This window comes from Pseudoalteromonas sp. NFXS53 (assembly GCF_056629255.1).
Map to the genome: position 1 here is coordinate 57,433 of NZ_JBWVBR010000010.1, position 106,165 is coordinate 163,597.

Below are 106,165 nucleotides of genomic sequence, written 5' to 3' on the forward strand. Positions count from 1 at the left end.
TGCTGATGTCGTGAACGCGATCGTCGCCAAGTTGGCTATCACGTAAACGTGATACAGCGTCATACTCATAAAGGCCTTGCTGTGCTTTAGTGGTTGACTTGATGTGCCACTGAATAAGCTCAGTATCAAGTGCTTTTGCTAATTCTTCGGCAAGCATGGTTTTACCTGTACCTGGCTCACCTTTGATTAATAATGGTTTTTCTAGCGTGATTGCTGCATTTACTGCAAGCTTAAGAGAGTCAGATGCGATGTAGTTTTCAGTACCGGTAAATTGCACGACGTTGCCTATTTTTTCTAAGAGATCTGACCTGTAAGTCTGCCATAAGTATTTTATAGATAAAAGAGAAGCAATTGGAAGCAACCTAAGCAGCGCTCTTGCTTGATGAACCTGCCAGAGCTTTTATAATGCCCTCACGTCGTGCCAACAAAAAGAGCAAATGGTGGAAGTAAAAAACTTATTAAAACAAGAACGTGTTGATTATATTTTGTCTGAGCTGCAAAAGCGCTATCCAAATCCGCCAATTCCTTTAGATCATAAAGACCCATACACCTTGCTGGTGGCGGTGTTGTTGTCGGCGCAATGTACCGATGAACGGGTAAACCAAGTAACGCCTGCATTGTGGGAGTTAGCAGATAACCCGTTCGATATGGCGCTACAAAGTGTCGAAGACATTCAAGCTATCATTCGCCCTTGTGGTCTGTCTCCACAAAAGTCGAAAGCGATTAAACGTCTGTCTGAGATTTTAGTTGAGCAACATGGCGGTGTGGTACCAGAAGACATGGCTATTTTAGAAACTCTGCCGGGCGTGGGTCATAAAACCGCTGGGGTCGTGATGGCGCAGGCTTTTGGTGTACCTTCGTTTCCGGTCGACACTCATATTCATCGTTTAGCGCAGCGATGGGGTTTAACGAATGGTCGCAGCGTTGAGCAAACCGAAAAAGACTTAAAGCGTTTATTTCCGAAAGAGACTTGGAACGACTTACATTTGCAGATCATCTACTATGCCCGAGAGCATTGTCAGGCGAGAAGTTGTCACGGTTTAGTGTGCCCAATTTGTACCACTTGTTATCCGAATCGTAAGCACCCGAAGAAAATAAAAAAGCCTTGATTTAATTAAGGCTTTCTTTGCAATCACTTTCTCACCTTAATTAACTTTTGGTATGTTATATTGTATCTTCAGTTTTAAGGTGAGTTGTCATGTCTATTCCAGTCACAATTTTGCATGGTTTTCTTGGCTCAGGAAAAACAACACTTTTACGCAGTCTGCTATCCCAGTCATATAAATCTCAGCAAGTGCCGGGTGTTATCGTCAATGATATGAGTGAGTTAGACGTTGACGGAGTACTTATCATGAACACTGAAATAGTCAGTAATGAGAGTGGCAACTTTGTAACTATTAGCGGTCATAGTGTTAGTAGTAGCAAAGGGCTTAAAGAGCTTAAAGTGGCTTTAAAAACACTCAAGAATGAGGCTAGGCCACCGTGGATAATTATTGAAACATCGGGGAGTAGCCATCCTTTACCCCTGATAGAGTTTTTCAAAGATAATAAAGACTTTGCGCTTAAAGGCGTGATTACTTTGGTTGATGCGACTTGGTTAAAGGAGGACTACAATTTTGGTAAAGAATTAATGCCGAGATGGCAAGATAATATGAATGCACAGAGGCGAGGGATCGAAAACATTCTGGCTGAGCAAATTCTATTTTCTAATAATGTATTTTTAACCAAAACAGATAAATTAACCGATAAAGCGGTTGCGGCCGTCGCTCAAGCAATTCACCCCATCAACCCTTATGCTGCCATTTCTAGTGCGCAATGGGGCAAAGTCGATTTAAATTATATCCAAGGTTTTGAAGATTATAATTTCCATTTAGTGTCTCAACTTACTAATGAATTACGTGCTACGGTGAATACGCCACTCACACTCTCAGGCAAAAAGAATCAAAAGCTGATTGCAAAAGTCTTACGTGATGATAGGCCTTTTCATCCTATGCGCTTGTGGGAAACTTGTCATAATCATATGACTCATGGGGTATTTAGAAGTAAGGGGTTCTTTTGGTTGCCGACTCGCGATGATGTGTCATTACTGTGGAGCCAAAGCAATGGCAGTGTAGGGCTAGAAGTCGTTGGCTTTTGGCGTGCGCCCATACTCAATGACGATACTCAAAACTTTACGCAAGAACACTATGATATTCTAAAAAATAAGGTAGATAAGATTGAGAGCCGGTTTGGAGATAGGCGCTGTCGTTTAACCGTGATTGGACAAAAAGAAGAAGCGGCGGATTTTATTAAGGCACTCAAAAATTGTTTTTTAACCGATGAAGAATTGAATTTTTGGCGAAACGGGGGCACCTTCGAAGATCCTTGGCCACAAAAAGTAGCACAGGTATAAAGGACTTTCAGTGTATTAAATTCACTTAAAGATTTAGCCCCTTATTATAACAAGGGGCTAGTCGCTGATTTGTTTACTGTTTAGCTGCTAATTTCATCAACCGTATTTTGATCAGTTTTATCTAAAATACGCGTAATGAGTAATTGTTCAACTCGAACCCCTTCAACATCTATAGCTTCAAACTTAAAACTTTCGTGAATAAAACTATCGGTGCGTTTTGGAATGCGTTTCATCACATAAATCAAAAAGCCTGCAATGGTTTCGTACTGATCCATATCTGGGAAGTGATTGATATTTAGTTGTTTTATCACATCAATTACGGGTGTATTACCTGCAACTAACCAAGAGTTAGTGTCTCTTTGAATAATTTGCTCTTCATAGTTATAGCTGACTAAGTCGCCCATAAAGCTACTGATCAAGTCTTTCATGGTGACAAGACCAACCACTAACGCATACTCATTGACCACCACCGCAAACGTTTGATTAGCACCTTTAAAGGCGTTCAAAGCCTCTGAAAGCGTGAGTGTATCAGGCAAATAAAGTATGTCTTTTTTTACGATTTCTTCGCTTAATTGCACACTCTCGCCATTGAGCAACTGACGTAAAATATCTTTCGATTCAACATAGCCTTTGAGCTTGTCTAAGCTACCATCACAAATTAAAAACTGGTTATGCGGATGAGCCTGAATTGCGGCACTGATCACTGTATTATCGTCGCTTAAATCAAAGCTAATAATAGCCTCGCGAGTAGTCATCACACTTGGCAGTGTGAGGCTGTCTAGTTCAAACACGCTGCCAATGAGATGGTATTCCTGTTGCTGCAAAGTACCATCTTGGGCACCTGCTTCCATGACCGCCACGATATCTTCGGTGGTGACAATTTCTTCTCGCTCAGTGGGGAGTTTGAAAATACGCAAGACTAGGTTACTTAAACCATTAAAAATGAGTACGAATGGCGTTAAGGCCAATGTCACCATATTCATTAAATTCACTACACGAATGGCAACCGCTTCGGGCATGATCATGGCAATACGCTTTGGTAATAAATCGGCAAATAAGATGAACAGTGACGTAATGATAAAAAACGACAGCAAAAAGCTGATCTGCCCAAGTAAAGGCCCAGAATAAAACACTGACACTAACTCTGATGTGTAGGGAGCCAGCGCTTGCTCACCAATAATACCGCCCAAAATAGCAATGGCATTAAGTGCGATTTGGATCATCGCAAAGAATCGCCCCGGTTGCTCTTGTAAAGCCAATACAGTCTCGGCATTTTTGCTGCCTTCGTCGACCATGACGCGTAATTTTATTTTACGCGCAGCAGCAATCGATATCTCAGACATAGCAAATAAAGCACCAAAGAAAATTAAGATGCTGATAGCGAGTAGGTCGCTCATTGAGTTCCTAAAAAGTAAGTACCCGAGTTTAATTTATCACAGCGGGTTTAAACAAAAAGTGAGCAATTATTAAGGATAAACAAGGCCTGTGCAATGATTATTTGAAATTATTTTAATGTGTTAAAAATCAGTAGTTTACTTTGTTTTTATGCTGTTTTTAAAGTTGTTTTTTTAAATTTTACTAGTAGGCATTATTTTTGTAGGTGATGAGTGAAAATTGGGCTAGCATAGCGGCGTTAATTTACACTTATTTCTGTTAGGATTTTTACAGCATTGAACATCACACTTGCCGAGTTATTCTCGATTGACCCTTTTACTTGGACTGAATTAGGCACCGCTATTTTATGTGGCTTTATTGTCGGTTTAGAACGACAGTTACGAGGCAAACCCGTTGGTATTCGTACCTCTTCTTTAATCGTGCTTGGCACCTACTTGTTTATCGCTGCGTCGAACTCACTGAATAATGATGTAACTGATACATCGCGGATCATAGGCCAAGTCGTGACGGGCGTGGGCTTTTTAGGTGCCGGTGTAATGCTTGCCAAAGATGGCATTGTGGTCGGTGTGACATCGGCTGCAACGATTTGGGTGCTTGCGGGGGTTGGTGTCGCTATCAGTGTGGCGGGAGAACTCGCTGCAATTAAGCTTTCGATATTGGTGGTTGGTATTTTATATGGTGTTGATGTGCTTGAAGATTACTCGGCATCGTTGACACGAGGCGTACACAGTAGATTTAATAACTGGAAGAACAAGCAGCGCTGATCACAATCAAACTCTCTTAATTTGTAACAATATAATTCAAAGCCAATTTTCATCGTGACAGCTGAATAAATAAGCGTCATGATGAAAATTCAGGGCACCCCAACACCCACTTCCATTTTTATTAATTTCAGCGTCAAGCTAACTATTATTTGCGAACAATTAATTATGAGCAGTGAACTCTCGTTCTCACGGGTGAAGGATTTCCCTTTGCTTATGTGGATATTACTTTTTGGCTCCTTTATTACTCGGGGGAGCTTCTTTATGGTGTGGCCGTTTTTGGCGGTTATTCTGTACGATAAATTTGCCTTAAGCGCGACTGAGGTTGGGCTGATCCTATCGACTGCTGCCGTGGTGGCGGTCTTTGTCAGTTTTATTGGTAGCACACTCTCTGACAAGCTAGGTCGACAAACTGTGATGTATGCCACGGGTGTGCTTTATATCGTGTCTTTTTCTCTATTGGCTGAGGCCGATACCGTCACTATGTTTGCCATCGTGATCACCTTGTGTTCAATTGCTACGGCGCTTTGGCGGCCACTGGCTTCGGCGCTCATTGGCGACATTATTGACGATAGCAAAACTCGCGAATTGGCGATGCAGAGTATGTATTTCATCGTAAATGTGGGCTGTGCGGTTGGCCCGATTGCCGGTGTTTGGTTGGGCTTAACAGGCCAACAGTCGAGTTTTTATATCACAACCGTGGCCTTTGCACTTTTATTAGGGCTGCTAGTGTGGGGCTTTTCTCATCATAAAAAGTCCCACCATAAAAGGTCTCATCATAAAAAGACGCAGCAATATACAGAGAGCCAAGGTACAAGTTCGGCAGAATTAGAGAATAATGAGCCAGTAAAAGAAAGTATTGGCATGAAGCAAACTTTGGCTATTTTAGCCAAAGATCGCCTACTTCAGTGTTTGATATTAGCCAATGTATTCTGCTTGTTTATTTACGGGCAAATGGACAGTTCATTGGTGCAATACCTAACGCGCGAGAATGTACCTAAGTTACTTGAGCTGGTGTCGTCACTGATATTTACCAATGCCATGGTGATCATCACCTGTCAGTTTTTGTTATTACGGATCATGGCTAAGGTTGAATTGGTGCATCGTATTCAAATTGGCTTGGTTTTGTTGATGTGCTCACAAGTATTTATGGCACTCAATGCGCCGAGTTTCTTCTGGGGCTGGATTGGTGCTGTGGTGGTACTGAGCTTAGCAGAGGCGATTTTATTCCCGACGATGAACGTACATATAGACCGCATTGCACCGGATAATTTAAGGGGAGCTTATTTTGGCGCGTCGGCGTTTTACGATTTTGGCTTTGCCTTTGCGCCCCTTGGCGGCGGTATTATCTTAGATTTGTTTGGCGGATTTTGGCTATTTGTAGCGTGTTCAGCTATGTGTGTTGTGGTGATGGGCTTGTACTATGTACTAGAAAAGTTACCTCGACCAGACTTTGCTGAGCCTGTAAAAAGCGAAGTGCGTTCTTAACGTTTATACGCACAATAAGCCACTGTACAATGTGCAGTGGCTTTTCAATAAATTAGTGAGTCCTTTTGGTGACAAAGTAAGTAAATAAACCTGCAGAGATAAACATAAATAAGCTATAAATACTCGGTGCAATCGACATTGTCGTACTCTCTAAAATGGTACTGGTGATGAGCAATGCTAGGGTGCCGTTTTGCAGCCCAACTTCAAGGGTAATGGTGCGAGACTGAGCATCGTTATGAAGCAATTTTTGACCAATCAAATAACCTAACGACATAGTGACGATATTGAGTAAAACAGCCGCCGGTCCTGCAAGAAGAATAAACTCAATGAGTTGATCGCCTAACTTAATGCAAATACTTAAAATCACCATTGTCAGTATGGCTACAGAAAACCAACTTACGTAATTTTGCGTACGATTGGCAAATACAGGCCATTTAGCGCGTACCCCCATACCTATTAAAACCGGGAATACGGTCACTGCAAGAAGTTTGAACCAAGTGCTTACAAGAGGTAATTGAAAATTTTGAGCTTGCTCACCATAAAATGCGATTGCCCAAGTGGCCAAGAACGGGATAGTAAATGGGGTGATAAAACCAATGACTGCCGTAAGTGAAACAGATAAACCAACATCGCCTTTAGCTAGGTAGCTGTATAGGTTTGATGTTGTGCCACCAGGACATAGAGATAAAATAAATAAGCCAATGGCTAACTCGCCCGATAAGCCAGTTAAAGCGATAATGGCAATCGCGACCAATGGTAGTAATAACATTTGGCAGCCTGCGCCAATTAAAAAACTCTTAGGCTGTTTGAAAACCCGAGTAAAGTCATCTCGGGTCAAACTCATGCCGACACCAATCATAATTAAGATCAGCGCGACAGGTAAACCTATGCTGGTAAGCATTGTGGGCATTTTATTTCCTTATTCAGTTTAGTTTTTATTGAGCCATTGCAGACTATTACCTACAATACGCCCAGTTTTTACACTGTATTTAAGAAAAGATTATGACTGATAAGACAGATTTACCAGCAATTCCAGATCACCTTTCAATTAATCCTCGTAGCAAGTTCTACAATGAAGAGATTTTACAGCACGATATCGGTGTGCGTTTTAAAGGTAAAGAGCGTAACGATGTTGAAGAGTATTGCATCAGCGAAGGCTGGATCAAAACAGCTGCACCTAAGGCGTTAGACCGTTTCGGTCAGCCAATGCTGATCAAATCAAAAGGTGAAGTAGAAGTATTCTTCCGCTAATCACTGTGAGGAGTAAGCGTCTGCTTACTCCTTTGATTTATGAAGTAACCGTTAAAAATGGCTTTGCCAAAATAAGCCAAATCCTCTCTCAACTTTAAACTTCAATTTTATTTAGTCTGCTGCATTAAAAAGTCAGCCACGGCTTGATAGGCAGGTAATGAAGTTGGGTCAATCACACCATTTGCAGCGACAGGGTGTGACGCTAATCGCACAATGACCATCTCGGCTGCTGGGTCTATATAAATTGTTTGCCCATGCACGCCTCGTGCAGCGAATGCGCCGTTCTCATTGTGAAAATGCCACCACATGCTGCGGTAACTGCCGTTTGGCATTGAGCTAAAGCCTGCTTTTGAAAAAGCTTTTTTATCACCGCCCGTTTGAATACTCGCTATCGCTTTTGCTGGAATAACTTGTACACCGTCAATCGCACCTTGATTTGCAACGGCAAGCCCAAGGCGAGCTAAATCTCTTAAGGTTGCACTCAATCCACCACCGGCGAAAGGCGTGCCTAAGCCATCAACAGTTATATCTGCATTGTGTTCTGCACCAATTTTGGACCACACCAGCTCGCTGGCTAACTCGTCGAATTTTTTGTTCGTCACTCTAGAGACTATCCAACCTAGCACGTCTGAGTTGACAGTTTTATAGCCAAAGGCTGCGCCATGCTGACCTTGCTTTTGAACGGTTTGTAAATACTCAAAATAACCGACAGGGCCTGTGTATTCTTTAGGTTTTGGCAGTGGGTTTGCTGCATAACTGTACTGCCAAATATCGGCCTTAGGATCAGCATAATGCTCGCTATATTTGAGTGCGGTGGTCATATCCATGACTTGTCTTACTGTGGCATCACCAAAAGCGGAGTTTGTCAGCTCTGGGATAATGTTTTTGACGAGTGCTTTATCGTTTAATTTACCTTGAGCGATAAGAATTTCAGCGACTAGGCCGGTTAAAGATTTGGTCATCGACATAGCAGCGTGATTGATATGCTCATCTAAACAGCCCCTATAGCGTTCATATACAACTTTACCTTTATGCAAAATCAGCATGCCATCAGTGTAATTCGCTGCCAAACTTTGTTGCCAAGTCATTCGCTTATTACTGTTGCTAGGCTTAAATGTCAGTTCATCAATGCCCGGTAATAAGGTGTATTTTAGCGGCGTGTAGGCGTAAGGGTTACGCGCTATGCTGGCGGTTGGAAGTAGCTCACGCATGTGACAAACCGACCAGCGAAGTTTAGGAAAGCTAAAAAAGTTAGAATCAGGCAAAGTGACACGTTTATCTACAGGAGGTGGAAAGCCAACCATCAGTTGTAATGTGTTGGGATCAGATTGAACGTCTGTTAATAGTTTTTTAGGTGGCTTAGATGCGTGCGTAGTGGTTGAGATCGATAATAAAAACAATGATGCGGCGGTGAGACTTAATTTCATGACAATATCCTTTCAGAATTCCTTTGAACATTACTTAGCTTAGTCAACCTGAATAATGATTTAAGTCAATAGGTTGAATAAAAAAGTAGCCAGCAAAGCATATCCTATGTCTATGCTGACTTATGGGAAATTAGTAATATAGGTGTGAGTCGCAGTGACATTGTGGGTCTGCATTCAACTCTGAAATACTCAGTGTTTGATGTGTTGAAGTTTGCTCATCCCATACCGTTGCCTGTTGCTTCTGAGCATCAATGGCAACCACTTCTACAGGATGATTATTATATTCCACCCATTCACCGCGTTTTAATTCATTTGCTTGCATAACCACCTCTCATCTTTTTGGTATAAATTAGGTTACGATTTAAACAATGTGATGGATTACTTGTTGGGTGAAATTTGTTCGATTTCTATATTGGATAGCCGTTTTTTGTTTAGGGCCGCGCTTTTTAGCTGATGATAAAACTCTCTGAATAGTTTTATCAAAGCAAAGCCAATAATAATGCTACACAGGCTAATGACTGTTATTTTTAGCAATATTGGCCAGTTAAGCTCTGCCACAGCCACTTGTAGCCAAACAACCAAAGGTAAATGCACTAAGTAAAGCCCATAAGAGGTGTCTGCGAGTTGTTGTGTGAATGCATTTGGTTTGTTTGCAAACTTCTTGAATAAACCAATAAACAGCATGCATGAGGTCCACATCATCACTGCATAACTTATTACAAAGGCGACTTTAATTTGCAGATAGTGATCGTGCATATATTGCATTTGATAACGAGAGAGCATGACTGCGGCGATACAGCTGCATAACCAAACACCTACTTTAAAAGCGCTCAGCTTCGCAAAATCAGCAAATGTATTCTGGTGATTGAACAATACCCAGCCAAACAAAAAGAAACCACCATATAAACATAGCACGGGCCATCGTGGGATTAGGCTTTTATCTGGGGTATCGACCCCCCAGTGTTGCATATACCAAAGGCAAAAAGCAGTCAGAGGAATGACAAGCAAGTATAAGACTTTGCTGGTAAGTGTATGTGAAACAATAACGCGCATTGAGTCATTAAACTTAGGTGCTAATTGAGAAAGCTTAGTATGGAGCAAGTAGATTAATAACGTTAGTAAAGTGGCCAGTGTGAGGTAATACAAAAACCATAAATGGGTGCCGACAAATAAACTCATCGATAAGCCTTTAAAGTCGCTAAAACTTGTCACTAAAGCTGCGATTATATTCGCGTCACCTTGCATACTATCAGCACCCATTATCCAGCCGGACACCAGCAGTGGCCTAAGCAATATCCAGCCTAGTAAAAACGGCAGCACAATTCGTGTAAATCGTGATGTTAAAAATCGTTTTATGCCGACCTTTTGCCTTGTCATACAAGAGAAAAAACCGGCAATGAGAAAGAAAACCTCTAGGCGAAATGCGTGGCTAATGAACACAAACACCGACACCCAGTCACTGGTTGAGATATCCATCACCGCCCAGCCGATGAAGATAGGTAAAAACGATAGAGTGGCATGATAGACAATGCCCAGTAATAAAGCATACGCACGCACTGCGTCTAAATAGTGCAACCGGGTTATGATCGTCATTTTATATCTCTCAAATTGAGGGGAGAGGCCTGTATTCAGGCCTTGCTAAGTGCTGAACTAATAAAAGCCAATTTCATCAATTTGATAATCGAATTTGGCTTGTTGCAGGCTAAACGCCACAATACTTAAGCTATTGAGGGTTTTAGGGTCTAGTGGTGTTTGTGCCGACCATGCGCGTTTCATGTCTTTGAAAGGCAATTTGACGGTATGAAATTGTCCATCCGCTTTGATCATCACTGGAAGTGCATGATAATCAAAGTTATCAATCGCACTGCTATTGGCTGACACCGACAACATACCTTGGTTGATTTTAACTTTTAGCACAATGCCCTGATATTGGCTGGCATCGAGCTGTTTGCCAAATTCGTTCAGTGGCAATACCGAACTTGCCCAACCCGGCTGACCTCGAGGTGGTACAATATCGCCCTTGGCTGAAAGTAGGCCATTACTAACGCTTATCTCGGTTTTGGTTTTACCGCCGGCACTGGTGTCGTCAATAAATAGTCTTTCAAAGCCCATATTGTTTTGTGAGGCCGAATTAAAATCATCGACCAGTGTTTGAGACTCTCCAGCCCAAGTTAAATGCGAGAAGCTAATTAGCAGGGTAAGTTTTACGACTTCTATAAAGTGTTTTAATGTCATGTTAGTGTTCTCTATGTTGATTATTGACTGCAAAAAGCCTGTGGCGTTTTTGCTTGGTTTAATCAATAAGTGCCGGGTGGTTTGAAAAGGTGACAAAATAAATCACAAAAATATTTTTTAATTTTTGTTGTCACCTTTTGTGCAGAGCAGGCACTTATAAAGCAAATAAGATAAAACAGGCTTTGAGGCATGTTTAATACAGCAAAAAAACATAAGACATTTGATGATGCGGCTTTGGTAATGCGTGCGCTTGGCGGCAATAAAAACGCTTTTTGTGAAATAGTAGCGCGCTACCAAACACTACTTTGTTCATTGGCCTATTCAGCTGTGGGAGATATCAAATACAGTGAAGATTTAGCGCAAGATGCATTTGTTGAGGCTTGGAGAAAGCTCGATACTTTGCACGACCCAAATAAACTCAAGGCTTGGCTGTGTGGCATTCTTAAATTTAAGATAAGTCATCATTATCGCAAGCACGCCTCAAGTGCAGAAAAACACTCTGAGCAGCTAGAAAACGCAGAGCATATTGGCGCTGAAAACGCTGAACTTGAAGCCAATGCAATTTCAGCACAGCAACAAGCCTTAATGTGGCAAGTGCTTGAACAGCTCGATGATACCTACCGTGCACCGCTGATTTTATTTTACCGAGAGCAGCAATCTGTTGAGCGTGTCGCCAGCGAACTGGATTTATCCCTCGACACCGTAAAGCAGCGCTTGTCGCGAGGTCGGAAGATGATGAAAGAGGCGGTAACTGCTCTCGTTGAAGTATCGTTTAAACATTCAAAACCGGGTCTGGCCTTTACCTCTGCGGTGATGTCTGCGATCAGCGGCATAGCGCCACCGGCCAAAGCGGCAGCAGGTTTAGGTGCTTTTAAAGCAGGCACAGGGTTTAACTTTGTCAGCATCATGGCCGTGCTAGGCTCAGCATCTGGGTTTGTGAGTGCGTATTTTGGTTTGAGAGCCAGCCTTGATCAGTCTCGCACTGAGCGAGAAAAAAGTTTAGTGAAAAAAAGCGTGTTCTTATTTATGTTCGTTGCTGCGCTGTTTGTTGGGGTTTTGTTATTACTCAAACCACTTGCTTTTGCACAGCAAAATTACATGGATGAAATTACCTTAGTCGCGCATCTTAGCGTATTTATGTTTGTTGCGGCTTATTTTTGGTTAGTGAAACACGCATTTAATGCTATGGAGCAATTAAGGGCACAAGAGCGGCTTTTTAATCCTGATGCCTTTAGCGCAGAGCAAGATAAACCCAATGCCAAGCAAAGAGAGTATATTAGTCCCATTCGTTTATTCGGCGTACCCCTGATCCATATGCAATTTGCTATGCCTGAGCAAACCGACAACCCCGCCGTTGGTTGGATTGCGGGTGGTAGTAAAGCGTATGGGGTGCTGTTTGCATGGGGTGGGATTGCCGTCGCGCCTATTTGTGTGGGTATTATTTCTTTCGGTATTTTAAGTGTAGGAGCTGTAGGCATTGGATTATTAGCCGCAGGCACGGTGGCCATAGGTGGGTTGGCATTTGGCGCTTCAGCCATTGGCTATCAGGCATTTTCGTCTTTGTCTTCATTGGCATGGGAGGGGGCGGTGAGTGGTGGCTTTGCAGTTGCCGTAAACGGTGCCATTGGCGCAATTGCGTATGCTGAGCAAGCAAATAACGAACTCGCCGCGCAAATGACGAACTTATCTTTTATCAACCAGCATTATGCTTGGCTACTTGGACTCATTGCGGTATTTGTGATTGTGCCAGCAGCGTGGCATTCGAATAAAGTCAGAGCCAGAATGAAAAAAACGCGCTGAAGTGATCAGTGCGTTTTTTTAAGTTAAAACTCGTTATTTCTCAGCTTATTATCAAATAAAGCCAGTGGCAAAGCCCGCTAGCATAAAGAAAACAACCATCCAGATAATGGGCAGTTTTAGCTGTTTCATTAAGTAAAAGCCCACTAACACTAGGGCAATATCAAGTGGCTTTAGTATTGCACTAATAAATACAGGTTGATATAGCGCCGCAGCAAGTAGACCAACGACAGCAGCGTTAACACCCGTTAAAGCACCCGCAACCTTTGGCTTTTGCGCAAGCTGTTGCCAGTTCTTTAATACCGCTAATAATAATAAAAAGCCCGGAAGGAACACCGCCGCTGTGGCAATGAGCGCGCCTGCAATTGGGTTGCTTGGTAGTAGCTCATAGCCAATGTAAGTCGCGAAGGTGAACATAGGCCCAGGCACCGCTTGTGCGGCCGAGTAGCCGGTTAAAAATGTATCTTGGCTGAGCTGATCTCCGACGATATTTTGCAGTAGCGGTAGTACCACATGGCCGCCACCAAATACCAAGCTGCCCGCTTGATAAAAGTCATTAAACAAGCCTAATTCTGGCGCAAGGTGTGCTGCAAATGGTAACCCTAGCAATAAGCCGATAAATAAAATCAGCGGGACTAGACTCGGCTTGAAAGGAGTAGATTTCTCATCAGTTAAATTGCTCTGTTCTGATTGTAAAAACAGTGTGCCGACAATAGCAGCAAAAACCAATACGGCGATTTGCATCATGATACTTGGCATGACCAATAGCGCGATTGCTGTTATTAAACACAAGCTTACTGATAGCGTGTTTTTACAGAAGTTTTTATACATACCCCAAGCGGCATCGGCAACCACGACCACGGCCAGTAGTTTTAAGCCATGCACCACATTTTGAAAAGCACTGGTATCCATGACTTGGCTGGAAAGTAGAGCTAAGCCTATCATGATCAGAATAGATGGCAGGGTAAAACCTAAAAATGCCGCACACGCCCCTAACAGGCCGCCGCGTTTATAACCCAGTGCAAAGCCGACTTGGCTGGAGCCCGGGCCCGGTAAAAACTGACTGAGCGCAACGATTTGTGCATATTCATTATCATCAAGCCACTTCATCTTCTCGACAAAGGTTTTTCTAAAGTAGCCGATGTGAGCGGCTGGCCCGCCAAAGCTTATCCAGCCAAGCCAGAAAAAAGTTTTAAAAATAGAAAGCATACACAAGACGCAAAATATCAGGTTGTTATAAGTATGCCCATAGTGTAAAAATTCACTTAGCATGATTCAAATTAATAGTATTTATGCTAACTATGAATAATTTGGGATTTGATGGGCAAGAGAAACAAATGGACAAAGAAGAATTGCAGTGGCGACATATTGATTTAAATCTGCTGGTGGCATTTTCGTATCTGTACCGCCATCGTAGCGTCAGTATTGCCGCGGAGCATGCTTGTGTGAGCCAATCGGCAATGAGTCATAGTCTTGCTCGATTAAGGCAGCTTTTAGGTGATGCATTATTCGAAAGAAAAGGGCATCAAATGTGCCCAACCGAACGCGCTCATCAGATAGCCCCTAAAATCAGCGTGTTGCTCGACACAGTTTCTGGGCAGATTTTGCAAAGTGAGCCATTTTCCCCCAGCCATTATCAAGGAGTGTGTCGAATAGGGTTAACCGATTACGCCGAACTAATATTTGCGCCAGCGATTTATGATGCCATTCGAGCGCAAGCACCTCATGCTCAGATCAGCTTGATAAATGTGAATCGCAGTAATTATGAGCAAATCTCAGAACAAGAAAAACTCGACATCATTATCGGAAGTATGCCTCTTTTGGCTGATGGTTTTAGCAGTCAACATTTATATACTGAACAGCATGTGTGTTTGGCAGATTTATCAGCTTTAGACTCATCTATTTTCTCAGCCGATGGTCAATTAAGTTTGCAGTCATTTGCAAAAGTAGAGCATGCTTTAGTGAGTCCAGATGGCAAGCTGGCAACACAAATTGATAAAACTTTGGCTGAGCATGGTTTATCGCGACAAGTCACTGTGGCAAGTCGCAACTTTTTAACCGTTCAAACCTTGCTTAAAGGGCGCGCCTTGATAGCGATTGTGCCGAGGAAAATGGCAGTTTTGGCCACCGAGCAAGCAGGGTTGTCTATGTTAGAGCCGCCGATAGCAGTCGCTGATTTTGATATTGCGATGATCTGGCCTGAAGTGAAAAACCAAGATGATAAAAACCATTGGTTACGCAGTGTATTAGAAAAAGTTCTAGCTTAGTGCGAGAGGTTAAAAGCGAGCGAACTCGCTTTTATTTAAACTAGTATACAGTTAACTGATGATGGATAGATTGCACCAGCTCTCGAGGTAGACAAAGTTGATTGGCCAATGCCTCAAGGTATTGCCCTGAGATAGGCTGGTTTAAATCAATGGCGCTGACACTCGCGGCATAAACCTCAATGCCTGTTTGTGCATCAGGCACTGATTGCACTAATTCTGAGAGTGTCATTGGTTTTCTTAACTCATCAAATAACATGGCTTTTTCGTTAACGGTCAGCTCCATGGTTTCAACTTGCGCAAAGATTTTCTGGCGCTCAGTTTCATCAATATGACCATCAGCATAAGCCGCGGCTATCATGGCGCGCATAATAATTAGTTGGCCTGAGCCCGACTCATCCTCAACCACTTGTTCAAAGCTTTGTTCAGGCATATAAGCTGGCGTGAAGTCAAAAGTACGACCTTGCGGAGTATGCTCTTGGCGCGCTTGGTTATGGCTGCGCTTATTCATGGCGTTGTCGTAAGCGCGACTATCAGCTTGCTGTTGTGCAGCTTTATTTTGCTCTGAATATTCTTTATAAGCTTTCCAAGCAAGACCACCTACCGCAGCAATAGCTCCATATTTAACAGCTTTTTTCCCGGTCTTTTTACTTTTCTTACCGCTGACTAAGCTGGTTAAACCGCCGCCGGCGACGCCTCCTAAAAAGCCACTTAGTGCACCTGATTTGTTAAGACTACCTACGAGTTTTTGCAAGTCTTTCATACTTTGTCTCCTTCTCTTTATGTACCCAGATTAAGAGAAGCAATCTAAAATTAAAAGTCCATATTTGTTACAAAGCACGTCAGTTTTGCAGTAATGCTTTAATTTTGTCGTGCACGAATAATAACCGTTTGGCAATGTGCTTTTTGTTTTGATTAACGAGGTAAATGGGTTCCATACTTGGCTTAGCGAGTTCATGAATATGAATTTTTTCAGGTTCTGCAAAGCTTGCTACTGCACTTTTAGGTAGAACAGTAAAGCCAAGCCCCATGCTTACAGGGGTTAAGATCAAGCCAATTTGGTTTGAAAAACCACGCTCTTTAATATCCTGTATATGCGTGAATTCAGCAAAGTTCGCTTTGAGCAGTTGATTGGCATGGTGATGCCCATCAGGGTGGTTAATAAAACCAAGCTGTTTTAGAGTAACAAACGAGGGGTTTTTGACCTTTGCGGGAAGTACTAATTGCAGAGGTTCTTGAGCAATCTCTTCGAAGTTCAGTAGGCTTGAGTTTGCATGTTCGGTGACTAAACCAATATCGATGTCACCTTGCTGCAACGCCTTAATAATGCTGCTGTTTGGCGCAAACTGATAGTGAATGATGAGCTCAGGAAATTGTGTTTGCAGCGCTAATAATCTTGGGTAGAGGCGTAAACCTATACTGCCTGGTGACATAATCTTTACTACACCAACATGCTCTGAGTCTGTGGTTACTTTTTCTTTAAAGCCTTGCAAAGTGGCAACGACTGTCTTTGCTTCTTGATAGGTTTGCTCACCGGTTGGCGTAAGCACAAACCCTTTCTCTGTTTTTTGAATAAGCGGTTCGCCTAACAGGTCTTCGAGCTTTCTGAGATGTTGGCTGACTGCCGACTGAGTAATAAAAAGCTGTTCAGCGGTTTTAGTGAAGTGCTTGGTTTCGACGAGTGTGCAAAAGGTACGCAAGAAGATTGGGTTTATCATTAGTAAATCTACTTAAAAATATAAGAATTTATAATTTCAAATAATGGTAGCCGATTGCGTAGACTATTTCCTGTACTTTACAGGAGAACATTATGAGCGCAGTTTACCCAAGAACCTTTTCACATATTGGTATTTCTGTTCCAGATCTGGAGCAAGCCGTTAAGTTTTACACTGAGGTGTTAGGTTGGTATTTGATTATGGAACCAACCGAAATCACAGAAGATGACAGTGCCATTGGTGAAATGTGTACTGACGTATTTGGTGCTGGATGGGAGCGTTTTCGCATCGCGCATTTGTCTACAGGTGACCGCATTGGTGTGGAGCTTTTTGAGTTTAAAAACCAACAAAACCCTGAAGATAATTTTGAGTATTGGAAGACTGGGATTTTCCACTTCTGTGTGCAAGATCCTAATGTTGAAGAACTAGCTGAAAAAATCGTGGCTGCGGGTGGTAAAAAGCGAATGGAAAAACCGCGTTTCTATTATCCGGGTGAAAAGCCTTATCGCATGATTTATATGGAAGACCCGTTTGGCAATATATTAGAAATTTATAGCCATAGCTATGAACTGATCTATAGTGCCGGCGCTTATTAAATTATTAAGTTAACAAGCTAAACTATAAAAGGCTTCTCAGAGTATGAGAAGCCTTTTATCGAGACGGTGCAATGTAAACAGTTAGCTACTTGTTTTTTGAGTATGCAAAATAAGTGCAGTTAAACCAATGATGAAAAATAGCGCGCCACCTGAAAGTAAGAAAGGGTCGATAAAAATATTTTCATTGAAAGAGAATTTACCTGCTGAAATTTTCTTCCAGCCCATAAAATGCTGATTTGCCGCCACTACTGCACCAAAGAACCCCAATACTAACGCCAAATATTTCGTCAGAAAATGATGCACAAATGGCAAAATCATAATAATGCCAAGCAAACCGATAACAGTGCGTTGTGTTCGACAATATGGGCATACATACACGGCGCCCATTAATTCTACCGTCCAAGCAATGATGCTGACTGCTATGGCAAATAATCCCAACCAATGACGTTTGGCAATGATGTTTTCTAATGTGAGTTGATTCATAACACTCTGTTTATAATCTCATTCAAAAAAAGAGTGATAATATATCATATTTCTTTTAGGTCTAATTAATTCTTTTTGGTTATATGTGTTTTGCTAGATAAAGGGGGAAGGTAATAAATGAAGATTAAAAAGAACTGCTACGATTTTTGTGCATATCGTAGCAGTTTGATTGTTTTATACGCTTAAACTATCGATTGATTTTACGCACTCTGAAGTTGCGGCCTTTCATTTTACCTTCACCAATCACGTTTAAGGCCTTGCCTGCAACTTTTCGTTCAACAGCAACAAAAGAGGCCATGGCCGTCACTTTAATTTTACCGATTTGGCTGCCTTTAAGCGCATTATTCGCAGTTAAAGCACCTAAAATATCGCCCGGGCGTAGCTTGGCTTTTTTACCGCCATCAATTTGTAGTGTCACCATAGGTGCACGGGTAATCGGATTGTTAAACACGGCATCACTTGGCAGGTCACTCGGCTCAATGGTGATATCTAAATAATCTTCTAAGGCATTTACTTTATGAGACTCTTTATAGCTCATCAGTGAACATGCAATGCCCGTGTTACCAGCACGACCAGTTCGGCCAACTCGGTGCACGTGTACTTCAGGGTCATGGGCAATATGGTAGTTGATCACCATTTCAACATGGTCAACGTCAATACCGCGTGCAGCAACATCGGTGGCCACTAAAATGGTTAAGCTCTTATTGGCAAAGCGCACAAGCGTTCGGTCACGGTCTTTTTGTTCTAGGTCGCCATGAAGGGCGGCACTGTCAAACCCAAGTTGTTGTAATTCATCACATACCGCTTGGCACTCAGCTTTGGTGTTAGCGAATATCACCGCTGAGTTTGGTTGAAATTCAAGCAATAGCTTTTGTACTGCATCTAAGCGCACATCGTTATTGTCTACTTCATAGAAATACTGCATGATATTGCTGTGATCGTGGCTTGCTTCGACCGTCACTTTTTCTGGTGCAGTCATAACGTGCTTAGCCAGTTGCTCAATTTTAGGCGGGAATGTGGCACTGAACAGTAAGTTCTGACGTTGTGCAGGACAGTGCTCAATAATACATTCAATGGCGTCTTCAAAGCCCATTTCTAGCATGCGGTCGGCTTCATCTAGTACAAAGGTATTTACTTCGCTTAAGTCTAAACGACCTTTGCGTAAATGCTCTTCAATACGACCCGGTGTACCAACAACAATATGGGCGCCATGCTCAAGCGAACCAATTTGTGGGCCCATTGGCGCACCGCCGCAGAGAGTGAGTACTTTAATATTGTGAATAGCGCGCGCAAGTTTGCGAATTTCAACTGCAACTTGGTCGGCTAATTCGCGCGTTGGACATACGACCAGCGACTGCACACGAAAACGTTTTACATTGAGGTTATGCAATAAACCTAAAGAAAACGCGGCTGTTTTACCTGAGCCTGTTTTGCCCTGACCAATCACATCTTTGCCTGCTAAAATTAACGGCAGTGTTTGCGCTTGAATGTCTGTCATGTGTTGATAACCCAATGATTCTAGGTTGTCTAACAAATCGCGTGAAAGGGATGTTTGAGAAAATAGCTGTTGCGTCAAGGTCAGGCTCTTTGAATTACTAAAATTGATTGGCGAGAGTATAGCATGGCTTGAGACTCAGGCTTAGCTAGTTTATTGTTGAGTAATTAATCTATTTAAGTCATATTTTTTACAAGGGAGTTTTGTTATGCGTGCTGCAATTAATAAATGGGGGATTAAGTTTCTAGCGGGGGCTTTTCCTGCTAACAAACCCACCTTGATAACGGGCAGTGGCGCGATGCTTAAACTGGCTAAGCTAATGATGAACAGCGGTGTACAGCGACCTTTGATCATTGCCGATGGCTTTATGACGCAAAGCGGTAAACTGTCTGCATTAACGCAGCTTTTAAAAGATGCCAATTGTCAATTTACCGTCTTTGATGAAGTTGTGCCTAATCCGACCATGCTAGAAGTTGAAAACAGCATAACTTTGGCTCAGAGTATTCAGGCTGATGGTATCTTTGTCGTCGGCGGAGGCTCTGCGATTGATATTGCCAAAGTGGTTGCTGCGGCGCTTACCAATGGCAACAAACCTAAAAAACTCATTGGCATGATGCGCGTAAGAAACAAGCCACTCCCTATGTTTGCGGTGCCAACTACGTCAGGTACTGGCTCTGAAGTAACGGTTGCTGCGGTGATCTCCGACCCAGTATCCCATCAAAAAGCGTTCTTCTTAGACCCAGATTTTGTGCCACTCGCGGCAGGTCTCGACACTGATTTACTCGCTTCATTACCGCCTGCGATCACCGCTTATACCGGTATGGATGCACTGACTCATGCCATTGAAGCTTATATTGCGCGGGTACATTTTAATGATGCACAAAGTGATGCATTAACTGCAATTCGTTTATTGCTCGAGTATTTACCTCGTGCTTATAAAAACGGTGCGGATTTAGAAGCGCGGGAAATGGTTGCGCTTGCCTCGTTTATGGCAGGTTATGCGTTTAGTAAACAAGGATTAGGCTATGTGCATGCCATCTCTCATCAGCTCAGTGCGCATTACAATACACCCCATGGTTTAGCCAATGCCGTGGTGTTACCGAGGGTATTAAGATTCAATAAACCACATTGTTTAAAGCAATTGGCCGAAATAGAAAGCGCAATTTCAGGGGAGGGCTCAGAGCAGCAGTTAGCGCACAATTTTATTAAGCGTATCGATCAATTGTCTGATGAACTACAAATAGAAAAGTCTCTGGATAGCCTGCTAGAAAAAGACTTTTTCAAGATAGCAAAACAGGCACTACGCGAGGCGAATGACTCTTACTCTGTGCCTAAAGCGATGAAACTTAATCAAGTAATTCGAATACTAGATGCGGTAAAAGCGGGTGAGCGAGAAGTCGCGTTTTAATAAGTGCAGAGGTGGGGGCTGTTTAGGCCCCTATGTTCTAATTATGAAACTTTTTACTAGTTCGCTAACACTTCACCCAGTGCCACTGGCGCTGAGGTTTGCTCTTTTATCGCATTTAAAACAGCGACCAGCGTATTGTGTTGGCTGTTTTCATGGGCTCTAACACTGATTGCGGTGATGTCTGCATTGGCAGCGAGTTTGGCGATATTTACATTAATTGCATCAATTTCAACTTGGCGATTATTTAAATACACCTTGTTGTTGGCATCTATGGTGAACTGTGGAGTCACTTTAGGTGTGATAGACAATGTTGGTGAGTTGTTTCGTTCGATGTCTAATACAGCTTCTTTGTTAAAGCTGGCGGTTACAATAAAAAAGATTAATAAGATGAAAACAATGTCTAGCATTGGATTCATGTCTACGCTGAGGTTTTCTTGCATGTGTGCTTTGGCTGTTTTTATCATTTTATTATCTCCATGTTGTTTCAATATTCAGCCTAGACCATGCTTGTAACCATGCCTTTAACTCCTTGTTAATATTTACAACCTTTCACAAAAAGTGAGGTTGCTTCTACCAAGAAATAAAAAAGGGTTAACCGTTAGGTTAACCCTTGAGGGCATATGAGTAGGAGCAAGCCCTGATGGGCTTACAATTACTTTTAAAGTTGGTAACTGACCTTGCCAGTAAGCTCAGCGATGTCAGTGATCTTCGTTTGACCTTTAATCTCAGCAAACGGCTTGTCTTGGTAGTTTGCACCACGCAGTTGTACGTTGATACGAGACGCTTTTGGATTAGCTAACGTTTCGTTGTAGAACTGCTTGATATCAGCCAGTTTCACGTTCTGAACTTCGGTGATCATTTGTTGCTTAGAATCGTAATTCCAGTTCTCTTTATACCAATCAGAGAAGATAGGAGAGACTTCTTCATACATATTCTTAGGTGCTTGCGTCAGGCCTACTAGTACGCCTTGCTTAATTGCTGCAAATTGCTCAGGTGTCAGTGCATCTAGCTTGGCTTTGTACTCTATCTTGAAGTCATCAAAACGTTTTTGCGCTTGCACTAGGTCCATGACAGGTGATTGGATATATAGACCAATACTTGCATAGTCATCAACTGGGTAGTAGAACGCACCTACGGCGTAAGCTAGTTGCTCTTCAGTTCTTAATTGGTTAAACGCCTCATGGCTGAAGTGCTTAGCCAATACGTTCGCTATGGCTTTTTGTTTGAAGCCAGCTTTACGATGAACATGAATATCTAATAAGCCATTATCAGCAGCTGCGGTATCTTTTTGATAGCTCAAAACCTGTTGCGGTAATGGTGCAATGGTTTTGGTTTTTGCAAAGCTTGTTTGCGTGTGGTTGCTACCAAGTGTTTTGCCGATAACCTCTGCAACGTTTTCTAAATCATCTTGATTGTAGTTACCAAATGCAAATACACGTGGTTGGTTTGCCTTCACCAGCTTTTCTAAGCGTGCTTTGAAAGTCGCTACATCTAACTTTTCTGCTGCTGCGATTAACGCGTCATCTTCAAAGTTATTGGCTTCAGTTAAATTCTGAAGGGCAGGGAACAACTGACGAACAGTAAATTGCTTTTGTGCGTTATTGATACCACGAATAAGGCGATCTTTGGCTTGGGCAAAGTTCGTCTCCGTCACCTCAGGAATGAGGTCAGACAGCATTTCAGCAAGCAGCAAGTTTTGCTTATCAGTGAAACCGTTCAATAACAGACTCATACCGTTACTCGTTGTTGCACGCGTACTGATACCCGCAACACTTGCTTCAGCTTGTAATAAGCTTTGCTGTAGGTTGTATAGATCTGACCAAAGTGCGAGAGACACTTGGGTTTCGATATCTGCATTTGCTTCGCCGGCATTTAGGTCAATTTTTAAAATACCTTTTGGTTGCTCTGCAAATAATTGACTTGGGTAGTGCCACACTTTCACGCCGTCTTTTTCAACTTTAAGCTCAGCGGTCGATTGCTTCATACCCGCTGTTTTTAGGTCGAAGTTTTCAGGTAATAGACGATTTACTTTTGGTAGTGCTAATGCCACCTGAGTTGGTTTTTTCCAAGTTGCAATTTCGCTCTCAGCAATGTCTTCGATGCGGTATTCACCCGCATAGAAATGCTGTTTCTGATCGACTTTCTCGTTTTTGCTGGTATACCAAATACGCAGTGTGTCAGGGGTTAACTGTGATAAAACGTCATCAACCGCTTTGGCATTGAATTGACCAAAATAGTATGGCGCGTTGATGCTGTAATTCAGCGGGTAATCTTGCATGCTGTTAACTAACTGAGCGGCATAACTGAATTCGTCGACTTTTTGTAAGAATCGGAACTCGTTATCAAGCGAAGTTTTGATTTCTTTGTAATATTTCTCATCAACCCCTTTTTCTTTAACTAGGTCGATGTACTGCATGATGATGGCAACGATTTCGTCACGGTTCTGCATACCTAAATCAGTCAGGTTTAGGGTAATAGACATTTCACCGTAGTTACCATAATGATTTGGTGTACCGCCAGCATTCAATGAACTGATCCAGCCTAATGCTTTTAGCTGCTGCGCTGGTGTGCCAGGCATTTCAGAGCCAAGTAAGTAAGACACAAATGCATTTGGTTTGAACTTAAACTGGTCTTGATTGTTTTTAATGGTGAAATCAAGTTTTAGTTGCTTTAAGTCTTGGTTAGGCTTGTAGTAAATTTTCTTACCGCCTAACTCTGCAAAGTTAATTTCTTGCTTAACCTGCGGCTTCTCGATGCCTTTATCTTTAATCGGTGAAAAGTGTTTCTTCGCTAACTTTTCCATTTCATCTAGTGAAGCATTGCTGATCAGCGCCACTTTCATGATGTTCGCAGAGTAGTACTTGTTGTAAAACTCAACGGTTTCTTTGTGAAGGTTGCTGTTTTCTTTATCGCCTAATGTTTCTAGGTTACCGATTAAGAAGCGGTTAGCTGGGTGCTCACCCATCATATCGCGTGATAATTTGAACTGACCGAAAAAGTCCATTTCGCGGCGCATTGACCACTCAGCGTTAACGGCGTTGATTTCTTTTTCTGTGTATTCAGGGTAAAGCTTTGGTGACTTAAAGAAATCAGAGAAACGATCAAGCGCTTCGTCATAAGCGTCATTGTTCACTTTGAACATATAGTTTGTGTAAGTTAACCAAGTTGATGCGTTAGAAACACCGCCATTTTCGGTTAAGAATTCTTTGTACTGGTTTGTTTCAGGATACTTATCTGTGCCTAAGAAAAGTAAGTGCTCAAGATAGTGCGCCATACCTTGTTGCGTCATTGGATCTTGTAAAAGACCGACACCGACGTTTAATGCCGCTGCAGATTTCTCAGTTGAAGGGTCAGACACCAAAATGACTTCAATGTTATTTTCTAACTTTAAAGTTCTGTAGCCGCGTTGATCATTCGGGCTAACAGCAAGCTTATCAAGTGGTGCAAGCGCGTTCGTTGCACTTGCTTGTGTGTTGTTATTTGATGTTTGTGAACAAGCTGCAAGTGCTAATGCCAGTGCACTAATCGTAAATGCTTTTTTCATAGGTGTCGTCCTTTGAAATTTATCAGTTTTGAATATTTAGTTTACGCCTTTGGAATAAGTTAATCACTCAAATCTAATGGCGTTTTGTAAAGTGATGTAACAATCAAAATTTAATCATTTACGCCGCTAATATCACCTCTTCTTACTGGGTAGCCCAAGTGCATCCAGCCGAAAATACCTTCCCACAATACGGCTGTGCGAGTGTAACCCCTAGCACGGAGGCGATTGATGGTGTGATCTGCAGCGGCGCGAGGGCAAGAGCAATAGGCGACTATTTGTACGTCTTTAGGAATTCCAGCAACGGTCTCATCTAAATCAGCATAATAGGGAAAGGGGATAGCACCTTCTATGTGTGCTGTTTGCCAGACTGAAGTTACCCGAGTGTCTAGCAATACCATGCGTTTTTTTGAATTGAGTGCTTCATTGAGATCTTTTGAAAGTACATACATGCCATCTTTCAAATCAAAGTTAGGGTCTTCTCCCGCTTTGTTAACAATATAATCTTTAGGCTCTGGTAGAGCTCTAAGGACTGGTTTTTCTTCGACCAGCCCCATTGATTTGCTGCGTAAAAATGCGGTGATATTATTAATGTCAGCGGGTGATAGCTTATTTTTGAATGCTTGCATTGGCGTGTCTTGTCGACCTTCTTGAATGGCATAGCGAATAAACTCATCGGTATTATGGGCAAGGGCTGACTGATTCATCAGTGCAGGTGCAGTAATGCCTTCACCTTGTTTACCATGACAGCTTGCGCATTCTTTTTGGTAAACAGTTTCACCACGTTTTATATCGCCCTGTACTGGGTTGGTTGAAAATTTAAGCCTGTCGTATCCTGCCTGCTCAAAAAGCCAATAAGTTAAATCCCAGGTTTCAGCAAGTGTCATAGGGCCGCCTACTTCATCTAGATAGCCGCCCATCGCTGTGCCTTCTCGGCCATATTGCATAGGCCTCAATATCTGATGTGCCACGCCTGATTCCATCAGGCTTTTGCTGCGAAGCGATGGGGCATGATCGTTCTTATGACCTTCGCGGTTTTCACCATGGCACAGCGCGCAGTATTTTTGATAGTTATTAGCTGCAACGCGAGCTTGCTCTGTCGTGAGTTTACGCGGTGGCGCGCGTCGCTCCCTTTCTTTCGAGTAAGCAATACTCGTATGAAAAAGCAAAACGATAAAGCTGCTTGTCAGCAGTCCGAAAGATAGTTTAGACATAACCAACCTTGGATGAAATGACGGTTAAATGAGCATAAAGGGTGGTGATGTTGTTTTCTAGCGAAATACAAATCTGGTAACAATTTAGTCTGATGACAGAGGGGAATTTTTGATATTCAAATAGTAGTAATACCAATCCTCAAAATAGATAGCCTAATTAAGAGGATCGGTATAATAATTTTTGGCGACTTGGAGATTTCCAACTATACTCTTTATATTCATGAACGTAGGGTACAGATATGAAATTAATTAGCACGTTAGCAGTCCTTTCTTTTTGTGGTTTTTTACTAACAGCATGTTCTAAGGCTGAGTCTGTCCCAAAGAGTGAGTGCGATAAAGTTGTCGCCCATGCTAAATCAGTTTTAAAAGAAAATGCACCAAGTAAATCTGATATGTTGAAGCAATGTAAGGCTGCATCGGATGAAGCGAGAGGGTGTGTTATGGCAGCAGATAAGCCGATGAAGTTACTTAAGTGCGATTTTTGATTTGAAGCATATTCACGCTTAAAAATAACTGCCCAGGACCACCTAGCAAGTTGTCTCGCTAGGTGGTTTTTTCTTTATGGGGTGTTGGAAGCTTTTGACTTTATAAACTCATTACCAAGGTAAATAAGCCCTAGTGATAAGCCTCAGAGCGTTCTATCACTTCAATTTCATAGCCATCAGGATCGGCAATAAAAAAGAACTTAGCGACGAGTTCATCATCATTATAAAAAGACTTAATGGGGCGAGGTTGGTAACCTAGTTTTACCGCTTTTTCATGCAGCGCTTCTATATTTTGTGCGCTAAATGCCAGATGCCCATAACCATCACCAAGAATGTATGGCTTGGTTTTATCATGATTAACGGTAAGCTCTAGCTCAAAATCACTTTCATGATTACCTAAATAATGTAGGTCAAAACCGTTAAAGTTTAAGGTACGCTTTATCTCTAAGTTGAGTATATCTTGGTAAAATTGCGTCGACTTTTTTACATCCAAAACTCGGATCATACTGTGGATCATTTTTGCCACGTTTAAAATACCTATCTATTGTGTGAACTCTTCTATTTTGTGCAGCAAGATTTATTTGAAACAACATAACGTTAATTAAGTATTCAAAAAGAAGTTACTAAAGTTCATGCTTGGCAGTAATTAGAGCGTTTAGCGAATGATGAAGACCAGCCGGCTGTCGAATTTATTTCAATCTACTACTAAGCGATGACTAAACCCTCTGGTAGTGAGAAAAACCTTACTTTAATCTGGAGAGTTACTTGTCTCATTGATGCGTTGAATAATAAATAAAGCTGGGTGGCATTGGGTAGTAACCAAATACTACATGCAAATTAAATTTATTTGTTTGGTCTAATTAACCTATTGTTCAGGTTAAAGTCCCTATTTTTAAAGTGGGAACAAAAAGCACTTACTTACTTGTTCAGGTATGACCAGAAACTTGAATAAAAGTCATACAAAATAATTGCGTAAAATTAAATTTCTAATGCTAAAGTTTTGCTGTTTTTAATCAGTACTAAGGCATAAAGATGAGTAAGCGCATAGCAATTGCTATCCTTACGAGCTGTTTCTTAGTTGCATGCGGCGGTGGCAATGAAGCAAACACGAGTAAGGATACACCCGTATCAGATAATCCCACAACAACACCGGTTAATGGTGGCACGGATGGGTCAGATAATAATAATGGAAATAATGGCGGCAATGACAATAGTGGCAGTGATAATGGCGATAATTCAGCGTCAGAGAATAAAACCCCTGTCATAAAGCTAACCTCTCCGACAGAAGTTAGCCATGGTCAGCAAGTCGAGATAAAAGCCAATGCCAGTGATGCAGACGGTGATACGCTTAGCTATAAATGGCAACAATTAGCTGGGCAGACTGTGACATTATCAGCCCAAGCCGAGATCTCTTTCGAAATTCCTCAGCCTATTAACGGCTTTGACGAAACGTATCGTTTTTTATTAACGGTGACCGATGAGCATGGTGCACAGGCAAGTCAAGAATTTGCATTTACTGCTAAAACAGTCATGGGTAGAGAGCAAGCTGCTCGTTTGCTGCATCAGGCTGGAGTTGGGCCAAGATATGAAGAAATCTTAGCCGCGGAGGGCATGAGTGCTCAGCAGTGGATTGAAGCACAAGTGCAGTTGCCAATAACCTACCATGTTGATTATTTGGAAAACTATCCAAACCGCGATTATCCAATTCAAATTAATCGCATTGATGCCTGGTGGAAAGGCACAATCAATGCGCCAGATCAGCTTAGACAGCGTGTGGCATATGCCATGAGTCAAATCTTTGTGGTGTCTGATTACAATAATTCGTTAGCCAATCAACCTAAGGGTATGGTGAGTTACTACGATATGTTGCAGACACATGCATTTGGTAACTTTAGAGACTTACTCGAAACCATTACCTTATCGCCCATGATGGGCATTTATCTAGATCATCTCAATAATGAGAAGGCCGATGAAGAGCGCAACATTCGACCCGACGAAAACTATGCCCGTGAGTTACTGCAGTTATTTAGTTTGGGTTTGAATGAGCTAGAACTCAATGGTACGGCCAAAAAAGATGAAAATGGATTGCCTATTCCAGCTTATACCCAAGAGCATATAGAAGGGTTCGCGAAAGTATTTACGGGTTGGACATTTGGTGCCAGTGAGTTTTGGAACCGCCCAAGTAACAACCACTCAATACCCATGAGCCCATTCGAAGAATATCATTCGACTGCAGCAAAGCATTTGCTCAATGGCGTAGTGATCCCTGAGAATACAGGGCCAGAGGAATCGTTAAAAATCGCCCTTGATACCATTTTTGAACACCCAAATGTTGCGCCCTATATTAGTAAGCAACTGATCTTAAAATTAATCACATCAAATCCAAGTCCTGGTTATGTTGAGCGTGTCGCCAAAGTGTTTAACGACAATGGTGAAGGCGTAAAAGGTGATTTAGCAGCAGTCGTAAAAGCCATCTATTTAGATGCAGAAGCAAGACAGTTTGGCGCGCCACTTGAGTACTTTGGCAAAGTGAAAGAGCCGTTATTAAAACAGGTACATTTATGGCGTGTATTCGATGCGAAAGCACTTAACAATTTTTATTTTACGGGCAATTTACCCTTGATGTTTGGTCAAGGACCGCTGCAATCAACATCGGTATTCAACTTTTATCAACCGGATCACCAACCGCAAGAGCTGTCGGGATCAGAGTTGCTCGCACCTGAGTTACAAATCGCCAATGACGCATATGTCATCAATACCTTGAACAGCCATTTTGATGAATTTAGCAGCCGTGTCGCAGAGCGCTATGATAGCTTGTATGAAAACCGCATCTACTTATATATGTCAGAAGACATGGCGTTATTGGCAAACTATGGTTTGAATGCGGTGATAGATAAATACGACACCTTGTTTTTTGCAGGCTCAATGTCAGAAGAAATGCGCCAAGCGATTTACGATATGGACGCTTACTTCTCTTCGAGTGAAAGCCACTTAAGGCTTTCTTACATTATCTTTTTAATCACTGTCTCAGCTGAATACAGCTTGCAGCAATAGGAGCAATATCATGGATAGAAGAAAGTTTTTAGGCATGTGTTTAAAAGGCGGTGTATCAATGGCCGCCTTAACACAGCTGCAACTGCAAGCATTTCAAGGTTCAACTGCGATTGATGACGGTGATTACAAAGCGCTGGTCTGTGTATTTTTATCGGGGGGAAATGACTCGCTAAATATGTTGGTGCCGCTGGAAGGTGAAGCGCGTAGTTTATATGAATCAAGTCGACAAAATTTAGCGATTGCTAATCCGCTGGCTTTAGCGCCAGAGACTTCGCAAGAGGGGGGCGTAGGTTTGCATAATTCTCTGGCTCCATTACAAAACTTATTTGCTGAAAAGCAATTGGCTTTTGTGACTGGGGTTGGCAGTCTTATCGCGCCTACAACGCAGCAGGACGTGATCAATAAATCAGTGCCGTTACCTTTGCATTTATTCTCACACAACAAACAGCAAGCGACCTGGATGTATGGTAAAGAGCAAAGTTCAATTAATACTGGCTGGGGGGCTCGATTATTAGAGCGCCTTGAGCAAGCGGAGCAATTTGGTGGCAATATTTCACTCTCGGGTATGAATCACTGGCAAACCAGTGTAAATAGCATGCCATTTAGTTTGAGCACTAATGGTATAAGTCAGATCAATGCCTTAAGTGGTCGTCAGGAGCGCAATGAGCATGTTAGCAGTTTATTTAACCGAGTTTTAACCGGGCAGAAAAACCCACTAGGTCAAGCTTATGGTGCTCGCGTGAAAGCCTCGATAGACAAAACATCAGCGATGAACCTGGCGTTACAAGAGTCTGATCCGATTGATGGGGTATTTTCAGGCAGTGTGTTGTCGAGGCGATTGCGCACAATCGCACGCACCATTTCGATCCAATCTCAACTAGGCTGTAAGCGCCAAGTGTTTTATGTTTCTATGGGTGGCTTTGACACCCATGGTAATCAAAACCGCAGTCATGCCTCATTACTAGGCCAATTATCTCAGTCACTGTCTGAGTTTAACCAAGCCATGACTTATTTGAATCAGCAAAATAATGTCACTACGTTTACCATGAGTGAATTTGGTCGAACCTTAACGTCAAATGGTAATGGTACAGATCACGGTTGGGCTGGAAACCATATTGTCATGGGGGGCGCGGTGAACGGTGGTGATTTGTACGGCAAGTTACTGACTCAACACCTTAATGGACCGAGAGATACGCGCGGTGGCCGGCTTATTCCCGAAGTCGCTAATGAACAATATTTTGCAACCTTAGCAAGATGGTTTGGCGTGCCTGACTCTGAGCTGGTCGATATCTTCCCGAACTTGGCTAATTTCAATCAGCATACACTCGGGTTTATCTAATTTCTTTTATCGTTAAATTTCAAAGCCACAGTCGAGATGAGTGTGGCTTTTTGTTTTTGAGTATTCATGGTTTACTAAGCGAAAATTATAATGTGGTTTTATGATGTCTTATTTAGCCTTTGTAACCTGTTTATGGGCGTTTTCTTTTAGTTTAATTGGCGTGTATTTGGCAGGGCAAGTTGATGCTTGGTTTAGCGCTTTTAGCCGAGTGGCGCTCGCAACTTGTGTGTTTATCCCTTTTTTAATCCGCTCACGCATTCCTAAAGATCTCATTTTTAAATTAATGGCCATCGGAGGTGTGCAACTCGGTTTAATGTACGGGTTTTACTATCACTCGTTTTTGTTTTTGAGTGTGCCCGAGGTATTGCTGTTTACTGTGATGACACCGGTTTATATCACCTTACTCAATGATCTGCTAGATAGGCAGTTTAACGGCAAATACCTTCTGGTTGCGGTGATAGCCGTAATAGGTGCGGTTGCCATTCGTTATGAAAATCTAGACGGTGAGTTCTTATTTGGGTTGTTGCTGGTACAAGGCGCTAATCTCTGTTTCGCAACGGGGCAAGTGACTTATAAGCGTTTAATGCAAGACAGTGAGCTTGATCACAAAACCGTGTTTGGTTGGTTTTTTGTCGGTGCATTAGTCGTATCTTTGCTATGCTTTTTGTTGTTTGGCAATACAGACAAGCTACCAACGACCAGCACCCAGTGGGGCATATTAATTTATCTTGGTTTGGTTGCCTCGGGCTTTGGTTATTTTGCATGGAATAAAGGTGCAACCTTGGTGGATGTAGGCGCACTGGCTGTGATGAATAATGTACTTATTCCCGCGGGTATACTTGTTAATTTGGTTATTTGGAACCGAGATGCCGATTTATTCAGGCTTGCCATCGGTGGCAGTATTATCTTGTTCGCACTTTGGGTTAACCAAAAACTGGCATCAGGTCGCTAAGCGACCTGAGCTTTATTAAGGCTAGATAGCTGTCGGTACTGGTTGGGCGTTGACCCTGTAAACTGTTTGAAAGCGCGAGTAAATGGCCCAACTGACGCAAAACCGCTTTCAAGGCCAATTACTAACACAGGCCAATGCGATTTATCACACTCAGAGAGTAGCTGTTTGGCATGCTCGACCCTGAGTTGATTTATGTAATGGTTAAAGTTTCGAGCACCGAAACCCTCTTTTAATACGCGGCTGACCTTATACTCAGGTAAGTCGAGTTGCTTGGCTAAATCCCCCACTTTTAGATTTGCTTGTAGATATAGCTTTTGACCTATCAATAATTGTTGAATGGTCTCTTTCAGTTTAATGTTTTGCGACTCTTCTGTTTGCATTGCCAAAGAGCTCGTTTTTATTTGTGCTTCATTTAATTTTGGTTTGAAAGCACTCACTTTCGTTGTGTTTCTTGAGTTAGTAAGATTATGACTGGAGCTAGATTTAAAGCGCCAAAACATCAGTGTTTGTGTAACAAGCAACATAAAAATAGTGATACTGGCGATGATGGCTTCTTTTATATGCGGTGTGTCTACAAAGTAGCCTTTGGCGACTTTACTAATAAGCACCGCTGAAATGATGGCACACAAATAGAACACACGCTGTTTCTGTTGGGTCTTAGAGGCTTGATTAAACCCTCTAAATGCTTCCCATATAGATAAAACAATAATTGCAGAAGACAGCAAAATAGTGATTTCTGTGAGCGTATACTTAGCAAAACTTAAGCTGCTTGAATCTATGTGCCACAGTTCAGTGACAAATAAATAGCTTTTGCTCATCATCACCAAAATAGCAATGCCAATGGCAAGTGCAATATGTTGCATAGAGATGGCATTACTCCCTCTAAAATAACTACGCACAAACAACCAATAGCAGTTGCAGGTCGCACAAGCTCCTAGCCCGACTAGGTATTGGTAAGCCCCTAGGCTATCAGCAGATAATTTTTGTATTACGCCCATGGCAACCGAGCCACAAAATACCGCAAATAAAATATGTGTCGTATGTTTGTTTTTTACCAATAACTGGGCGAGTAAGCAGGTTAATGCCACGATAAGCTGAATGGAATAAATGTTTGATAAGGTCATCAGGGGCGCTCCAAAGTAACACCTCAGAGTTTATCTAATCGTTTGTTCTGTCTCAATTACGCGTTTGTAAGAAAGCGTGTCGTATTTTATTAGATAATGAGGTGAGTAAAAAAAGTTAGCTTTATTTTCATGGTTTTATGCGGGATTTGAGTGTTCACTCGCTAAATCTATAAGAGCTATAATTACTAAAACATAGGCCGATTTTAAAATTCGGTGCGACCCAGTTTCGCACCAATGCCAAGCTGCTTACATCAACATTAGAGTAAGGAGCGTGTTATGGAACAGCTAACCATTAATCAAAAAAATATCTGGGGTATGTCTGCCGATTCAGCACTTAAAAAAGCCGTCACCAGTTGGGTCAGTATTGTATTGGTAGGTCAATGGGCGTTTGCCGTTTATATTCTCAGTTTGTATGCCATCCCTTTATTAATAGGAGCCGTGCATCAGGCAGATGAAATCTCTCCTGCAAGAGGGTTTGATACCAGCGTTGGTTTTGATTCCATCATGTTTTTTAGTCATATTTTGCCAGCGGCGATTATGGCAAGCAGTGGCTTGCTACAAATTATTCCAAAAATACGAAAAACTTATCCTAAGTTTCACCGCTGGAATGGTCGCCTATTTTTTGCTTTAGGTCTGTCAGGTGCTGTTACGGGATTGTACTTAACTTGGGGGGCAGGCATTCGCTTTAGTGACATAGGAGCGTTAGGTGTCACTCTTAACGGTGTACTTATATTAGTTGCGATATTTTTTGCTTGGAAAACCGCAGTTAAAAAGCAATTTTCTCAGCATCAGCGCTGGGCGGTGCATGCCTTTATCTTAGTGAATGGTGTATGGACTTTCCGTTTATTTTTAATGGGCTGGTACTTAGTTAACCAAGGCCAAAACGGCAATAATAATAACCTTGATGGCCCAATGGATCTGACAATATCTTTTGCCTGTTACTTGCTGCCTATGTTATTTGCTGAACTCATCTTTTGGGCGAAACGCAGTAAAACCGAAAACGTGAAATGGCTTGCAGCTATAACCACCTCAGTTGCGGCCGTGATCACGCTAATCGGTGTTATTGCAGCTGCCATGATGATGTGGGGGCCAAGAGTCTCTATGGTGTTTGAGTCTATTTTTTAAACTTAAAAGCTTGATATAAGACTTTAAATTAAAAATCATTTTTAGTTATAAAAGGTGGGATTGGGTGGTTAATTACATTCTTTAGGATGCTTTCTTGATTTGTATTAAGAAAGCATTCAGACAAACTATGTCATCTTCATGCTCACTATTTAGCAAATTAGACAATAAGCTTTAGCTGATCGCCTAGCGTCCAGTGCTAGTCACTGGTCCATAGTGCTTATGTCTGATTTTATCTGTCTTTTAGTTTCTAGAGGCAGAATTAATCTATAGTCAGTAAAACAAATTCCTCAAAATGGAATAAAGGTGAGTAATTATGAATAAGTTTGTAGCCGGTACCGCTTTATCACTCTTAACCCTCTCAATTATGGGGTGTGGAGGTGGTAGTAGTAATGACTCAGAGCAAAACCCACCAACACAACAGCAGCCTCAAGCAACCGTTGGCAGCGCTAAAGTTAATATTTCAGGTCTACCAAGTGATTCAAGTGCGAACATTACTGTATCTGGGCCGAATGGCTACAGCAAAACACTGACAGGCGCAGAAGAGCTAAAAGATCTTGTTGTTGGTGACTACACAGTTGCGGTCACAGCCGTTACCGTTAATGGCGTAACCTATTCTGCCAGTAATTCTGAGCAAACTATTACTATTTCTGAAAACCAAGTTACGACCTTAGATGTCGCATACCAAGCGCCGATAGTGAGCAGCGGTGTGATCACGGGCTTTGGCAGTGTGTATATCAATGGTGTGCGATTCAATACCGACAATGCCGCTTTCTCAACTGATGACAAAGACAACGATTCTGAAGATGCGCTAGAAGTGGGTATGGTTGTCACCTTAGAAGGTGAAATGGGTGCCAATGGCGAAACGCCGACTGCGAGCAAAATTAAATATAACGCCTCAGCTGAAGGACCGGTTTCAGAGATCAACTTGGCTGAGCAATCATTCACTGTTTTAGGGCAAGTTTATTATGTGGACGAATTCACTGAATTTGATGATGAGCTTACTTTTGAAGCTTTACTAGTCGGTGATTATGTCGAAGTTAGTGCCAAGCAAAATGCTGATGAGCAGTGGCTTGCAACCCGTGTTGAAAAGTCATCGGATTCAGAAGATATTAAATTAAAAGGCACAGTGGCTGAGCTTAATACGGAAAGTAAACAATTCAACATCGGTACTTTAGTTGTTGATTACAGCTCTGCAGAAGTAGATGGCGAGCTTGGGAATGAGGTCATGGTTAAAATCAAAGCCTCAAGTGAGCCTGTCGATAATGTTTTAACCGCCGATGAAATTGAAGTTAAAGCAATGCCATTTGCCGCAGGACAAAAAGTGTTTGTGGAAGGTGAAATTGATGATTTCGAGTCAGCATCCTTGTTTGAAGTGAACGATCAAGTAGTTATCACTAACGAGCAAACCGTATTTGCAGTGGGCAAGCTTGAAGATCTGCAAAAGGGTATTCAAGTGGTTGTCAGTGGCGCGTTAAACGAAGAAAACCAGCTGGTGGCGCACTTAATTCGCTTTAAGCAAGCAACTAAACTCAAACTTGAAGGTTTAGTGTCTGAGGTAGATGAGGACGACAACGAATTAGAATTAATGGGCACAACGGTGACCATTAACGAGTTTACGCAATTTATTGATGTTTCAAAAGCCAAAGTACGTCGCTTCAGATTGGATGATATCAACGAAGGCGACAAGCTAGTGGTGAAAGCGGCAAAAGTTGCAGACGATGTTGTTGCCAGACAAGTGAAGCGCTTCAAGGTTGCCGCTGATGTGAATGCCGATGAGTTTGTGAATAAGCTTGAAGGTGAAGCGAGTGCGATTTCTGAGATGGGCTTTACCGTTGAAGATATTCGCATTGAAACCTCTGAGCTGACTAAGTTTGAAGCAGGTAATGGTGATGCACTTTTACAAGCTGAGTTCTTCGAGTTATTAGTCGAAGGGGATGAAGTGGAAGTAAAAGCTGTGCAGCAAGAAGATGGCTCCTTCTTAGCAGTTAAAGTTGAGATTGATAACGATGACGCCGATGAAGAACGCTATATCGACCTTGAAGGTGTGATTGACTCGTTTACCTCTTTAACTGAGTTTAGCGTAAACGGCCATGCAGTAACGACACAGCTTAATACTCGTTATGCAGGTTTCAATCCTGAGCAGCTAGCGGTTGGTGTGGCTGTTGAAGTTAAAGGTGAGTTAAACGCAGAAGGCGTGATTGTGGCGCGTAAAATTGAGCTGGACTCAGAAGATGACAGTGATGAACGCGAAGCAGAAATTGAAGGTAAAATCAGTGAATTTACTTCAGCGCAGTCATTCAAAGTTGGTGAGCAAGTAATTGTAACCAACGACCAAACGGAGTTTAAACATGGTACAGCGTCAGACTTAGCCCTTAATGTCGAGGTTGAGGTTGAAGGTGAAATCAACAATGACGGTGCGCTTGTAGCTAAAAAGGTCGAATTCGAAGAGCAAGATGAATTCGAAGTGGAAGGTAAAGTAACAGAATTTGTCTCATCTACTGACTTTGCTATTGGTGAACAGAAAGTTACTACCACAGATGGCACTGAGTTTAAAAATGGCTCGGTGGCGATGTTACAGCTTGGTGTAGAGCTGGAAGTTGAAGGCACACTTAATGAAGACCAAGTGCTCGTCGCCAAAAAAGTGGAGTTTGAAGAAGTCGACGAAGTTGAAGTAGAAGGCGAAGTTACTCAATTTACCTCATTAACTGACTTTGTTGTCGATGGTAAAACTATAACCACTAATGTAAACACGCGTTTTGTAAAAGGTGAAGCGACTGATCTTAAGCAGGGTGCAAAAGTCGAAGTGAAAGGCTTTTATAATGAGAACCAAGTGTTAGTGGCCACGAAAGTGAAGTTTGAAGATTAATTCAAATACGTCACAATGTTAAGCAACCAAGCCGTACTTTTTAAGTGCGGCTTTTTTAATTTTTATGAAATTAAATTTTGTTCGTCTCTTAGTTTGATAGATTTAAGTTATCAGTAAGCGTTCTTTGATAGGTTTTTTTATTTAAACTCAACCTCTGATAAAAGGAAACAGCTGCAAGGCATCTTCAATGATCTGCTTCTTATGGTTCTTCTCTAAGAAAATGGCATAAACGTCGCGGTAATAAGTGGGCGATTCAGGCACTAAATAGAGTTTTTGTTTTCTGAGCTCTGTAAAGCACATTTGATTAGGCAAATAGGCTGCACCACCGGCTTCAAGTATAAAATTCATAGCAATACGCGGTTGGTTCATATGATGGCGGGTATTCAGTGCATCACCAAAGTCTTTTATTACCTGGCTATTAATAGATTCGCCGTAGTCCACCATAACCCAGTTTTCTAACTCTTCAATGCGGTTTACTGCTTGAGTTGATACCAGTTTAAGGGGAATTGTAGCCACTTTTTTGGCTTCGATGTCATCAATAAAAGGCGGCTCAAATAAGAAAGCAATATCAACCATGCGATTTTGCACTTGTTTGCGTAATTCAAGCGGTGAATAGGTTTGCGTGAATAGGTTAACGTCGTCTAGATTACGATGAATTTTCTGTAGCCAGTCGTGTAAAACCATATCCCAAATTGACATCATGGCACCGACAAATAATTGAGTTGAACTGGCATCGCCAACCCCGACATCTTGCTTGACCTTTTGCCACATAGTGAGAATTTCGTTAGCGTGCTTAACCAGTTTATGGCCTTCAGCAGTGAGCTTTAAGCGTTTGTTTGCTCTATCAAAAAGCAGTACACCAAGATCTTCTTCTAACAGTTTAATGCGTGCACTGACTGCAGCTTGAGTCACAAATAAATTTTCAGCAGCCACTCTAAAGTGCAATGTTCGGCTGACTTCTAAAAATGTCATTAGCAGTTCAGTACGCATGGTTTATCTCGGATTTATTGATAAAAAATTTTATTCAATAAGGTTATTTTATTTAGTTTTTCTTTTCAAATTGTTTGTCCTACATTTGCTCCCGTATTCACACACTGACATTTAACTTTTTTGGAAAAGAACATGAAAATTGCCATTCTTTCTTGTGGACCTGAACTTTACTCTACTAAACGTTTATTAGAGTCGGGACTTGCTCGTGGGCATGAGGTCGACGTTATCGACACTTTACATTGCTACATGGATATCACCAGTAGCCGCCCAACTGTGCGTTACCACGGTGAAGAATTACCTAAATACGATGCGATTATTCCGCGTATTGGTTCATCAATTACGTTTTACGGCACAGCAGTTGCGCGCCAGTTTGAAATGATGGGCACATTTAACGTGAACGAGTCGGTGGCAATTAGCCGCTCGAGAGACAAATTACGTTCATTACAATTATTATCGCGACGTGGTATTGGCTTACCGCGTACCGGCTTTGCAAGTAAGCCTGGCAATATTAAAGACTTAATCAAAAACGTCGGTGGTGCGCCTCTGGTAATTAAATTACTTGAAGGTACGCAAGGCATTGGTGTTGTATTAGCTGATACGTCAAAGGCAGCAGAAAGCATCATCGAAGCTTTTATGGGTCTAAAAGCCAATATCTTAGTTCAGGAATATATTAAAGAAGCGGGCGGAGCTGATATTCGTTGCTTAGTGGTTGGCGGCAAAGTCGTTGCGGCAATGAAGCGTCAGGCAGCAGAAGGTGAGTTTCGTTCAAACTTACATCGCGGCGGCTGTGCAGAAATTGTAAAGCTTAGCAAAGAAGAGCGTGAAACCGCAGTGCGTGCCGCGAAAGTGATGGGCTTGAACTTCTGTGGCGTTGACTTACTTCGCTCGCACAATGGTCCTATGGTGATGGAGGTAAATTCATCGCCTGGTCTTGAAGGCATCGAAAAAGCAACGGGTTTAGATGTAGCAGCTAAACTCTATGAGTTTATTGAGAAAAAGAATGACGTGTCACCGCCAAGAAAATTAGCGGTGGGGTGAGGAGTCTAAATTAATGGCATTACCTGAAGACATTGTAATTGGTGAGCACTGTATCAAAGCGGGGCAGAGTGCAAAAGTCATGTTGCCAGTGGCCAAGCTGTATACCGATGCGGAAGTTTCTCTTCCTGTTTTTATCAGTCGCTCTAAAAAAGCAGGGCCAACGGTATTAATTTGCGCAGCGGTGCATGGTGATGAACTTAACGGTATTGAAATTATTCATCGCTTAATTCGCGATAAGAAGCTTAAGCCATCTTGCGGTACTGTGATTGCAGTACCCATGGTAAACGTATACGGGGTGATAAACCAAAGTCGCTATTTGCCCGATAGACGCGATTTAAATCGCAGCTTTCCGGGCTCGGCAAAAGGCTCGTTGGCATCACGCTTGGCGAATATTTTCTTAAATCAATGTGTGTTGCATTGTGACTATGGCATCGACTTGCATACTGGCGCGATTCATCGCTCTAATTTGCCACAGATCAGAGCAAATTTAGACGAGGCAGATTTAAGTGGCTTAGCCAATGCGTTTGGTGCGCCTGTGGTGATTAATACCGCAAATCCGAAAGGCTCCTTGCGAGAAGCTGCGGCAAAGTCAGGCACAAAAATCATGGTTTATGAAGCGGGTGAGGCGCTGCGCACTGATGAGTTTTCTGTGCACATTGGCTATCGAGGGGTGCTAAATGTGTTACGGGCTTTAAACATGTTGCCAAAATCGCGTAAGAAGAAAAGTAGCACCTTACCGTTTATTGCACATAGTTCTGATTGGATCAGGGCGACAGCCAGTGGCTTTGTATCGCATAAGCTTGAACTGGGTGAGCAAGTTGAGAAAGGCACAGTTCTGGCCGATGTGGTTGACCCGTTTGGTGAAGTCTTGGCGCAAGTAAAAGCGCCTCGTAAGGGGATCATCATCGGTAAGCAAAATATCCCTCTGGTGCAAGAAGGTGAGGCTATGTACCACATTGGCTATTTTACCGCTGATGAAGCTGAAATTTCTCAACATATCGACAATGAAGAAAATGCAATTGTCGATGGTGAAAGCGAGGCGCATTAGTGCGCCTTTGGAGTTAAGTATGTTAACAGTTGAACAAAATGCGAAGTTGCAAAGCTTAGATCAGGCGCTACATGCCATGGTACAAGGAATAGATATACTTGATTCCGTTGCACCGATTAACTACCAAGAAGAAAGAGCAAGATTTTTTGCAGGTAATGCGACCGAGAATCCGAACTTCTTATATAAAGAAAACCAGTTCAATGTGTTTGCTAAAAAACGAGAGCTTTATCAGTTACCGGTGGAAACCTTAAGGGATGATGACTTAACGCAGCTTTACAGCGAAGTGATAGAGTCTTATGCCGATAAGCTTGATCAGTTTCGTTCGGTAGGCAGCGAACAATTTATGTATGACTCGCTGCGTTATTACGGCGAGCCTTCAGATAAAGACATTCGCAACGCTCAGTTTGTGTTGCATGTGCCTGATTCTCTCTCTAAGTCATCAGGGAACTTGCTCAATGCTGATGCGATTGTTGCACAAATGCATGAGTTTGCTCAAACCCATGGATATCGCTATGAGTTAGTGGTTGATGGTTCTATGATCGCCAATGCTTTGGTATCTGGCACTAAAGTTAAGATTAATGCGGCGGCCAGTTTAGGCGAAAAAGAAGTAGCAGCCCTTGCACATCATGAATTAGGTGTGCACTTAGTGACGACCCTGAATGCTCAAACTCAGCCCTTAAAGGTACTCTCTTTGGGGAGTCCGGTGAATACCACAAGTCAAGAAGGCATCGCCATTTTATGTGAGTTTCTATCGGGTAACTTAACGGTATCGCGCTTAAAAATCTTGGCGTTGAGAGTACTTGCAGTGAAATCTATGCTAGATGAGCGCGACTTTAAACGTACTTATCACATGTTACTTGAGCAATATAATGTCAGTGAACAGTTGGCGTTTACGATTACAGCACGTGTTTATCGAGGCGGTGGTTTTACCAAAGATTATTTATATCTAAAAGGCTTCCATCAAATTCTACACGCTTACGAAACCCGTGATGACTTTATAAATTTACTCAGTGGTAAAGTGTCGCTAGAGCAGCTGGATGTGGTGACGAGTTTAATTAATAAATCGATTTTAAAAGCGCCGAGTTACATTAGCCCTGCGATTGAAAAACCGCAAAAGCTAGGCGAAATCGAACGTTTCTTATCGCTATCGATTAAATAACTTGAGACATAAACAATGAGTTGAAAAAGGCGATGATTTTAATAGGTCATCGCCTTTTTATTATTTCGTTGTTTTGTTTTAACGCCGTTGAACTTCTTGTAATGGACGCTACAGACTACTTTTAAAAAGTAAACGTCATAGTGGACGAGCAAACACTCGTGCCAGCTTCACAAACTTGATAGCTATAGCTGCCACCGCCTTTACCGCCTATATTGTCGGTATAAAACCCATCATTCTCGGTTTGCACTATTAAGCTACCGTCGCGATATATATCTACATTATCGGTACTGCTACCAGCCCAAGTCAGGTCTACAACTTTACTGCCTTTTACTTTGTAGCCATTTAAACTCAGAGATAAATCACCTCCACCGCCAGTGCTGCCACCCGAGCAGGGGTTATCGATTAAATAGGTGTCCATGGCTTTGGCTTGCACTATACCATAGCCAAAGTAGACGTCTTTCCCAGCAGCTCCCGCGTCTAACGCCGTGACTTTTAACGCGCTGCGAATGTCTTCGCCGGAGCAATCTGGGTGATTAGACCAAACTAAGGCCGCGACGCCAGCAACCGCAGGCGTTGCCATCGAGGTGCCACTCATAAACCCATAGTCACTGGCGCCTATGTTTAAACTAATCGAAGTAGCTGCCAAAATTTGGTTGCGATCTTCAAGGGCTGTACCAACGGCAGGAATGCTAGTGAGATTCGGATCGCCCAACGTACCATAGAGCATACCCGGTTCATTATTAATAATAACAGCGCCGATCCCGCCTGAGTTTTCACAGTTTAGTACCTTATCGTGAAAGCTAATATTACCGCGGTCGATAACACAGACTTTACCTTGAGCACCGATATCTATACTTTCGGCAGTGTCCATAAAATAGCCTGAAGCTTGTGCATTGCCATTGTTTTCCATAGCAGCCGCGCTTATTGTGACGCCATCAAGGGCAAGACTCGCATTGGTTGCCATACCTGCAGGGTAAGTTGACAGGGTGTCGACCCCGCCTGCGGTGACTTCAACGCAAATGGTTTCATCCGTTCTTTGCTTTTTCCCACGACCAGTTAAGCAGCTGGGAAATTGCGAAAAATCGGCGATTTGATTGTTGGCATCATTGGCACCTATCATCATCACCGAGCCGTAACCTGCTGGGTAACTGCGCACACTATTACCGTCATTGCCTGCGGCGGCGACAATCAGGCCGCCGTTATCGACAAACCCCTGAAAAGCATTGGATTCAGTACTGTTTGCGCCTCCTCCACCTAAACTCATATTGATGATATTGGCGCCAGCTTGGGCACATAAATTGGTGGCATGGGCTAAATCAGATGAATAGCCCCAGCCACTGGCATTGAATACTTTTATAATGTGTAAAGGCACATCTGGCGCCATACCCACTACACCAACTTGGTTGTTTTCTGCGGCAATAGTACCCGCGACATGGGTGCCGTGTGGCCCGCCATTTTCATACCAATTCCCGGTGCCTGAATCGTTATCACCTGTGATTGTGCCCCAATTAAAATCGCTGTTACTGATATCAAGACCTGAATCAATCACGCATACTTTGATATCGCTGTTGATGTTAAAAGTGAGTTGATCGGCTTGAGATTGATAAACGGCATAGGGGGTGAGCTGCATCGACATGGGATCGCCCGCATCATCATTAAACAATGCAAAGGGGGCTCTGGGATGGTCTTGCTCGATGAGTTTAATGGCTGGGTGATTGAGTAACCCTCTGACTTGGTTTATGTCTTTACCGTTAAAAGATGCGGCGATAAAACCATTTGAGGAGAGCTTAAGCTCACCGCCCATTTGCTTAGTTAAAGCTGTAACAAGTCCTTTGTTGCCATTATCAACTTGAATAATGTAACGGTGTTGATCTGGGCTGGCATGTGAATGAGTAGCAAGCGCAAGGAATAAAGCGCTTGCTAAAATACTGGGTTTCATAATGACAAACCTAAAATTTAGACTGTTGCATTTTTTAGCATAGTAAAGGTTTTAGGAAATGCCATTTTACAGTTGTTTATTCCTGAGCAAATCCCTCATTCAGCAGCATGAATATATGTGCGGCACTCCAAGAGAAGTTAGGCGCACCTTGTTGCTCACCGGTTTCTGGGTTGTAGTTCTCACGAATGGGGGCGTTTTCCATTAAGCCATCGGCATTGGTCAAAAAGCGCTTTACAAGTTGTTTTGCTTCTTGTTCATAGCCGTAATGTTGTAACCCTTTTACACCAAAGTAAAATTGGTCGACCCATACACGACCTCGCCAGTAGATGTTGGGGCCATACGCTGGATTATTTTTGGCAGCTGTACCAAGCGGTACTTTGCTGTAAAAGGTCTCTGGGTTCATCATCACATCACGAACTTGTTTCGCTTGTGTGGCTGTTGCCACTCTATTAAACAGCGGTGACCACCCTTCAGGGCCCATGCCTCGCTCAACGATAGGTTTGCCAGCACAGCCATTTTTAAGTGGCGTATTGTTAATGCGAATATCGTAATAAAAGCCCGTGTTGGCATCGAACATACACTGATTAATATAGCTTTTTACTTGTTTTGCATCAGCTTCAAACTGTTTAGCTTCGTTAGGTAAGTTGAGGATGTTTGCGATTTTCGCCAAATACAGGGTATCGGTATAAAAGTAACTGGCTTGGTCTACCGACTCTTGCAGCAAAGAATAGCCAAGTAACTTACCTGTGTTATCACGGTTTTGAGCAAAATCTACTTGCCAATCAGCGGCATCACCGCCTTGCTTTACATAATCTGCAAGTTGGGCTTTGCTGATAAAGCCAAAGGTGGCAGCATCATCTCGGCCTGACTCCCAGGAGGCTGCAGTTTGTGCTGGGGCAAAAACTTGCTCACCCTGCGCTAATAGTTTGCGATAGTGTGCAAGCCCGTATTTGGTGGTTTTTGTCTTGCCCTGCTGGTGGATAAATAACAATTCACCTTGCTCATTGTTGTGAGCCTTATCGAGAGTTGCACCATACTCAGGAACACCATTTTGGTTGTGGTCACGATTGCGCAGCCACCATGCACGATATGCTTTGAGTTTTGGGTAAAGGGTTGCCAACCATGCTTTATCTTGGTCGCTCTCATAAGCTTTTAATACCGCCCAAGCAGCAAGGCTTGGTTTGGTATTGCGCTCATTCCAATTGCCACTGTCACCGCCGCGCTCTCGACTTAGGTTGTAGCCGATTAGGTCGGGCAAAAAGCCGGTATCTTGCGGTCTGACTGTATCGCCAGTTTGTATTTGTTGCTTGAATACCGTATCAATATTGGCTTTCGCTAATTGAGGGTGAAAGTCGCTGAGCGCATAGGCTTGCTTCCATGTATCCCAAGGCCAAGTTAAATTACCGGAGAACCAACGCGCGGTGACCGATGGACTAACTGTGTCGGTGGTGATAGCACCTGCCGGACTGCGCCAATTACCTATTAAGGTCTCAATTGATTTGGCCATTAAGCGCTGCTGAGCAGGATGCTCTAGTTGCTGTAAAGGCATAAGGTATTGCTGCCAGCGGACCTGGCTTGCCTGCATAAATTCTTTAGGCGCTTCGAGGATTGCTTGATGGCGCTGTTTAACCTTGGTGTGCTCTTGTGCGTTCAGAACATGGCTGAATAGAGTATAAAACCTTGTTGTGCCCTTGATATCAACTTGGCTGCTGTAGCTTTGTCCTTGAATGCGTGTGGTGGTAGCTAAAGATTTACTCATCAGATAGGCCGAGCTGCCCGAGGTAAGTACACTATAAGGCGAACGGACTTGATTAAAATGTACGGTGATCCCTTGTGGCGTTGCTTTTAGGTTAGGTTGCAGTTGTGGGTGAGCTTGTTCAAGCGTGCGTTTTTTATCAAATTGCGTAAGTAGCTCGCCGTCAAATTTTAAAGTTAGCGGGCTGTCGCTTTCTATTTTAGTTTCAACCAAAGAAGTACGCGGGCCAACAAACATCAAAGTGAGGGTGACGGTTACGTCTTCGGCTTTAAGATGCTGAATAAGTTTGCCCGGCTCACTCTGCACCGTACCTGTAAGTTTGAGCTTTTTGCCATTTTTAAACACCTGCAAGCGATCAAAGTGTTTGGCGAGATAAATCAAATACTCTTCTTGAATGAGTGCATGACCGGTAAAACCACCCAGCTCACCGGCGGAGCTTGGCAACAAATGCCCGTGCCAAGCGCCCGCGTCAAAGAGCGGGTTAGATGGGCTATGACCAAACTTATCGGCGGGCTTCATCATGTTTGGCTCGCCAATTCGAGTTAGGGTGTTTTGCAAATGCTTATTGCTCGCTTGGCTTTGTGTGCAAAAAAGTGTGCTAAGCAAGCCTATAAGCAATGTATTTACAGTTATCATAAAAGGATTCTTCATGGTTTATTCACCGTAACTTACTTTAATTTTACGGGCTAATGCAGCGGCATTTTTATCACTAGAAAGCGGTGCAAGGGTAAAGCGATATTGCTGACTTTCAGCGGCAATGCGGTATTGCTTGTGAACAAGGCGACCCCATGAGGTATCACCGCCCACACCCATTTGCTCATGGTCAATATTCAGGGTGACAAGGTCGCGCACAGGCACATCAATGGCGTGCTTGGTGGTTACCGGTACTAGCCCTGATGCCGATGCACTGGCATCGCCCGAGTTAAAATCTATATCGGCTTGCAGGTAAGGCCACGCACTGGCATTCAATACCTTGTCGCCTACCGCAAGTAGCCCTTCGCCTCGCGCGTTTTGCAGTGCCATCCAGCGCACCTCGGTGCGGTTAGAGTTCTCTTGCGGGCGAATGTAGTAATGTTGTTGCTCGGTCACAGGTGTGTTGAACACAGAAATACGCGTTGAGGTTTTTCTATCGGCGTAACTTTCGTGTGGACCTCGGCCTAACCAAGACATATTTTTATATTCACCTAGGGTACTTAACTGCATGCCAACACGCGGGATATCGGGCAAGGTTTGGTTATCATCAAGATTGAGCTGGTAATCAACCTGCACAAAACCTTGTGTTGTGATCTGATAATTCAGCACTAAACTCCCTGTAAAATCCGGTGATTGATAGCGCGCAGTGACGCCCGATGACTTGGCTTGTAAGGCGATGAGTTTGAATCTGTCTGTTGCGCTTTGCCACATGGCCGCTCGTACTTGCAGGTTATTACCTAAGTCGTTGTCAGTTGGTGCTCGCCAGAAGTTTGCTTTAAGTGGGCGCGTAAGTATCGCTTTGTTGTTAAAAGTGAGTTGCTGTAACCAACCTGTGCGTTTATCAAAGCTAAGCTGAGTGCCCGCTGCCTCAGCGATCAGCACGTCTTTTTGATGTGCATAACTTGGTTTTAGTGGCTTGTTAGTTCTTTTAGCCGTTGATTGTAATTGTGATACAGGCAGTTTGAATTGTTCAAAGGCAATTTCATGACCAAGCGGCAATAGCGGCTCTTGTGCTCTGGCGTGCATGCTCAGGGTGACAAAGTACTCTTTGTCGCTGTAAGCAGGCAGGCCTTGAATATCAAAATTCAGTATGGCGGTTTTGCTCGGCTGCACGCTTGGCATGGCGCTGTGGCCTTGTTTAACGGTTTCTCCATCCGCTTCAATTCTCCAGCGTAGGTCATACTTTTTTAAGTCCGTGAATAAGAATTTATTTTGTACAGTGACTTGTCCTTTAAGCAGATTATGCGCAGTAAATTTAACTGGTTGGTAAACCTTTTTCACTTCAAAAGCGTGCGGATGAGGCTCTCGGTTTGGGTTCATTAGGCCGTTATTTAAAAAGTTGCCATCGGTTGGCAGAGTCGGGTGGAAGTCTTTGCCATAAGCAAAATATGTTTCACCAAATTCATTGCGGTATTCTAGAGATTGGTCAACCCAGTCCCAAATAAAGCCCCCTTGTAGTACCTCGTACTTTTCAATGGCATCCCAATAGTCTTGCAAATTGCCTACAGAGTTGCCCATAGCATGGGCGTATTCAATCATAATGGCGGGTCTATCTGGGTTATTGCTGGCGTAGTTAACCAGTTTTTCGATTGACGGATACATAGGCGCAAAGATATCGGTGTAATGCTCAAGCTCGGCTGGCTCGTATTGCACCACGCGCAGATCATCATTGTCTTTTAACCATTGATAGGTGTTGGCAAATACCTCGCCATGGCCAGCTTCGTTGCCTAATGACCAAATGATGATAGAAGGGTGATTTTTATCACGCTCAAACATACGTTGGGTGCGGTCAAGGTGTGCAGGCAACCAACTCATTTCATTACCAAGCTGGGTTTTCTCGTCAATGGCAAGCGGGTGCGATTCGATGTTTGCTTCATCGATAACGTATAAGCCATATTTGTCGGTTAAATCATACCAGTATGGGTGATTGGGATAGTGACTAGAGCGCACCGCATTGATATTAAACTGCTTCATCAGTTTAATATCTTGCTCCATTGACGCTTTGTCGACGACATGGCCGCGAGTTGGCGAGGTTTCATGACGGTCAACGCCGCGTATAACAATGGGCTTACCATTGATAGTCAGTTGTTTATTTACAATCTCAATATGCCTAAAACCGATCTCATCACGCACGACTTCGAGTAATTCACCTTGTTGATTGTATAGACTCATCACTAGGGTGTAGAGGTTTGGGGTTTCTGCTGACCAAAGTTGTGGGTGTGCTATGTGCTCTGAAAAGCTGATTTGTTGTGTGCCTATGGCGTTTGCCGTGAAGCTTTTTGTGGCTTTGGCGACAACTGCATGGTTTGCTTTAGGATCGAGTAACTCAAATTTTGCGCTGAGTTGAGCGTTATTTTTTTGATAGTTTTTAACGTCTAACTCAAGTTCTAATGTGCCTTTATCAAAGCGTTTGTTTAAACGTGGTTTGGCATGAAAATCAAAAATATGCTGTTTTGGCGTGGCGTATAAATAGACGTCGCGCTCAATGCCTGAAATTCTCAACATATCTTGGCTTTCTAGATAACTGGCGTCACTCCAACGGCGTAACCTAAGCGCAAGTAAGTTATCGCCTTGTTGCACAAACTCGGTAATATCAAACTCAGCTGGGGTTTTTGCGCCTTGGCTAAAGCCGACCTTTTCACCATTTAGCCACACATCGAGCGACGATTTTGCAGCGCCTACATGTAAAAACACTTGTTTATTTTGCCACGACTCAGGCAAGGTAAAGGGCTTTCGATACGAGCCAGTTGGGTTGTACTCAAGCGGAACATCAGGCCATTTGGTGGTGAACGGAAAGCGCTCATCTAAGTAAATCGGGTAGCCATAGCCCTCAACCTCCCAGTTGCCCGGTACGGGAATTTGCCCCCAGCTAGAATCATCAAAATTAGGCTGTTCAAACCCTTTTGGTGGATTAATCGCAGAGCGTTGCCAGTGAAATTGCCACATGCCATTAAGTGGCAAATAGTTATCGCTTTGAGCAGGGTCATCTTGCATGGCGCCCGCTAAGCTTTGATAGCTAAACCCAGAGGCACGCGGTGCTTGTTTATTGATGGCAAACACTTGATGGTCTTGCCATGGTGCTTTGGCGAAAACGCTCTGACATAGCAGAGTGGTGAGCATGCTTAGGCTAAATATTACAAAAGGTTTGTTTTTCATTGTTGTCATCTTAGCTGTGTTGTTTATTTTTAAAATTATGCTTTAAATACAATATACAATTGTTTTGTATAGTTCTTTTCCTAAGGCTTTATGTTGCTCTGTTTTTGCTAGCTAACCTTAGATTAAACTTTAATTTTGCCGATCTATTTGGCTTTTATTTTGGTGTTTTCTTTTAACCGAAGTTGGCGCAAATGCGGTTGATTGTCGCTCGACTAATGTTGGCTGATAGCGATGCGAATGTGCTGTTTTATCCAACTGAGAGTGCTTATTAGAGTGCTTATTAATGGCCAGCAGTGCAGCATGTTTGGCGATGGCTTCGACAGGGTAGTGCAAGGTGGTGAGCTTAGGTCTGCTGTAATGAGCAAGGTAAATATCATCAAAGCCAATCACCGAAATATCGTCAGGCACTTTAAAGCCCGCTTCTTCTAGGGCCGAAATTGCACCAATTGCCATGGCATCGTTGTAGGCGAAAAGTGCCGTAAAAGTTTGCTGATTTTTGAGTAAGGTATTTACTGCCAGCTCGCCACCGAGCTGATCTGGTGTGCCATAAGTAACTTGCTCTGCAGTTAATGCAAATGCTGGCTTACCTAAAGCCGTTTTGAACCCCGACAGCCTGTGTTTGGGATCTTCAATCGGCAGTTCACTCATAATGCTTGCAAAACGGCTGTGGCCTAAGGCGAGTAGGTGCTCAGCGGCCAATTGGCCTCCGAGTTCATCGTCGAGGTAAATGCAGTTCTCGGCTATTTCTGGAATATTTCGTGCCACTACGACCACGTTTGAATAGCGCTCTACGATATCGATTAATACACTATCGGCTAAGTGCGTACAGTACAAAATTATGCCATCACAACGGCGTTGTAATAATGAGTCAATGGCTTGTTGCTCTGAATCGCTACTGTTTTGGGCGGTGCTCAGCAGTACTTGGCTTTGATGCTGACGGGCTATGCTATCGACGCCTTTTGCTAAGCAGGCAAAAAATGGATCGCTGATGTCGGGCACCACTAAGCCGAGTGTGGCTGTCTTTTGTGTGGAGAGTGCGCGCGCATTGACGTTTACCTGATAACCTAAGGATTTCATCACCGCCAGTACATGCTCGCGGGTTTTGTCTCTTACTTTGTCATCTTGGTTTATCACGCGAGACACGGTGGCAATAGATACCTTGGCTTCTCGGGCAACGTCTTTAATGGTGGCCATGTTTTATTCGCTTAAAAAAGGCTTAATTCGAGCGATGGTAGCAGAGTGATTTTTTTAAGTAAATTTACTTGCTAAAAAAAATGTAACCGTTTACATTTTTTGTATACATTATCCTTTTGTGATTTAAGCATGACATTTGATGCAACAGAGCACCCCCATAGGCGGTTAAATCCGCTCACCAATGAGTGGGTGTTGGTATCGCCCCATAGAGCCAAAAGACCATGGCAGGGGCAAACAGAAAAGCAGCAAGTATTAGCAACTGAATCGTACGATGAAAGTTGTTATTTGTGTGCTGGTAATACACGTATTAATGGTGAGCAAAACCCTCATTACGCTCATACCTTTGTATTTAACAATGACTTTGCGGCACTACACAGTGAGCTGCCAGTTAATCACTGCGACGACCCTTTATTTTCCATGCAGTCTGAACAAGGTGAAAGTCGTGTTATTTGTTTTTCACCGGATCACAGTAAGACATTGGCGCAGCTTTCGGTTGAACAAATTCATAAAGTGGTGCAAACCTGGCAGGCGCAATATAGTGAACTTGGTGAAATCTATCATTGGGTACAGGTGTTTGAAAACAAAGGCGCGATGATGGGATGCTCAAACCCGCACCCTCACGGACAAGTTTGGGCGCAGCAGTCTTTACCGACCTTGGTTGAAAAAAAGCAGCAAGCGCAAACTCAGTATTTTACAGAGCGAGGCGGGAATTTACTCGCCGATTATGTGGCCAGAGAAATTCAGCAACAAACACGCATCGTCGCTATTAATGATGATTGGCTGGTGGTGGTACCATTTTGGGCGGCATGGCCGTTTGAAACCCTATTGTTACCGCGCTTTTCGGTGCAGCGTATGACACAACTTACTGAGTCGCAAGGACTTAGTCTAGCGGCTATTCTTTCTGAATTGACCATTAAATATGACAACTTGTTTGAATGCGCGTTCGCTTATTCAATGGGCTGGCATGGTGCGCCATTTGATGGACAAGAGCATCCAGAGTGGACACTACATGCGAGCTTTTTCCCGCCTTTACTTCGCTCAGCCAGTGTTCGTAAGTTTATGGTGGGCTATGAAATGTTAGCAGAGCCACAGCGCGATTTAACCCCAGAACAAGCGGCTGAAAGATTACGCGCTCAGCCTCTAACGCATTACAGCGAGAAAAATAATGTGCCGTACTGAAATGATTAAACAGGTTTTTGCCAAGCAGTTTGGTTATCAAGCCGAGCAAGTGAGCCACGCACCCGGGCGAGTAAACTTAATTGGCGATCATACCGATTACAATTTGGGGTTTGTGCTGCCTGCTGCAATTAACTTTGGCACTGATGTGGCCATTGCAAAGCGTGATGACAACACAATGCGGGTGTTAGCGCATGACCTAGATAATCAAATATGCGAGTTCGAGCTAACAGAACTTTTATTCAATCCTGATTTGATGTGGGTGAATTATGTCGCTGGGGTGGTGTATATCCTGCAAAAAGCCGGCTTTACACTACAAGGCACTGACATCGTCATCTCAGGTAACGTGCCGCAAGGGGCGGGGTTAAGCTCGTCGGCCAGTTTGCAAGTCGCTTTGATCAAAGCGTTTTCGGATTTATTTGAGTTACAGATAGACGGTTTTACAGCGGCTAAGCTCGCGCAACAAGCCGAAAATGAATTTGTAGGCTGTAACTGCGGGATTATGGATCAGAGTATTTCGGCAATGGGCGCGTATAGTCATGCCATGTTACTCGATTGCCAGGATTTAACCTTTCAAGACGCGCCCATTCCAGAAAACTTAGCCATTGTGATTGTTAATTCAAACGTCAAACGCGGCCTTGTTGAGAGTGAATATAACCAAAGACGCGAGCAATGCGAGCGAGTGGCCAAGCACTTTAATGCTCCAGCACTACGAGTGGTGACTTTGGCTGAATTAGAGTCAGAGCAGGCAAACTTGCCTGAGTTGGACTATAAAAGAGCAAGGCATGTGATCACTGAAAATCAGCGAACCTTAAACGCATTAAAGGCACTTAAAGCAAATGATATCAGCAAATTAGGGCGTTTAATGAATGCATCACATAGTTCATTAAAAGATGATTTTGGCACCAGCACAGCCGAAATTGATTACTTGGTCGCGCTGATGCAATCACAAATTGCTGAGCAAGGAGGCGCACGGATGACAGGCGGCGGCTTTGGTGGTTGCGTGGTAGCCGTGATGCCAAAAACCTTGGTCGAAGCAGTAACTCAGACTGTTAAAGCTGAGTACCAAAAACAGACCGGGTTAAAAGCCGACGTGTATGTGTGCGCAGCCGTGCAAGGGGCTTTTAGAGTTTAATTAATACAACTCAAGAAATTAGAAAAAGAATAACGAGGAACATCATGAATATTAGTTTACACAGCACAGATATTGCTGTTTTTAGCGCTTATGTACTCGGCTTGCTGGCGATTGCGCTATGGATCTCCCGCAGCGAGAAAAAAGAAGGTGCCAATACCGAAGATTACTTTTTAGCTTCTAAGGCATTACCTTGGTGGGCGATAGGCGCGTCACTGATTGCGTCAAATATTTCGGCCGAGCAGATCATAGGTATGTCTGGCTCTGGATATGCCATGGGGTTGGCGATTGCATCTTATGAATGGATGGCGGCGATCACACTTATTTTAGTCGGTAAATATATGCTGCCGATATTCTTAAAACAGCAAATTTATACCATGCCGCAGTATTTAGCGCAGCGTTACGATGACCGCGTAAAAACCACTATGGCGGTGTTTTGGTTGGCCGTTTATGTGTTTGTGAATTTAACCGCGGTGCTATGGCTCGGCGGTCTTGCGATTGAAACTGTCGCTGGGGTTGATGCCTTATATGGCATGATATTTTTAGTGGTGTTTTCTGTGGCGTATTCGCTTTATGGCGGGTTAAAAGCCGTGGCCTTTACCGACATTCTGCAAGTCACCCTGCTGGTATTTGGCGGGTTATTTTTAAGTTATTTGGCGCTCGATGCGGTATCTGACGGGCAAGGGGTGCTGGCTGGTTTTGGTGTGCTAACTGAACAAGTTCCAACGCACTTTGACATGATCTTATCACCTGATAACGCACATTATATGAGTTTACCTGGGTTGTCGGTATTAATTGGTGGCATGTGGGTGATGAACTTTAGTTATTGGGGGTTTAATCAATACATTATTCAAAGAGCTCTGGCGGCAAAAGACTTAAACGAAGCGCAAAAAGGCATTGCCTTTGCGGCGTATTTAAAATTATTGATGCCCTTGATTGTAGTACTGCCGGGCATTGCTGCTGTGGTGTTATATCCTGATTTAACCGCCCCAGATAAAGCTTATCCGTCAATGATGTCGCTTATGCCTGTGGGAATAAAAGGCTTGGTATTTGCCGCGTTAGTGGCGGCGATTGTGTCGTCTTTGGCATCGATGACCAATAGTATTTCGACAATTTTCACCATGGATATTTATAAAAAGCTCCATGCTGAAAAAAGCCAATCTCATTATGTGAATGTTGGGCGTGTCACGGCTTTGTTGGCTTTAATGGTGGCACTGTTAGTTGCAAAGCCTCTGTTGGGTCAATTTGAGCAGGCTTTCCAGTACATTCAAGAATTCACAGGGTTCTTTACCCCGGGTATTGTGGTTATCTTTGTGATGGGCATGTTTTACAAAGGCACCACCGCCAATGGTGCACTGGCTGCAGCGTTTGGCTCTGCGCTGTTCTCATTAAGTTTGAAGTTTGCTATGCCAAGCTTACCTTTCATGGACCGTGTTGGATTAGTGTTTGTGTTGTGTTTACTGCTGTGTTTTGTGGTCTCGAAACTGTTTAATGCACATGAGCGTGGCTCTCAAGGTTCATCAAAATGCGTGCAACTTAGTGATGTTAGTTTTGTAACTAAAACGGGATTCAATGTGGCCGCTTTAGGTGTGGTGGTGATCTTAATCGCTCTCTACGCTACTTGGTGGTAACCGTCATTTCTTTTATAAGCAGCAGGTTCTTCACTTTTCAGTGAATTTCCTGCTGTTCTCTTTATATACATTAACTCATGAAACAAACTTTAATTACCCTTAAAAACAACAATGGCATGCAGGTTGTGGTATCTGACTTTGGTGCGCGCTTGTGTTCTATTAGCTTTCCCACTTTTAATGGGCCCCAAGAAATGCTCATGCGCTATCAAGATGAAACTCAGTTTTTTGATGACCCATTTTATGTCGGTGCTATTTGCGGGCGAGTTGCAAACCGGATTGGTCGAGGCCGTTTTAGTTATGATGGGCAAACCTATCAATATTCTCAAAATGAGGGTGAGCATTGTTTGCATGGCGGAGAGCAGAGCATTGATAAGCGGTTTTGGCACATCGCTGAACAGTCGCCATCATCAGTGACGCTGACACTTACATCACCGGATGGCGATAATGGCTTTGCTGGCAATGTGAATATTCAAGTCACTTATAGCCTTTCTGAAGACAACAAACTCACAATTGATATTTGTGCAAATACCGATAAAACCACGCCGCTTAATTTTACTAATCATGCCTACTTTAACTTAGCAGAGCGTTCTGTTTCAGCACTTGAGCTGTGTATTGATGCTGAGTCAGTGCTTGAAAAAGATGCTGACAATATTCCAACCGGAAAACTACTTAAAGTTGATGAGAGCGAATCAACGGCATTAAGGTTTGATTTTCGCGAGCCTAAATCGTTGCAGCAGACTAGAGACCTAGATCATTACTATGTGTTTCACAAAGCGCCTCTAGGTATGAGATTAGTGGCACAACTGGTATCAAAAAATAATGGCGTGCGACTGAGTGTTTTTAGCGACCAAAATGGCCTGCAATGCTATACGGGGGGATTTCTATCAGCCCCGTTTGCGCCCTACTCAGGCGTGTGTTTAGAGCTACATAATTACCCTGATGCATTAAATCATGAGCAGTTTGATAGCATTCTAGTTCAGCCTGAACAGCAATATAAAAATACTATGGTATTGAGTTTTACTGAGCTTGATTGACTTTTATGCCTTTGTTAAAAGCCAATCAAAAGTAATATTTTGAAGCTGATATCTACAGTTTAAGATTTATGGCAGTTAGTCAAAAGTTGCTGCCAGAATGCTTCACCTTTGCGTCGAGCAAGACGAATATTGTTTTCAGGGATGCTTTCTGGGTCGTCGTAATTTGCCAGTGCTTCGGCCATGCTTTCCTCACGAATAAGGTGCAGTGTTGGGTAAGGCGCACGATTGGTGTAATTGGCAGCATCGCCCGGTTCGCTGTCGGCAAACTCATAGTCTGGGTGGAAGTGAGCGATTTGATATTTACCTTCATAGCCTTGTGCAGCTAGAAGTGCGTTAGCAAGGTCGACTAAGTCTAAGTAACTATCAAAATCTTTAAACCCTTCAGCAAAAATAAGCAGGGTAGTTTCTACTTCTGGATGCGCGTCTAAATGTGCCAGTTGTTCAAGCATGGTCATCACCGCGTCTTCGTGTTTTTCGTCTTCTGAGACAATATAGGCGATGGTATTTGCTTCGACTTCTTTGCGAGCAAACGGACAAAAGTTGAATTTTACAATGACGCTTTTAACCCAATTTTGCATGGCTTGGGTAATTAAGGTGTGTTCAGTTGTCATAAAATATTGCTCGATAAATTAAGAAAGATGTGTGCTGATTAAGTTAACGGTTTTGGCTATCGCGCCCTGATTTTTTTGCAAGCAGGCAAGGGCATTTGCACCGAGTTCTGCACAATCACTAGGGCTGCTGAAAAGTCTATTTATATGCTCCGCTAATTCGTTACTAGAATGTACGGTAATACAGCCTTGGTGTGCCGCTAAATCAGGGTAAATATGGGCAAAATTATAGACATGAGGGCCTGTTAATGTGCCTACTGAAAATGCCGCTGCTTCTAATGGGTTGTGACCACCGCGTTCGATTAAGCTGCCGCCAATGTAGGCAATGTTTGCGCTACCAAACAAGTACTTTAGTTCACCTAAAGTATCAGCCAATAAAACTTGGCTGTTCGGGTTAAATTCACCTGAGCGCTTAGAAAACAACAAGTTTGATTCTTTGAGGAGTTCTGAAACTTTGGCAAATTGCTCAGGGTGTCGAGGTGCAATAATCAGTAGCGCATTAGGATGGGTTTCAAGCACTTGTTGGTGGGCCGCGAGAACTTGTTCATGTTCACCAGGGTGGGTCGAACCGGCAACCCAAATTTTGCTGCGATTGAAACACTTTTTGAATTCAGCGACAGTCGTTTTGGCTGCTTCATCGATATTAATATCGAATTTAATTGAGCCAGTTACTGTGACTTTTTCTTTGTTAAGCCCTAGCTGTAAGAAGCGTTTAGCATCTTCTTCGTTGTGACTCGCTAATGTAGTAATGTGGTTCATGATGTCATTGGCAAGGGGGAGTACTTTTTGATAACCCTGTAGTGACTTTTCTGACAGGCGAGCATTAACAACATTGACAGCAATATTTTTCGCATGAGCTGCGGCAAATAAATTTGGCCAAAGCTCAGTTTCAAGCACAACAAGCTGTATTGGAGTTAATGTTTTTATAAAGCGTTTACTGGCACCCCAAAAGTCGATAGGCAAATAGCACAGCGGTGTATCGGGCAGGCTATTTTTTATTTGCGAACGGCCTGTAGGGGTATTGCAGGTAACGATAATCGCTTGAGTAGGGTTTTCAGCTTTGAACGCTTTTATGAGCGGAGCTGCTGCCAAGACTTCACCGACAGAAGCACAATGAAACACAACTGCTTTCTTAGGCAATTTTTTTAAACCAAACGCAAATCGCTCAGTAAAAAATTCACGGTAGCCCGCATTTCTCTTGCCTCGAATTATATAAAGGTAAAACACAATGAGAGGGCTGAATGCGTATAAAAACAACGAATATAAAAAGCGCGCCATAACCAACCGTTATTATTGAATTAAGTAAATAACTGGCATTTTAACCCGCTCAATCGCTTATGAAAACGAATTAACAAATTTAAACAGTTTAGGGTCGTGCTCCTGTTTATTGAATTTGTTACTATGGCAAGTTCATTAGAGAAGAATTGAATTATGAAGTTAAAGCTATTTTCAACCTTATTTGCTGCGGCTTTGGGTATCGCAGGTCAAGCGATGGCTGCGCCGACCGCGTATTTACCATTAGGTAAACATCCAGTACTAGAGCATCAAATCGACAGAATGTTTGCCATCTCAACAGGCACGCCAATGGCGAAGCCGTATCGCATTTATGATGTGCAAATTGCCCTTAGACAAATTAAACAATCAAATCCAGACCTGCATGCGCAGATTCTATCAGGTATTCAGCCTTATATGAGCCGAGATGCAGTCACGCGCATGGGCGTAAAGCTTAGAGCGGATTCTGGCGCTGAAGTTAAACTGGCTAACGATCGCAGTAACAGCTCAAGCGAGTATGCCGAAGTGTCTTTTGATGGTATTTGGCGCGGTGGTGAACATAGTTTAATGCAACTAGGTGCCGAGTATCGTGTTGAGCAAGGTAAGTTGGTAGCTTATAACAGCTTCTATGCGTTAGGCGGTGATAACTTACAGCTGAATTTAGGTTATAAAGAGCATTGGTTCTCGCCATTTAAAACATTTGGCCAAGTATACTCGAATAACGCTCAAGCGCCCTTATCTGTATCATTGGGTTTAAACGCGCCATTACAGAATTGGTGGAACTTTGATTTTGAGCTTTTTTATTCAAAATTAGAGCATGTTGAAAAGGGCATCTTGTATCAAGGTACTTTGCATAGTGGTACGCCAAAACTTGCCGGTACGCATTTATCGATTGAGCCAATTGATGGCTGGAAAATTGGCGTGAACCGCATGATGCAGTTCGGCGGTGGGCCTAGAAAAGTATCGATGAAAGATGTGTTTAAGGCGTATTTTGACCCAGCGGGGAATGATAATTCAGCATTGGCTGGCGGGCCGGATAATGAATTGGGTGATCAATGGGCGACAATTACAAGCTCGTTTAGTACAAATTGGATCTTTCCTGTTGAGTGGTACATTGAAACTGGTGGCGAGGATACAAGAGAGCACAAAAACTACCAGTTCGGTAATGTTGTAAACAGTTTTGGCGTTTTTCTACCACAATTAACAGAGCGCATGACGTTACGATACGAACATACCAACATGCATAGTGAGTGGTATGTAAATTGGATTTATCCGAAACAGGGGAATTCTATCAAAGGCTCTGTTGTAGGCCACTTTGCTGCTGATAGAAGAAATTTTGGAGACAGTGTACCAAGTAAAATTGACACTCTACAGGCCTCTTATTTGAGTAATGATGATGCACTTTGGACAGTTCAATTTATGAAAATTGAAAATCGAAGTGGTTACATCAATAACCATGGCTTTCAGAATGACCAGTATTATTCATCAAAAGAGCTGAAACTTGGTTATAACCAAGCCTATGATGACAAACGCTTAGAAACCACACTAACCTTAGGTAAAGACGTATTTGGTGAAAACTATACTTGGTTAGCGGTCAATGTATACTGGTAGACCAGCAGTAAGAAAATGAATTAATGACAACAGCGGGAAAAGTAGGAACGCACATGTCGCAAGATATTAAAAAAGACAACATGCTTGAAAACAGTTTTTTAGCAAGCCTTGAGCGCCACAGAGCGCTGTTTGCAACAGTAGATAAATACCAAAGTGAAGCGATGCAGCTTTTAGTCGCTTGTCAAAAAGCGCTAAAGTCTGGTGGTAAAGTAATTTGGTGTGGTAATGGCGGTAGCGCGGCTGATGCACAGCATTTAGCGGCTGAATTTGTTGTGCGTTATAAATTAGAGCGTGGCCCTTTAGCGTCAATTGCATTAACAACAGATACCTCTATTTTAACCGCGCACTCAAACGACTATCACTTCGACACGGTTTTTGAACGTCAGATCCAAGCTTTATGTAAACCTGAAGATGTGGTGATTGGTTTAACGACGTCTGGCACGAGTCCAAACATTAATTTAGCACTTCAAGCTGCAAATGAGATTGGCGCATACACGGTAGCACTAACAGGCCGTGAAGGTGGTTTAGTAAAAGATATTGCTAACCTACCAATTATCATTGCCAATGATGAAACGGCGCGCATTCAAGAAGCACATATGTTTATCGGTCACTGGTTATGTGAAGCCATTGATTTAGCGATTGAGAAAGGCGAATAATGGATTTAAGTTATTTTCAAAAGCTATCACAAGCTAAAATTCTGGTCGTTGGTGATGTGATGCTCGACAGATACTGGCATGGTGACACTGGCCGTATTTCACCAGAAGCACCAGTGCCCGTTGTTAAAGTGAGCAAGCTTGAAGATAAGGCCGGTGGTGCGGCCAACGTTGCCAAGAACATCGCGTACTTAGATGGCCAAGTAAGTTTACTGGGTATTATTGGTAATGATGACAACGGCAGCTCATTGCAAACATTACTAAAAAACGAGAAAATCAACTCTCAGCTTATTACCCAAGATGATGCGCCAACTATCGCTAAAATGCGTGTGATTAGCCGTCATCAGCAAGTTGTGCGTCTCGATTTAGAAGAGACCTTCCTTGAGTCACATTCTGAGCTATTGTTGCAAAAACTAACTGAGATTGTTGATGACTTCGATGTGGTGCTTTTCTCAGACTATAACAAGGGATCATTGGCGAAAATCAGCGAGATGATCCAAGTAGCAAAAGTGGCTGGCAAAACCGTTTTAGTAGACCCTAAATCTAAACAACTTGCCGATTATCGTGGTGCAGATTTTATTACTCCGAATCTTAATGAATACACAGCTGCGGGTGGCATTAAAGGAGATGAGCAAGTACTTGCTGATTGTGCGCGTAAGATCATTGCCGATTGTGGCATTGGCGCCATGTTACTGACTCGCTCTGAGCAGGGCATGTCTTTGATCACACCTAGTGAAAAACATGATTTTGCGGCGCAAGTATTAGAAGTCTCTGATGTAACCGGTGCAGGCGATACGGTAATAGCAACGCTTGCTGTGATGCTTGGTACAGGCATGCCAGCCAAACAAGCAGTTGAAATTGCCAATATTGCGGCTGGGTTAGTGGTTGCGAAATTGGGTGCTGCAACAGTATCACCAGAAGAGCTATCAGCAAAACTGACTCAATACTTACGTGAAACCGGTGAGCAATATCAAGCACCGACGCAAGAAATCTTGCATCATATTGAGCTTGCTCGTCAGCGCGGCGAGAAAATTGTCTTCACGAACGGCTGTTTTGATATTTTACATGCTGGCCACGTACGTTATTTAGCGCAGGCTAAAGCGCGAGGTGACAAGCTGGTTGTCGGTTTAAATAACGATGCTTCAATCAGTCGTCTGAAAGGCCCTGAGCGCCCTATTAATCCATTAGATGAACGTGCGACTGTAATTGGTGCACTCGCGTCAGTTGATTGGGTGATCCCATTCGGTGCGGTAGAAGAAAACGACACACCTGCAAAACTTATCGAGCAAGTAAAGCCTGATGTATTAGTCAAAGGCGGTGATTACAAAGTTGAAGAAATCGCTGGTGCTGATTTTGTCCTAGCAAATGGCGGCACTGTTGAAGTACTAGAATTTGTGAATGGTTGCTCAACCTCAAATGTGATTAAGAAAATTCAAAGTAATTAATCTACGAACAGTTTTTATTAAAAACCCAAGCTTTTGCTTGGGTTTTTCTTTTTTGATTCAGGAAATTTTACTAGATAGTTAGAAATGAACGATATAACGCATAAAACTCATCCCACTCGCTTTCTTGCCAATAAAACTCCGTATTTCGGTTTAATTCTTTTATAAAAGAACGTTTTAGACGCGTCATATTATTTTCAACCGTTTGTTGAGAGGGCTTGCGGATTTCGCCTCTATCAAAGTCGATTAGAAAAACCTTGCCATGCTCGTCAAACAAGATGTTATTGATATTTAAGTCAGCGTGAAACACGCCCTTGTTATGAAAGCGTGCTAAGGTTTCTGCGGTTGCTTGCCACTCACTCTCAGTCAGAGGAGCTTGTTTTAGTTTGTCGAGCACACTTTGCGCGCCAGTAACGGCTTCTGTGATCAGATCGCCACGGTAAATAAGCCCGCTGCGCTGCACTTTTGCAGCAATCGGTTTTGATACAGGCAAGCCTAATTCTTCTAATTGTGTCAGAAGTTGAAACTCTTGATAGGTACGGGTGTTTTCTAATCGGCCAAATAGATATTGATCTGATAAAACCTTACCCACTAAGCCGCCACGCCAATAATGGCGTAACACACCGATTTGCTCACCTAAGTTTAAAAAGTAAGTTTTAGCGCGGCCTTTTTTTTCACCCACGACTTTGTTTTGCTGTTGCCAGTAGCTAGGCTCGAACCAGTTTTCTTCAACGGGTAAAGGGACGTTATCGGGCAATAGAATATGTGTATTGGCAGAGGGATGAATGACGCGCATAGAGTTCTAAATCAGTTTTTTGCTAAGTATATACCTAAACGGCTTTAGGATTCGAGATGTGAGGGTGTTTGCTTTAACAAGTTGGGCTAGATAATAAATTACGTTAAACTGCTGCCAACTATTTTTACAAGCATAAGAGACTGTTGTGGTTTTATCTTCAACTCCTAAAGATATTTGTATTTTACGTTTGTCGGCGATTGGTGATGTGTGTCATGCCGTGTCGGCCGTACAGGCTATTCAGCGTCATTACCCTGAGGCGAAAATCACTTGGGTGGTGGGCAAAATCGAAGCCATGTTATTACAAGATATGCCAGGAATTGAGTTTGTTATTTTCGATAAAAAACAAGGTAAAGCGGCATTTAAACAGTTAAAAGAAACCTTTAAAGGGCGTCAGTTTGATGTGCTACTGCACATGCAAGTGGCGCTTCGCGCAAACCTTGCGGCTCGTTGCATTCCTGCCAAAGTCAAAGTGGGCTTTGATTGGCACCGTGCCAAAGAAGGGCACTTCTTATTTACTAATAAGCGTATTGCTGCTGAAAAATCAGCGCACGTACTCGAAGGTTTTAGGGGGTTTGCTAAAGCCATTGGTGTGCCGCATTACGAGCCAACCTGGCAAATGCCAGTAAGTGATGACGATAAGCAAGTGGCCGCTGAGTTACTATCTGGGCTTGAAAATGTCTTCGTTATCTCCCCCGCTGCAAGTAAAGCTGAGCGTAATTGGTTGCCAGAGCGTTATGCTGAAATTGCCAAATATGCAAAACAAAAAGGCTTTAATGTGGTGATCACTGGTGGCCCTACAGATATGGAGCGCCAACTGGCAGCAGACATTATCTCTTACTTAGATTTTGAAGTATTAAACCTGGTTGGTAAAACCACTTTGAAACAACTTGTATGTGTTTTAGAGCAAGCTAAATTGGTCATTGCACCAGATACTGGTCCTGCGCATATGGCGGTTACCATGGGCACGCCTGTGATTGGTTTATATGCTCATTCAAATCCTGCACGCACAGGCCCTTATCTTTATCAGGACTATGTGGTTGAGGTATATCATAAAAACCTTCTAGCGCAGTTTAAGAAAAGTGCCGAACAATTACCTTGGGGGACGCGTGTTAAAGGCAAAACCTTGATGTCGCAAATTAGCGTGGCAGATGTACAAGCTATGTTCGACCGAGTTTGCAAAGAGCAAAACCTCATTTAACAGCCTTTTATTCTTAAAACTAAACGAATTAATAATCATCATGACAACGAAACAAAAAGCCGTTTTTCTCGATAGAGATGGGGTGATCAATCACGATCACGCCTATGTGCATAAAATTGAAGATTTTGAATTTATCGATGGGGTATTCGACGCTTGTCGTGATTTTATCGCTAAAGGCTATATTTTAATTGTAGTGACCAATCAATCGGGCATTGGCCGTGGTTACTATGATGAAGCGCAATTTAATCGGCTGACCGAGTGGATGAAAGCACAATTTGCGCAGCAGCAATGCCCAATAACTGCGGTGTATTTTTGTCCACATCACCCTAAAAAGGCGTTACCTGAATATTTGCAAGACTGTGATTGTCGTAAGCCAAACCCGGGTATGTTGCAGCAAGGTATTGATGCATTTGACATTGATGTGTCGCAAAGTGTGATGATCGGCGATAAAGTATCAGATGTGCAAGCAGCTCGTGCTGCGGGTATTAAAACGGCTATTTTAGTCAACTCAGGACAAGCTTTTTCAGAGCAAGATGCAGCAGAAGCAGATCAAGTCTGTGTTTCTATTAAAGAAACGGTTGCATTTATCTCATAAACATTTACATTCGCCTCAATTTTTGAACAATGGCTCCGTGCATTTATAGTGCGTAGCCCTTACAATACGCCTGTTTAAAATTATTGCGATTTCAAAGCGCAATGAACAGACAACAAAAACTGTGTGAAAACAGGCACACCGTGCAATTTATTGGAGACTCTACATGAGAGCATCGGCATTTTATAGTCAACTACAAGAGCAGCTAGAGCAGGTAAAAGCAGAAGGCTTATACAAAAGCGAGCGTATTATCACGTCTTCTCAGCAGGCTGAAATTGCAGTAGCAAGTGGTGACTCAGTAATTAACTTCTGTGCAAACAACTACCTAGGTTTAGCGAATCACCCAAGCTTAATTGCAGCCGCTAAGTCAGGCTTAGATGCCCATGGCTTTGGTGTAGCGTCAGTACGTTTCATTTGTGGTACACAAGACATCCATAAAACACTAGAAGCAAAAGTCAGTGAGTTCTTACAAACTGAAGATACTATTCTTTACTCTTCTTGTTTTGACGCAAATGCGGGTTTATTCGAAACAATTTTAGGCCCAGAAGATGCGATTATCTCTGACTCATTAAACCACGCGTCAATCATTGATGGCGTGCGCTTATGTAAAGCGAAGCGTTTCCGCTACGCAAACAACGACATGGCTGCACTTGAAGAGCAACTCATTGCCGCAACTGAAGCGGGCGCGAAAACAAAACTAATCGCGACTGATGGCGTGTTCTCAATGGATGGCGTTATTTGTAACTTGGAAGCTGTATGTGATTTAGCTGATAAGTACGATGCACTTGTGATGGTTGATGACTCTCACGCTGTTGGCTTCGTGGGTGAAAACGGCCGTGGTACACACGAATACTGCAACGTGATTGACCGTGTTGATATCATCACAGGTACTTTAGGTAAAGCACTAGGTGGTGCGTCAGGTGGTTACACGTCTGGTAAGAAAGAAGTGATTGATTGGCTACGTCAGCGCTCACGTCCTTATTTATTCTCAAACTCTTTAGCGCCTTCAATCGTAACAGCATCAATTGCTGTACTTGATATGCTAAAAGACGGTAAAGCACTACGTGATCAGCTTTGGGAAAATGCGGCTTACTTCCGTGAAAACATGGAAGCTGCTGGCTTCACTTGTGCAGGTAAAGATCACGCAATTATTCCTGTAATGTTAGGTGATGCGAAAGTAGCAGCGGCTATGGCTGATAAATTACTAGCTGAAGGTATTTATGTAACAGGCTTCTCATTCCCTGTTGTACCAAAAGGCCAAGCACGTATTCGTACGCAAATTTCAGCGGCGCATACAAGAGCGCAGCTAGATAAAGCAATTGATGCCTTTACCCGTATTGGTAAAGAGCTAGGTATCATCTAAATTTATTAAATAGCAATACGCTTATTAATACTGAAATTCGCCAAATCATAAGTATGATCTGGCGAATTGTTTTTTGCTTGGGACGTAACAATGAAAGCATTATCGAAATTAAAAGCTGAACCTGGGATTTGGATGACAGATGCACCAAAACCAGAGGTTGGGCACAATGACTTATTAATCAAAATTCGTAAAACCGCGATTTGTGGCACAGACGTTCATATCTATAAGTGGGATGAGTGGGCGCAAAACACCATCCCCACGCCTATGGTTGTGGGTCATGAATATGTCGGTGAAGTGGTTGGCATGGGCCAAGAAGTTCGTGGCTTCGAGCTTGGCGACCGTGTATCTGGTGAAGGCCACATTACTTGTGGTCATTGTCGTAACTGCCGTGCAGGCCGCGTTCATTTATGTCGTAACACCATTGGTGTGGGTGTAAACCGCGAAGGCTCATTTGCTGAGTATCTAGTTATTCCAGCTTATAACGCATTTAAGATCCCAGATAATATTTCTGACGAATTAGCTTCAATTTTTGACCCATTTGGTAATGCAGTACACACAGCTCTGTCATTCGACCTAGTCGGTGAAGATGTATTGATCACAGGTGCAGGCCCAATTGGGATTATGGCTGCGGCTGTAGCGAAGCACGTCGGTGCACGCCACGTGGTGATCACTGATGTGAACGAATACCGTCTAGAGCTTGCTCGTAAGATGGGTGCGACACGTGCCGTTAACGTGGCAGAAGAAAAGCTTGAAGATGTGATGGCTGAGCTTGGTATGACTGAAGGCTTTGACATTGGTCTTGAAATGTCAGGCGTACCAGTGGCGTTTAACTCAATGTTAAACAACATGAACCACGGTGGTAAGATTGCCATGTTAGGTATTCCACCATCGGATATGGCGGTTGATTGGAACCAAGTTATTTTCAAAGGTTTAGTGATCAAAGGTATTTATGGTCGTGAAATGTTTGAAACTTGGTACAAGATGGCAAGCCTTATCCAATCAGGTTTAAATCTTGATCCTATCATCACGCACCAGTTCCATATTGATGAGTTCCAAACGGGTTTCGATACCATGATCTCTGGTCAATCAGGTAAAGTGATCTTAAACTGGGACTAATAAAGTTCCATTTGTGTTAAAGGCGGCAAATGTCGCCTTTTTGTTTTTTTGAGAAGTAATTTATGCCGTTTAAACATATTTCAGTTGCACAAACTAAAGCGCTTATGCAGCGCGATGATGTCGTTATTGCCGATATTCGTGATCCAAATGCCTTCGCAGCTGGCCACATGCCTGGCGCCATTCATTTATCAAATGCAAACATCGGCCAATTTATGGTTGAGAAAGACTATGAGCAGCCAATCGTTGTGGTTTGTTACCATGGGGTGAGTTCGCAAGGTGCTGCTAATTATCTTATCGAGCAAGGCTTTGAAGACGTGTATAGCATGGACGGCGGGTTTACGCAGTGGGCGCTTGAGCAACCAGAATCTGTGAGCCAATGATTTTATTAGGTCAACACTCAGAGCCTAGAGCCTTGCAAGGCGCAGCTGACTATTTTAAAAGTCAGGGTATCAAGGTTAAGTTGACCTATTTAGACAACCGCACTGCACAAGTGTGGGTGTCTGAACAAGATGCTGAGCTTGCAGCGCTGCTGTGGCAAGAATTCCTAACCAACCCCTATCATGAACGTTATTTAGCGGCTTCATGGCAAACAGGTGATACCCAAGTAAAATTTAACTACATGGGCAAAGATTTAAACCTTGCGAAGCGATTTGTCGGGTTGCATTGGTTTTTAAAACTCACATTCATTGTTTGTATTTCGGTTTTTGCCAGCTTCTTCTTGGTACAAAATCCACAATCATGGCTAGATAAATTACTGTTTAATCCCAGTGAGCCAGTATCATGGTTGACGCCTGCCATCATTCATTTTGGCGCATTACACCTTATTTTTAATTTGAGTTGGTGGCTGTATTTAGGGAATAAAATAATCAAGCAAGCCGGGAGTTCGAGCTTATTTTTGCTGTTTTTTATTTCTGCATTAGTGAGCAATTGGGCGCAGTATTTATTAGTCGATAATCGCTTTGGTGGATTAAGTGGGGTGGTGTATGCGTTACTTGGGTTTGCATGGATCTACAGCACAAAATTGCCCGAAGAAAAGCAGTTAATTACTAAGCCAATCGTCGGCTTTATGCTGGTGTGGATGGTGTTAGGCTTTGCTGATGTGTTGTTTATTAGTATGGCGAACTGGGCGCATTTATTTGGCTTATTGAGTGGAATGGCAATTGCTGCATTACAACTGCCCAAATCAAAAAGAGGTTAGTGGTAAAGGTATTTAGTAAATAATACTTCGCGAATAATCTCTTCACCGGTTTCATCTTTAAGTAGTTTCTTTAATTTCTCAGCACAGCGCTGACGTATCTCTTCTCGACCCGTTAATGACTTTATAGTTTCTTCAGGCTCTTTACTTAAGATTTGCACTATTGCATCACGAAGCAGTGGCGTATGGTGTTCTACAATAGCAATATTCTTCACATCATTGAGCATTAAATCTACGGTGACGCGAATATAACCGAGCTTTTTATTAGATTGGCCAATGTAGTTGGTGATGATATCAGGTTCAAAACCAAAGTAACCCACATTTGCTTCTGCTCGAACTGATGTACTACTAAATGTCAGTAGTAATAATGCAAATAGGCTTGAGAGCATTTTCATAGTGGGTGAAGTTCCTGTTATATAACTGTCTTTGAAAGCGATTGTAACTGTATTTTAAAAAAAATTATACTCTGTTGAGTGTGTTACAAGTATAGAAAGTGACTAAAAATTTGCCGATTATTTTAGCCAAGGGTTACGCTTTTTCCACCAAGTAATAAAAAGCAAAGACTGAACTTTGTTGGCGAACTGAGCAATGTTATGATGTCTCGGTTGTAATCTGGGTTAGATATTATTTTGTTAAAGCATCCTCTTTCTATCGATTTTTCATGGCAAAGTTCACTCTCTGAACTTTCTGTACCTGCTGCTTTAAAGCCTGTGTTAAGTGATACAGGCTCTCTCACTGCACGTTTAAAGCAAAAAAGTGCTGATTTCAAAGTGGTTGTTTTGAACGAACAGCCAATTTCAGCAAAATTATGGGGAGATACAGTCCATGATTATATTTGTCGTGAGGTTTTATTATATTGCGATGAGGTTGTTCAAGTTTATGCTCAGAGCTGGATCTCCATTCCTGCCTGTGAAAAAGGTGTAGAACAGCTAGGAGAAACCCCGTTAGGCGAGGTATTGTTTCAAAATGAGCGCTGGCAGCGTTCCGAATTAGAGATGGCTGAAGTAGAGTCTCGTGAAGAGCTAGCTCAACTGTTGAATAGGAACGAAATTACCCGTATGCCAATTTTTGCCAGAAGACGTATCTTTTCACAATCAGAGGCCCATGTGATGGTGTGTGAAGTATTTTTACCTGAGGTATTAGATGCAGCTTGAAGCCCTAAAATGGCAAAATTTTAATGCCTATAAGCAATTAATGCGCACTGACAAACCAATTGGCACCTTATTGTTGTTGTGGCCTACTTACTGGGCTTTATGGTTAGCAAATGATGGGCTGCCGAGTTGGGATCTTTTACTGGTGTTCTCACTGGGTGTGTTTGTGATGCGCAGCGCTGGGTGCGTCATTAATGACTTTGCTGATAGAAAGATTGATGGCTCGGTAAAGCGTACAGCTAACCGTCCGCTAGCTACCGGAAAAGTTTTAGCGGGAGAAGCGTTAAGTCTGTTTGCATTATTGATCGTTGTTGCGTTTTCTTTGGTATTGGCGCTGAATTGGCAAACTATCGCGTTGTCGTTTGGAGCACTTGCACTGGCTGCTTGCTATCCGTTTATGAAACGTTATACACATTTACCTCAGGTGGTGCTGGGTGCCGCTTTTAGCTGGGCGATCCCAATGGCATTTATGGCCTCGCAACAACAAGTCCCCGCGATTGCATGGTGGTTGTTTGCAGCTAATCTAATTTGGACTGTGGCGTATGACACTATGTATGCCATGGTCGATAGAGACGATGACTTAAAGCTAGGAGTGAAGTCGACAGCTGTGTTATTTGGTCAGTTTGACAGGCATATCATTGCGGTACTGAACATCGTATTTTTAGTAATAATGACCTTAATCTATCAAGCTATTGAAGCAACGCTTTGGGCTTATCTGGGTTTAGCATTTGCTGCTTGTTTGCTCGTTTATCAACAAAAACTGATCCACGGCAGAAATAGAGAGAGCTGCTTTAGAGCGTTTTTAAATAATCACTATGTGGGGTTGTTGATATTTCTGGGTTTGGCACTTTCTTTTTGGTAGAACAAGACTCTAGACATAAAAAACCTGCTCAGTGCAGGTTTTTTTATGTCTAAGTAATGTTTAAACATTAATAGTTTGTCTTTGTTCAAACTTCTCAATCAAACTAACTAGTTCTTTAATGTTAGCGTCTTCACTGAGAGTGTGGTTTGTTCTAACCAAAACTTGCTCGGTCGGTAGATCTTTATTAGTTTTGATCAAAACAACCTCAGGATCTTGAGCAACTAGCTTAGAATGTTCAATACCAGCAATGGCAAATAAATCGCTATTTTTTATATTGCTAAGCACTTCATTGATGTTGCCAACTCGCATCGACGTCACTTTATTAAAGCTATCAGCTGTTTCGTTGACCATGTGCTGTACTTGTCTTGACTGAGAAAGGCAGCCAAACATAGGGTAATTCATTAGGTCTTGTCTAGTGACTGAGTCTTTTTGAAGCAGGGGGTGGTTTCTCGCAACAAACATGATTAGTTGATCAGGAATATAGATATCTGAGCTTGCTAATTCAGAGGAGTGCATACATACACTGATATCGATTTCTCCAAGCTGAAGCTTGTTCGTTAGCTCGGTTTCGTCAAGCATTTGCATTTCAACTTTAACGCTTGGGTGGTGTGCTAAAAATTGCCCGCAAACAACAGGCACAACACTGCTCATTTGTTGTGTATAGCCAATAACCAGTTTATCTTGATCATTGCCAAATAAACTCTGTTTTATGTTCTTTTTGGCATTTTCAAGCTCGTTTAGAGTTGCTTTACAGTACGTGAGGAAAAGCTCACCTTGTTCAGTAAGACGAACAGAGCGTGTAGAGCGCTTAACTAACTCACAACCAATCTCATCTTCAAGAGTTTGGATGCTACGGGTGAGGGCTGAAGTACTAATATTCGTCTGTTCAGCGGCTTGGCGAAAATGTCTTAAATTGCCTAGAGCAACAAATTGCTCAAGTTGTTCAAATCTCATTTGAAATTCCTTTTAATTTCAACGGTTCTTTTAGAACTGTGTATTTACCCAATAGTAATACAAAATGCAATAAGGGTGAAATACTTTTTTACATTAAAATTACAAACAGCTAGTCTGGGTAGCTATCTCTAATAAAAATAAACTCATCTAGGTTATTTATAAATAAATCAACGAGTTTGGGGTCAAAATGTTTACCTTTTTCCGATTGTATCAGTGAAATAACTTTTTCTAAAGGCCAAGCTGGTTTATAGCATCGATCGCTGCCTAAAGCATCAAATACATCAGCCAGTGCGGTAATTCGACCGACAATGTCTATTTGCTCACCTTCTAAGCCTTGTGGGTAACCACTACCATCCCATTTTTCATGATGATGGTAGGCGATTATTGCACCGCATTTGAGAATTTCATTACTTGAATTATGGAGGATCTCGTACCCTACTTTTGCATGTGTCTGCATAATCTCCCATTCATTGTCATCGAGTTTGCCGGGTTTATTTAAAATACTGTCGGGAATACTTATTTTTCCGATGTCATGTAAAGGTGATGCGAGCTTGATGATTTCAGATTGGTATTCATTTAAGCCATATAGCTTGGCAAGTAGTTGGCTGTAATTGGCAACGCGTTTGACGTGTGAACCTGTTTCTTTAGAGCGTTTCTCTACCGCTTCACCAAGAATATAAGACAGCTCTTTTTGAGATTCTCTGACTGTTTCTCGTAATCTAATATTGTCATAGGCCATCGCAATATTATTGGCAAAAAAAGCCAGTAATTGCCTATCAGTCTGTTGTAATGCTGAATCTTTGCTGACATACAGCATGGTCTCGCTGCCTTCTTGTGATGGGAAATAACCAATATATTCAAACTCAGTTTGATGCGAGTGCTTTTTGTTATGGGTTTCCATAAACAGCTGTTTCACATTGTGTGGGATCGCTTCTGTATTTGGTTCAACCCCTTCGCCCGATGCAGCGAGTAGCCTGAAATGTTCAGCGTGTGCATCTTGGCTGTTTACAGCCGCGGCGCAGTAGATATCACTTGAAGAGATCCCCATTACGTCTGAAACATGGGAAAGAATTGTTGAGGCAAACTCTCGAACACTATTACATCTTAAAAATGATCCTGAAGCATCAATAATGCGCTCAAGTCCAGCTTTATGCTTACCGATTGTTTGAATGTCACGGTGGGAACGAAGTGCAGAGTACAGCAGAGTCTTTAGTTTAACCGCGGTTAGCTCGGTCTTGTTTTTATAATCATTGATATCGTAATCACGGATCACTGCTTCTTCAGGTGCTTCACCTGGCTGACCAGTTCTTAATATCAGGCGGATATCATGATTGCCGATATCTTGGCGGATGTATTTTATCAGGTCTAAGCCTGCATGATTGCTTTCCATAACAACGTCAATCAAACCAACGGATATATTTTCTTGTTGGTTTAATAAATCCATCGCTTCTTTTGCAGAATAGGCGTGATGAAACCTGAGTGCTTTATCTTCAAATTCAAAGCCTGAAAGCACTAATTTTGTTACTTGATGAATATCTTCTTCATCATCAACAACAAGTATGTCCCAATAATCTTCATTATTACTGGTTGATTCGTGTTCTTGATTTAAATTTTCGTCTGAAAATAGGAAATTATTCACACTTCACCCTAGCCACACTCACTCAGAGTGAGTATAGACAGGAAAAGTCGAGCTTGCTTAATCAGTGGGCTTTTTTTCTATATTTTGCAATTCTATTTCAATGGCATCACAAGAGATATGTATCTCGTAGAGTGAAATAATCAAAGATAAAGTCAAACAACACAAACTCACACCAAATAAGATAATGCCGGGTAACTGTTGTTCGATAAAAAGACTAAACATAGAGAGCGTACAGAGTAAAAAAGAAAAAACGCCCCAGACCTGCATGGCACGAATTAACTTTATGCGCTTTTTTAAATTGTCGATTTGTGCCAAAACGACAGGTCGATTTGTCTTTCCTTCTCTTGCATTGAGCTCTCTAATTAATTGCGCTAGCACTAAAAACCGATTGGTATAAGCTAATAGTAATAACGAGATGGCAGGAAATAACAGTGCAGGTGTTGTAAGTGTCATTGCATTCTTAATGTTTTAGGTCTTTTCAAAGTTTATTATGACAGATAATTCTTGGCAGTGGTGTGAAGTTTTTACCTCAGATAATGTGATTGAAGCCCATTTGGTAAAAGGGTTCTTAGAGCAAGCAAATATAGATGTATTACTTAAAGGGGAGGCTTTACAAGGGGCACTTGGAGAAATTCCGCTAGATCAGGCAAAAGTTTCTGTATGGGTTTACAAGATAAAATTGCGCCAAGCGCAGGAATTATTGGTAAACTACCAACAACAAGAAAAAGACACTGAATGGCAATGTCCGCAGTGTGACGAATTTAATGGGCCAGCATTTCAAGCATGCTGGCAATGTGGAAAAGATTATGAGTAAAGCGAATAACTTTCAGCGAATTAGAGAGTTAAATTATTTACAAAAGGCAGTGCTGGCTGCAGCAGTGTTAGAACGTATGCTACCTAACTACGAATTGTTCAGCGAGGCCACAGAATTTGGCGACGCCAGTACGTTACGCAGTGCGTTAAATGTGTGTTGGGAAAAAATCCTATTACCAAAAAGCAAGATCAGCTTAGAGAAACAAGTTGAGAAAATCGAACCAAATGTGCCAGAACTAAACGATTATCCGATGTTCGGGACTTACCCAGCCATTGATGCCGCAACCGCTTTACTTGGCTTAATTCATGGTCTTATGGTCAAAGATGAGCATGAGTTTGTGAGCGTTGCGAAAATTTCGCAAGCAACAGTTGCGCGTTATGTCGAGCTATTGATTGAAAGCGAAGGACTAGAGCCTGAAAACAAACTGGTTCGTGAACACCCTTACATGCAGTATGAAATTGACGTGTTAAGTGAGTTAATTGAATTCGTAGAGAATATGGGCCGTATCAGCAGTGACAGTGTGAAAGCGCTTAAACAACAGGCTGTTGCTGATGGGCAAACTAATATCGGCATTGCAATTTAGCGTAAAGATTAAAACTGGAGAATTATTGATGCGCATTTTAGGCATTGAATCATCTTGTGACGAGACGGGAATTGCAATTTACGATGATGAGCAAGGCTTACTTGCTCATAAGCTTTACAGCCAAGTAAAAGTGCATGCTGACTATGGCGGTGTTGTACCAGAGCTTGCTTCTCGTGACCATGTCCGCAAAACCATTCCACTGATAGATGAAGCTTTTAAAGAGGCAGATTGTGGCCCAGAAGACATTGATGGTGTTGCTTATACTGCAGGTCCAGGCTTGGTTGGCGCTTTGTTAGTCGGTACTTCAATTGGTCGCTCTTTAGCATTTGCATGGGATAAGCCTGCTGTAGCGGTGCATCATATGGAAGGGCATTTATTAGCGCCGATGCTTGAAGACGAGCAACCAGAATTCCCTTTTGTTGCGCTACTAGTTTCTGGTGGCCATACCATGATGGTGAAAGTGGCAGGCATTGGTCAATATGAAGTGCTAGGTGAGTCAGTTGATGATGCTGCAGGTGAGGCATTTGATAAGACAGCTAAATTATTAGGGTTAGACTATCCAGGCGGCCCGTTACTGGCAAAAATGGCCGAGCAGGGGACGCCTGGGCGTTTTACTTTTCCGCGACCTATGACAGATAAACCAGGTTTGGATTTTAGTTTTAGTGGCTTAAAAACAGCTGCAGCTAACACCATTCGTAAAGAAGGTGATGATGAACAGACTAAAGCTGATATTGCTCATGCATTCCAAACTGCTGTAATCGATACACTCGCGATTAAGTGCAAACGCGCTCTGAAAGAAACGGGTATTAAACGTTTAGTCATTGCAGGTGGTGTGAGTGCAAACACTGAACTGCGCCAAAAGCTTGAGCGTATGATGCAAGGCATGAAAGGACAAGTATTTTATCCTCGTACTGAGTTTTGTACTGATAATGGCGCTATGATTGCTTTTGCAGGTATGCAGAGATTAAAAGCCAAGCAATATGCAACACTAGATATGAAAACGCAGCCACGTTGGCCGATTGAAAGTTTACCACCGTTGTAGACTTTATAACTAAGTCTTTTTTTTACCTATTTTTGGCTCCTTCCCTTGAAGGAGCCTTTTTATATTGGCGCGATGACGAAAGATAATCAGCACAGTTAAAAAACTCACAGGCACAGTATAAAGTGGTTTAATCAACCAAGTATAAAGCGGAGCCAAAGCAACAGTAACAATCGCGCCTAGCGATGAATATCGAGTTAGCCAAACTACAATGGCCCAGGTTGCAATCAATAGCCCACCTAAACTTAACCCTATTGGTAATAAAGCGCCAAACGCCGTCGCAACGGCTTTTCCTCCATTAAAATGAAAGAACACCGGGTAGATATGACCAAGACAAGCTGCGACAGCAATTGCGCCCAACCAATTTGGCTCTACACCTAAAAAGTATGCGCCCCAAACCGGTATTGTGCCTTTCAATATGTCGAAGGCGAGAACTAAAGCGGCGGGAAGTTTTCCACCTAAGCGAAGCACATTGGTTGCGCCTGGATTATTTGAGCCAGAAAAGCGAGGGTCGGGTAACTTGAATAACTGACACACGAGCACTGCAGACGATACAGAGCCAATTAAATAGGCACATATGCAGATTAACGTAATTAACACAGGTTTCCTTATTTTGTCTTCAGCGTATTTCGGCTATCATTTCCCGATTCGAATGTAACTATATAAGTTACTAATCTATTTGTCACAGACAAAATACCAAAGTGGGGCGTGAATGGATAAGGTCTATATTTCTCAGCTACATGTTGAAACCATTATTGGCGTGTACGATTTTGAGAAAGAAAGTAAACAAAGTTTGTACTTTGATGTGGAGATGCTAACTGATATTCGAGCTGCAGCGCAGAGTGATGACATTAACTTAGCAGTCGATTATGCAAAAGTTAGCGAAGATATAATTACGCATACCACAGCCAAACCAGTTGAATTACTTGAAACCTTAGTTGAGCAACTCGCAGCATTGATTTTAGAGAAGTACAACGTCACACAAGTGACGATTAAGGTGAGCAAGCCTGCAGCAGTGCCAGCTGCGCTGACTGTCGGCGTTGAGATCACTCGAGTTAAAGACATCTAGTATGGCGCAGATTTTTATTAGCTTAGGCTCTAACGTAGACAGAGAAAAACATCTACGTGCGGGCTTAAATGCCTTGATTTCGCAATTTCCTGAGTATCAGCATTCTAGTGTCTTTGAAAGTGAAGCCGTTGGTTTTAATGGCAATAACTTTTTTAATTCAGTCTTTGCAGCACAAACAGATATGTCGCTTGAGCAGGTGTGCGCTTTACTCAAACAGATCGAAAGAGACAATGGTCGAACAAAGTCAGATAAAAAGTTTAGCCCACGCACGCTCGATCTCGACCTACTGTTTTATGATGATGTAATTTGCGACTCACCTGCACAATTGCCTCGTGATGAAATAACCAAGAATGCCTTTGTGCTGCAGCCGCTTGCTGAGTTAGCCGCAGATTTTTATCATCCTGTTGCAGAGCAAACGATAGGTGAACTTTGGCAAAATTATAACAACTTAAACCAAAAGCTATGGAAAGTGGAGTTCTAACCCATGAGCATTATTGAAATTATTGTGTTGGCCCTAGTACAAGGCCTGACAGAGTTTTTACCTATTTCGAGTTCAGCACACTTAATCCTGCCGTCACAAGTATTGGGCTGGCAAGATCAAGGCACTGCATTTGATGTCGCTGTTCACGTTGGTACATTGTTAGCGGTGATTATCTATTTTAGAAAAGAAGTCGTAGATATTTTAAGTGCGTGGTTTAACTCATTTGGTGCACAAGGCAAAAAAACGGATGACAGCCAGCTTGGCTGGTGGATTATTTTGGCAACTTTACCGTCATTGATTATTGGTTACTTATTAAAAGACTTTGTTGAAGTATATTCTCGTAATGCGTGGATCATAGCCACAACGACCATCGTATTTGGTTTATTACTTTGGTATGCCGATGCAAAAGCGAAGCAAATCAAAACCATTTATCAAATTAACTGGGTAATGGCGCTTTTGATTGGTTTGTCGCAAGTGGTTGCTATGTTATTCCCGGGCACATCGCGCTCAGGTATAACAATGACAACGGGTCTATTACTTGGCTTGAATAAGCAAAGTGCAGCACGTTTCTCTTTCTTGATGTCTATTCCCGTTATTGCTGCAGCGGGTTCATACTATATCTATAAGCTATCGACAGGCGATGAACTGATTGATTGGAACGCGATTATTTTAGGTGCAGTGTTATCGTTTATTGCGGCTTACGCGTGTATTTACTTTTTCTTAAAAGTGATTGAGAAAATGGGCATGTTCCCGTTTGTCGTTTACCGTTTGCTTTTAGGTCTAGGGCTATTTGCTTTCTTAATGTGGTAAACGTTATTTAAGTTTTTTAGCATGACTATAATGACAGCGCTTCGGCGCTGTTTTTTTATGTCTAAAACAAAATAGTAAATAATCTCTTGAGAGACGAGAGATAGCTAAACCCATTTTCATAAGCGATAGTAACAATAGAATAGCTTGATTCAGAAATACAAGTATTAGTTGTCAGTCAGTTTGAGGCAATAAAAAACGCCTCCGAAGAGGCGTTTTGAAATACTAACTTCTAATTAGATTAGAAAGTGTATTTAGCACCGATTGATAGACGGCGGCCTTTAACGTCAAAGAATTCACCATCATCATAAGTGAACGGGTTACGTGGTGGTTCACGGTCTAATAGGTTGTTAATACCTACACGTAACTGTAACTCATCCATTAGGTATGTCTTGTACATGAAATCAAATGTCGTGTAAGACGGGATATCGTTATAGTTGTTGTCTTCTGCAGTCCAGTCGTTGTCATTTACTGTTGCATGACGGTAGTTTGCTGTTAATACATAAGATGAATCATCTTGAGAGTAAACAGCACTTAAACGACCTTTCCAGCGTGGAGACGCAGTTTCACCAACGTAGTTACGGAAGTCTTCTTCACGACCAGTTGAGTTTTGGTTGTCATCAATTAGGTACGTTGCAGTTAGCTTAAGAGATAGGCTACCGTTGAATACGTCTGTACGGTAAGCTGACTCGAAGTCCATACCTTTCTTAGTGATTTGTGCAGCATTGATTGGACGAGTGTAGAAGTGAGTGATATTGCCCGTCTTCTCGTCACGCTCAAAGTTACCACAGAATGGGTTATCTAAAGAAGATGACTCATAACATAGGGCAACACTGTTACGACCGAAGTATTCAATCGCGCCATCAACTTCAAATGACCAGTAGTCCACTGTGAAGTCTAAACCGTCTACGAATGAAGGCGTGTAAATCACACCAACTGTGTAGTCATTTGATACTTCATTTTCAAGGTTTTGGTTACCCTGAATGTAACCAGGTAGACTACCGCCACCGATCCAGTCATCAGTTGGCATCCAACCTGCAGCTAGGCCATCTGCTTGACAGTTCTTGATGACATTGTCTTTGTATTTGCTACCAGAACTTGCAATTGAGTCGGCACGACATACGTCCGCACGACCTGAGCTAAACGTTTTTGAGTTTGGTGTGAATAAATCACCTAGGTTTGGCGCACGTACTGATTTAGAGCGGTTTAAACGTACACGTAGGTCGTCAGTTACACCCCAGTTAAGCGCCAGTTTCCACGCGTTATCAGAACCAGTTACAGAGTAATCCATGTAACGGAATGCAGTTTCTAGTGTTAGATCTGTCGCTAGGAAAGCATCTTCAAGAAGTGGAATTGAGATTTCAGCTGATAGTTCATCAACTTCAATTTCACCGTCCATCGGAAGGCTAGAGTTACCAAAGATTAAGCCTTTTTCCATGTTTTCAGATGGAGCAGTTGTTGCTGATTCACGACGGTGCTCCGCAGTGAATGCTGCTGCTACATAACCAGCCGGTAGTTCATATAAAGAACCATCAACAGTTAGTGCAAATACAACTTGGTCGTGCTTAGCAAAACGAGTTGCTGTCGTTGCGATATAATCTTGCTGAGCTGCTGTTGCAGATGTAGCACCCATTGGGTTGAAAGGTGTACAACCTTCAATTGCACCAACCACATTGCCTTTCGCATCGCGATCAGCACATACGATTTGACCGTTATACTCTACAGCGTCAATCGCGTTTGCAAGGTTCTGTGTTAATACTTCACCTGTCCAAAGCGTATCTTGCTCGATACGTCCATATTGAACGTATGTGCTGTAACCCCAGTCATCAGATAAGTAACCTTCAGCGCCAAAAGAAGTACGGAATACTTCACGCTCTTGGTTGTACATACGGTCACCCCAAAGGTGCTCGTTTGCTTGACGAAGCGTTACAGAAGTAAGCTCATTGTCGTCCATTAGTTTCGCCATATCATCTTTGATGAATGCGTTGTCGCGACGAATCGTGTGACGGAAGAAAGCAGGTGAGCTTTCAGTTGTTGCATCTGTGTTTGAGTAAGTGAAGTCAAACGTTAATGCATGCTCGTCATCTAGCTGATAAGTACCGTAAGCTGATGCAATTACACGCTCAAGCGGAGTTTGGAAGTAAGACTTATAACCATCGCTAAAGATACCATCACCCATGTTGTTTGCATCAGTGAAGTAACGGTTTGCATCACGGCCAACACCCGGATTTGGGATCATACCTAGGCCGTTGTCGAATGCACGGATGTTACCGTTCTCATCAAACGTGTAATGGTGGTTTAAGTAACCGTCTGTAGAGAAAGCGTTTTTAGTGAAGAAATCACCACCTTCAGAGTAATACGCAAGCGCAGTTGGCTGACCAAGAATAACGCGACCAGGAACATTGTCGTCACCGCTTGCATTTGCTGGGTTGCCATATGAGTTTACTGGGTTTGCGAAGAAATCACGGCTTAGTTTCGTGTAGCTTTCGTTTTCTGTGTAATTTACAGATGCGATGAAAGATAACTTATCTGCTTCCATACCACCTGTGATTGAGAAGTAGTTTGACTCACCACCGCTTTGCTCTGGACGAACTGTTGAAACATCAACTTCGATACCGTCCATAGACTTTTTAGTAATGATGTTTACAACACCTGCAACAGCATCCGCACCATAAACAGCTGCAGCACCACCAGTTGCAATTTCAATACGCTCGATCATTGATGTAGGGATGTTGTTTAAGTCAACAGCAGTGTCACCTACAGAGCCTGGTACGAAACGACGACCATTAACAAGCACCAAAGTACGCTCAGAACCTAAACCACGAAGGTCAGTTGTGTTAAGGCCTGAAGCGTAAATGTAGTTAGTCGTTGTTTCAGGAGAAAGGCCAACTGTCGCTTGAGGCATTTCTTCAAGTAGGTCGTTTACGTTAGTAATACCTTGGTTTTCTAGTTCAACACCGCCGATCACAGTAACCGGAGTTGGAGACGTTAGGTTAAAACGCTTAATTTTAGAACCAGTAACCTGAATGCGCTCTACTTTTTGCGCTTCAGTATCTGTATTTGCTACCGCAACAGTACCTGCTGCAGTACCTGCTAGTACAGCAGCCTGAATGCTTGCTGTTAATAGGTTTAACTTCTTCAACATATAACCTTTCTCTATTTGTTTTGAATCTCACATGCGTTGCATGTGCCATAGGTCAGGTACTGTTTTTAGCATAAGTAATTGTTACTTAATTATTTGCCCTGTTTGTGTTAAATGTTCCCTTTTTGTGAATTGTGTTTTTATTTTGAGTTTTAATTGTTTTTTTTCTTCAATTACAGGTGGTTGCAGTGGTATTTTTTGTAATCATAAATTTACAGGGTAATCCCGTTGGTAGGTTTGTCAATATTGGTTTTAACCCTTTGTTAGTGTGTGCAAACTTTTATTAAAGATATTGTATTTTTAGCGCTCTAAAATGTAACTTTGTTGTTCCTGATATTGTTAATCAGGCTGCTTTAATAGTGAGCATTTAAAAAAGAAAATAAAAAATAGTGGGAACTTTAGAGGTGCTGAATAAAAAGTCACCTCTAAATGTATGCAAAAAGAGCGAGCTGTTAACTGAGTGTTTTTTCTATTGCAGCAATTCGAGCTGTTTGTAATCCAAGTTTAATCGCTGGACCTTGATATCCTAATGCGATGACCTGTTGTGCAGTAACCGCTTGAGATGCCATCGCACAATTTTGTAGCGTTTGTGTAATATCTTGCTGACACTGTGTATATTTTAGTATCTCTAGTAACAAGTTTAAGCGTTCAGGGCGACGCCAAAGATCTATGAGGTTAAAGAACGCTAAAATACTTTCAGGGCTAAAGTTTTTTTCATTTAAAAAGTTATTTAATAACTTAAAGTCTCGCAAGCTGTTTGCATAGGTACTGGGGACTTTAAGCGTTTGTTCTATATGTTTAAGGTCATCTGGTGAGCAGGCTTCTAGACATAAACAAAAGTGACAAACTTGCAGTGTGTCAGAATCAATTGCTATTTCTTTTGTTGCCAGACATTGATTAGCACCTGTAACTATTTGGCTTTCTACGCTGGACCAGCTTGGCAAAATAGGAAGGACATAAATTAAAGCATTAATGCTATTTATTACTTCTAAGAATAAGTGAAGAGTGTTGGTTTTTAGACATTTTTCTATCTCTAACCAGATCCGCTCTTTGGTTAATGTTTTAAGCTCACCGCTGGCAACTATATCTTTCATAAGCAAAAGCGTTTCTGGCGCAATGGTAAAGCCTAAATGGTGATAGCGTGCAGCAAATCTCGCAACACGTAAAACTCGAAGCGGGTCTTCACTAAAGGCAGGGCTGACATGCCTAAGCAAGCGGTTATTTATATCAGCTTGGCCATGATATGGGTCAATCAGTTGTCCATTTTCATCTTGTGCAATGGCGTTGATAGTTAAATCACGGCGATATAAGTCTTCTTCTAAAGTAACAGATGGGTCGAAGTCACATATAAAGCCGGTATAACCTTGTCCGTTTTTACGCTCTTTGCGCGCTAGGGCATATTCGTCTTTACTTTGTGGATGTAAAAATACAGGGAAGTCTTTCCCAACCTGTTTATAGCCCAAAGACTGCATTTCTTCAGGAGTACTACCGACGACGACATAATCGTGTTCTACAACTGGGTAATTTAAAAGCGCATCACGAACAGCGCCTCCAACTAAATAAACTTTCATGTGTATTCCAATGTTTCAACGGGTGCACTTGGTTTCAAGGTTTTATCTTGCGCACTTTTTTGCCATTATAGGGCCTATCATAACAATAAAGAGTTTTATCGTGTATTTAAGCTATTTTGGGTTGAAAGAGAAGCCGTTCTCAATTGCGCCTAATCCTGAGTATTTATATATGAGTGAGCGCCATAAAGAGGCGTTGTTACACTTAAATTATGGACTGGGTGACACGGGTGGGTTTGTATTACTGACGGGTGAAGTTGGAACTGGTAAAACCACCATAACGCGCTCAATGCTGAAATCATTGCCTGAAAATACCGAAGTGGCTTTTGTATTAAACCCTGCGCTTTCTGAACTAGAACTACTCGCAAGTATCTGTGATGAATTATCAATATCATATGATCCTGAAACTGCGACACTTAAAAGCTTAACCGACGCCTTAAAAGCACGATTTACAGAGAACTATAAAGCGGGTGGCCACACTTTACTTGTGATTGATGAGGCACAGCATTTATCACCAAGTGTGCTAGAGCAACTGCGTTTATTAACCAACCTTGAAACAGACGATAAAAAGTTGGTACAAATTGCTCTGATTGGTCAGCCAGAGTTGCAGACGCTACTGCAGCGCAATGAGCTCAGACAATTAGCTCAGCGCATTACCTCTAGATATCACTTATTGGCACTGACTGAGTCTCAAGTGTTTGCGTATATTCAGCATCGCTTGCAAACAGCAGGCTGTGATGCAGCTTTATTCAGTCATGAGGCAGTTGCCCATATTTATAAACGAACTCAAGGTATACCGCGTTTAATCAATCTGTTGGCAGACAGATGTTTACTGGGTGCTTTTTCTGCGCAGAAAAGAGTCATAGATAAAGCTGTGGTTGAACAGGCTGCAAAAGAAGCCCTACCTATGGTCAGTGTGAATAGTGAACCAGCTTCTGAAAGTAAGCTGAAGCAGTTTACGCCTGTCTTGTCTCTTATTGTAGCAAGCTATGTTGTTGGCTTTGCTGCTGCTTATATTTTTTGAGAAGTTCAATTATGTCTATTATTGATGCCGCATTTAAACAATCACAAACTGCAAACAGTACTGAGCAAGCTCACTTAGCATATCAACAAACAAAACAATTGGCTTTTTATAGAAAGCTCTCGATTGGTCTTGCGGGTGTTGGTTTGAGTGTTACTTTTGCATTGGCTGGTTTTTATAGCGGCCAATACCTTCAGAGTCAATCTCAATCAATTGCTACCTTACAAAATCCGAAAGAGCAAGTTGAAGAAACAGTCGAAACAGTAGCGCAGCAAGAAACAAAGCAACAAGACAATGTGTCGCGCTTGCAACCAACTCAGGCGAAGCCGACTGCTGAAAATCCAAATAACCAAGGTGCAGTACAATCCGGTGAACAATATCAATGGATGTCAGTGCAAGTGGGAGTAAACGAGCAAGGGGCACCTATTTTTAAACAGCAATTGGTACCGCTTTCGGCTGTTGCTCAGGTCAGTACTGTGCCAGCTGAGTCTTCTGTTGTTAGCAATAGCGCTTTACTAGAACAACCTGAAGAAGACTTAAGCCAGTATCGTGTATTAGGTAAACCACTGGATGATACGCAGTTGAATAGCCAAGCAGATGTTTCTTCACAATCGACACCATCGCAAGAAGATATTAGTCAGTATCGAGTATTAGGAAAACCATTAGAGTCCGAGCCTAAGACACAAACAGAGCCGTTAAATATCTCGGCCTCTCAGAGCAATACAGAAAATCAATTACCAGAAAATACAGCTGATGAAGCCGCGGCAAGGCTAAAAGCGGCATTTGAGCTTGCGGTTGCAGAAACCGAAGATAAAGATTTTACTGAGGCAGAGCCCGCTGAAACTACGCCAGAAAAAGAGCGCTTATCTATTGAATTTCTACCTGTAAAAACACAAGCTGCAATAGGAAAATTGACGTATCAAGCTCATATTTATGCCACCTCAGAGCATAAGCGTTGGATAAAAATCAATGGCGTTGAACTGTACGAGGGTGACAAGATTAATGATATGCGCTTACTGGAAATCGCACCAGAGGCGAGTATTTTTAGATTTCAAGGGTACGACTTTGCAGTGAAAGCCATGCAAGATTGGCAACCTTATTAACAACTCTTGAACGTAATTTAGATGTAAATGAAGGCCTAAATCACTTATGTTGTTTAGGCTTTTTTATGTAAGCGCCTATTAAGGCGTGCAGAGCCGGATTTATGAAAGCACCTTATGGTAAAACTGAGTGCTTGAAAAACTTAATCAGGTCTAAACCAAACTCTTCAGGTTTTATTGCCGCTTCTAATTCATCCGTACAGCGTTTTTCTGCCAAATCTATGTCTTCGACAGCGATGTGGTACATTGATTTAGCACTGTAAAATATTTTAACAATGGGCTTTAAGGGCTGCTCTGGATTTGAGCTTGCAACCATGCCTATTCTTTGAGACTTCAACTTTACCAAAGAGCCAACAGGGTATACTCCAATACAGTTTATGAATTCATTCAGGAGTTTTTCGTCAAAGTGATGTGGACTGCTTTCTCTGAGCATTTTAAAAGCTTGAATTGGTGTAAGCGCTTTTTTATAGACTCGTTCAGCCGTTAATGCATCAAATACATCAACAATAGAGGCCATTCTGACATAGTCTGATATTTCACCATTACTTAAACCTTGCGGGTAACCAGAGCCATCAAGTCGTTCATGATGAAAACCTGCTACTTCACAGCTTATTTTAGATAAGCCAGCTTCAGTGACAATCTCATAACTGAATTGAGCATGTTGCTTCATTTGCTCGAATTCGCTGTCACTTAGTTTACCGGGCTTATTGAGGACCGCATCATCGACTTTTATTTTACCGATATCATGGAGTAAAGCGCCAGTGGCGAGCTCTTCAATAATCTCTCTGTCTAAACGTAAATGTTTAGCAAAAATAGTAATGAGTGTGGCAACATTAATAGAGTGTTCGAGTAGATAAGCGTCTTTTTGTTTGATCATTGCAATGCAAGATAGGGCATCTTGATTACGGAAAATTGAATCTATAAAGCTCGTTGCTACCTCTTTAAACGCCTCGACATCAATGGGGTTACCCGCTTTTAAATCTGCAAAGGCTTTGGCTTGAAGTGACTTGGCTTCTTCAACGAGTTTCATTGCCTGATTTATTTCAGCGCTGATGGCAGTAGATTTATGCCAAGGGTCTTTTTTTTGCTCAGGCGCATTTTGAATATCAGAGTCAGACGCAGTAATACCGTGTTTGTTATTGCTCAAGTCGAGCATTTTATCAGGGTCAACTTCAACTCTTAAAATACCCGCAGAGGCGAGTTTGTCGATACTAGTTTGTGTTTTGACCCAGCCTTGTGTTTTGACTTGTACACTGCCAGTTTGCTCTAACACACTCACGACATACATACCGGGCTGTAACTCTTCAATGCTTATGCTCTTCACAGTACTTTCTTATTTAGTGCCAGTTATTTAAGCCTAGCAAAAGATAGTTAAAAAGACAGCAGGGTAAGATCATGAAAATAAAAAAGCCTGTACTTAATTAAAAGTACAGGCTTTTTAAAATTAAAGAGTAAAATAGATTATTCGTCGTCTTCAACTAATGTCATAAGCGATGTATTACCACCTGACGCCGTAGTATCGATACTGATAGTCTTTTCTGTCACTAGACGGTTAAGTAGCGTATCGTAGTACTCAGCACTGATCACAGGCAGGATTGCACCCTTACGTGCAGCTAGTTGCATGCTGAAGTAACCTTTACGCGCACAGCCACTTCCAACCACTGCTGCTGCTAGGTGATCATGAGCCAATACTGCTGGAAGCTGATTAAGCTTAGCAACCTGCATAACGCCTTCAGCTACACCACAGCTGATTAACTTGTCTCTAAAGGCAAGTGCTTCTTCGTGGAATAAGTCAGACACTACAGTGATCACTGTATTACCAGCAGCGAGTGAAGTAATGATAGACATAACCCAGAAGTTGAATGAGGTGTCTTTATCTGCAAAACACACAACACAGCCACGAGACTCGTAACGAATTGTATTTGACTCACCTGTAGGACCAGGCAACTGTACAACTTTGCTTAAGCGCTTTTCAACACGGATGATCTGCTCACGTGCATCAGCTAAAGTATGTGATAGGTCATCAGCAAGCTGATCCATAATCTCAACATTGGCAAGTTTTGCTAATAACTGGCGTACCACAGATACGCGGTTATTTAGTGGCATTGCACGCCAGGCTTTTTCATCACGCATTGAGTTTTGCATTAGCTGGCTAACTTGCTCTTGCGCACCCTGGAACGCTTTAAGTTCTTCGGTATCAACAGCAATGTTAGTAACTTGACGGTTATCCGGCGTCTTATTTTCTTTAACTAGACGGAACAGGTAGTTAGGACCACCTGCTTTAGGGCCAGTACCAGAAAGACCACGACCACCGAACGGCTGAACACCAACAACTGCGCCGATCATGTTACGGTTGATGTAAATGTTACCCGCTCGAGATTGCTTAGCTAGGTAGTTTGCACGCTCTTCAATACGAGAGTGAATACCCATGGTTAAGCCAAAGCCAGTGCTGTTTACTTGGTCGATTACTTTATCGATTTCAGTGCCTTTGAAGCGGATCACGTGTACACATGGACCAAATACTTCTTTCTTAAGCACAGATAGGTCTTTGATCTCATATAAACGAGGCGCAAAGAAGAAGTGACCTGTATCACCCATATCAGGAAGCGGACACTCAAAATGCAGTGTTGCATTGCCTTTTAAGTACTCTACGTGTTCAGTAAGTGCGCTATGCGCTTTTTGGTCGATTACCGGGCCAACATCGGTTGAAAGGTAAGCCGGGTCACCAACGTGCAATTCTTTCATTGCACCTTTGATCATGTTGATCACTTTGTCTGCGATTTCTTCTTGTACAAATAGTACGCGTAGCGCAGAACAACGCTGACCAGCAGATTGGAAACCAGAAGAGATCACATCGTCAACAACTTGCTCAGGTAGTGCTGTTGAGTCAACGATCATACAGTTTTGACCACCGGTTTCGGCAATTAGAGGTACTTGGTCGCCACCACGCTCAGCAAGCGTTTGTGAAATACGTGTACCTGTCTCAGTTGAACCTGTGAACATCACAGCTTGAATACGCTCGTCAGGTACAATCACCTGGCCAACTTTGCTACCGCGTGCGATAACAGGCTGAACTACGTTTTCTGGCAAACCAACTTGCTTCATTAGGTCTATAGTGCGAAGTGCAACTAATGATGTTTGCTCAGCTGGTTTTGCAATAACTGTGTTACCTGTCACGATTGCCGCTGCCACTTGGCCTAAGAAAATCGCCAGTGGGAAGTTCCAAGGGCTGATACATAAAATCACGCCACGAGGAGAGAAACGCTCGTCTAAAGAAAGTTCTTCTGCTTTTGCTGCGTAATAACGACAGAAATCAACCGCTTCACGTACTTCATCGATTCCATCTTGGGCAACTTTACCTGCTTCTTTAATACATAGAGCGATTAGTTCATCAGTATGTTCTTCAAGAATATCACCTGTACGACGAAGAATATCGGCGCGCTCGTTGATTGGTACCTTTGACCAAGCTTCGAATGCTTGTTCTGCGTTGGTAACTAGCTGTTTCATTTCAGCTTCGTCTTGATGACGAATTGAACCAAGCACTTCATCGTGGTTTGCAGGGTTAATTACCGCTTCATGACCTTCAGGTACATCGTTGTGCGTAATTAAGTTTTTCTCTACCCAAGCATTTAAATTTTCACGCATTGGCGTGATGTGGTTAATGTTGGTTAAGTCTAAACCTTTAGAGTTGTTACGCTCTGCACCGAACATATCGATAGGCATAGTAATTTGCGTATTGCGCTTGTTGCGAAGACGCTGAATTTTTTCTACCGGATCTTCTAATAGGCTTTCAACCGGCTTACTCTCATCAACAATCGCATTAACGAATGAAGAGTTTGCACCGTTTTCTAATAGACGACGAACTAGGTAAGCTAGTAGGTCTTCGTGCTGACCAACTGGCGCGTATACACGGCACTGTACTTTGTCTTCGGTTACAACTTGGTTGTATAGCGAGTCACCCATGCCATGTAGACACTGGAATTCGAAGTTGTTGTATTCGCCGTTTGCTAGTTCAAGGATTGTCGCAGCAGAGTATGCGTTGTGCGTTGCGAACTGAGGGAAGATCACATCACGCGCGTTCATTAGTTTAATTGCACAGGCTTTGTAAGATACGTCAGTGCTTGCTTTACGTGTGAATACCGGGAAGCCTTCAAGGCCATCAGCTTGTGTAAGTTTTACTTCAGTATCCCAGTAAGCGCCTTTAACTAGACGAACCATCATCTTACGGCCAACGCGACGACATAGGGCTTCTAACCAGTCAACAACCCAGATTGCGCGCTTTTGGTATGCTTGCATTGCTAGACCGAAACCGTTCCAGTCACCTAATGCTTCATCAGAGAATACAGCTTCGATGATGTCTAAAGAAATATCTAAACGGTCAGCTTCTTCTGCATCCACAGTGAAGTTGATGTCATACTGTTTAGCTGCAAGTGCTAGTTCTTTTAGTTTAGGCACGATTTCAGCCATTACACGATCACGGTGTGAAAACTCGTAACGTGGATGAATTGCAGAAAGTTTTACAGAAATACCAGGGCTCTTAATTGGACCACGGCCATTTGCTGCTTTACCAATGACATGAATTGCTGTCATGTAGCTGTTGAAGTAACGCTCAGCATCGGCCATGGTGCGCGCACCTTCACCTAGCATATCATAAGAGTAGGCGTAGCCTTGTGCTTCTTTTTCTTTTGCACGTTCAAGAGCGGCTTCAATGGTGGTGCCCATTACGAACTGCTGACCCATAATCTTCATTGCATATTGCACAGATTTACGGATTGCTGGCTCGCCAATGCGGCCCATAGTGCGCTTTAGTAGACCAAACTGTTCTTCTTTTGATTTGTCTGCATAGTCAACCATCTTGCCAGTTAGCAATAAGCCCCAGCTTGATGCATTAACAAATAGAGAGTCACTGTTACCTAAGTGCGAGCTCCAGTCACCTTGACTTAGCTTGTCACGAATTAGTTCGTCTTGTGTTTCTTTGTCTGGCACACGAAGCAAAGCTTCAGCTAAACACATTAACACGATGCCTTCTTCAGAAGATAAAGAATACTCTTCTAAAAGCGCATCAACACCGCCTTTACCTTTTTGGTCTTTACGAATGTTTAATACCATTTGACGCGCGCGCTCCCAAGCACGGCTTCGAGCAGAAACACCAACTTCTGCTAAAGGCAAAATCTGATCGATGACTTGCTCTTCATCGATTCGATAGAAGTCTCTGATCTTTTGACGGATCGGACACTGGGTCGTTAAGTCGCCTTTAAATAGCATAATGTGAACCCTCTAAAATTATAAGGTGATAGAATTTTCGTGCATTGTATACAAATACCAGCGGAATATGCTGGTTTAATTTGGCGTTTTACGATAATTTACGGCTTAAATCTCAAATAATTCAGCATAAAATTCTGTATGACAACTTCAATCAAAACACGTGTGCTTGATCGCATTGATTTAGCTATTTTAGACGCTTTACACAAAAACGGCAGAATTTCGAACGTAAACCTCGCCAAGGCAGTAAATTTAAGCCCTAGCCCGTGCTTAGACAGGGTGAAAAAACTCGAAAGTGAAGGTTATATAGAGGGGTACAGCGCTCGATTAAACCCTGAAAAATTAGGACAACATCTAGTGGCTCACGTAGAAATACGTCTAAAAAGCTCAACAGAATCGGTATTTGAAACTTTCAAACAGCATATTATTCGGATCCCCCATGTGGTGAGTTGTGACATGGTGGCCGGTGGGTTTGATTATTTAGTGAAAATTCGAGTACCCGATATGACGGTTTATCGTGAAGTGCTAGGGCAGATAGTTGAGATACCAGGTGTTGGTACTAACCATACCTATATGGTAATTGAGCATGTAAAACCTGATTTAGGGGTAGGGGTACTGTAAGGTAAGGAGTGTCTTTACTCGGTTTAATTTATTAAAAGCTTGTAATGCATTCATGTATCTATAAGCTTTCACTCGCTTACTCGCTTACTCGCTTACTCGCTTACTCGCTTACTCGCTTACTCGCTTACTCGACAAATAAAAAAGCCGTGCAATGCACGGCTTTAAGTTCAGTTTACTTTATAAATTAAGAACCACCAGTACCTGTTACTGGTTTCTCTGTAGGTACACAGTTAGCTACAGGGATCTCTAATGCAACTTCATTAGCGCTTGCAGTGAATGAAACCGCTTCTGTTAGTGCGTTGTTTGCAGTCGTGTTTGCAGCGCGAGCAGTGTAATCGCCAGCAACTAGGTTATTGTATACAGCTGTACCGTCATTACCTGTACGAATTGAACCTACACGAGAACCGTCTTGGAATAAATAAACAGTTGTAGCAGATGCTGCGCGACCTTGTTGATCTGCGCCTTCCACATTACAAACAAGTTCAGTTTTGAATGGTTGTGCAAATGTTTCTACAGGCTCTTCATTAACAAGAACAACTGTCTTGCCATCTAGCTCACATACATCATCAAGTTTTAAGCGTGTCGCAGTGCCGTCAACTGGGTTATTTTCATCACCTTTAACACCATCGATGATGTTTGCACCATTTTCTAAGAACTGTAAGAAAACAGGGAATGCAGGTGGGCTAAGAATTGTTGATTTGTCGAAGAAGAACGAGTCACGAGCACGTTTTAGCTTACGATAACCGTTAGTTTGAGACTCAACTAGTAGAGAGAATGGTGTGCTGTTTTGTACTTCATTTTCGCCACCGTATACGATATCAAATTCAACGCGGCCGTTAGTACCACATTGACCACGGTTAGGCTCACGCCAGTTGAAGAAATCAAGGTTCCAGTAAGATAAGTGAGTTACTTGTACTGCAACGTTGAAAATACTGTCATTTCCTTCAACTTTTTGTGCAACACCGTAGCTCTCAAAGCTCCATTGCGCTTCATCTGCGTCATAACTCCAAACTGGAATGATGTCACCTTCTTCAACTGGACGAGAAGTAATCGTTCCGCCTTCAACAGTTACACAGGCACCTTTTCTGAAGTAAGCTGAGTTAGTCGCTTTCGAAGGGTCTGTAGCAGTTTTCATAACTGTAGTTTGATCTAGGTTGAATGAACCATCATCATTTTTAACAGTGTAATTAAAAGGACATGCATTCGCAGTGTTTGCATCTACAGTCATTTTCACTTCAATGCTGTTTTTCTTACCGTCAGTCTCACCAAACTCTTTTACTTTGTTACCTTCAGCATCTGTTAATTCGATAGCAACGAAGCCTGCTGTAGTGAATGCACCTGCTTGAGGAGAATCAGCTGCGTCAGCTGCATCGCTAGCAGGTACTGGTACTTCTAGGTCTAAACCACCTGGGAAAACGTCAAGCGTTGAGCTTTCGCGAGCTTGAGAACCTGCATCACCATTGTTGTTTGCTTCTGTTGCTGTACTTGCTTCATTGTTAAAGTAAGCAACTGTTAACTCAGGCGCACTAGTTAGTGGCTTCAGTTCACCTTCTGAGTCACGGTAAAGCATTTGACGACCGCTAGGAATTACAACTTCAACACCGCCTTTATCGTCTTTTTCCGTAGCAGGTTCGATTTCTTTTGCCAGTGTAATTGGTTGAGGGTCACCGTTTTCATCTGTTACTGTTATTGCACCAGTTTCTTCATCAAACGCTAGAGTTTCACCTTCTTTTACTAGCTCAGCAACTGCTTTTGATTCAGCTGCTACTTTTACTGGAGTATCTGCAGAAGAAGTTCTAGGAACTAATCTTACTGTTGCAGATTCGTCAGTATTGTCTGATGAAAGAGTAAACGTTGTACTGTTATTGATGAAGCCATCCGCAGTGAAATTAACAGTAACTGTAACTTCTTCTGAAACGTCAGCAACTGCTGCAGAGAAAATACCAGTACCGGCATTAAGTGTTAGCTCTTCAGCAGCAAGCTCGCTACCGTCTAAAGATACAACTTTATCAGCACCTTTGGTGATTCTTACCGTTACAGGCGCATCAGCCGTACCAAGTGCAGCACCGCTTAAATCTTCTACTGATACAGTGAAAGCGGCAGCTTGTTTTTGAGCAACCGCGCCGTCTGGAAGTTCACCAACAACAACCGTATCTGGCTCTTCTGGTACTGGTGGCTTGATGTCAATGTTGTTGTCATTGTCACTGAAACAGCCTGCTAGGCCTAGAGTAACACCCATTGCTAGGGCAAGTTTGGTTAAATTAAACTTTTTGTTTCCCATGATTTTTACCTTTTCCTTTAATTTCAAGTAAACTGAGAGTGCACTAATTATGTTGCAGATATAAGATCACCTTGCCCCGCAATGCAAATTAGTAACTAGAGAATAATAGCTCATTATTTATTCGTCAAGCTGCTGAATGATACTTTATTAAAAGTTCATATACAAATTTAGAAGCTTAATTTTTTTATTAAAATCAGTCCCTTTTTTTAGGGCTAGCATAAAGCGATATAACAATTAATTTACTAAGTAAATTTGACGCTCTTAAGCGTTCTTTAGCAGGCAAAACTGTCAACAAAGTCGTCTAATGCATCAATGTCTACTGGCTTTAAGCCATCCGGGGTTCTGACAATTAAGCCCTTATCTACTAACTCGGTAACAACTCGGCGATAAGCTCGCTCTGTGGTTGCGAATCGTTCTGCTTCGGCGTTTACTGTGCTATACGCCCTTAGGAGGGTTGGGTTGCTGTTTTCTGCGCGCATTAAACAGTCTTTAGCAATGTTGTAGCTAAGCGGCAATAATAGCTTATCTAAGTTCACTTTTTGGTTTTCGATGAACTTTGCCGCGATGGTTTGTGCGGTATATAAGCTAAGCTCTGGCTGGTCGAGCAATAGTTGTCGCCAATGCTTAAGCTCAATGAGGTTGTACTGCACTTCATTTAAACAGGTAACTGTATATGTACAAGGGTGATTATTGAGCGCTTCAATTTCGCCAATTAAGGTGTTATTACAGTCAAGCTGACCGAGTAATAATCGTCTACCATTACCTACATCGTAACTAAAAGAGACAGTGCCGCTTCTGACCAGTATTAATTTGCTTAATGGTTCATCTTGGTGAATCAGTACATCTTTCTTTGTGTGTACAAAAGTATTACCCGCAAATTGAAGTAATTGTTCAACGAGATTGGCAGAAAAGTGGTATTGGAACATCTAAAAGGCTCTTAGGACAATTGTCCTAGTTAATCACATGTTGCGAAGATAGCATGACTTATGCCTTATGCTAAGTGGTTATTGAGTTTTTACCTTAATTTTTGCAGCCGAGGCATTTCAATAAAATTTGATGTGGCACTTTTTGATTAAGAAAGAAATTTGTTGGAGTGAACGATGAGTTGGGAATATTTAGGGTATTTGGCGTCTGTTTTTTTAGTCTTATCTTTAATGATGACTAATGTAACGAAATTACGTTGGTTAAATTTAACTGGGTGTATTTGCTTCACCATTTATGGTGTGATGATCCAAGCCTGGCCAGTGGCATTTACCAATGCTTTATTAGCATTAGTGAATATTTACCATTTAATTAAGCTTTTTAGAGAGAGTAAGCAATAACTCATAATGTAATACAGAGTAGCCTTAACATCAGCAAAGTATGCTAAGGCCATTATTAAAACACTGCGCTAATTACTTCTTCTCAAAACGCTTTTCACCCGCTATCCAAGTCTGCTCTACGCCAATCTTGAATATTTCATTTTCAGGCACTGTAAAATAATCTCTGTCGATTAAAATAAAGTCTGCCCATTTGCCTTTTTCTAAACTGCCAAGCTTGTATTCTTGAAATGCGGCATAAGCGGCATCCAGCGTGAATGAAGTTAATGCTTGCTCTCGTGATAGCTTTTCATTTTTACGCCAGCCATTTTCTGGTGTTTGTTGCTTCGACATCCGCGTTACAGCTGAATAAAGCCCGTCGAACGGGTTTGCCAGTTCAACTGGGAAGTCTGAGCCAGACGCAACTTTACTGCCTTGTTTTAGAAAAGTTTGCCACGCATAAGCACCTTGTAATTGCTCGTCGCTCAGACGCTTGTCTGCCATATGCATATCAGAGGTGGCATGCACAGGTTGCATAGATGGAATAATATCGAGTTGCTTAAAGCGAGGAATGTCATCAGGGTGCACAATTTGCGCATGTTCAATACGGTTACGAAGTAACTTGCCGCCAACAGTTTTAAACTGGCTTTCATAGCTGTCTAAAACAATGCGGTTTGCTCGGTCCCCAATGGCATGGGTGTGCGCGCTATAACCATGTTTAAAGGTTTTGCTCATTAAGGTCTCGAGTGCAGGTTTATTTTCAAGCATAAGGCCTTTATGGTTTTTTCTATCTTTATAGTCTTTGATGAGTGCTGCACCGCGACTACCAAGAGCGCCATCGGCATAAATTTTTACGCTGCGAATACTTAAAAAATCATTTTGCTTTTTAATCACGCCCGCATCTAGCATGTGATCAAGCTTAGGGCTGCTTGCTGAAAGCATGGCATAAATACGAAATGGTAGTTTGTTTTGCTCTGCTAAATCTTGATATAAGCGCCAGGTATCGTAATCAATACCTGCATCGTGCGCTGAAGTAATACCTAAGCCAAGCAGGTGCTTTGATGCTGCAAATAGTGCGCGCTGCTTTTGCTCAATCGATTGTTTTGGGATATGTTTTAAAACTAAGTTTTCTGCTTTATCGATGAAAATACCTGAAGGCTTGCCTGCCACTTGAATTATTTCACCGCCATCTGGTGATTGCGTTGCTTGGGTAATGCCTGCTAGTTGCATGGCTTTACTGTTGACCCAAATAGCATGGCCATCAACGCGAGTGAGCACAACCGGTCTGTCGCTTACGAACTTGTCTAAATCGGCAGCGGTTGGAAAGGCTTTGTTTTCCCATAAGGTTTGATCCCAGCCTCGGCCAACCAACCACTTATCTGGATTGTTTTTAGTATATACTTGCAGCTTTTTACCTGCAGCTTCTGCTGAAGGAACGCCCCGTAAATCTAGCCTTTGCAGATTGTTACCTAGACCTATTATATGACCATGAGCGTCAATCAAACCTGGTAGTAATGTTTTGCCTTCTCCATCAATAGCCTCAGCTTGAGGAAATTGCTTGATTGTGTCTTTGTCACCATATTTAACGACTTTGCCATCTTTAAAAACGAGGGTAGAAAAGCGTTCAATTTTGCCATCTAGTGTCGGTGTGTAGCCGTTAACGTTATGAATTAAGGTTGTATGTGCTGTGCTTATTGCACTGAAGCACATACCTATTATGAGCGTGAGAGGTTTTATCATTATCTTTCTTCTTATCTGTTGATTTCAGTTTTTGAGTAATATCAAAGAATATTTAATTCCATCGTATTATTTATATCAAGTGTATTAAAGTCTTGCGTGATTATTGCGGCGAGCGGTTTCTCTTGTCACTATACCTATATATACATAGTTTTTAAGCTCTAGTTTTTAAGGAACGTAATGCATCTATTTATGGTTTATTTGGGTGGCCGAATAGCGGGCTGTCATATTGAAATGCACGATATACGCTTTGTGATAGGTGAAAATATAGAAGCGTGTTTTGATAAGTTAAAAGCACAATGGGTTGGTGACAAAAGCAAAGTGCATATGGACAGTTATGTGGCTGTAAAATATGTCGATGGCTATGAAATTACGCTCAGTGAAACGCCTTCATTGCAAAGAGAAAAGTTATTCTTTGTAAATATGGGGGCTTATCGGGCTGATAGTTTAGCCGAGCAACATGAGTTTATGCTGTGTGTGGCATTAAGTCCTGAAGAGGCAAAACAAAAAGCGAAATCTAAGTTATTGCAGGGTATGTCGCACCGACATAAAGACGACTTGTACGATGTGGATGATTGCTTTGCGGTCGACTTATTCGATACGGGTTACAATATTCGCCTAACGCCAAGCGAGAAAACTCAACAACTCGTACCAGATTGGTTTGGCTATCACGTTTTATAAATAACGAAATACGAACAAGCAATTCCAAGTTAGTCGTCTTGCTCTTTTTCTTCTGCTTTAAAGGCCATTTTGATGGCTATGATCACAACCGCAAACATTACAAAGGGCAGTGCCGCTAAACTGTATTCAATGATGTGGCTATCTTGATAGTTGGGTTGCAAAATAAAATGACCGCCAACACAAAGCAAAATGCTGATAAAAAGCAGTGGCAGCATCATTAGTTCTTTTTTCTTTGAATGTTTCTTCATATCTACTCTTTAATTTCTGTTCTATTGCTTTGTGCTGTTTGGCTATTGTGCAAGTACTTGAAAAAGCCGCTTTGATCTTAAACATAAAAGTTAAATAACCTTAGCTCTGGATAATAAATCTATCTCCAGCGGCTACTTTCAACGTTAACCGCGTTGAATTTACTTGCAATAGGCCAGCAATTGACGCGTAAATTCGCCTAGTTATCGATAAAAGTCTCCGGCTGCAGATTTGAAAAATCAATTATCATCTTAATATCAATGCGTTAGTAAATCTCTTAACCAAAGCTCAGGTTAAATAAAAAGCGGTAATTACCCGCAGTATTTAAGCTGTGCGCATATTAGCATTGACTGTGAAATGAATAAATTTAACTTGTGCAAAAAACTGGCTCTGATATAACCAAAGTGTATTCATTGGGGGAGTTATGAACAAAAAATTGGTTGTGGTAAAGCTGGGAACGAGTGTGTTAACAGCAGGGAAGTTGCATCTAAATAAACCAAGAATGGTTGATATTGTGCGTCAGTGTGTTGAGCTAAGAGAAAGCGGCTATAAAGTAGTTATCGTCTCGAGCGGAGCCGTTGCGGCTGGGCGCAGCCAACTTCCCACACCCATAGGTAACTCAGTCAGTGAAAAGCAAATGCTCGCTGCAATTGGGCAAGGCCAACTTATCCATCAGTGGCAGTCGCTGTTTGCCCTTTATGATGTGCCCGTTGCACAAATGCTATTGACGCGCGCCGATGTAGAACACAGAGAGCGCTACCTGACGGCGAAAGACACTTTAACGCAGATTTTAAAGCATGATGTTATTCCTATTTTTAATGAAAATGATGCAGTGGCAACGGCCGAAATCAAAGTGGGAGATAACGATAATTTATCGGCGTTGGTGGCAATATTAGCCAATGCTGAAAAGCTTATTTTGCTCACTGACCAAGTCGGTTTGTTTACCGCCGATCCACGCTCTAACCCTGATGCAGAGTTGATCACGCAAATTAGTGAAATCGATGACAGCGTAAAATCTTTAGCGGGTGATTCAGGGACATCGCTCGGCACCGGCGGCATGGCGACCAAATTACAAGCCGCACAAATCGCGCAACGTGCCGGCATTGAAACCATTATTGCAAAAGGTTCTGAGCCGAATATTTTAGTCGAAGTACTAAATGGTGAAGCGCCAAGCACTCGCGTGTTAAAGTTTGATGCACCACTTGAAGGTCGCAAAAAATGGCTACTCAGTGGTCCAAAATCCACAGGTACGATTATTTGTGATTTAGGGGCGGTAGAGGCTTTAACTTGCCAAGGGGCGAGTTTATTAGCAAAAGGAATTGTTGGGTTAAATGGTGTGTTTACCCGAGGTGATTTAGTCACTTTAATTGATAGCCAGGGCAAGGCGTTTGCAAAAGGCTTATGTGCGTTTAATAGTCAAGAGTTGGAGCAAATTAAAGGGCTACACAGTCAAGATATAGCTAAACAGCTTGGCTTTGGGCTTTCTAACGTCGTTATTCATCGTGATGATTTAGTGCTACTCACTTCTTAAACTAGCGTCTTTTATTAAGTCTCCACTTAGCAGACTTAATTAATAGAGCAGGTACTAAAGCAAAGCTGTCTTTATATACTTGTGAGCTTGTTAATTTCTTATCAAGCTCATTTTTAATAAGTTTATTTATTAAGCTATTTTGAAAGTTTGGGTATTTAGTGTGATGCCATCTACACTTTAGTAAAGTCACTTTAGTCCAAGTATCTATGCAAACATCAAACTGTGGTTACGGGTTAGTTAAACAGCTGGTTTCTCAAAAAAAAGAGAATGACCTCAAACAGTGCTTTAGTTTAATTTTACAAGACCTTCTAAGTGACCGCTTTGATGCTTATTTCTTCAGTAAAAAATGCTGCCACATAAAGGCGCAAATAGAGTTTCAATTTACCGTCCATGCCTCAGGGGTAATGCACCAAGAAGAATATGATGCATATTTAAAACTGTTTAAAAATGCCATCCATGAACTACCTGAACATATTAAGTTATTAAAACAGCCGACCCGCACACTATTTTTTGCAAAAACAGATATTCATCCTCTAGGTGGTTTAATCATCACCAACAAAGCACATAAAGAGGGGAAAGTACTACTGACTGATAAAGAAGAAGGGCTTATTTTACATTTGCTTGATGTCTATTTCTTACAGATGCAGTTACTGCACAATAGCGCCATTGATCCCTTATCTCAGCTCCTAAATAGACAAAGCTTCGAGCAAAAGCTCACAGAAATAATGCACAATGAAAGTCGTTTTCAGCAAAAAAAAATAGACCAAGAACAGCATTGGTTTTTGGCCATTCTTGATATTGATCACTTCAAACAGGTCAATGATACTTTTGGTCATGTAATCGGCGATGAAGTGATTGTACTCGTATCGCAACTTTTGAAATCGCATTTTCGATTTGATGACTTATTGTTCCGCTATGGTGGTGAAGAGTTTGCCATCTTATTTATGACAGAAAATGCTGATCAAGCATGGAAAGTTTTAGATAGAGCGAGAGAGTTAATTGCAAACACGCGTTTTCCACAAGTAGCAAATGTGACTATGAGTATTGGTTTTATTCAAGTGGGTGATGACTATCAATTGTCTGAATTAGTGAATAAGGCTGATATGGCGCTATATCATTCAAAAGATAACGGCCGTAACCAAGTCAGTGATTACCAGCAACTCAATATTGTACAGCAAGCCGTGTCGGGCAGTGATATTGAATTATTTTAATTTGTGATACACTCCGCGGGATTTTTAAGCGTTGGAGTTATTATGAAATTTGTTCGTTGGTTTTTAGGCCGTATCATTCTTCTTTTAAACTTTATTTTCACGCCTAGAAGTAAAAAACGTGAAGCACAGGCGCAGCAACAGCTTGATGCAAAAACGCAGAACTTTAAGCTTTATCAATTTGAAGCATGTCCTTTCTGCGTAAAAGTACGCCGTACTATCAAACGAGAAGGTTTAAAAGTTGAAACTCGCGATGCAAAAAATAACGAAACTTATCGTCAAGAGCTTGCTGAGCAGGGTGGTAAAGTTAAAGTGCCATGTTTGCGTATCGAAGAGCAGGGCAAGGTGACTTGGATGTATGAATCAAGTGACATCGTTGCGTTTTTGCAAGGCTTAGATAAAGCCGCTTAAAAAACTCAAAATACTAGGTAATTTTTTGTCGAATAATGGCGGGTGTGCTAGCATACCCGCCATTATTTTATTGTCTGATCAATTAAGAGAAATCACATGACTATCCGTACTCGTGTAGCTCCATCACCAACAGGTGATCCGCACTTAGGCACAGCTTATATTGCCCTTTTCAATTACTGTTTTGCTAAGCAACAAGGCGGTGAGTTTGTTCTTCGTATTGAAGATACAGACCAAGTGCGTAGCACGCCTGAATCAGAGCAAGCGATCATGGATAGCCTGCGTTGGTTAGGCCTTAACTGGGATCATGGTCCAGATGTGGGCGGTGAGTTCGGTCCATACCGCCAGTCAGAGCGCAGCGATTTATACAAGCAATTTGCGCATCAGCTAGTTGACGAAGGCAAAGCGTTCTATTGTTTCGCAACAGCCGAAGAGCTAGACGAGATGCGCGAACAGCAAATGGCTGAAGGTCTTCGTCCTAAGTACGACGGTCGTGGTCTGTTGTTAAGCGAAGACGAAATCAAAGCAAACCTTGAAGCGGGTAAACCTTACGTTATTCGTATGAAGATCCCATCTGAAGGTAGCTTCAAGTTTAATGATTACCTACGTGGTGAGATTGAGATCCCGTGGGAAAACGTAGACATGCAAGTGCTTTTAAAAGCAGATGGTTTCCCAACGTACTTCTTAGCGAACGTTGTTGATGATCACCACATGCAGATCAGTCATATCTTCCGTGGCGAAGAGTGGATCAACTCAGCACCTAAGCTATTAAAGCTGTATGAAGATTTTGGTTGGGAAGCGCCTGTACTTGGTCACCTTCCATTACTTCGCAATCCTGACAAATCTAAGTTGTCAAAGCGTAAGAACCCGACGTCGATTAACTACTACAAAGAAATGGGCTTCTTGCCAGAAGCACTGCTTAACTATTTAGGTCGTATGGGTTGGTCAATGCCTGATGAGCGTGAAAAGTTCACCCTGGCTGAAATGATAGAGCACTTTGACATGAAGCGCGTATCGCTTGGTGGCCCAATTTTCGACATCGATAAACTAAACTGGTTAAACGGTCTTTGGATCCGCGAAAACCTATCTGATGAAGAACTGATTCAGCGCTTTGTTGATTGGAAGTTCAACGGTGAGACGTTATCTCGCATTTTACCTCAAGCTAAAACGCGTATTAACAAGCTGTCAGACTTAGTGGACCTAGCAGGTCACTTTGTGGGTGGTATTCCAGAATACGACCCTGCACTATTAACTGCGGGCAAAGCAGATGAAGAAGTTGTTCGTCAGGCACTTCAATTCTTTATTTGGGAATTAGAAACGCTTCGTAGCTGGACAAAAGATGAGATCTTCGCGATTGCGAAAGCAGTAGCAACGCATCACGAGTTGAAGATCAAAGATTTCTTAGAGCCAATCTTTGTTGCCATCACAGGTAAAACGTCTTCAACGTCGGTTGTAGATGCAATGGAAATCTTAGGGTCAGACTTATCTCGCGCACGTTTACGTGTGGCACTAGAGCACATTGGTGTGTCTAAGAAGCAAGCTAAAAAATTAGAAAAAGCATATCGCGACTACCCAAAAGCTTAAACTAAAACTTTGATTCATATCGACTTAAAGGCCACTTTATTTCAAAGTGGCTTTTTTATTGGTGCATTTTTGCCAATTTCACAACAGATACGACCTCTCTAACAATTTATTCTGCTAATATAGCCCGTCCTTAAAGTTGTGGAACTAGATGTATGTTAACGCCTTACTACCAACAAGATGCTGAGTTTGTCACGATCACACGTGAGCAGGGTAGCCAATTCGCTAAAAAAGTAGCAGATGACTTTAACCCATTGCATGATGCTGATGCGAAGAAGTTTTGTGTGCCAGGTGATTTATTATTTTCACTGGTATTATCGCGCTATGGTGTAAGTGAAAACATGTACTTCAAATTTGAAGGCATGGTTGACGAAACGTCACAACTTCAGTTTCCTGAAGCGGCAGATGAGTTTGCTGTAACATCAAACGATAAAGTAATGTTATCGGTGAAGCGAGATGGCGAAACAAGCCAATGCCCAACTTTAATTGAGAGCTTAACAAAGAATTACGTGGCTTTCTCAGGCACAACTTTCCCGCATATGATAGTGCCAGTAATGGGTGAAAAAGAGGTGATGATCAACCCTGCACGCCCTATGGTTATTTACGAATCAATGGCTATTCACTTTGATGATATCAATGTAAAGTCGGTGGAACTAGAAACAGATACACCTGAGTTCGAATACGAAGGTAAACGCGGCAAAATTATTCTTAAATTTAACTTCATCAGTGAAGGTAAAAAAGTCGGTCGTGGTGAAAAGCATATGCTAGTGTCTGGTATTAAAGCCTATGACCAACAGGCAATCGACGACTTGATTGCTTATTACAATGAGCGCAAAGCAACTCTTTAAGATTATAATAAACAATATCACCATAAAGCGCGCCTCAGGCGCGTTTTTGTTATACTGCACACAGTTTATTTATTCGCAGTGATACTTATGTCTTTCTCCTCCTTTTCTTTGGCACCGGCCATTCATTCTGCTCTTGAAACACTCGGGTTCGAAAAACCAACGGATATTCAATCGCAGACTATTCCACTTGCACTCACAGGCAAAGACATCATCGCGACTGCGCAGACTGGTACGGGTAAAACTGCGGCGTTTATGTTGCCGATCCTGAATAACCTATTAATGGATGAAACAAAACAAGGCCAAGTTAGGGCGCTAGTACTTGCGCCAACGCGAGAGCTAGCGCAACAAGTTGCTGAGAATACTCAGCAATATGCAGCTAATACTGAATTGAAAGTGGTATGTCTGTATGGTGGTGCCAATATTAGCCCTCAAGAGAAGCGTTTGAAGGCAGGCGTTGATATTGTCATCGCAACGCCAGGGCGTTTACTCGATCATTTAATTAAAGGCACTTTGTCACTCAGTCAACTTGAACATTTGGTTTTTGATGAAGCAGATAGAATGTTAGATATGGGCTTTATTGGTGAGATAAAACGCATTATGCGTCATGTACCTGACTCACGACAAACCATGCTGTTTTCAGCAACTTTAGATGAAAGTGTTGAGAAGCTGGCTAGTCGTTGGTTATCCGATCCTAAGCGTGTAGGCATAGAGCAGCAAAACACCACCGTTGAGGCGATTGAACAAACCTTTTATGCAATAGACGAAGAGAAGAAAGCTGCTGTCATTGCCTATTTAATTGGTAAGAATAATTGGCAGCAAGTGTTGGTGTTTACTCGCACTAAAGCGCAAGCTGATAGCCTTGTGAAAGAACTAATCAAAGATGGTTTGCCGAGCAGTGCAATTCATGGCGATAAATCACAAGGCGCTCGAGATAAAGGCTTAACGCAGTTTAAAGAAGGCAAAGTACGTGTGCTTGTTGCCACTGACGTTGCGGCGCGTGGTATAGACATCAGCACATTAGATTATGTAATTAACGCTCAGCTACCTTATGTGGCTGAAGATTATATTCACCGAATTGGTCGTACAGGTCGAGCTGGGCGCTCTGGTAAAGCTATTAGCTTAGTCAGTCAAGATGAGCAGTGGCTACTTGAAGAGCTTGAAGTGTTATTAGATGAGCGACTAACCCCACAATGGCTAAGTGGTTTTGAACCTGATTTGACCCGAGAGGTCAAAGATAACCGTAAGAATACTAATAAAGCACGTAAAGACAGAGATAAAAAACGTGTACTTGGGCAGCGCCAACGCAGAAGAAGATAGCCTAGCTTTCTGGCTTAGTAAAACAGGAGTTTTTATGAATGTACTGATTATAATTGGCAGTTTAGTTATCAGCTTATTAATTTTGATCCCACTGTTAGAGCGTTATCAGGAGAGTTTAGGGCTACACAAGATGCAAAAATATAGTAAGTATATTTTGCCTTTAGTGATGGTGTCTTTGGTGATCAAACTGATTTATATGCTTTGGCATGGAAGTTAACCTAAACTTTTCTTAGTTATACCAATCCTCTTAATTAAGTGATCTATTTTGAGGCAAGGAAAACTTGTCGATAACGAGGCGGAAATTTTGCTATTTAGTTGTTCTAATTGAGAAATTCCCAACGAAGTTAGCGTCAGTTTTAGTCCCTCAAAATGATTGAGTATTATTGAGGGTTGGTATTAAAGCTAATCACAATAAAACAGCTATAGAAAAAAGCCCGCAGTTTAAAACTAGCGGGCTTTTTATATCTGGCGACTTACTCTGAACGTTGCTTGATGAAGTCTTGCATGAACATCATCGCATCGGTGTAGTAATCGTCTAATTTGTCTCTGAAGCTAATTAGCTCATCAATGTTTAATTCGCGGTCTTTACATGCCTGTTCGAATTGAATCGCGATTTCAGCCACTTGCATTGCCCCCACGGTCTTTGAAATCGATTTAAGCTGGTGGCAGTCTGAGATGATCTTGTCTTGTTCGCGCGTCATGACATTGGCAAATATATCGCGGATCAACTCACTACTTTGTTCAAGGTACATTCTGAAGAAACGCAGTTTTTTCGCTTCATCGTGATTGACGTATTTATCAAACATATCAATATCGACTACAGCGAGTGTTGATATATCGACTTGCGGCTCTTCAATACTTTCTTCAGCAGGTAAATCATCTTCGGTAGTAGCCTGAATATCTGGCTCAACCTCGCTTGATTCTGGCTCTATAGCTTTTACTTCATTAGGAGTATCAACTTCAATAGGATCTTCAATTAGCACTTTTATTTCAGGCGTAACATTTTCTTGAGTGCTTGCAGGGTTAAGTGCATCTTGCGAAGTCCCTTCTGGTGCTAAACCAAAGCTTGGTGTTGGAATAGTATTATCAGAAGCCTGGGTTGTAGGTTTAGCTTCCCAACTTGATTCTAATGAAATGCTACTTAAAGAGCCGGTTAAAGCGTTTGCCTGTGAAGGAGTTGCAGATCCAACCTGTTCAGTTTCTTCAGTTAAAGTATCTGTTATCGCAATTTCTGTTTTATCTTCAGAAGAGGCTGAATCAGTTTCATCAATATCATTAAGGTTTTGCCAATCAATATTGTCTTGGCTGTCTACTTCAATATTATCGATATTGATCTCATGCTCAAACTCATCTGCTTGTGCGTTGCTGGCATCGTCTTTCCATTCTAAATCACTGTCAGTCTCGCCAAATTGGCTCAGGTCTAAAGTCTCTTCAGGTGGCGTGTATGAAGAAGGTGTAGATGATGTTTCTTCTTGCCATTCTAGGTTATTAGCTTGGTTAGACTGTAATGATAAATCAAGATCATAGTTAGCTTCATGAGTGGTTGTCGATTTTATCTCTTCTACCTCAGGCTCTTGCCACGACAAATGATCATTATCTGTTTCGGTTAAAGCATCTATATCTAAAGTATGAACATCTTCTTCTATTGCAGCTTTTAGTTGTCTAGGTCGCTCTTCAGACCAGCTTAAATCAGAGTCAAAAACTGTATCCGCATCAGGTATGTCTTTTTGTGGCTCATCATCAGCTACGTTTTCAACATGCGTGGTTTCATCCTTTGCTTGTTGAGTGCTAGAAACAGAAAGCTCGTTTGATGTTTCTTTGTTATCAATAGACAGAGAAGAGTCATCATCGCTACTTTCTTGCGAAGCCGACATTTGAACATGTTTTTCAGGCTGCCATTTTGCAAGTGTCGCTTCTAGTACATTTAATTCAATCGGTTTGGTAATGTAGTCATTCATGCCTGTTGCAATACAACGCTCTTTTTCACCTTTTAAGGCATTGGCTGTGACAGCGATAATGTAAGGCTGAGCTTTGATATCATTGCTTTTTTCTGCTTCATCACGAATGGCTTTAACCATGTCATAACCTGACATTTTAGGCATATGTAAATCGGTCAGAATGATCGGATAGTGGTTTTTCTTCCACATTGCTAACCCTTCTTCCCCATTTTCAGCGACTTCAACGCCATAGCCTAGTAAATGAAGTTGGTCTGTGAGTACCTGCTGGTTCAGCACATTATCTTCGGCCAATAGTACAAGCTTATTCTCTGCGCGTGCTTTATCGACATTTAAGAAGTTATTGAAAGAGGTCGCTTTCTTTAATTGCTTCGGTTTATGTAAACCAGCAGCAACCATTACCGATGTCATAAAGCTGCTCTTACATAATGGTGCCGCATTCAAATAGAAAATATTAGCGTGATTAAGCGCAGACTCGTCCATGGTGCTTAATACAATAACTTGCTGTTTATTTTGTTCTAGAGAATAAAGCAGAGAGCGTAACTGGTCATTCACTGGTGCCATGCCGTCTAAGCCATCAAGCACCCAAATTAAATTTGGTGTGTGCTGGAATTCTTCAGCTTCATCAATTGAGTCAATGGCGTAAGTATTCGCGCCCATAAATGAAAGGTAACGACACAGAATTGCTTTACGAGCGGGGTTATCAGTGAGCACAACAACAGGTTTCTGTGCTAGCACTGCTTTGTTAGCATATTCAACTTTGCCGTCGGTACTAAATGGTAATTCGACCACAAACTCACTGCCCATCCCCAAATCACTGGTGACATTAATTGAGCCCAGCATGAGCTCAATTAGGCTCTTACAAATCGAAAGGCCTAATCCGGTACCACCATATTCACGGGTGATCGAGTTTTCAGCTTGAATAAACGGATTAAAGATCTCACGCAACTGCAGTTGCGTCATGCCCTTACCGTTATCTGTCACAGAGAACCTTAACGTGTAATGCTCAGACGTATTTTGTGCAACTTCTACTGCGACTTTTACAAAGCCTTGTCGGTTTTCGTCTGTGGTTGTGAACTTTATGGCATTACTACACAGGTTATATAAAACCTGACGAACACGAATATTGTCGCCAATTAGGTTTTTAGGAATATCTGGGGCGATTGCCAGTTGTAAGTCGAGTTTACGTTTTTTAGCCACAGAAGATAAAACGCGTGCCACTTCTTCAATGGTATCGGTAACAGAAAAAGCGGTGTTATCTATTTGTAGCTTGCCGGCTTCAATTTTAGAGAAGTCTAGAATATCGTCCAAAATACCCAGCAAAGAGAAAGCTGAATCACGAATGATGGTACTGAGGCGGTGTTGTGCACCATCTAAGTCTGTTTGGCGTAATAAATCAATTGTACCAATAACACCATTCATCGGTGTTCTGATCTCATGACTCATAGTCGCTAAGAAGGTCGTTTTGGCTTCATTGGCACGTTCGGCGTTCATAGTCGCCTTTTCAAGCGCCAGTGTTCTAGCTTGTACTTCTGTTTCTAAGCTAGTTTGAAGCTGCTTGAGCTCTTTTTCAGAAGTTTGATTATTGTCTATCGAAGTCTGCACTTGTTGTAGTACATCATTAATAGATTGAGCTACTTCGTCAAAACCAAATCCTAAGTTGCTATCAATGAACCTTTTATAATCTTGCTCTTCTGTCACCTTTTTAAGTTCTGATTTTAGCTTTTGCTTGTCAGTCGCAAGCTGTTGAGCGAGACGGCGTTGTGCAAGAAGTGCAAAACCAAATGCCATCAATAAAGCCAGTGCAAATAAACCATATGCGATATTGCTTGTGTTGCTGCTGGTTTTTACTTTGTGCTGTATAACCAATTCGCCAACATATTGTCCATCAAGCTTTAAAGGTTGATGAACAGTTAGCGTGTTGCCAACTTTAAATTGCTTCACTTGTGAAATTGGTGCAATTGCAGTTTCGTTACTTTGGAATATGAGAGCGGGCTCTGCCATACCCGTCATACTATATAGATAATATTGGGTGTTGGGATCGGCCTCTGAAATACCAGCCAGTAACTTCTTAACCTGACTGAACCCTTGTTTCATCATAGTATTTGCAAGTGGTTCAGAAAGCTGCTGTGCTTGATTGGCAAAATCAATTTGTGGTGCTTGTTGTGATTTAGGAAGAAAGTACGCGGCTGCAGCACAAATAGAGCCAACAGTTAATATACTTGTTAGCACCAGAGGTAAAAAGCCTGATAGTTTTATATTCTCAGAGTTTGGCATTGATAAGGTCCGATTTAACTGCTCTAGAATTTGATTATTATTGGTTTATTAAGTACCCAATCGTAACATTGTCTTGTTATTAAAGCTCGCCGTTTTTAAGCATTTTCCATTCAACCTTTAAGCATGGTTATCTCTTTTTAGTGACGTACTTTTGAGCAATTAAGACACTGTTTGTACAAACTTTGCTATTGATGGTTGAAAACTAAGCAAGCAAACGTTGCTTTTAAAAAAAGGGTTGACTTGAAGGGGCAAAACTCGTTTAATACGCCGCACGCCCAGACGGTTACCAAGTTTAATCGTTTAGGTGATGTGTTTGCCCAGATAGCTCAGTCGGTAGAGCAGAGGATTGAAAATCCTCGTGTCGGTGGTTCGATTCCGCCTCTGGGCACCACTTATTTTCGGTGTTGCCGACTTAGCTCAGTTGGTAGAGCAACTGACTTGTAATCAGTAGGTCATCCGTTCGACTCGGATAGTCGGCACCATTT

General features: G+C 42.3%; 90 protein-coding genes, 2 tRNA genes and 1 pseudogene (1 of these 93 cut by a window edge). 53 read left to right on the forward strand and 40 right to left on the reverse strand.

The annotated features are described in order from the left end of the window. Positions 1–277: the start of an AAA family ATPase gene (locus AC1HJP_RS12180; protein ID WP_480362059.1), read on the reverse strand. 563 nt of this gene lie to the left of the window's left edge; the window shows 277 of its 840 coding nt (coding positions 1–277); the start codon lies at positions 275–277; its stop codon lies off the left edge, out of view. Positions 278–437: 160 nt separating this feature from the next. Here AC1HJP_RS12180 and nth point away from each other — a divergent pair, with 160 nt between their 5' ends. Next, positions 438–1,109, forward strand: coding sequence for an endonuclease III (gene nth, locus AC1HJP_RS12185; RefSeq protein WP_421963687.1), 672 nt, complete (start codon positions 438–440; stop codon positions 1,107–1,109). An 89-nt stretch (positions 1,110–1,198) separates the two neighbouring features. Beyond that, entirely contained in the window at positions 1,199–2,392 is a 1,194-nt protein-coding gene (locus AC1HJP_RS12190; protein ID WP_480362060.1) for a CobW family GTP-binding protein, read from the forward strand. A gap of 80 nt (positions 2,393–2,472) precedes the next feature. On the opposite strand, the gene paeA is transcribed toward AC1HJP_RS12190, so the two are convergent. Further along, positions 2,473–3,789 carry a polyamine export protein PaeA gene (gene paeA / locus AC1HJP_RS12195; RefSeq protein WP_480362061.1) on the reverse strand — a complete coding sequence of 439 codons (1,317 nt, stop codon included), beginning with the start codon at positions 3,787–3,789 and terminating at the stop codon, positions 2,473–2,475. Positions 3,790–4,068: 279 nt separating this feature from the next. Here paeA and AC1HJP_RS12200 point away from each other — a divergent pair, with 279 nt between their 5' ends. Both AC1HJP_RS12200 and AC1HJP_RS12205 read left to right on the forward strand, forming a co-directional pair. Beyond that, entirely contained in the window at positions 4,069–4,551 is a 483-nt protein-coding gene (locus tag AC1HJP_RS12200; protein WP_480362131.1) for an MgtC/SapB family protein, read from the forward strand. A gap of 165 nt (positions 4,552–4,716) precedes the next feature. Further along, on the forward strand, positions 4,717–6,036 hold the full coding sequence (locus tag AC1HJP_RS12205) for an MDR family MFS transporter (protein ID WP_480362062.1): 1,320 nt from the start codon (positions 4,717–4,719) through the stop codon (positions 6,034–6,036). Positions 6,037–6,088: 52 nt separating this feature from the next. Here AC1HJP_RS12205 and AC1HJP_RS12210 read toward each other — a convergent pair whose 3' ends face one another. After that, a complete protein-coding gene (locus tag AC1HJP_RS12210; RefSeq protein ID WP_480362063.1) occupies positions 6,089–6,946 on the reverse strand; it encodes a bile acid:sodium symporter family protein in 858 nt (285 codons plus the stop codon). 92 nt (positions 6,947–7,038) lie between these two features. On the opposite strand from AC1HJP_RS12210, the gene AC1HJP_RS12215 reads away from it, so the two are divergent. Beyond that, positions 7,039–7,287 carry a DUF3297 family protein gene (locus AC1HJP_RS12215; protein WP_058028947.1) on the forward strand — a complete coding sequence of 83 codons (249 nt, stop codon included), beginning with the start codon at positions 7,039–7,041 and terminating at the stop codon, positions 7,285–7,287. Positions 7,288–7,394: 107 nt separating this feature from the next. Here AC1HJP_RS12215 and AC1HJP_RS12220 read toward each other — a convergent pair whose 3' ends face one another. The 4 genes from AC1HJP_RS12220 to AC1HJP_RS12235 all read right to left on the reverse strand — a co-directional run bounded on the left by AC1HJP_RS12220 (position 7,395) and on the right by AC1HJP_RS12235 (position 10,949). Further along, the gene (locus tag AC1HJP_RS12220) at positions 7,395–8,714 is read right to left on the reverse strand and encodes a serine hydrolase domain-containing protein (protein WP_480362064.1); all 1,320 of its coding nucleotides are present in this window, start codon (positions 8,712–8,714) and stop codon (positions 7,395–7,397) included. A gap of 130 nt (positions 8,715–8,844) precedes the next feature. Beyond that, on the reverse strand, positions 8,845–9,036 hold the full coding sequence (locus AC1HJP_RS12225; RefSeq protein WP_421963692.1) for a hypothetical protein: 192 nt from the start codon (positions 9,034–9,036) through the stop codon (positions 8,845–8,847). A 56-nt stretch (positions 9,037–9,092) separates the two neighbouring features. Then, the gene (locus AC1HJP_RS12230; RefSeq protein ID WP_480362065.1) at positions 9,093–10,307 is read right to left on the reverse strand and encodes an acyltransferase family protein; all 1,215 of its coding nucleotides are present in this window, start codon (positions 10,305–10,307) and stop codon (positions 9,093–9,095) included. A 57-nt stretch (positions 10,308–10,364) separates the two neighbouring features. Then, positions 10,365–10,949 carry a CIA30 family protein gene (locus AC1HJP_RS12235; RefSeq protein ID WP_480362066.1) on the reverse strand — a complete coding sequence of 195 codons (585 nt, stop codon included), beginning with the start codon at positions 10,947–10,949 and terminating at the stop codon, positions 10,365–10,367. A 189-nt stretch (positions 10,950–11,138) separates the two neighbouring features. Here AC1HJP_RS12235 and AC1HJP_RS12240 point away from each other — a divergent pair, with 189 nt between their 5' ends. Next, entirely contained in the window at positions 11,139–12,749 is a 1,611-nt protein-coding gene (locus tag AC1HJP_RS12240; protein ID WP_480362067.1) for an RNA polymerase sigma factor, read from the forward strand. 51 nt (positions 12,750–12,800) lie between these two features. Here AC1HJP_RS12240 and chrA read toward each other — a convergent pair whose 3' ends face one another. Continuing rightward, entirely contained in the window at positions 12,801–13,955 is a 1,155-nt protein-coding gene (gene chrA / locus AC1HJP_RS12245; RefSeq protein ID WP_480362068.1) for a chromate efflux transporter, read from the reverse strand. Positions 13,956–14,038: 83 nt separating this feature from the next. On the opposite strand from chrA, the gene AC1HJP_RS12250 reads away from it, so the two are divergent. Beyond that, entirely contained in the window at positions 14,039–15,013 is a 975-nt protein-coding gene (locus AC1HJP_RS12250) for a LysR family transcriptional regulator (RefSeq protein WP_480362069.1), read from the forward strand. A gap of 40 nt (positions 15,014–15,053) precedes the next feature. Here AC1HJP_RS12250 and AC1HJP_RS12255 read toward each other — a convergent pair whose 3' ends face one another. Continuing rightward, positions 15,054–15,773, reverse strand: a complete 720-nt coding sequence (locus AC1HJP_RS12255; RefSeq protein WP_480362070.1) for a tellurite resistance TerB family protein — start codon at positions 15,771–15,773, stop codon at positions 15,054–15,056. Positions 15,774–15,852: 79 nt separating this feature from the next. Next, the gene (locus AC1HJP_RS12260; protein WP_480362071.1) at positions 15,853–16,728 is read right to left on the reverse strand and encodes a LysR family transcriptional regulator; all 876 of its coding nucleotides are present in this window, start codon (positions 16,726–16,728) and stop codon (positions 15,853–15,855) included. A gap of 92 nt (positions 16,729–16,820) precedes the next feature. Here AC1HJP_RS12260 and AC1HJP_RS12265 point away from each other — a divergent pair, with 92 nt between their 5' ends. Next, positions 16,821–17,321, forward strand: a complete 501-nt coding sequence (locus AC1HJP_RS12265; protein WP_480362072.1) for a lactoylglutathione lyase family protein — start codon at positions 16,821–16,823, stop codon at positions 17,319–17,321. Between the two features lie 81 nt (positions 17,322–17,402). Here the strand turns inward: AC1HJP_RS12265 and AC1HJP_RS12270 are convergent, their stop codons facing one another. Continuing rightward, positions 17,403–17,804, reverse strand: coding sequence for a disulfide bond formation protein B (locus AC1HJP_RS12270; protein WP_480362073.1), 402 nt, complete (start codon positions 17,802–17,804; stop codon positions 17,403–17,405). A gap of 187 nt (positions 17,805–17,991) precedes the next feature. Further along, positions 17,992–19,380: an ATP-dependent RNA helicase DbpA gene (gene dbpA / locus AC1HJP_RS12275; RefSeq protein ID WP_480362074.1), complete on the reverse strand. Its 1,389-nt coding sequence runs from the start codon at positions 19,378–19,380 to the stop codon at positions 17,992–17,994. A 127-nt stretch (positions 19,381–19,507) separates the two neighbouring features. On the opposite strand from dbpA, the gene AC1HJP_RS12280 reads away from it, so the two are divergent. Further along, positions 19,508–20,707, forward strand: a complete 1,200-nt coding sequence (locus AC1HJP_RS12280; protein ID WP_480362075.1) for an iron-containing alcohol dehydrogenase — start codon at positions 19,508–19,510, stop codon at positions 20,705–20,707. Positions 20,708–20,763: 56 nt separating this feature from the next. Here the strand turns inward: AC1HJP_RS12280 and AC1HJP_RS12285 are convergent, their stop codons facing one another. From AC1HJP_RS12285 to AC1HJP_RS12295, 3 genes are all read right to left on the reverse strand, one after another. Further along, entirely contained in the window at positions 20,764–21,171 is a 408-nt protein-coding gene (locus AC1HJP_RS12285) for an ExbD/TolR family protein (protein ID WP_480362076.1), read from the reverse strand. Between the two features lie 194 nt (positions 21,172–21,365). Next, positions 21,366–24,251: an insulinase family protein gene (locus AC1HJP_RS12290; RefSeq protein WP_480362077.1), complete on the reverse strand. Its 2,886-nt coding sequence runs from the start codon at positions 24,249–24,251 to the stop codon at positions 21,366–21,368. Positions 24,252–24,361: 110 nt separating this feature from the next. Then, positions 24,362–25,462: a c-type cytochrome gene (locus tag AC1HJP_RS12295; protein WP_480362078.1), complete on the reverse strand. Its 1,101-nt coding sequence runs from the start codon at positions 25,460–25,462 to the stop codon at positions 24,362–24,364. Positions 25,463–25,701: 239 nt separating this feature from the next. On the opposite strand from AC1HJP_RS12295, the gene AC1HJP_RS12300 reads away from it, so the two are divergent. After that, the gene (locus tag AC1HJP_RS12300) at positions 25,702–25,947 is read left to right on the forward strand and encodes a hypothetical protein (protein WP_480362079.1); all 246 of its coding nucleotides are present in this window, start codon (positions 25,702–25,704) and stop codon (positions 25,945–25,947) included. Positions 25,948–26,077: 130 nt separating this feature from the next. Here the strand turns inward: AC1HJP_RS12300 and AC1HJP_RS12305 are convergent, their stop codons facing one another. Beyond that, positions 26,078–26,464, reverse strand: coding sequence for a VOC family protein (locus AC1HJP_RS12305; protein WP_480362132.1), 387 nt, complete (start codon positions 26,462–26,464; stop codon positions 26,078–26,080). A gap of 515 nt (positions 26,465–26,979) precedes the next feature. On the opposite strand from AC1HJP_RS12305, the gene AC1HJP_RS12310 reads away from it, so the two are divergent. The 3 genes from AC1HJP_RS12310 (at position 26,980) to AC1HJP_RS12320 (ending at position 31,292) form a co-directional block, all read left to right on the forward strand. Further along, complete coding sequence (locus AC1HJP_RS12310) at positions 26,980–29,001, forward strand: DUF1800 domain-containing protein (RefSeq protein WP_480362080.1); 2,022 nt, start codon at positions 26,980–26,982, stop codon at positions 28,999–29,001. A gap of 10 nt (positions 29,002–29,011) precedes the next feature. Continuing rightward, positions 29,012–30,340 carry a DUF1501 domain-containing protein gene (locus AC1HJP_RS12315; protein ID WP_480362081.1) on the forward strand — a complete coding sequence of 443 codons (1,329 nt, stop codon included), beginning with the start codon at positions 29,012–29,014 and terminating at the stop codon, positions 30,338–30,340. Positions 30,341–30,443: 103 nt separating this feature from the next. Next, positions 30,444–31,292, forward strand: a complete 849-nt coding sequence (locus AC1HJP_RS12320) for a carboxylate/amino acid/amine transporter (protein ID WP_480362133.1) — start codon at positions 30,444–30,446, stop codon at positions 31,290–31,292. On the opposite strand, the gene AC1HJP_RS12325 is transcribed toward AC1HJP_RS12320, so the two are convergent. After that, positions 31,289–32,416: a helix-turn-helix domain-containing protein gene (locus tag AC1HJP_RS12325; protein WP_480362082.1), complete on the reverse strand. Its 1,128-nt coding sequence runs from the start codon at positions 32,414–32,416 to the stop codon at positions 31,289–31,291. The two genes, AC1HJP_RS12320 and AC1HJP_RS12325, sit on opposite strands and share 4 nt — an antisense overlap. A 276-nt stretch (positions 32,417–32,692) precedes the next feature. Here AC1HJP_RS12325 and AC1HJP_RS12330 point away from each other — a divergent pair, with 276 nt between their 5' ends. Together AC1HJP_RS12330 and AC1HJP_RS12335 are read left to right on the forward strand one after the other, a co-directional pair. After that, positions 32,693–33,541, forward strand: a complete 849-nt coding sequence (locus AC1HJP_RS12330; protein WP_480362083.1) for a DUF2306 domain-containing protein — start codon at positions 32,693–32,695, stop codon at positions 33,539–33,541. Positions 33,542–33,854: 313 nt separating this feature from the next. Continuing rightward, complete coding sequence (locus tag AC1HJP_RS12335; protein ID WP_480362084.1) at positions 33,855–36,407, forward strand: DUF5666 domain-containing protein; 2,553 nt, start codon at positions 33,855–33,857, stop codon at positions 36,405–36,407. A gap of 147 nt (positions 36,408–36,554) precedes the next feature. On the opposite strand, the gene AC1HJP_RS12340 is transcribed toward AC1HJP_RS12335, so the two are convergent. Continuing rightward, positions 36,555–37,397: a LysR family transcriptional regulator gene (locus AC1HJP_RS12340; RefSeq protein ID WP_480362085.1), complete on the reverse strand. Its 843-nt coding sequence runs from the start codon at positions 37,395–37,397 to the stop codon at positions 36,555–36,557. 132 nt (positions 37,398–37,529) lie between these two features. Here AC1HJP_RS12340 and rimK point away from each other — a divergent pair, with 132 nt between their 5' ends. From rimK to AC1HJP_RS12355, 3 genes are read left to right on the forward strand one after another with little or no spacing between them, the layout of a single operon-like run. Next, positions 37,530–38,435: a 30S ribosomal protein S6--L-glutamate ligase gene (gene rimK / locus AC1HJP_RS12345; protein WP_480362086.1), complete on the forward strand. Its 906-nt coding sequence runs from the start codon at positions 37,530–37,532 to the stop codon at positions 38,433–38,435. A gap of 13 nt (positions 38,436–38,448) precedes the next feature. After that, a complete protein-coding gene (locus AC1HJP_RS12350) occupies positions 38,449–39,483 on the forward strand; it encodes a succinylglutamate desuccinylase/aspartoacylase family protein (protein WP_480362087.1) in 1,035 nt (344 codons plus the stop codon). A gap of 19 nt (positions 39,484–39,502) precedes the next feature. Beyond that, complete coding sequence (locus AC1HJP_RS12355) at positions 39,503–40,642, forward strand: flavohemoglobin expression-modulating QEGLA motif protein (RefSeq protein WP_480362088.1); 1,140 nt, start codon at positions 39,503–39,505, stop codon at positions 40,640–40,642. 121 nt (positions 40,643–40,763) lie between these two features. On the opposite strand, the gene AC1HJP_RS12360 is transcribed toward AC1HJP_RS12355, so the two are convergent. The 4 genes from AC1HJP_RS12360 to AC1HJP_RS12375 all read right to left on the reverse strand — a co-directional run bounded on the left by AC1HJP_RS12360 (position 40,764) and on the right by AC1HJP_RS12375 (position 49,380). Then, positions 40,764–42,581 carry a S8 family serine peptidase gene (locus AC1HJP_RS12360; protein WP_480362089.1) on the reverse strand — a complete coding sequence of 606 codons (1,818 nt, stop codon included), beginning with the start codon at positions 42,579–42,581 and terminating at the stop codon, positions 40,764–40,766. A gap of 76 nt (positions 42,582–42,657) precedes the next feature. Then, positions 42,658–44,973 (reverse strand): alpha-glucosidase, encoded by a 2,316-nt coding sequence (gene ygjK, locus AC1HJP_RS12365; protein ID WP_480362090.1) that lies wholly within the window; start codon positions 44,971–44,973, stop codon positions 42,658–42,660. 18 nt (positions 44,974–44,991) lie between these two features. Beyond that, positions 44,992–48,186, reverse strand: a complete 3,195-nt coding sequence (lacZ, locus tag AC1HJP_RS12370; protein WP_480362091.1) for a beta-galactosidase, LacZ type — start codon at positions 48,184–48,186, stop codon at positions 44,992–44,994. 129 nt (positions 48,187–48,315) lie between these two features. Next, positions 48,316–49,380 (reverse strand): LacI family DNA-binding transcriptional regulator, encoded by a 1,065-nt coding sequence (locus tag AC1HJP_RS12375; RefSeq protein ID WP_480362092.1) that lies wholly within the window; start codon positions 49,378–49,380, stop codon positions 48,316–48,318. Between the two features lie 129 nt (positions 49,381–49,509). Between AC1HJP_RS12375 and AC1HJP_RS12380 the strand changes: the two genes are divergently transcribed. The 4 genes from AC1HJP_RS12380 (at position 49,510) to AC1HJP_RS12395 (ending at position 54,353) form a co-directional block, all read left to right on the forward strand. Then, positions 49,510–50,559 (forward strand): UDP-glucose--hexose-1-phosphate uridylyltransferase, encoded by a 1,050-nt coding sequence (locus tag AC1HJP_RS12380; protein ID WP_480362093.1) that lies wholly within the window; start codon positions 49,510–49,512, stop codon positions 50,557–50,559. Between the two features lies 1 nt (position 50,560). Then, positions 50,561–51,691: a galactokinase gene (gene galK, locus AC1HJP_RS12385; protein ID WP_480362094.1), complete on the forward strand. Its 1,131-nt coding sequence runs from the start codon at positions 50,561–50,563 to the stop codon at positions 51,689–51,691. A 44-nt stretch (positions 51,692–51,735) separates the two neighbouring features. After that, positions 51,736–53,319: a sodium/sugar symporter gene (locus AC1HJP_RS12390; RefSeq protein ID WP_480362095.1), complete on the forward strand. Its 1,584-nt coding sequence runs from the start codon at positions 51,736–51,738 to the stop codon at positions 53,317–53,319. A gap of 77 nt (positions 53,320–53,396) precedes the next feature. After that, positions 53,397–54,353 carry an aldose epimerase family protein gene (locus tag AC1HJP_RS12395; RefSeq protein WP_480362096.1) on the forward strand — a complete coding sequence of 319 codons (957 nt, stop codon included), beginning with the start codon at positions 53,397–53,399 and terminating at the stop codon, positions 54,351–54,353. A gap of 59 nt (positions 54,354–54,412) precedes the next feature. Here AC1HJP_RS12395 and AC1HJP_RS12400 read toward each other — a convergent pair whose 3' ends face one another. Further along, positions 54,413–54,964, reverse strand: a complete 552-nt coding sequence (locus tag AC1HJP_RS12400) for a DUF1415 domain-containing protein (RefSeq protein WP_480362097.1) — start codon at positions 54,962–54,964, stop codon at positions 54,413–54,415. Between the two features lie 18 nt (positions 54,965–54,982). Then, complete coding sequence (gene waaA / locus AC1HJP_RS12405; protein ID WP_480362098.1) at positions 54,983–56,239, reverse strand: lipid IV(A) 3-deoxy-D-manno-octulosonic acid transferase; 1,257 nt, start codon at positions 56,237–56,239, stop codon at positions 54,983–54,985. A gap of 153 nt (positions 56,240–56,392) precedes the next feature. On the opposite strand from waaA, the gene AC1HJP_RS12410 reads away from it, so the two are divergent. From AC1HJP_RS12410 to hldE, 3 genes are read left to right on the forward strand one after another with little or no spacing between them, the layout of a single operon-like run. Further along, the gene (locus AC1HJP_RS12410) at positions 56,393–57,844 is read left to right on the forward strand and encodes a capsule assembly Wzi family protein (RefSeq protein ID WP_480362099.1); all 1,452 of its coding nucleotides are present in this window, start codon (positions 56,393–56,395) and stop codon (positions 57,842–57,844) included. Between the two features lie 53 nt (positions 57,845–57,897). Next, positions 57,898–58,500: a D-sedoheptulose-7-phosphate isomerase gene (locus AC1HJP_RS12415; protein WP_404391190.1), complete on the forward strand. Its 603-nt coding sequence runs from the start codon at positions 57,898–57,900 to the stop codon at positions 58,498–58,500. Further along, entirely contained in the window at positions 58,500–59,942 is a 1,443-nt protein-coding gene (gene hldE / locus AC1HJP_RS12420) for a bifunctional D-glycero-beta-D-manno-heptose-7-phosphate kinase/D-glycero-beta-D-manno-heptose 1-phosphate adenylyltransferase HldE (RefSeq protein WP_480362100.1), read from the forward strand. The genes AC1HJP_RS12415 and hldE overlap by 1 nt, the downstream gene beginning before the upstream one ends. A gap of 70 nt (positions 59,943–60,012) precedes the next feature. On the opposite strand, the gene AC1HJP_RS12425 is transcribed toward hldE, so the two are convergent. Then, complete coding sequence (locus tag AC1HJP_RS12425) at positions 60,013–60,735, reverse strand: 3-deoxy-D-manno-octulosonic acid kinase (RefSeq protein ID WP_480362101.1); 723 nt, start codon at positions 60,733–60,735, stop codon at positions 60,013–60,015. Positions 60,736–60,880: 145 nt separating this feature from the next. Between AC1HJP_RS12425 and AC1HJP_RS12430 the strand changes: the two genes are divergently transcribed. From AC1HJP_RS12430 to glpG, 6 genes are all read left to right on the forward strand, one after another. Next, positions 60,881–61,933: a glycosyltransferase family 9 protein gene (locus tag AC1HJP_RS12430; RefSeq protein WP_480362102.1), complete on the forward strand. Its 1,053-nt coding sequence runs from the start codon at positions 60,881–60,883 to the stop codon at positions 61,931–61,933. Between the two features lie 40 nt (positions 61,934–61,973). Beyond that, complete coding sequence (gene gmhB, locus AC1HJP_RS12435) at positions 61,974–62,528, forward strand: D-glycero-beta-D-manno-heptose 1,7-bisphosphate 7-phosphatase (RefSeq protein WP_480362103.1); 555 nt, start codon at positions 61,974–61,976, stop codon at positions 62,526–62,528. A 163-nt stretch (positions 62,529–62,691) separates the two neighbouring features. Further along, a complete protein-coding gene (locus AC1HJP_RS12440; protein ID WP_480362104.1) occupies positions 62,692–63,888 on the forward strand; it encodes a glycine C-acetyltransferase in 1,197 nt (398 codons plus the stop codon). A 90-nt stretch (positions 63,889–63,978) separates the two neighbouring features. Then, a complete protein-coding gene (gene tdh / locus AC1HJP_RS12445) occupies positions 63,979–65,004 on the forward strand; it encodes an L-threonine 3-dehydrogenase (protein ID WP_058028994.1) in 1,026 nt (341 codons plus the stop codon). Positions 65,005–65,066: 62 nt separating this feature from the next. Further along, positions 65,067–65,384: a thiosulfate sulfurtransferase GlpE gene (gene glpE / locus AC1HJP_RS12450; protein ID WP_480362105.1), complete on the forward strand. Its 318-nt coding sequence runs from the start codon at positions 65,067–65,069 to the stop codon at positions 65,382–65,384. Beyond that, positions 65,381–66,202 (forward strand): rhomboid family intramembrane serine protease GlpG, encoded by an 822-nt coding sequence (gene glpG / locus AC1HJP_RS12455; RefSeq protein WP_480362106.1) that lies wholly within the window; start codon positions 65,381–65,383, stop codon positions 66,200–66,202. The genes glpE and glpG overlap by 4 nt, the downstream gene beginning before the upstream one ends. On the opposite strand, the gene AC1HJP_RS12460 is transcribed toward glpG, so the two are convergent. Further along, entirely contained in the window at positions 66,199–66,588 is a 390-nt protein-coding gene (locus tag AC1HJP_RS12460) for a flagellar basal body-associated protein FliL (protein WP_405127328.1), read from the reverse strand. The two genes, glpG and AC1HJP_RS12460, sit on opposite strands and share 4 nt — an antisense overlap. Positions 66,589–66,828: 240 nt before the next feature. On the opposite strand from AC1HJP_RS12460, the gene AC1HJP_RS12465 reads away from it, so the two are divergent. Continuing rightward, positions 66,829–67,353 (forward strand): chorismate--pyruvate lyase family protein, encoded by a 525-nt coding sequence (locus AC1HJP_RS12465; RefSeq protein ID WP_421963736.1) that lies wholly within the window; start codon positions 66,829–66,831, stop codon positions 67,351–67,353. After that, positions 67,343–68,212: a 4-hydroxybenzoate octaprenyltransferase gene (gene ubiA / locus AC1HJP_RS12470; RefSeq protein ID WP_480362107.1), complete on the forward strand. Its 870-nt coding sequence runs from the start codon at positions 67,343–67,345 to the stop codon at positions 68,210–68,212. The genes AC1HJP_RS12465 and ubiA overlap by 11 nt, the downstream gene beginning before the upstream one ends. Positions 68,213–68,272: 60 nt before the next feature. Here ubiA and AC1HJP_RS12475 read toward each other — a convergent pair whose 3' ends face one another. The 3 genes from AC1HJP_RS12475 to AC1HJP_RS12485 all read right to left on the reverse strand — a co-directional run bounded on the left by AC1HJP_RS12475 (position 68,273) and on the right by AC1HJP_RS12485 (position 71,258). After that, a complete protein-coding gene (locus AC1HJP_RS12475; RefSeq protein ID WP_480362108.1) occupies positions 68,273–69,166 on the reverse strand; it encodes a LysR family transcriptional regulator in 894 nt (297 codons plus the stop codon). Between the two features lie 109 nt (positions 69,167–69,275). Continuing rightward, entirely contained in the window at positions 69,276–70,805 is a 1,530-nt protein-coding gene (locus tag AC1HJP_RS12480; RefSeq protein WP_480362109.1) for a DUF3369 domain-containing protein, read from the reverse strand. 57 nt (positions 70,806–70,862) lie between these two features. After that, positions 70,863–71,258: a DUF2721 domain-containing protein gene (locus AC1HJP_RS12485; protein ID WP_138484149.1), complete on the reverse strand. Its 396-nt coding sequence runs from the start codon at positions 71,256–71,258 to the stop codon at positions 70,863–70,865. A 37-nt stretch (positions 71,259–71,295) separates the two neighbouring features. Between AC1HJP_RS12485 and AC1HJP_RS12490 the strand changes: the two genes are divergently transcribed. From AC1HJP_RS12490 to tsaD, 3 genes are read left to right on the forward strand one after another with little or no spacing between them, the layout of a single operon-like run. After that, entirely contained in the window at positions 71,296–71,619 is a 324-nt protein-coding gene (locus AC1HJP_RS12490; protein ID WP_480362110.1) for a putative signal transducing protein, read from the forward strand. Continuing rightward, complete coding sequence (locus tag AC1HJP_RS12495; RefSeq protein ID WP_480362111.1) at positions 71,612–72,202, forward strand: YjaG family protein; 591 nt, start codon at positions 71,612–71,614, stop codon at positions 72,200–72,202. Before AC1HJP_RS12490 ends, AC1HJP_RS12495 begins: the two co-directional genes overlap by 8 nt. 28 nt (positions 72,203–72,230) lie before the next feature. After that, positions 72,231–73,244, forward strand: a complete 1,014-nt coding sequence (tsaD, locus tag AC1HJP_RS12500) for a tRNA (adenosine(37)-N6)-threonylcarbamoyltransferase complex transferase subunit TsaD (protein ID WP_480362134.1) — start codon at positions 72,231–72,233, stop codon at positions 73,242–73,244. A gap of 9 nt (positions 73,245–73,253) precedes the next feature. Here the strand turns inward: tsaD and plsY are convergent, their stop codons facing one another. Further along, positions 73,254–73,841 carry a glycerol-3-phosphate 1-O-acyltransferase PlsY gene (plsY, locus tag AC1HJP_RS12505; protein WP_480362112.1) on the reverse strand — a complete coding sequence of 196 codons (588 nt, stop codon included), beginning with the start codon at positions 73,839–73,841 and terminating at the stop codon, positions 73,254–73,256. 112 nt (positions 73,842–73,953) lie between these two features. Between plsY and folB the strand changes: the two genes are divergently transcribed. The 3 genes from folB to AC1HJP_RS12520 are packed head-to-tail and all read left to right on the forward strand — an operon-like array spanning position 73,954 to position 75,601. Further along, positions 73,954–74,310 carry a dihydroneopterin aldolase gene (folB, locus tag AC1HJP_RS12510; RefSeq protein WP_480362113.1) on the forward strand — a complete coding sequence of 119 codons (357 nt, stop codon included), beginning with the start codon at positions 73,954–73,956 and terminating at the stop codon, positions 74,308–74,310. A gap of 1 nt (position 74,311) precedes the next feature. Then, on the forward strand, positions 74,312–74,791 hold the full coding sequence (gene folK, locus AC1HJP_RS12515) for a 2-amino-4-hydroxy-6-hydroxymethyldihydropteridine diphosphokinase (protein WP_480362114.1): 480 nt from the start codon (positions 74,312–74,314) through the stop codon (positions 74,789–74,791). A gap of 3 nt (positions 74,792–74,794) precedes the next feature. After that, positions 74,795–75,601 (forward strand): undecaprenyl-diphosphate phosphatase, encoded by an 807-nt coding sequence (locus AC1HJP_RS12520; protein ID WP_349287414.1) that lies wholly within the window; start codon positions 74,795–74,797, stop codon positions 75,599–75,601. 238 nt (positions 75,602–75,839) lie between these two features. Here the strand turns inward: AC1HJP_RS12520 and AC1HJP_RS12525 are convergent, their stop codons facing one another. Then, a complete protein-coding gene (locus AC1HJP_RS12525) occupies positions 75,840–78,743 on the reverse strand; it encodes a TonB-dependent receptor domain-containing protein (protein ID WP_480362115.1) in 2,904 nt (967 codons plus the stop codon). Between the two features lie 449 nt (positions 78,744–79,192). Further along, on the reverse strand, positions 79,193–80,311 hold the full coding sequence (locus AC1HJP_RS12530) for a tRNA nucleotidyltransferase/poly(A) polymerase-related protein (protein ID WP_480362116.1): 1,119 nt from the start codon (positions 80,309–80,311) through the stop codon (positions 79,193–79,195). Positions 80,312–80,411: 100 nt separating this feature from the next. Here AC1HJP_RS12530 and AC1HJP_RS12535 point away from each other — a divergent pair, with 100 nt between their 5' ends. Beyond that, the gene (locus AC1HJP_RS12535; protein WP_480362117.1) at positions 80,412–81,332 is read left to right on the forward strand and encodes an ExeA family protein; all 921 of its coding nucleotides are present in this window, start codon (positions 80,412–80,414) and stop codon (positions 81,330–81,332) included. An 11-nt stretch (positions 81,333–81,343) separates the two neighbouring features. After that, on the forward strand, positions 81,344–82,432 hold the full coding sequence (locus AC1HJP_RS12540) for a general secretion pathway protein GspB (protein ID WP_480362118.1): 1,089 nt from the start codon (positions 81,344–81,346) through the stop codon (positions 82,430–82,432). A 112-nt stretch (positions 82,433–82,544) separates the two neighbouring features. Here AC1HJP_RS12540 and AC1HJP_RS12545 read toward each other — a convergent pair whose 3' ends face one another. Next, entirely contained in the window at positions 82,545–83,753 is a 1,209-nt protein-coding gene (locus AC1HJP_RS12545; RefSeq protein ID WP_480362119.1) for a cyclic di-GMP phosphodiesterase, read from the reverse strand. A gap of 137 nt (positions 83,754–83,890) precedes the next feature. Next, on the reverse strand, positions 83,891–87,694 hold the full coding sequence (putA, locus tag AC1HJP_RS12550; protein WP_480362120.1) for a bifunctional proline dehydrogenase/L-glutamate gamma-semialdehyde dehydrogenase PutA: 3,804 nt from the start codon (positions 87,692–87,694) through the stop codon (positions 83,891–83,893). A 138-nt stretch (positions 87,695–87,832) separates the two neighbouring features. On the opposite strand from putA, the gene AC1HJP_RS12555 reads away from it, so the two are divergent. Beyond that, on the forward strand, positions 87,833–88,312 hold the full coding sequence (locus tag AC1HJP_RS12555; protein WP_058029014.1) for a winged helix-turn-helix transcriptional regulator: 480 nt from the start codon (positions 87,833–87,835) through the stop codon (positions 88,310–88,312). Between the two features lie 184 nt (positions 88,313–88,496). Here the strand turns inward: AC1HJP_RS12555 and AC1HJP_RS12560 are convergent, their stop codons facing one another. Together AC1HJP_RS12560 and AC1HJP_RS12565 are read right to left on the reverse strand one after the other, a co-directional pair. Then, on the reverse strand, positions 88,497–90,593 hold the full coding sequence (locus AC1HJP_RS12560) for a hypothetical protein (RefSeq protein WP_480362121.1): 2,097 nt from the start codon (positions 90,591–90,593) through the stop codon (positions 88,497–88,499). 272 nt (positions 90,594–90,865) lie between these two features. Further along, positions 90,866–91,519 carry a Crp/Fnr family transcriptional regulator gene (locus tag AC1HJP_RS12565; protein ID WP_404391134.1) on the reverse strand — a complete coding sequence of 218 codons (654 nt, stop codon included), beginning with the start codon at positions 91,517–91,519 and terminating at the stop codon, positions 90,866–90,868. 174 nt (positions 91,520–91,693) lie between these two features. Between AC1HJP_RS12565 and AC1HJP_RS12570 the strand changes: the two genes are divergently transcribed. Continuing rightward, positions 91,694–91,915 carry a uroporphyrinogen decarboxylase gene (locus tag AC1HJP_RS12570; RefSeq protein WP_480362122.1) on the forward strand — a complete coding sequence of 74 codons (222 nt, stop codon included), beginning with the start codon at positions 91,694–91,696 and terminating at the stop codon, positions 91,913–91,915. A 72-nt stretch (positions 91,916–91,987) separates the two neighbouring features. On the opposite strand, the gene AC1HJP_RS12575 is transcribed toward AC1HJP_RS12570, so the two are convergent. After that, positions 91,988–93,631 (reverse strand): amidohydrolase, encoded by a 1,644-nt coding sequence (locus AC1HJP_RS12575; RefSeq protein ID WP_480362123.1) that lies wholly within the window; start codon positions 93,629–93,631, stop codon positions 91,988–91,990. A gap of 177 nt (positions 93,632–93,808) precedes the next feature. Between AC1HJP_RS12575 and AC1HJP_RS12580 the strand changes: the two genes are divergently transcribed. Then, positions 93,809–94,309 carry a DUF1543 domain-containing protein gene (locus AC1HJP_RS12580; protein ID WP_480362124.1) on the forward strand — a complete coding sequence of 167 codons (501 nt, stop codon included), beginning with the start codon at positions 93,809–93,811 and terminating at the stop codon, positions 94,307–94,309. A 29-nt stretch (positions 94,310–94,338) separates the two neighbouring features. Here AC1HJP_RS12580 and AC1HJP_RS12585 read toward each other — a convergent pair whose 3' ends face one another. Then, positions 94,339–94,557, reverse strand: a complete 219-nt coding sequence (locus AC1HJP_RS12585; protein WP_058029020.1) for a hypothetical protein — start codon at positions 94,555–94,557, stop codon at positions 94,339–94,341. Positions 94,558–94,979: 422 nt separating this feature from the next. On the opposite strand from AC1HJP_RS12585, the gene proB reads away from it, so the two are divergent. The 7 genes from proB to AC1HJP_RS12620 all read left to right on the forward strand — a co-directional run bounded on the left by proB (position 94,980) and on the right by AC1HJP_RS12620 (position 101,665). Further along, positions 94,980–96,086 (forward strand): glutamate 5-kinase, encoded by a 1,107-nt coding sequence (gene proB / locus AC1HJP_RS12590; RefSeq protein WP_480362125.1) that lies wholly within the window; start codon positions 94,980–94,982, stop codon positions 96,084–96,086. Positions 96,087–96,292: 206 nt separating this feature from the next. Further along, entirely contained in the window at positions 96,293–97,297 is a 1,005-nt protein-coding gene (locus tag AC1HJP_RS12595) for a GGDEF domain-containing protein (protein ID WP_480362126.1), read from the forward strand. Between the two features lie 42 nt (positions 97,298–97,339). Next, positions 97,340–97,705, forward strand: a complete 366-nt coding sequence (locus AC1HJP_RS12600; RefSeq protein WP_480362127.1) for a glutaredoxin family protein — start codon at positions 97,340–97,342, stop codon at positions 97,703–97,705. A gap of 96 nt (positions 97,706–97,801) precedes the next feature. Then, positions 97,802–99,286 (forward strand): glutamate--tRNA ligase, encoded by a 1,485-nt coding sequence (gltX, locus tag AC1HJP_RS12605; protein WP_480362128.1) that lies wholly within the window; start codon positions 97,802–97,804, stop codon positions 99,284–99,286. A gap of 152 nt (positions 99,287–99,438) precedes the next feature. Beyond that, positions 99,439–100,131: a DUF3581 family protein gene (locus AC1HJP_RS12610; RefSeq protein ID WP_480362129.1), complete on the forward strand. Its 693-nt coding sequence runs from the start codon at positions 99,439–99,441 to the stop codon at positions 100,129–100,131. 87 nt (positions 100,132–100,218) lie between these two features. Next, on the forward strand, positions 100,219–101,448 hold the full coding sequence (locus tag AC1HJP_RS12615) for a DEAD/DEAH box helicase (protein WP_480362130.1): 1,230 nt from the start codon (positions 100,219–100,221) through the stop codon (positions 101,446–101,448). 34 nt (positions 101,449–101,482) lie between these two features. Next, positions 101,483–101,665, forward strand: a complete 183-nt coding sequence (locus AC1HJP_RS12620; RefSeq protein WP_421963762.1) for a hypothetical protein — start codon at positions 101,483–101,485, stop codon at positions 101,663–101,665. 256 nt (positions 101,666–101,921) lie between these two features. Here AC1HJP_RS12620 and AC1HJP_RS12625 read toward each other — a convergent pair whose 3' ends face one another. Next, positions 101,922–103,322 carry an Hpt domain-containing protein gene (locus AC1HJP_RS12625; RefSeq protein WP_480362135.1) on the reverse strand — a complete coding sequence of 467 codons (1,401 nt, stop codon included), beginning with the start codon at positions 103,320–103,322 and terminating at the stop codon, positions 101,922–101,924. Between the two features lie 6 nt (positions 103,323–103,328). Further along, a pseudogene (locus AC1HJP_RS12630) lies at positions 103,329–105,680 on the reverse strand (ATP-binding protein); the annotation flags it as partial. A gap of 315 nt (positions 105,681–105,995) precedes the next feature. On the opposite strand from AC1HJP_RS12630, the gene AC1HJP_RS12635 reads away from it, so the two are divergent. Both AC1HJP_RS12635 and AC1HJP_RS12640 read left to right on the forward strand, forming a co-directional pair. Then, a tRNA-Phe gene (locus AC1HJP_RS12635) sits at positions 105,996–106,071 on the forward strand. A gap of 15 nt (positions 106,072–106,086) precedes the next feature. Beyond that, a tRNA-Thr gene (locus AC1HJP_RS12640) sits at positions 106,087–106,162 on the forward strand. Positions 106,163–106,165 lie beyond the last annotated feature (3 nt).

Coding starts and splice junctions, on each gene's coding strand:
- AC1HJP_RS12380 (WP_480362093.1), top strand. CDS start 49,510: ATGACATTTGATGCAACAGAGCACCCCCATAGGCGGTTAAATCCGCTC.
- AC1HJP_RS12440 (WP_480362104.1), top strand. CDS start 62,692: ATGAGAGCATCGGCATTTTATAGTCAACTACAAGAGCAGCTAGAGCAG.
- AC1HJP_RS12340 (WP_480362085.1), bottom strand. CDS start 37,397: ATGCGTACTGAACTGCTAATGACATTTTTAGAAGTCAGCCGAACATTG.
- AC1HJP_RS12335 (WP_480362084.1), top strand. CDS start 33,855: ATGAATAAGTTTGTAGCCGGTACCGCTTTATCACTCTTAACCCTCTCA.
- lacZ (WP_480362091.1), bottom strand. CDS start 48,186: ATGAAAAACAAACCTTTTGTAATATTTAGCCTAAGCATGCTCACCACT.
- AC1HJP_RS12305 (WP_480362132.1), bottom strand. CDS start 26,464: ATGATCCACAGTATGATCCGAGTTTTGGATGTAAAAAAGTCGACGCAA.
- AC1HJP_RS12475 (WP_480362108.1), bottom strand. CDS start 69,166: ATGAGATTTGAACAACTTGAGCAATTTGTTGCTCTAGGCAATTTAAGA.
- AC1HJP_RS12485 (WP_138484149.1), bottom strand. CDS start 71,258: ATGACACTTACAACACCTGCACTGTTATTTCCTGCCATCTCGTTATTA.
- tsaD (WP_480362134.1), top strand. CDS start 72,231: ATGCGCATTTTAGGCATTGAATCATCTTGTGACGAGACGGGAATTGCA.
- proB (WP_480362125.1), top strand. CDS start 94,980: ATGAACAAAAAATTGGTTGTGGTAAAGCTGGGAACGAGTGTGTTAACA.
- AC1HJP_RS12610 (WP_480362129.1), top strand. CDS start 99,439: ATGTTAACGCCTTACTACCAACAAGATGCTGAGTTTGTCACGATCACA.
- AC1HJP_RS12285 (WP_480362076.1), bottom strand. CDS start 21,171: ATGATAAAAACAGCCAAAGCACACATGCAAGAAAACCTCAGCGTAGAC.
- putA (WP_480362120.1), bottom strand. CDS start 87,694: ATGCTATTTAAAGGCGACTTAACGACCCAGTGTCCGATCCGTCAAAAG.
- rimK (WP_480362086.1), top strand. CDS start 37,530: ATGAAAATTGCCATTCTTTCTTGTGGACCTGAACTTTACTCTACTAAA.
- AC1HJP_RS12355 (WP_480362088.1), top strand. CDS start 39,503: ATGTTAACAGTTGAACAAAATGCGAAGTTGCAAAGCTTAGATCAGGCG.
- AC1HJP_RS12410 (WP_480362099.1), top strand. CDS start 56,393: ATGAAGTTAAAGCTATTTTCAACCTTATTTGCTGCGGCTTTGGGTATC.
- AC1HJP_RS12325 (WP_480362082.1), bottom strand. CDS start 32,416: ATGACCTTATCAAACATTTATTCCATTCAGCTTATCGTGGCATTAACC.
- AC1HJP_RS12360 (WP_480362089.1), bottom strand. CDS start 42,581: ATGAAACCCAGTATTTTAGCAAGCGCTTTATTCCTTGCGCTTGCTACT.
- waaA (WP_480362098.1), bottom strand. CDS start 56,239: ATGGCGCGCTTTTTATATTCGTTGTTTTTATACGCATTCAGCCCTCTC.
- tdh (WP_058028994.1), top strand. CDS start 63,979: ATGAAAGCATTATCGAAATTAAAAGCTGAACCTGGGATTTGGATGACA.
- AC1HJP_RS12350 (WP_480362087.1), top strand. CDS start 38,449: ATGGCATTACCTGAAGACATTGTAATTGGTGAGCACTGTATCAAAGCG.
- AC1HJP_RS12585 (WP_058029020.1), bottom strand. CDS start 94,557: ATGAAGAAACATTCAAAGAAAAAAGAACTAATGATGCTGCCACTGCTT.
- AC1HJP_RS12540 (WP_480362118.1), top strand. CDS start 81,344: ATGTCTATTATTGATGCCGCATTTAAACAATCACAAACTGCAAACAGT.
- AC1HJP_RS12375 (WP_480362092.1), bottom strand. CDS start 49,380: ATGGCCACCATTAAAGACGTTGCCCGAGAAGCCAAGGTATCTATTGCC.
- AC1HJP_RS12320 (WP_480362133.1), top strand. CDS start 30,444: ATGTCTTATTTAGCCTTTGTAACCTGTTTATGGGCGTTTTCTTTTAGT.
- gmhB (WP_480362103.1), top strand. CDS start 61,974: ATGACAACGAAACAAAAAGCCGTTTTTCTCGATAGAGATGGGGTGATC.
- AC1HJP_RS12280 (WP_480362075.1), top strand. CDS start 19,508: ATGCGTGCTGCAATTAATAAATGGGGGATTAAGTTTCTAGCGGGGGCT.
- AC1HJP_RS12580 (WP_480362124.1), top strand. CDS start 93,809: ATGCATCTATTTATGGTTTATTTGGGTGGCCGAATAGCGGGCTGTCAT.
- AC1HJP_RS12575 (WP_480362123.1), bottom strand. CDS start 93,631: ATGATAAAACCTCTCACGCTCATAATAGGTATGTGCTTCAGTGCAATA.
- AC1HJP_RS12260 (WP_480362071.1), bottom strand. CDS start 16,728: ATGATAAACCCAATCTTCTTGCGTACCTTTTGCACACTCGTCGAAACC.
- AC1HJP_RS12530 (WP_480362116.1), bottom strand. CDS start 80,311: ATGAAAGTTTATTTAGTTGGAGGCGCTGTTCGTGATGCGCTTTTAAAT.
- AC1HJP_RS12330 (WP_480362083.1), top strand. CDS start 32,693: ATGGAACAGCTAACCATTAATCAAAAAAATATCTGGGGTATGTCTGCC.
- AC1HJP_RS12230 (WP_480362065.1), bottom strand. CDS start 10,307: ATGACGATCATAACCCGGTTGCACTATTTAGACGCAGTGCGTGCGTAT.
- AC1HJP_RS12415 (WP_404391190.1), top strand. CDS start 57,898: ATGTCGCAAGATATTAAAAAAGACAACATGCTTGAAAACAGTTTTTTA.
- AC1HJP_RS12190 (WP_480362060.1), top strand. CDS start 1,199: ATGTCTATTCCAGTCACAATTTTGCATGGTTTTCTTGGCTCAGGAAAA.
- AC1HJP_RS12520 (WP_349287414.1), top strand. CDS start 74,795: ATGAGCATTATTGAAATTATTGTGTTGGCCCTAGTACAAGGCCTGACA.
- glpG (WP_480362106.1), top strand. CDS start 65,381: ATGATTTTATTAGGTCAACACTCAGAGCCTAGAGCCTTGCAAGGCGCA.
- AC1HJP_RS12495 (WP_480362111.1), top strand. CDS start 71,612: ATGAGTAAAGCGAATAACTTTCAGCGAATTAGAGAGTTAAATTATTTA.
- AC1HJP_RS12295 (WP_480362078.1), bottom strand. CDS start 25,462: ATGTCTAAACTATCTTTCGGACTGCTGACAAGCAGCTTTATCGTTTTG.
- AC1HJP_RS12310 (WP_480362080.1), top strand. CDS start 26,980: ATGAGTAAGCGCATAGCAATTGCTATCCTTACGAGCTGTTTCTTAGTT.
- AC1HJP_RS12315 (WP_480362081.1), top strand. CDS start 29,012: ATGGATAGAAGAAAGTTTTTAGGCATGTGTTTAAAAGGCGGTGTATCA.
- AC1HJP_RS12205 (WP_480362062.1), top strand. CDS start 4,717: ATGAGCAGTGAACTCTCGTTCTCACGGGTGAAGGATTTCCCTTTGCTT.
- AC1HJP_RS12565 (WP_404391134.1), bottom strand. CDS start 91,519: ATGTTCCAATACCACTTTTCTGCCAATCTCGTTGAACAATTACTTCAA.
- nth (WP_421963687.1), top strand. CDS start 438: ATGGTGGAAGTAAAAAACTTATTAAAACAAGAACGTGTTGATTATATT.
- AC1HJP_RS12215 (WP_058028947.1), top strand. CDS start 7,039: ATGACTGATAAGACAGATTTACCAGCAATTCCAGATCACCTTTCAATT.
- AC1HJP_RS12570 (WP_480362122.1), top strand. CDS start 91,694: ATGAGTTGGGAATATTTAGGGTATTTGGCGTCTGTTTTTTTAGTCTTA.
- hldE (WP_480362100.1), top strand. CDS start 58,500: ATGGATTTAAGTTATTTTCAAAAGCTATCACAAGCTAAAATTCTGGTC.
- AC1HJP_RS12490 (WP_480362110.1), top strand. CDS start 71,296: ATGACAGATAATTCTTGGCAGTGGTGTGAAGTTTTTACCTCAGATAAT.
- AC1HJP_RS12615 (WP_480362130.1), top strand. CDS start 100,219: ATGTCTTTCTCCTCCTTTTCTTTGGCACCGGCCATTCATTCTGCTCTT.
- AC1HJP_RS12300 (WP_480362079.1), top strand. CDS start 25,702: ATGAAATTAATTAGCACGTTAGCAGTCCTTTCTTTTTGTGGTTTTTTA.
- AC1HJP_RS12620 (WP_421963762.1), top strand. CDS start 101,483: ATGAATGTACTGATTATAATTGGCAGTTTAGTTATCAGCTTATTAATT.
- galK (WP_480362094.1), top strand. CDS start 50,561: ATGATTAAACAGGTTTTTGCCAAGCAGTTTGGTTATCAAGCCGAGCAA.
- AC1HJP_RS12240 (WP_480362067.1), top strand. CDS start 11,139: ATGTTTAATACAGCAAAAAAACATAAGACATTTGATGATGCGGCTTTG.
- glpE (WP_480362105.1), top strand. CDS start 65,067: ATGCCGTTTAAACATATTTCAGTTGCACAAACTAAAGCGCTTATGCAG.
- AC1HJP_RS12555 (WP_058029014.1), top strand. CDS start 87,833: ATGACAACTTCAATCAAAACACGTGTGCTTGATCGCATTGATTTAGCT.
- AC1HJP_RS12270 (WP_480362073.1), bottom strand. CDS start 17,804: ATGAATCAACTCACATTAGAAAACATCATTGCCAAACGTCATTGGTTG.
- ygjK (WP_480362090.1), bottom strand. CDS start 44,973: ATGATAACTGTAAATACATTGCTTATAGGCTTGCTTAGCACACTTTTT.
- AC1HJP_RS12390 (WP_480362095.1), top strand. CDS start 51,736: ATGAATATTAGTTTACACAGCACAGATATTGCTGTTTTTAGCGCTTAT.
- AC1HJP_RS12525 (WP_480362115.1), bottom strand. CDS start 78,743: ATGTTGAAGAAGTTAAACCTATTAACAGCAAGCATTCAGGCTGCTGTA.
- paeA (WP_480362061.1), bottom strand. CDS start 3,789: ATGAGCGACCTACTCGCTATCAGCATCTTAATTTTCTTTGGTGCTTTA.
- AC1HJP_RS12250 (WP_480362069.1), top strand. CDS start 14,039: ATGCTAACTATGAATAATTTGGGATTTGATGGGCAAGAGAAACAAATG.
- AC1HJP_RS12225 (WP_421963692.1), bottom strand. CDS start 9,036: ATGCAAGCAAATGAATTAAAACGCGGTGAATGGGTGGAATATAATAAT.
- AC1HJP_RS12290 (WP_480362077.1), bottom strand. CDS start 24,251: ATGAAAAAAGCATTTACGATTAGTGCACTGGCATTAGCACTTGCAGCT.
- ubiA (WP_480362107.1), top strand. CDS start 67,343: ATGCAGCTTGAAGCCCTAAAATGGCAAAATTTTAATGCCTATAAGCAA.
- AC1HJP_RS12265 (WP_480362072.1), top strand. CDS start 16,821: ATGAGCGCAGTTTACCCAAGAACCTTTTCACATATTGGTATTTCTGTT.
- chrA (WP_480362068.1), bottom strand. CDS start 13,955: ATGCTTTCTATTTTTAAAACTTTTTTCTGGCTTGGCTGGATAAGCTTT.
- AC1HJP_RS12460 (WP_405127328.1), bottom strand. CDS start 66,588: ATGCTCTCAAGCCTATTTGCATTATTACTACTGACATTTAGTAGTACA.
- AC1HJP_RS12595 (WP_480362126.1), top strand. CDS start 96,293: ATGCAAACATCAAACTGTGGTTACGGGTTAGTTAAACAGCTGGTTTCT.
- AC1HJP_RS12625 (WP_480362135.1), bottom strand. CDS start 103,322: ATGTCGGCTTCGCAAGAAAGTAGCGATGATGACTCTTCTCTGTCTATT.
- AC1HJP_RS12255 (WP_480362070.1), bottom strand. CDS start 15,773: ATGAAAGACTTGCAAAAACTCGTAGGTAGTCTTAACAAATCAGGTGCA.
- AC1HJP_RS12220 (WP_480362064.1), bottom strand. CDS start 8,714: ATGAAATTAAGTCTCACCGCCGCATCATTGTTTTTATTATCGATCTCA.
- AC1HJP_RS12395 (WP_480362096.1), top strand. CDS start 53,397: ATGAAACAAACTTTAATTACCCTTAAAAACAACAATGGCATGCAGGTT.
- AC1HJP_RS12560 (WP_480362121.1), bottom strand. CDS start 90,593: ATGGGAAACAAAAAGTTTAATTTAACCAAACTTGCCCTAGCAATGGGT.
- AC1HJP_RS12600 (WP_480362127.1), top strand. CDS start 97,340: ATGAAATTTGTTCGTTGGTTTTTAGGCCGTATCATTCTTCTTTTAAAC.
- gltX (WP_480362128.1), top strand. CDS start 97,802: ATGACTATCCGTACTCGTGTAGCTCCATCACCAACAGGTGATCCGCAC.
- folB (WP_480362113.1), top strand. CDS start 73,954: ATGGATAAGGTCTATATTTCTCAGCTACATGTTGAAACCATTATTGGC.
- AC1HJP_RS12425 (WP_480362101.1), bottom strand. CDS start 60,735: ATGCGCGTCATTCATCCCTCTGCCAATACACATATTCTATTGCCCGAT.
- AC1HJP_RS12235 (WP_480362066.1), bottom strand. CDS start 10,949: ATGACATTAAAACACTTTATAGAAGTCGTAAAACTTACCCTGCTAATT.
- folK (WP_480362114.1), top strand. CDS start 74,312: ATGGCGCAGATTTTTATTAGCTTAGGCTCTAACGTAGACAGAGAAAAA.
- AC1HJP_RS12210 (WP_480362063.1), bottom strand. CDS start 6,946: ATGCCCACAATGCTTACCAGCATAGGTTTACCTGTCGCGCTGATCTTA.
- AC1HJP_RS12400 (WP_480362097.1), bottom strand. CDS start 54,964: ATGACAACTGAACACACCTTAATTACCCAAGCCATGCAAAATTGGGTT.